General features: G+C 67.7%; 85 protein-coding genes and 4 pseudogenes. 47 read left to right on the forward strand and 42 right to left on the reverse strand.

The window, feature by feature from the left end; genetic code table 11:
• From A5760_RS27045 to A5760_RS25185, 7 genes and pseudogenes are all read right to left on the reverse strand, one after another.
• Nucleotides 1-155: pseudogene (locus A5760_RS27045) on the reverse strand (hypothetical protein); the annotation flags it as partial.
• A gap of 58 nt (nt 156-213) precedes the next feature.
• Nucleotides 214-801, reverse strand: a complete 588-nt coding sequence (sigM, locus tag A5760_RS25155; protein ID WP_064885933.1) for an RNA polymerase sigma factor SigM — start codon at nt 799-801, stop codon at nt 214-216.
• A gap of 78 nt (nt 802-879) precedes the next feature.
• Nucleotides 880-4458 (reverse strand): murein biosynthesis integral membrane protein MurJ, encoded by a 3579-nt coding sequence (locus tag A5760_RS25160; protein WP_064886069.1) that lies wholly within the window; start codon nt 4456-4458, stop codon nt 880-882.
• 62 nt (nt 4459-4520) lie between these two features.
• Complete coding sequence (locus tag A5760_RS25165) at nt 4521-6932, reverse strand: hypothetical protein (RefSeq protein WP_064885935.1); 2412 nt, start codon at nt 6930-6932, stop codon at nt 4521-4523.
• Nucleotides 6929-7663, reverse strand: a complete 735-nt coding sequence (locus A5760_RS25170; RefSeq protein WP_064885937.1) for an NUDIX hydrolase — start codon at nt 7661-7663, stop codon at nt 6929-6931. The genes A5760_RS25165 and A5760_RS25170 overlap by 4 nt, the downstream gene beginning before the upstream one ends.
• An 85-nt stretch (nt 7664-7748) precedes the next feature.
• On the reverse strand, nt 7749-8048 hold the full coding sequence (locus tag A5760_RS25175) for a hypothetical protein (RefSeq protein WP_231122745.1): 300 nt from the start codon (nt 8046-8048) through the stop codon (nt 7749-7751).
• 370 nt (nt 8049-8418) lie between these two features.
• Nucleotides 8419-9936, reverse strand: coding sequence for a hypothetical protein (locus A5760_RS25185; RefSeq protein ID WP_064886073.1), 1518 nt, complete (start codon nt 9934-9936; stop codon nt 8419-8421).
• Nucleotides 9937-10070: 134 nt separating this feature from the next.
• Here A5760_RS25185 and A5760_RS25190 point away from each other — a divergent pair, with 134 nt between their 5' ends.
• From A5760_RS25190 to eccCa, 11 genes are all read left to right on the forward strand, one after another.
• Entirely contained in the window at nt 10071-11513 is a 1443-nt protein-coding gene (locus A5760_RS25190) for a CCA tRNA nucleotidyltransferase (protein ID WP_064885939.1), read from the forward strand.
• Nucleotides 11514-11537: 24 nt separating this feature from the next.
• Nucleotides 11538-12047, forward strand: coding sequence for a hypothetical protein (locus A5760_RS25195; protein ID WP_064885941.1), 510 nt, complete (start codon nt 11538-11540; stop codon nt 12045-12047).
• Nucleotides 12048-12088: 41 nt separating this feature from the next.
• Complete coding sequence (locus tag A5760_RS25200) at nt 12089-14056, forward strand: alpha/beta hydrolase (RefSeq protein ID WP_064885943.1); 1968 nt, start codon at nt 12089-12091, stop codon at nt 14054-14056.
• Between the two features lie 119 nt (nt 14057-14175).
• Nucleotides 14176-14505: a DUF2563 family protein gene (locus tag A5760_RS25205; RefSeq protein ID WP_064886075.1), complete on the forward strand. Its 330-nt coding sequence runs from the start codon at nt 14176-14178 to the stop codon at nt 14503-14505.
• A 141-nt stretch (nt 14506-14646) separates the two neighbouring features.
• Nucleotides 14647-15087 (forward strand): hypothetical protein, encoded by a 441-nt coding sequence (locus A5760_RS26455; protein ID WP_155764476.1) that lies wholly within the window; start codon nt 14647-14649, stop codon nt 15085-15087.
• Nucleotides 15088-15200: 113 nt separating this feature from the next.
• Nucleotides 15201-15752, forward strand: a complete 552-nt coding sequence (locus A5760_RS27480) for a hypothetical protein (RefSeq protein WP_064885945.1) — start codon at nt 15201-15203, stop codon at nt 15750-15752.
• A gap of 2050 nt (nt 15753-17802) precedes the next feature.
• Nucleotides 17803-18504 (forward strand): DUF5631 domain-containing protein, encoded by a 702-nt coding sequence (locus A5760_RS27485; RefSeq protein ID WP_064885947.1) that lies wholly within the window; start codon nt 17803-17805, stop codon nt 18502-18504.
• Nucleotides 18505-18679: 175 nt separating this feature from the next.
• Entirely contained in the window at nt 18680-19534 is an 855-nt protein-coding gene (locus tag A5760_RS25220) for a hypothetical protein (RefSeq protein WP_231122746.1), read from the forward strand.
• A gap of 250 nt (nt 19535-19784) precedes the next feature.
• A complete protein-coding gene (locus A5760_RS25225) occupies nt 19785-20651 on the forward strand; it encodes a transglycosylase (RefSeq protein ID WP_419538278.1) in 867 nt (288 codons plus the stop codon).
• Nucleotides 20652-20653: 2 nt separating this feature from the next.
• Nucleotides 20654-22141, forward strand: a complete 1488-nt coding sequence (eccB, locus tag A5760_RS25230; protein ID WP_064885951.1) for a type VII secretion protein EccB — start codon at nt 20654-20656, stop codon at nt 22139-22141.
• Between the two features lie 3 nt (nt 22142-22144).
• Nucleotides 22145-26359: a type VII secretion protein EccCa gene (gene eccCa / locus A5760_RS25235; protein WP_064885953.1), complete on the forward strand. Its 4215-nt coding sequence runs from the start codon at nt 22145-22147 to the stop codon at nt 26357-26359.
• Here eccCa and A5760_RS25240 read toward each other — a convergent pair.
• The gene (locus tag A5760_RS25240; RefSeq protein WP_064885956.1) at nt 26340-29195 is read right to left on the reverse strand and encodes an RND family transporter; all 2856 of its coding nucleotides are present in this window, start codon (nt 29193-29195) and stop codon (nt 26340-26342) included. The two genes, eccCa and A5760_RS25240, sit on opposite strands and share 20 nt — an antisense overlap.
• Complete coding sequence (locus A5760_RS25245) at nt 29188-29568, reverse strand: hypothetical protein (protein ID WP_064885958.1); 381 nt, start codon at nt 29566-29568, stop codon at nt 29188-29190. Before A5760_RS25245 ends, A5760_RS25240 begins: the two co-directional genes overlap by 8 nt.
• Before the next feature lie 133 nt (nt 29569-29701).
• Here A5760_RS25245 and A5760_RS25250 point away from each other — a divergent pair, with 133 nt between their 5' ends.
• Together A5760_RS25250 and A5760_RS25255 are read left to right on the forward strand one after the other, a co-directional pair.
• Complete coding sequence (locus A5760_RS25250; RefSeq protein ID WP_064885960.1) at nt 29702-30919, forward strand: sensor histidine kinase; 1218 nt, start codon at nt 29702-29704, stop codon at nt 30917-30919.
• Nucleotides 30916-31581 carry a response regulator transcription factor gene (locus tag A5760_RS25255; protein ID WP_064886079.1) on the forward strand — a complete coding sequence of 222 codons (666 nt, stop codon included), beginning with the start codon at nt 30916-30918 and terminating at the stop codon, nt 31579-31581. The genes A5760_RS25250 and A5760_RS25255 overlap by 4 nt, the downstream gene beginning before the upstream one ends.
• 4 nt (nt 31582-31585) lie before the next feature.
• On the opposite strand, the gene A5760_RS25260 is transcribed toward A5760_RS25255, so the two are convergent.
• The 5 genes from A5760_RS25260 to A5760_RS25280 form a co-directional block, all read right to left on the reverse strand.
• On the reverse strand, nt 31586-31846 hold the full coding sequence (locus tag A5760_RS25260; RefSeq protein ID WP_064885962.1) for a hypothetical protein: 261 nt from the start codon (nt 31844-31846) through the stop codon (nt 31586-31588).
• 184 nt (nt 31847-32030) lie between these two features.
• Nucleotides 32031-33383 (reverse strand): aromatic ring-hydroxylating oxygenase subunit alpha, encoded by a 1353-nt coding sequence (locus A5760_RS25265; protein ID WP_064885964.1) that lies wholly within the window; start codon nt 33381-33383, stop codon nt 32031-32033.
• An 11-nt stretch (nt 33384-33394) separates the two neighbouring features.
• A complete protein-coding gene (locus A5760_RS25270) occupies nt 33395-35155 on the reverse strand; it encodes an N-acyl-D-amino-acid deacylase family protein (protein WP_064885966.1) in 1761 nt (586 codons plus the stop codon).
• Nucleotides 35156-35284: 129 nt separating this feature from the next.
• Complete coding sequence (locus A5760_RS25275) at nt 35285-36430, reverse strand: phosphotransferase (protein WP_196772207.1); 1146 nt, start codon at nt 36428-36430, stop codon at nt 35285-35287.
• Nucleotides 36431-36531: 101 nt separating this feature from the next.
• Entirely contained in the window at nt 36532-37152 is a 621-nt protein-coding gene (locus A5760_RS25280) for a TetR/AcrR family transcriptional regulator (RefSeq protein ID WP_064885971.1), read from the reverse strand.
• A 125-nt stretch (nt 37153-37277) separates the two neighbouring features.
• Between A5760_RS25280 and A5760_RS25285 the strand changes: the two are divergent.
• Together A5760_RS25285 and A5760_RS25290 are read left to right on the forward strand one after the other, a co-directional pair.
• Nucleotides 37278-37508: pseudogene (locus A5760_RS25285) on the forward strand (hypothetical protein); the annotation flags it as partial.
• A gap of 124 nt (nt 37509-37632) precedes the next feature.
• Nucleotides 37633-37923, forward strand: a pseudogene (locus A5760_RS25290) (phosphotransferase family protein); the annotation flags it as partial.
• On the opposite strand, the gene A5760_RS25295 reads toward A5760_RS25290, so the two are convergent.
• Together A5760_RS25295 and A5760_RS25300 are read right to left on the reverse strand one after the other, a co-directional pair.
• Entirely contained in the window at nt 37924-38367 is a 444-nt protein-coding gene (locus A5760_RS25295; protein ID WP_082279625.1) for an ATP-binding protein, read from the reverse strand.
• A 59-nt stretch (nt 38368-38426) separates the two neighbouring features.
• Nucleotides 38427-38804: an STAS domain-containing protein gene (locus tag A5760_RS25300; protein ID WP_064885977.1), complete on the reverse strand. Its 378-nt coding sequence runs from the start codon at nt 38802-38804 to the stop codon at nt 38427-38429.
• 359 nt (nt 38805-39163) lie between these two features.
• Here A5760_RS25300 and A5760_RS25305 point away from each other — a divergent pair, with 359 nt between their 5' ends.
• The 3 genes from A5760_RS25305 to A5760_RS25315 all read left to right on the forward strand — a co-directional run bounded on the left by A5760_RS25305 (nt 39164) and on the right by A5760_RS25315 (nt 41915).
• A complete protein-coding gene (locus tag A5760_RS25305; RefSeq protein ID WP_419538279.1) occupies nt 39164-40315 on the forward strand; it encodes a catalase family peroxidase in 1152 nt (383 codons plus the stop codon).
• A complete protein-coding gene (locus tag A5760_RS25310; protein WP_064885981.1) occupies nt 40312-40884 on the forward strand; it encodes a cytochrome b in 573 nt (190 codons plus the stop codon). Before A5760_RS25305 ends, A5760_RS25310 begins: the two co-directional genes overlap by 4 nt.
• Nucleotides 40885-41021: 137 nt before the next feature.
• Entirely contained in the window at nt 41022-41915 is an 894-nt protein-coding gene (locus A5760_RS25315; protein ID WP_064885983.1) for a fructose bisphosphate aldolase, read from the forward strand.
• A gap of 1 nt (nt 41916) precedes the next feature.
• On the opposite strand, the gene A5760_RS25320 is transcribed toward A5760_RS25315, so the two are convergent.
• Together A5760_RS25320 and A5760_RS25325 are read right to left on the reverse strand one after the other, a co-directional pair.
• Entirely contained in the window at nt 41917-42993 is a 1077-nt protein-coding gene (locus A5760_RS25320) for a DUF190 domain-containing protein (RefSeq protein WP_064885985.1), read from the reverse strand.
• 115 nt (nt 42994-43108) lie between these two features.
• Nucleotides 43109-43705: a TetR/AcrR family transcriptional regulator gene (locus tag A5760_RS25325; protein WP_064885987.1), complete on the reverse strand. Its 597-nt coding sequence runs from the start codon at nt 43703-43705 to the stop codon at nt 43109-43111.
• 227 nt (nt 43706-43932) lie between these two features.
• Between A5760_RS25325 and A5760_RS25330 the strand changes: the two genes are divergently transcribed.
• From A5760_RS25330 to A5760_RS25340, 3 genes are read left to right on the forward strand one after another with little or no spacing between them, the layout of a single operon-like run.
• Entirely contained in the window at nt 43933-46155 is a 2223-nt protein-coding gene (locus tag A5760_RS25330; RefSeq protein WP_064885989.1) for an acyl-CoA dehydrogenase, read from the forward strand.
• 9 nt (nt 46156-46164) lie between these two features.
• The gene (locus A5760_RS25335; RefSeq protein WP_064885991.1) at nt 46165-47373 is read left to right on the forward strand and encodes a thiolase family protein; all 1209 of its coding nucleotides are present in this window, start codon (nt 46165-46167) and stop codon (nt 47371-47373) included.
• Complete coding sequence (locus A5760_RS25340) at nt 47374-47784, forward strand: Zn-ribbon domain-containing OB-fold protein (protein ID WP_064885993.1); 411 nt, start codon at nt 47374-47376, stop codon at nt 47782-47784.
• On the opposite strand, the gene A5760_RS25345 is transcribed toward A5760_RS25340, so the two are convergent.
• Entirely contained in the window at nt 47781-48758 is a 978-nt protein-coding gene (locus A5760_RS25345) for a LacI family DNA-binding transcriptional regulator (protein WP_064885995.1), read from the reverse strand. The genes A5760_RS25340 and A5760_RS25345 overlap by 4 nt on opposite strands.
• A gap of 287 nt (nt 48759-49045) precedes the next feature.
• Here A5760_RS25345 and A5760_RS25350 point away from each other — a divergent pair, with 287 nt between their 5' ends.
• Genes A5760_RS25350 through A5760_RS25375 form a run of 6 tightly spaced genes read left to right on the forward strand, consistent with a single transcriptional unit; the run spans nt 49046 to nt 55350 of the window.
• Entirely contained in the window at nt 49046-50407 is a 1362-nt protein-coding gene (locus tag A5760_RS25350) for an amidohydrolase family protein (protein ID WP_064885997.1), read from the forward strand.
• A gap of 2 nt (nt 50408-50409) precedes the next feature.
• Nucleotides 50410-52743 carry a CaiB/BaiF CoA-transferase family protein gene (locus tag A5760_RS25355; RefSeq protein WP_064885999.1) on the forward strand — a complete coding sequence of 778 codons (2334 nt, stop codon included), beginning with the start codon at nt 50410-50412 and terminating at the stop codon, nt 52741-52743.
• Between the two features lies 1 nt (nt 52744).
• Nucleotides 52745-53086 (forward strand): hypothetical protein, encoded by a 342-nt coding sequence (locus A5760_RS25360; RefSeq protein WP_064886001.1) that lies wholly within the window; start codon nt 52745-52747, stop codon nt 53084-53086.
• Nucleotides 53087-53114: 28 nt separating this feature from the next.
• Nucleotides 53115-54272 carry a thiolase family protein gene (locus tag A5760_RS25365; RefSeq protein WP_064886002.1) on the forward strand — a complete coding sequence of 386 codons (1158 nt, stop codon included), beginning with the start codon at nt 53115-53117 and terminating at the stop codon, nt 54270-54272.
• Complete coding sequence (locus tag A5760_RS25370; RefSeq protein WP_064886004.1) at nt 54269-54703, forward strand: Zn-ribbon domain-containing OB-fold protein; 435 nt, start codon at nt 54269-54271, stop codon at nt 54701-54703. The genes A5760_RS25365 and A5760_RS25370 overlap by 4 nt, the downstream gene beginning before the upstream one ends.
• Entirely contained in the window at nt 54700-55350 is a 651-nt protein-coding gene (locus tag A5760_RS25375; protein WP_064886007.1) for a MarR family transcriptional regulator, read from the forward strand. Before A5760_RS25370 ends, A5760_RS25375 begins: the two co-directional genes overlap by 4 nt.
• On the opposite strand, the gene fadD1 is transcribed toward A5760_RS25375, so the two are convergent.
• The 3 genes from fadD1 to A5760_RS25390 form a co-directional block, all read right to left on the reverse strand.
• On the reverse strand, nt 55289-56977 hold the full coding sequence (gene fadD1 / locus A5760_RS25380; protein ID WP_064886009.1) for a fatty-acid--CoA ligase FadD1: 1689 nt from the start codon (nt 56975-56977) through the stop codon (nt 55289-55291). The two genes, A5760_RS25375 and fadD1, sit on opposite strands and share 62 nt — an antisense overlap.
• A gap of 424 nt (nt 56978-57401) precedes the next feature.
• The gene (locus A5760_RS25385; RefSeq protein ID WP_064886010.1) at nt 57402-58172 is read right to left on the reverse strand and encodes an SDR family NAD(P)-dependent oxidoreductase; all 771 of its coding nucleotides are present in this window, start codon (nt 58170-58172) and stop codon (nt 57402-57404) included.
• A 51-nt stretch (nt 58173-58223) separates the two neighbouring features.
• On the reverse strand, nt 58224-59054 hold the full coding sequence (locus tag A5760_RS25390; RefSeq protein ID WP_064886013.1) for an alpha/beta fold hydrolase: 831 nt from the start codon (nt 59052-59054) through the stop codon (nt 58224-58226).
• Nucleotides 59055-59121: 67 nt separating this feature from the next.
• On the opposite strand from A5760_RS25390, the gene A5760_RS25395 reads away from it, so the two are divergent.
• A complete protein-coding gene (locus A5760_RS25395) occupies nt 59122-59730 on the forward strand; it encodes a TetR/AcrR family transcriptional regulator (RefSeq protein ID WP_064886015.1) in 609 nt (202 codons plus the stop codon).
• A gap of 71 nt (nt 59731-59801) precedes the next feature.
• Nucleotides 59802-63038: an ATP-binding protein gene (locus A5760_RS25400; RefSeq protein ID WP_231122747.1), complete on the forward strand. Its 3237-nt coding sequence runs from the start codon at nt 59802-59804 to the stop codon at nt 63036-63038.
• Nucleotides 63039-63071: 33 nt separating this feature from the next.
• Here the strand turns inward: A5760_RS25400 and A5760_RS25405 are convergent, their stop codons facing one another.
• The 3 genes from A5760_RS25405 to A5760_RS25415 form a co-directional block, all read right to left on the reverse strand.
• Nucleotides 63072-63632, reverse strand: coding sequence for a TetR/AcrR family transcriptional regulator (locus A5760_RS25405; RefSeq protein ID WP_064886018.1), 561 nt, complete (start codon nt 63630-63632; stop codon nt 63072-63074).
• A gap of 75 nt (nt 63633-63707) precedes the next feature.
• Entirely contained in the window at nt 63708-64997 is a 1290-nt protein-coding gene (locus A5760_RS25410) for a lipase family protein (protein ID WP_064886020.1), read from the reverse strand.
• A gap of 69 nt (nt 64998-65066) precedes the next feature.
• Nucleotides 65067-66011 carry an alpha/beta hydrolase family esterase gene (locus A5760_RS25415; RefSeq protein WP_064886021.1) on the reverse strand — a complete coding sequence of 315 codons (945 nt, stop codon included), beginning with the start codon at nt 66009-66011 and terminating at the stop codon, nt 65067-65069.
• Between the two features lie 74 nt (nt 66012-66085).
• On the opposite strand from A5760_RS25415, the gene A5760_RS25420 reads away from it, so the two are divergent.
• Nucleotides 66086-66538, forward strand: a complete 453-nt coding sequence (locus A5760_RS25420) for a MarR family winged helix-turn-helix transcriptional regulator (RefSeq protein WP_064886023.1) — start codon at nt 66086-66088, stop codon at nt 66536-66538.
• An 11-nt stretch (nt 66539-66549) separates the two neighbouring features.
• Here the strand turns inward: A5760_RS25420 and A5760_RS25425 are convergent, their stop codons facing one another.
• The 4 genes from A5760_RS25425 to A5760_RS25440 all read right to left on the reverse strand — a co-directional run bounded on the left by A5760_RS25425 (nt 66550) and on the right by A5760_RS25440 (nt 71692).
• Nucleotides 66550-67359 carry a polysaccharide deacetylase family protein gene (locus tag A5760_RS25425; protein WP_064886025.1) on the reverse strand — a complete coding sequence of 270 codons (810 nt, stop codon included), beginning with the start codon at nt 67357-67359 and terminating at the stop codon, nt 66550-66552.
• Nucleotides 67360-67620: 261 nt separating this feature from the next.
• Complete coding sequence (locus A5760_RS25430; RefSeq protein ID WP_064886027.1) at nt 67621-69021, reverse strand: alpha/beta hydrolase; 1401 nt, start codon at nt 69019-69021, stop codon at nt 67621-67623.
• 173 nt (nt 69022-69194) lie between these two features.
• Nucleotides 69195-71483 carry a heavy metal translocating P-type ATPase gene (locus tag A5760_RS25435; protein ID WP_064886030.1) on the reverse strand — a complete coding sequence of 763 codons (2289 nt, stop codon included), beginning with the start codon at nt 71481-71483 and terminating at the stop codon, nt 69195-69197.
• Nucleotides 71480-71692 carry a heavy-metal-associated domain-containing protein gene (locus tag A5760_RS25440; protein WP_064886031.1) on the reverse strand — a complete coding sequence of 71 codons (213 nt, stop codon included), beginning with the start codon at nt 71690-71692 and terminating at the stop codon, nt 71480-71482. The genes A5760_RS25435 and A5760_RS25440 overlap by 4 nt, the downstream gene beginning before the upstream one ends.
• 123 nt (nt 71693-71815) lie before the next feature.
• Here A5760_RS25440 and A5760_RS25445 point away from each other — a divergent pair, with 123 nt between their 5' ends.
• Complete coding sequence (locus A5760_RS25445) at nt 71816-72286, forward strand: SRPBCC family protein (RefSeq protein WP_064886033.1); 471 nt, start codon at nt 71816-71818, stop codon at nt 72284-72286.
• Here the strand turns inward: A5760_RS25445 and A5760_RS25450 are convergent, their stop codons facing one another.
• Complete coding sequence (locus tag A5760_RS25450; protein ID WP_064886036.1) at nt 72287-72847, reverse strand: pyridoxamine 5'-phosphate oxidase family protein; 561 nt, start codon at nt 72845-72847, stop codon at nt 72287-72289.
• A gap of 99 nt (nt 72848-72946) precedes the next feature.
• Here A5760_RS25450 and A5760_RS25455 point away from each other — a divergent pair, with 99 nt between their 5' ends.
• The 4 genes from A5760_RS25455 (at nt 72947) to A5760_RS25470 (ending at nt 77710) form a co-directional block, all read left to right on the forward strand.
• Nucleotides 72947-73624, forward strand: a complete 678-nt coding sequence (locus A5760_RS25455; protein WP_064886038.1) for a TetR/AcrR family transcriptional regulator — start codon at nt 72947-72949, stop codon at nt 73622-73624.
• A gap of 67 nt (nt 73625-73691) precedes the next feature.
• Nucleotides 73692-74177: a YkgB family protein gene (locus A5760_RS25460; protein WP_064886040.1), complete on the forward strand. Its 486-nt coding sequence runs from the start codon at nt 73692-73694 to the stop codon at nt 74175-74177.
• 147 nt (nt 74178-74324) lie between these two features.
• Nucleotides 74325-76124, forward strand: coding sequence for a flavin-containing monooxygenase (locus A5760_RS25465; RefSeq protein WP_064886042.1), 1800 nt, complete (start codon nt 74325-74327; stop codon nt 76122-76124).
• A gap of 38 nt (nt 76125-76162) precedes the next feature.
• Nucleotides 76163-77710: a flavin-containing monooxygenase gene (locus A5760_RS25470; RefSeq protein WP_231122750.1), complete on the forward strand. Its 1548-nt coding sequence runs from the start codon at nt 76163-76165 to the stop codon at nt 77708-77710.
• A 57-nt stretch (nt 77711-77767) separates the two neighbouring features.
• On the opposite strand, the gene A5760_RS25475 is transcribed toward A5760_RS25470, so the two are convergent.
• The 6 genes from A5760_RS25475 to A5760_RS25500 all read right to left on the reverse strand — a co-directional run bounded on the left by A5760_RS25475 (nt 77768) and on the right by A5760_RS25500 (nt 83960).
• Nucleotides 77768-79168: a DUF2252 domain-containing protein gene (locus A5760_RS25475; RefSeq protein WP_064886044.1), complete on the reverse strand. Its 1401-nt coding sequence runs from the start codon at nt 79166-79168 to the stop codon at nt 77768-77770.
• 58 nt (nt 79169-79226) lie between these two features.
• Nucleotides 79227-80063, reverse strand: coding sequence for an SDR family oxidoreductase (locus tag A5760_RS25480; protein WP_082279620.1), 837 nt, complete (start codon nt 80061-80063; stop codon nt 79227-79229).
• Nucleotides 80064-80129: 66 nt separating this feature from the next.
• Nucleotides 80130-81434 (reverse strand): sodium:proton exchanger, encoded by a 1305-nt coding sequence (locus A5760_RS25485; protein ID WP_082279621.1) that lies wholly within the window; start codon nt 81432-81434, stop codon nt 80130-80132.
• Between the two features lie 253 nt (nt 81435-81687).
• A complete protein-coding gene (locus A5760_RS25490) occupies nt 81688-82506 on the reverse strand; it encodes an SDR family NAD(P)-dependent oxidoreductase (protein ID WP_064886046.1) in 819 nt (272 codons plus the stop codon).
• A complete protein-coding gene (locus tag A5760_RS25495) occupies nt 82507-82920 on the reverse strand; it encodes a nuclear transport factor 2 family protein (RefSeq protein ID WP_064886048.1) in 414 nt (137 codons plus the stop codon).
• Nucleotides 82917-83960, reverse strand: coding sequence for a zinc-binding dehydrogenase (locus A5760_RS25500; protein WP_064886050.1), 1044 nt, complete (start codon nt 83958-83960; stop codon nt 82917-82919). Before A5760_RS25500 ends, A5760_RS25495 begins: the two co-directional genes overlap by 4 nt.
• 124 nt (nt 83961-84084) lie before the next feature.
• Between A5760_RS25500 and A5760_RS25505 the strand changes: the two genes are divergently transcribed.
• From A5760_RS25505 to A5760_RS25515, 3 genes are all read left to right on the forward strand, one after another.
• A complete protein-coding gene (locus tag A5760_RS25505) occupies nt 84085-84951 on the forward strand; it encodes a helix-turn-helix domain-containing protein (RefSeq protein WP_064886052.1) in 867 nt (288 codons plus the stop codon).
• A 79-nt stretch (nt 84952-85030) separates the two neighbouring features.
• Nucleotides 85031-86419 carry an MmgE/PrpD family protein gene (locus A5760_RS25510; RefSeq protein WP_064886054.1) on the forward strand — a complete coding sequence of 463 codons (1389 nt, stop codon included), beginning with the start codon at nt 85031-85033 and terminating at the stop codon, nt 86417-86419.
• A 56-nt stretch (nt 86420-86475) separates the two neighbouring features.
• Nucleotides 86476-87240: a DUF2127 domain-containing protein gene (locus tag A5760_RS25515; RefSeq protein ID WP_064886086.1), complete on the forward strand. Its 765-nt coding sequence runs from the start codon at nt 86476-86478 to the stop codon at nt 87238-87240.
• A gap of 22 nt (nt 87241-87262) precedes the next feature.
• On the opposite strand, the gene A5760_RS25520 is transcribed toward A5760_RS25515, so the two are convergent.
• Nucleotides 87263-87877 (reverse strand): PaaI family thioesterase, encoded by a 615-nt coding sequence (locus tag A5760_RS25520; RefSeq protein ID WP_064886056.1) that lies wholly within the window; start codon nt 87875-87877, stop codon nt 87263-87265.
• Between the two features lie 91 nt (nt 87878-87968).
• On the opposite strand from A5760_RS25520, the gene A5760_RS25525 reads away from it, so the two are divergent.
• The 3 genes from A5760_RS25525 (at nt 87969) to A5760_RS25530 (ending at nt 89771) form a co-directional block, all read left to right on the forward strand.
• Complete coding sequence (locus A5760_RS25525; RefSeq protein WP_064886057.1) at nt 87969-88814, forward strand: SDR family oxidoreductase; 846 nt, start codon at nt 87969-87971, stop codon at nt 88812-88814.
• 152 nt (nt 88815-88966) lie between these two features.
• On the forward strand, nt 88967-89131 hold the full coding sequence (locus tag A5760_RS27055; protein ID WP_196772208.1) for a hypothetical protein: 165 nt from the start codon (nt 88967-88969) through the stop codon (nt 89129-89131).
• 28 nt (nt 89132-89159) lie between these two features.
• Nucleotides 89160-89771, forward strand: a complete 612-nt coding sequence (locus A5760_RS25530) for a class I SAM-dependent methyltransferase (protein ID WP_064886059.1) — start codon at nt 89160-89162, stop codon at nt 89769-89771.
• Here A5760_RS25530 and A5760_RS25535 read toward each other — a convergent pair.
• Entirely contained in the window at nt 89706-90296 is a 591-nt protein-coding gene (locus A5760_RS25535; protein WP_064886087.1) for a CGNR zinc finger domain-containing protein, read from the reverse strand. The two genes, A5760_RS25530 and A5760_RS25535, sit on opposite strands and share 66 nt — an antisense overlap.
• A 148-nt stretch (nt 90297-90444) precedes the next feature.
• On the opposite strand from A5760_RS25535, the gene A5760_RS25540 reads away from it, so the two are divergent.
• Together A5760_RS25540 and A5760_RS25545 are read left to right on the forward strand one after the other, a co-directional pair.
• The gene (locus A5760_RS25540) at nt 90445-91140 is read left to right on the forward strand and encodes an SDR family oxidoreductase (protein ID WP_064886061.1); all 696 of its coding nucleotides are present in this window, start codon (nt 90445-90447) and stop codon (nt 91138-91140) included.
• A 143-nt stretch (nt 91141-91283) separates the two neighbouring features.
• A complete protein-coding gene (locus tag A5760_RS25545) occupies nt 91284-91742 on the forward strand; it encodes an SRPBCC family protein (RefSeq protein WP_064886062.1) in 459 nt (152 codons plus the stop codon).
• A 22-nt stretch (nt 91743-91764) separates the two neighbouring features.
• Here A5760_RS25545 and A5760_RS25550 read toward each other — a convergent pair whose 3' ends face one another.
• The 3 genes from A5760_RS25550 to A5760_RS25560 all read right to left on the reverse strand — a co-directional run bounded on the left by A5760_RS25550 (nt 91765) and on the right by A5760_RS25560 (nt 94673).
• The gene (locus A5760_RS25550) at nt 91765-92511 is read right to left on the reverse strand and encodes a methyltransferase domain-containing protein (protein ID WP_064886063.1); all 747 of its coding nucleotides are present in this window, start codon (nt 92509-92511) and stop codon (nt 91765-91767) included.
• Between the two features lie 139 nt (nt 92512-92650).
• Entirely contained in the window at nt 92651-94027 is a 1377-nt protein-coding gene (locus tag A5760_RS25555; protein ID WP_064886065.1) for an adenylate/guanylate cyclase domain-containing protein, read from the reverse strand.
• 40 nt (nt 94028-94067) lie between these two features.
• A complete protein-coding gene (locus A5760_RS25560; RefSeq protein ID WP_082279626.1) occupies nt 94068-94673 on the reverse strand; it encodes a TetR/AcrR family transcriptional regulator in 606 nt (201 codons plus the stop codon).
• A 187-nt stretch (nt 94674-94860) separates the two neighbouring features.
• Here A5760_RS25560 and A5760_RS25565 point away from each other — a divergent pair, with 187 nt between their 5' ends.
• The 4 genes from A5760_RS25565 (at nt 94861) to A5760_RS25580 (ending at nt 99398) form a co-directional block, all read left to right on the forward strand.
• The gene (locus tag A5760_RS25565; RefSeq protein ID WP_064886089.1) at nt 94861-95811 is read left to right on the forward strand and encodes an oxygenase MpaB family protein; all 951 of its coding nucleotides are present in this window, start codon (nt 94861-94863) and stop codon (nt 95809-95811) included.
• Nucleotides 95812-95960: 149 nt separating this feature from the next.
• Complete coding sequence (locus A5760_RS25570; RefSeq protein ID WP_064886067.1) at nt 95961-96725, forward strand: SDR family oxidoreductase; 765 nt, start codon at nt 95961-95963, stop codon at nt 96723-96725.
• Between the two features lie 157 nt (nt 96726-96882).
• Nucleotides 96883-97986, forward strand: a complete 1104-nt coding sequence (locus A5760_RS25575) for an AMP-binding protein (protein ID WP_064886068.1) — start codon at nt 96883-96885, stop codon at nt 97984-97986.
• 35 nt (nt 97987-98021) lie between these two features.
• The gene (locus A5760_RS25580; protein WP_064886091.1) at nt 98022-99398 is read left to right on the forward strand and encodes an aldehyde dehydrogenase family protein; all 1377 of its coding nucleotides are present in this window, start codon (nt 98022-98024) and stop codon (nt 99396-99398) included.
• A 21-nt stretch (nt 99399-99419) separates the two neighbouring features.
• On the opposite strand, the pseudogene A5760_RS25585 reads toward A5760_RS25580, so the two are convergent.
• Nucleotides 99420-99553, reverse strand: a pseudogene (locus A5760_RS25585) (cutinase family protein); the annotation flags it as partial.

The following is a 99553-nucleotide window of genomic DNA, read 5'->3' on the forward strand; positions in this document are numbered from 1 at the left end:
GCGGCGTGCGGGTCGGCGCGGACTTGGTTGCGGACGCGGGCGGCGGCGTCGTCGTCGAGGATGCCGGCCTGCAGGTCGGCGAGCAGTTCGACGGTCAGCGGTGGGTCTGATTCCGCGCTGCGGTCATCCGCCGCGTCGTTGTCCGCTGCGTTCATCGGACCCAGTGTCCGTCATGCACGCGCCGATGGCCGGGGCGGCTGGCCGTTGAAGAGGTCAGGCGTGGCCGGCGGTGGCGTCGGGCAGGGCATGCGCGCCGGTGTTGAGGTAGCCCAGCAGTTCGGCGAGCCGCACCCGGCCGCGAGCGCAGCGGCTCTTGATCGTGCCTTCGGCGACACCGAGCAGGCGGGCGGTGTCGGCCACCGAATAACCCTGCATGTCGACCGCCACCACCGCGGCCCGCTGCTCGACCGGGAGCCGCATCAAGGCGCGTTGCACCGCCATCGTGGTCTCGACCTGGGCCGTGCGATCGGCCACCGGATAGATGTCTTCCAGCGGCACGGTCGGGTGCGCTTTGGTGCGGCGGAGCCGGTCCAGGCAGGCGTTGACGACGATGCGGTGCAGCCAGCTGCCGACGGCGGCGTCATGCCGAAATGCGCCGGCGCCCCGATGCGCGGACAACATGGCGTCCTGTAGCGCGTCTTCCGCGTCCTCGGGGGTGCGGGTGGTCAGCCGGGCGAGCCGGTGCAGGTGCCGCTGGTGACGGAGGAAGAGCTCGCTGAAGGCGTACCGGTCGCCGGCCACATGGGCTGCCAGCAGCTCGGCGTCGCTGCGCTCCTGCTTGGCGTTTCTCCCGAAGCCCACGGCCGGACATTAACCAATTGCGTATGGCGCGGCACTTCACTCGCAACGGCTTGTGTGAGTGTGTGGAATGCCCGCGGATCAGGACGCGGCCTGGACCGTGATCTCCGAAAGTCCCGCCTGGCTCTTGCCGTTGGTGGAGCCCAGCGTCGAGATCCACACCAGTAGATTCGACGTCGGAGAGCCGGCCTTGACCGGGATCACGTTGTGGCCGGGCTTGAGCGTGAAGGCAGGCGCCAGCACCGTGGTGTCGTTGAGGCTGGACGGCGACGACGAGGAGGCCGCGCGGATCTCGACCTTGGTTCCGTTGCTGGGAGTGTCGATGCTGACCTGGCCGATCACGGTCGGACTCGGTAGCTGCAAGATCAGCCCCTCGCCCTGCTTGAAACTGGGGAAGGGGACGGCGTCGGTGTAGACCTCGGTCGCCCAGGCCGTCGTGGGATCGCCGTCGATCGCCTGCCCGGCCGTGCCCGCGTTGTCGGCGTCGCCGTCGGGCGAGAAGGCCGTCGCCTTGGTGGGTTTGACGATGCTGCCCGCGGCTGCCGACGGGGCGGGCGCCGGCGCCGGCGCGGAGGACGACGACGAGGGGCCGTTCAGCCCGAGCTCGTCCTTGTTGAGGCCACCGCCGACGTTGCCGAAGATCTTGCTGACGATGGACGCCAGCACCAGCAGGGCGACCACGATGACGGCAAGGCCGGCGCCGACACCGATGAGCACGTTGCGCCGTCGGCGTGCGAAGGTCGCCTGCTCCTGACCGGGTGAGATCAGAGCCATCGACGGTGAGGGCGAATCGTCGATCGGGCCGAGGACCTCGGTGCGGTCGGCGACCGCGGTGGCCTGCTGGAGCAGGTTCAAAAGCGTTGAGGCGCTGCGTATTCCGCCGTCCTCCTGGACCGCGCGGACGGCAACCGCGGAGATCTGGAAGGGGATGTCGCGGTCGAGGGACATGGGTTCGACGGGGTTGCCCGACGAGTCGCGCTCGGCCGCCGCGAGCCCGCTGCGCACCCCGGTCTCCAGGATGGGCCACCGGTTGACCAGCAAGGCGTAGAGCGCGGCGCCGATGCCGCGGATGTCGTCCTGCGGGTTGGCGTCGGGCATGGTCGCCGGGTAGGCCAGCACCACATCGCCCTCGATGCTGACGCGCACCCGGCTGGGGTGGTCGATCGACAGGGAGACGCCGGCGCGGTGGGCCGCGTCCGCGGCGGCCGCCAGCGACTGCATGGCCCGCACCGCGCCCACCGGTGAGGGTGCGGTGTCGGCCACCTCCTGCAGAGAGCCACCCCGAATCCACTCGGACACGACCAGGCCGCCGGAGCCGGTGTGCACCACGTCGAGCACGCGGGCGATACCGGGTTTGTCAATGCGGCTGAGCCGCAGGGTACGCGACAAGATCTCCTGCAGGACCTCGTCGGGCAGGGCGCCGTCCGGGTCGACGAAGGTCAGCGCCACCTGCCGGTCCAGCGCGGTGTCCAGCGCCTGCCAGAACTGCAGAGGCGGGGCACCGCCGTGGAACACCAGCAGGCGGTAGCGGCCCCCGGCGATGCGGGCGCCGGGGACCAGGTGCACGTCTTCTGCCGCGGAATCTGACGGACGTTCGCGCGGCGCTTCGAACGGGGTCGGTGCGCGCCGGGCGTCGCCGCGGATATCGCCATAGGCCTGGTCGGACGGGCGCGGGGCAGGCCGCTTGGGCTCGTCGGCTGGGATGTCGGGCTGGAAGTCGTCGGCGACCGGCCGCGGCAGCGGAGTACCTGAGCCTGCGCCAGGCCCAGCGCTGGGGGTTGCGCTCTCCATCGGGCGGTCGGTCACCTCCGGTCCTTCCACTAGCCGGGCTCGGTTTGCCCGCTCCGGAGGCCTGCGCCGGATCGGCTCCTGGACCGCATTTACCCCAGGCGGGGACGAATTCCTCTGCTCAGGGTACGTGACCGGGCGCCGGTGAGACGATCGATCCTTGGCAGTCGGTTTGCGGGGGCGCGGTCCGCGGCCCGTGATGCGGTACCGGAGGGCGTCCAGCGCCGCCCGCGCCTCCGGGACGTCTGCGCGCAGCATGACGGTGGCCGTGATCGGCAGCATGATCAGCCCCAGCACCAACAGGCGAAGCAGGGAACCGGCGCCGCCGTGCTCGGTGAGCCTGTCCAGTCCGAACAGCCGGTCGATCACGTGGGCGATCAACCCGGCCAGCATCGACGCGGTGAGCGTCACCAGGATGGTGCGGACTTCGCCGACTCCGATCAGGTGGCCGCCGGCCGGCAGCAGGGTGCGTCGCAGCAGGATGTAGCCGATGACGGCGCCGGCCAGGAAGCCGACGCCGTTGGCCAGCCCCAGGAAACCGGCCACCAGCTTGGGGTCGTCGGTGAGGTGCGGCGCCAGCACCGAGCCCAGGATCTTGACGGCGGTGATGACGAGGATGATGACGATCGGCGTCCACGGCTGTTCGCGCGCGTAGAACACCCGCAGCTGCAGCAGCACCAGCCCGTAGGGGATCAGCGTGAAGGCCGACAGGGTGATCGCGGCGCCCAGGTATCCGGCATCGACGTTTCCGAAATGGCCGTAGGCGAACAGCGCGCTGCCCATCGCGGGGCCGCCGACGGTCATGAACGCAACGATCGGTATCAGCGTGATCAACGTCAGCCGGGTGGCCAGCGACAGGTCGCCGAGCACGGCCTTGGTGTCGTCGGCGGCGGCGTTGCGGCTCAGCCGCGGCATCACCACGGTCAGCACCGTCACGCCGATCATGCCGAACGGCAGCATCAGGACCAGCCAGGTGTAGTTGTAGATCGCGGGGCCGGATGCCGCCGCGGTGCTGGCGATCTGGTTGCCGACCACCAGGCCGAGCTGGCTGATCAGCACATAGAGCACCATCGCTGCGGCCATGGTGCCGAAGCGCTTGAGCCGCTGGTCGATTCCCCACAGGGGTCGCAGGTCGACGTGCTGGCGTCGCAGCGCCACCAGCAGCAGCCCGGTTTGGGCGAACACGCCCAGCGTGGTGCCGACGGCGAGCACCAGCAGCTTGGCGTTGCCCATCCGCACGGGATCGACCGAGAGCTCGCCGGGCACCAGCGCGTAGACCCCGAGGGTGACCAGCGCGACAACGTTGTTGAGGACCGGCGCCCACGCCGCGGGCCCAAATATGTTGCGGTTGTTCAGGATTGCCATGAACACCGACGTCAGGCCGTAGGCGAGGACCTGGGGGAGCAAAAGGTAGGCGAACGCGATGGTCAGCGGCTCGTTGACTTGCGGGTCGCGGCCCAGCATCAGTCGCACCAGCAGCGGGGCGGCCACCACTGACAGCACAGTGGCGAAGACCAGCAGCGCCGTCGTCAACGTGACCAGCCGCCGCACGAACGCCGCGCCGCCGTCGGGATCGCTCTGCTCGGCGCGCGCGAGCACCGGCACGAAGATCGCGGTGAACGTCGCCTCCAGCACCAGGGCCGCGACCAGGTTGGGCAGCTGGTTGGCCACCGAGAACGCGCTGGACAGCGCGGCGCCCAGGATCGCGGCGAGCAGCACCACCCGGGCGAAGCCGGTGAGCCGGCTGATCAACGTGGCGAAGGCCATCCCCCACGACCGCGACACCAGCGCCGCGTCGGACAGCTCGGGGCGCCGACGATCGATCTCGGCGGCAACGGGCGGCAGCGGACCGGTCGGCGGTGAGCCCGACATCCGGGAATGGCGCGGCGGCTCGGGCAGGCGGTGGTGTGGTTGGGCCTGCCGATAGGCGGGGGTCATACTCGGTGCTCGTGTTCGACCGGCTGGTCGGCCTCGTCGCCCGCCTGGCCGGCTGCAGCGGCGTGCCGGGCATCGGGTGGGTCGGGGCGGTCCAGGTCGGCGCGGTCGGGCTGGCCGCGGAAGCGGTGCCACAGCCGGCGGCCGGCCAGCAGGACAAGTACCGCCGCCGCCGACAGCGTGATCGCGAACAGGACCTTGCCGTAGGCATTGGAATGCACCGACAGCCGCACCGGTTCGCCCAGCCGCAGACCGTCCGCGGTCCGCAGGGTGACGTCGACGGCGACGCGCTGGGTGAAGTTCACTTCGATCGGAATGCGCAGCGGCAGGTAACCCGGCGGCAGTTCGATCTGACCGACGTCGGTGACGTTCATGCCCGGCGGCGCGTCGACATGCAGCCGCACCCGGATCGGGACCGCCAGCCCGTTGTGCAGTGCCAGCGGTAGCGGGCTGTGCTCGGTGGCCAGGGTGTAGGAGCCGCCCGGGTTGACGATCGTGACCGCGCCGAACAGGTCGTTGACCGTCTTACCGACCAACGCCAGGCGCTGCTCAGCCAACCCGTTGCGGGTGTCTGGGGGTTCGGACTGGCTCAGCGCGCGCAGCATGTCCTCGCGCAGCGGCGCGGTGTACTGGACACCGGTCAGCCCGGTGCGATCGTCGGTCATCAACGACGACGTCAAGCCCCACAGCCGACCGACCTGCCCGGCGATGCCGGCGGTGACGTCGTCGCTGAACTGGCCGCGCGCGGACGTGTGGGTGCCGACCTCCTGCGGGGGTTCGGGGTGGGCTTGCACAGCCTGGTTGGCCTCCGCGATCACCGCCGGCAGCGGGCGCGGTACCGCCAGACCGGACCGGATGGTGGTGGTCAGCGCGGTCAGGATGACCTGGGCGTCGTCGGCCTGCAGGTTCCACGTCGTCGGCGGCACCAGGATCTGGGTGCGCGGGTCGTCGCGGCGCAGCGCGTGCCAGAAGATCGAGCCCAGGGCGTCCTGGCGGCGCGCGGTCACCGAATCGTGTCCGAGCCGAACCGTCAAAGACGAGTCCAGGTATGTCGGCACCTCGGGGGCGGTTCCCGCTCCGGCCAGCGCGGCGCCCACGGCGGGGTCGAACGGCGCGGCCACCACCTGCGGGGACAACCGCCGGGGTGCGGTGTCGACCGCGGTCTCCGAGGAGCCCTCCGCCTCGGCGGCCGACAGGTCGGTGGCGGCGATCGCGACGGTGTTGTCGTTGGCGCTGAGCAGCTTGAGCGCGCGGCTGGTCAGCGGGCCGTCGGGCACCAGCGTGGCGCCGCGGATCGAGGCGACGTCCAGGATCTTGTCGATGATGCTGTTGCCGCTCGTGGTGGCGATGGCGCTCAGGCCGGGATCGTTGACGCGCTGCACGGCATCCAGGTCGGCCTGCGCGTAGGGGAGCGGGGCCACGCAGGTCCGGTGCGCGAGGGCACGCAGGCGGTTCAGCCATTCGGTCGCGGCGGCCTGCCCGCCGCCCGGATGGGTGGGGGTGCCGGGGAGCTGCGCCGGGCCGTCGGGAGAGTTGGACACGACATAGCCGGCGGTCATCGCGTTGACGGTGACCAGCAGATCCGGGTCGATCGCCAGACACAACGCGCGGCCGACGGCGCCGTCGGGGTCGACGTCGTGACTGGTGGCGACTTCGGCAGAGGCCAGCAGGATGTCGAGCCGGCCGCCGCTGGCCAACGAGGTGGCCAGGTCGTCGTCAACCAGCCGCACCGGGATGGTGCCCCCCGGCACGCCCGGAGCCAGCCTGGGCCGATCGGCCAGCGGCCACAGCATGGTCATCAACACCGGTTTAGAGGTGTCGGGCGCGACGGCCGAGCCCACATCGTCGGCGCGGTCGGGTGGTACCCCCACCACGGGCAGCAGGAAGCGCGCGTTGTCCAGCCGGGCGGGCGCGCCGTAGTCGGGCGTGCCGTTCACGTTGACCAGGACGGGATAGATGCCGGGCTTCTCCACGCCCAGCGACGGCTTGGTCAACGCGCGCAGCGGGGCCGACAGGGTGAAACCCACCTCTTGCCCGCGCTGCAGTTCGGGCGCGACCGTGAGGAAATCCGCGGCCGCCTGATACCCATCGGTGTCGCCGTCCAAGGTGGTGCGCAACCCCGCGGAGGCCGTGACCGCGCCGGCGTGCTCGAGCCGGACCATGACGTCGCGGACCGGACGGTCGCCGATGTTGGTCACCATGCCGCTGACGGTCACGACGGGCGGACTGCTCGTGGTGACCACATCCGGGGTGACTTGATCGATGCGGACCCGGACAAACGGCGTCACCCCGGGCTCGCCCGCAGCCGCACCTGGCATTACCGGCCCGGTGAGCACCGCGAGTCCGGCCACGATGGCGAGCACGGCGGCGATACGCATCAAGCCGGCCCAACGCAGACGCGGAGCTGTCACGGCCCCGGTCCGTGGCCGTTCTTCCGGCCCGCGGCCGGTTTGTCCGAACGCCGAGTCCGCGAATGGGTCTGCGGCCGGCGCCGCGGCGAGCTGGGCGGCAGTGGCGGAAGCGAGGCCGGACCGTCGCTCTGCAGCTTGTCGATCAGCTCGTCGGCCACCCGGGCCAGGCGGCGCTCGTCGGCGTAGGCCAGCCGGGACGGCAGTTCGCCCATCGGCACCCAGGCCACCTCGGCGACTTCGAGATCCTCGTCGGACAGCTCTCCGCCAGAGAAGCGCATTAGATAGTGGTGCACGGTCTTGTGCACGCGGCGGCCGTCGGTGACGAACCAGTAGTCGATGCGGCCCAGCGCGGCCAGCACGCTGCCCCGGATACCGGTCTCTTCGGCCACTTCTCTTATAGCGGTCTGCTCGGCGGTCTCACCGAGTTCGATGTGCCCTTTGGGCAGCGACCACAGCATCCGTCCGCGCCGGTCGATGCGTCCGATCAACGCGGCGACCTGAGATTCGCGCGGTCCATCGAGCCCATCGATGACCAGCCCCCCGGCCGAGGTTTCGTGGACGGTGCGCAGCTGATCCGGCCCGCGCCGAGACGCCCGGGATCGGCGCGACTTGGTGGCCGTCGAGTCACCGGTCACTTGACCGGCGGTTTGGTTCTCGGGCGAAGTTGGGGTGCCACGGCCGCGGCGACGCCCCCGGCGCCGACGTGGTTTGCCTTGTTCGCCGTCCGACACCCAAGCGATAGTAGCTGGCACGGCATGTTCTCCCGGAGATGCTCGCCGCGGGTGAGTGCGGGAGGACGCGACGGAAGGCCTCTCGTCAGATCGGGCCGATCGCGTGAGCGATAGCCCACACCGCACCGAAGATGAGCAGTGAGAGTGGTCCGGACAGGCTGCCGATGAGCATTCCGCGCCCAATCTGGCCCGTCGTTCCGGAGGCCTGCATAACCAGGGCTGCGATCGCCATGTAGATCAGGACGACGGGAAGTACAAAGACGATCGAGTACGGCATGAAGAGCCACGTGGTGAACTCGACGATGAAAACATGTAGTACCGCTACCCCGAAAGTGACCGGCCCATAGCGCGATTTCGATACCGGGATTACCGATTCATTGGCCATCACAAGACCTTTCAGCGCAATACCAAGTAAGCGTAAACAATCCCACCGATTAGTACCGTCGCGGAAGATCCCGCAATGCTGAGCGCAAGACCGCGATTGCGCGGCGACGATGACTGCACCAGGACCCCTGCGAGGGCAAGAGATACCAGTGTGGTGATAACGGCCGCGACGAGCATCCAACTGCGTTCGGTATGTCCGCGTTCGGTCGTGAACGGCCCCTTGCCTAACACCCACATCGTGGCGAGCAATAACCCCAGGACGATCTGTACGACAAAGGGTGCGGACAACGTCGCCGTGCGCCACGCGCCTGCGTCCAAGTCGCGAACTCGAAGGAAAGACGGCATCTCTGGTCGCTTTCAGTTCATCGCGGTCATGCTGGGACCGCAGCGCCGGTGGGCAAGGGCGGGACGGAAGGGATGTCGGTAACCGGGCCAACGTCGGTCGCGGGCAAGGGAGCCGGCACATCGTATTTCGTGCTCCACCCACCTGTGTCGAACGGAGCGAACGCCTTGCCGCCGAGGGGGCCGACGTCGTGGTGGCCGGGCAAGTTGAAAGCCGGTCCCCACGACCGGCCGGATTGAGCGGGGTCAATCAATACTGTCCGGGTGCTGCCGTTTGGCAAGTCCTGGTACACCTCCAAGGAGGGGTAGTCAGTGCGCGTTCCGTTAACTTGCACACCTCCTGCTCCGGGCGTGAAAACGAGGTCGCCGTTGACCGTTACTGTATGGCCCGCAAATGGCCCGGAGGGATCTCCCGTGACTTGTGGCGCGAAAGGATTGCCCGCGTCGTATTTGATCCGAACCGATCCATCGGGAAGTTGCGTCACGCTGCCTCTGGGTATACCGACCTTCACCTGGCCTGGCCCGCCGGTGGAATTCTCCTCGACGGAAGGATTCTGCCGTAACACGACGATGCCATTTTCGTAGTCGATGTATGTGGTGACCTTGGTGTCTTCCGGGTCGAAATTGGGATTGGGTCCCCGGTTGTTCCCAAGGTCTCGCTTCCACGGCGGAAAGCTGGTCACATCCCGCTGCTCGATCCACTGCGAGACACGGACCACTCCCTGCCCGGGCACCGGGCGGATCCTCACCACTCGAATCTCCGATTTGGCGCCGTTGAACTTGGGGTCGTAGGTCTGCGGATCTAGGGCGGCGGCAGTCTCCCAGTCGGCGGCCGAGGCCGGTTCGCGGCCGAAGACCTGCTTAAAGGCCTCGATCTGGTTGTGACGACGTTGGTCCTGCGAGGGTGATTCCGGAACATCGCCGTCAAATGCCTGGATTGGCGGGTCGTATCCGTCCTGCTTACGCAGATTGGCCATTGAAGCGTGCAGCTGCCGAGAATATTGATCACGGATTCGCGTGAGGTTGTTCAGCGATGCCTTGGTGTCATCGATCGCATGCTTCTCGAGTCCGTCGATGTAGTGGTCCAGCAGCTGCCTCTCCGAAGCCGTTAACTCTGGGCTTTTCTCCAGCTCGACGGCCTCCCCAATTTGGTCGTCGAGACCCTGGAGCGCGCCTTCGAGCGTCGAAATCTCGCCCCGTCCGGATCGCTGGGCCTCGGCCAATGCGGCCGCGACGTTCTCCAGGTCGGCACCGATTCTGGGCAGTTGAACTGCTTGTACCCCGAGCGAGGTGGTGGCTCGTCGAACCTCGGCCGAGTCGTTGATTGGATTCTCGCCATTCTCGTGTGTCCAAGCCTTTTCGAAGCGACTCCGCGCCAGGTTGAATGCGGCTTCCGCTTCTCCCGTAGATCGTCCGGCATCATGAAACGCTGTCGCGAGGTTCGAGATCTGGGTCGGCCGGCCGCTCTGCAACGTGCGATTGATCCTCCACGGGTCCCCACCCGCGAACATGATCAGTGCGCCCTTGCTTATGTACCGGAGATGCACCGCACCGTCCCGCCGTTCACCCTTCTTGTCGCACGTAACGCTACTGACGCTCCGCACCCGGTCAATTCACCTTTGATGACGTGCGAGCCTCCTCACAGGGGCTTTTCGCCCACGGCCGACTAGGCTGATCGAACGTGCCAGACGCCGCCCAGGATGCCGACATGCTGACCGCCGCCGCGGTCGCCCTGAATCGGCATGCGCCCATGCTGGCCGAGCTCGGCTCCGCGTTCGACGCCGCGGGCCACGAGCTCTACCTTGTCGGGGGCTCGGTGCGGGATGCGTTGTTGGGCAGGTTGAGTCCCGACCTGGATTTCACCACCGACGCACGCCCCGAGCAGGTGCAACAAATCCTGCGGGGGTGGGCCGACAACCTGTGGGACACCGGGATCGAATTCGGCACCGTCGGCGTCGGCAAGGGTGACCATCGCCTAGAGATCACCACCTTTCGTGCCGACACCTACGACCAGGTGTCGCGGAATCCCGAGGTGCGCTTCGGCGATCGCCTCGAAGACGATCTGGTGCGCCGCGACTTCACGGCCAACGCGATGGCCGTGCGCATCACGCCTGAGGGTCCGGGCGAATTCCTCGATCCGCTAGGCGGTTTGGCGGCCCTGCGCGCGCGGATCCTGGACACCCCCGCCGCGCCGGAGGTGTCCTTCGGCGACGACCCGTTGCGGATGCTGCGCGCGGCGCGGTTCGCGGCGCAGCTCGGCTTCGGTGTCGCGCCGCGGGTGCGCGAGGCGATCGACCGGATGGCCCCGCAGCTGTCGCGGATCAGCGCCGAACGGGTGGCCACCGAGCTGGACAAACTGGTGCTCGGCGACGACCCGACGGCCGGCATCGATCTGCTGGTGCAGACCGGCATGGGTGAGGTGGTGCTGCCTGAGGTCGGCGGCATGCAGATGGCCATCGACGAACACCACCAACACAAGGACGTCTACCAACACTCGCTGACCGTGCTGCGCCAGGCGATCGCCTTGGAGGACGACGGCCCGGACCTGGTGCTGCGGTGGGCCGCGCTGCTGCACGATATCGGCAAGCCCGCCACGCGGCGCCACGAAGCCAACGGCGGCGTGAGTTTTCACCACCATGAGGTCGTCGGCGCCAAGATGGTCCGAAAGCGGTTGCGGGCGTTGAAGTATTCCAAGCAGATGGTCGAGGACATCTCGCAGCTGGTGTATCTGCACCTGCGGTTCCACGGCTACGGCGATGGCAAGTGGACCGACTCCGCGGTGCGCCGCTACGTCACCGATGCCGGCCCGCTGCTGCCGCGGCTGCACAAGCTGGTGCGAGCCGACTGCACGACCCGTAACAAGCGCCGGGCCGCACGCCTACAGGCCGCCTATGACCGGCTCGAGGCACGCATCGCCGAGTTGGCCGCCCAGGAAGATCTGGCGCGGGTGCGCCCCGACTTGGACGGCAACCAGATCATGGAGCTGCTCGGCATCCCGGCCGGACCCCAAGTCGGCGAGGCATGGCGGTTCTTGAAAGAGCTTCGGCTGGAGCGCGGTCCGCTGGACAGCGAAGAGGCGACCGCAGAGTTGTTGGCGTGGTGGAAGTCTCGGGGGAACGACTAGCCGTAACCGCGCGTCCGAATACGCATGGACTACTGCTTATCTGGCGATAACGGGGCGGCCGCAATTTGGCATGGACAACCCGACCTCGACTTGGACCACGACGGGCGCTTCGAATCGATCGGGCTGGATTTCGATCACGATGGATTGCGTGACGACGCCCTCGCCGATCTCGACGGCGACGGCCTCGTCGATCACGCCGTGCTGGACCTCGACAACGACGGCACCCCCGAGGCGTACTTCACCGATGACGGATCCGGGACGTGGGCGGTGGCCATGGATCGGGGTGGCCAACTGCGCTGGTTCGGACTCGACGGTGTCGAGCACACCGGCGGCCCGATGGTCGACTTCGATGGCCACGGGAGCGCCGACGCCCGCTTGGTCGACACCGATGGCAACGGGCTGGCCGACCGGGTGCTGCGCTCTGACGAAAACGGCGTGACCGGTTACGTCGACACCGATGGCGACGGTAAGTGGAACGTTCGGCTGACCGACACCGACGGTGACGGTCTCGCCGACGGCGCGAGTACCTTATAGCGACGGCCTAGTGACCCAACGCGCGACTTGCTGCGGTCGCGATGCAACTGCGCTACCTAAGCATCCCGTTCCTCGTCGCCGAGGCCGGTGGGGATCCGTGGTCAATCGATACCAGTCTGCAGGCCGGTCGCCCCGCGCAGATCTCCGTTCTGGCCAAGGCTTTCCGTGACGCCGGGGTGAGCACCGCCGAGGCGGTGATCGCCTTCGACGCGGCCCGTCGCCGCTTCGAGGCTGCGTGGAATCACCGCAACGGCGAGCATCCGATCAACGACGCCGACGAGGTGCAGCGGGTGACCCGGTCGTTGGGGCTGCAGGCCGCGCAATTGCCGGGCATCGCAATCGATTTGGAAAACATCGCCGCCGCACTGGCTGAGGCCCAACGAACCTCCGCGTGGTACCTCGCCGCACTGGAATACGACCTCGAGGATATAGACGACGAGATTTGTGCGGCCCGCGCCGACGACGATGGTTGTGGTGCCGAGGATCTGCGTAAGGATGCCGTTGCCGAAGTGGGGGCAATCGTGCTGGCGCTCGGTCAGGTTCGCGATCGATATTCGGCTGTGCTTGCGGCTACCTTGTCGACACTGCGTGCGGACGGGGCGGACCCGGCGGAGATTCAAGGCGTCGACGAGTTATCGATCCCACTACCGGTCAGTGATCCTGGACGAGTAATGCAATGGTGGGATTCGTTGAGCGCCAATCAAAAGCAGCTGCTGATCGATCAACACCCGTACGAGCTGGGCAATCTCAACGGCATACCGGCCGACGCGCGCGACTCGGTCAACCAGGCGGCGATGAACGACGACTTGCGCAGGGTCGAAGACGTTGCCCGTCAGCGCGGGCTGGTTCCCTCAGCGCTCCGAGATAGCGCGCTCAACAACCGGGACACGGACGTGTTCACCCATCCCGGCGACTACGGCCTGTGCGCCACCGACATCACCCGATACCAGAACGCGGTGAAAACCAACGACTTCCTCGAGCGCGACGAAATGCCTGACGGGCTGCCGATCATGCTGTGGGCATATGACCCGCTGGCGTTCAACGGCAAGGGCCGGGCGGCCATCGCGATCGGCAACCCGGACAGAGCCCGCAATACGGCGGTGATCGTCCCGGGAACCAACAGCAGCGTGCGGGGTGGATGGATGTCTGACGGGACGGACGATGCGATCACCCTCTACCAGCAGGCTGCGAGAGCCGACCCCCAGAATGCCACCGCGGTGTTGGCCTGGATGGGTTATGACGCACCCGAATTCGAGACACAGTGGCAGCAGGCCGTCACCGACCCATCGAACCTGGAACAGGTCGGCACCCCATGGCGGGCCCGGCAGGCGGGAGCGCTGCTGGCCGCCGACGTCAACGGCCTCGCCGCCACCCATGATGCGTCGACCCCCAGGCATGTCACCGTTCTCGGGCACTCCTACGGTTCCACTACCGTGGCCGACGCTTTCGCCCACAGCGGCATGCGTGCCAACGACGCCGTGCTAACCGGTTGCCCGGGAACCGATTTAGCGCGCAGGGCGGCGGACTTCCATCTCGACGACGGCAGGTTGTACGTGGGTGCCGCATCGACAGATGCGATCAGCTGGATCGGGGAGTCGGGCGCCGGCCTGCCCAACGGGCTGAACGCGACGCTGGATCAACCGCTGGGTCCGTTGGCCGGGTTGGGCACGGATCCGGCTCACGCGGGTTTCGGGGCGGTGCGGTTTCGCGCCGAAGTCGCCGGCTCGCACAGCGTCATGCCGTGGTTCACCGACCATTCGCATTACTACGACGTGGGCAGCGAAGCGCTGCACAACATCACCGAAATCGTCACCGGGCACGGCGATCGTCTGGCCGGCGAGGGCATGCTGGCGCCCGACCGAGCCCCGGCGCGACTCGCCATTCCCCTGCAGGTGCAGACCCCCTTGGGGACGGTGTCGTTGCCGCACGTCGGGATCCAGATGCCTGTCGCCGTCGATCCGGAATGGGACCGGCCGGCGCGATCGGTCACCAATGATCACGCGTTTTAGGCGCGGGTCAGCCGCGCCGGAGGTGGTGAATTGACCACGCGCGAACCGGCATTTAGCCTGATCAAAGGGACTATGTGGCGCTAGGGAGCCTCATCGCTTGAGACCCGGAAGGAGTGCAGATGTTCGTCGATACGGAGCTCTTGCATTCCGGGGGCAACCAGTCACACCGCGCTGGTGGACACGCCCAGGACGGGGCGGACCAGTTGGCGGGCGGAACGGTGGCGTCGGGGATGTTCGGCGATTTCGCCGCGGCCGACGCCTTTCACAGTGCCGTCGCCGCCGCACACGGCCAGCACGTGAAAACCCTTCAGGGCCACAGCGAGACGCTCACGGGGGTCGGCACCAAAGCGCACATCGCAGCCAACGGGTTCACCAACATGGACAAGAGCAACGCCACGGAAATGCAGGCGCTGCGACCGAGTTCCGGTCCTTCAGCTCAGAACGTCTAAGAAATGCTCGTGACGGAGGACCCGCCTTCACATCCGGGTGCGGGACCGCATGCTGGTCCGCCGGTAGGGCAGTGGGCGTCAGGCTATCCCGCGCCGCAGGCGCGACCGTCACGGATGTGGCCGGCGATCGCTCTGGGCGCGATGGTTCTGGCTTTGGTCGCGACGGTCGTAGCCGTCGTTGCGCTGGTTGCGGCGACGTCGCGGTCGTCGGGTTCGAGTCCGGCGCCTACCACGGCAACGCCTACCTACTCCGCCGCCCAAGTGTCTGCGGCGCACCAAAAGTTGTGTGACGCTTACAAGCTCGCGGCACATGCGGTCCAGATCGACACAAACGGCGACAATCCCGCTTTTGCGGGCATCGCTACTGTGAACGCGGCACTAATGCTTGAACAGGCAGTGAGTACTTCTCCTGGGCTCTCGTCTGGCGATCGAGCTGCTGCGCTCGCATTAGCTGCGGCCTATAGCCATGCTCAGGCAACGGCCAGCCTGGTGCAGGCACGTGATGATCCTTCTTGGCGTTCAGCGTCCGACGAAGTCAACACAAAGGATGCTGAGGTGAAAAAGGTCTGCGGCATTGGGTGACATTCCAGCCACAGGGCCGCGGTGATTGCTCACCGCTCGGTTAGCTGTTCAACTATTGGAGCGAAGTCTTCGGGAGACGGTCTCGTAAGCGCCTGCAACTATAAGGAGGACGTATGGTGGGGGACTTGCCTCCGGGGGAGGGGCCGACCACCGGCCCGCCGCCAAGCCCAACGCAATGGTCACCCGTGTTTCCCACCCAGCCACAAGCTCGTCCACGGACATGGCCGACGGCGCTCTTGGCTGGAACAGCTACGGTCCTGGCGATCGCGGCACTGATTGTGGCCCTGACTCGACCGACAGCTACGAAGCCAACAACGACATCCACTGCGCCGACCTACAGTGCCGCGGAGATATCCGGAGCTGAACGGCAATTCTGCGATACCTACAAACTAGGCGCGCAAGCAGTGCAAGCTGACACGAATGGCCACGAGGTCGCGCTAGGCCGGATCGCACTGACAAACGCTGCGGCCATGCTTGAGGACGCGGCGACCAATCCAGCCCTTGGGGCAACATATCGCGACCCCGCGCGCGCGTTAGCGGCGTCCTATCGCAAGGGGACGGCTATGGGAAATAGGGACGTTGCGACCGATGCGCAGTTTCAAGCCGCACTCGACGACATCAACGCGAAGGACGCTGCAATGAAGAAGGTATGTGGGGGCGGGTGAGTTCTGCCGGGTAATGCCCAGTGCTTCGCCGAAGCGACCCTGACGATCAATCTGCCAGGCGTGATGAGCAGATATGCAGTGGCGGTAAATTTTTGCGGCGCCTGTCGTCGATTTGTGGGATCCAGTGACTTTCAGATGAGGGAGAAGCGGCGCGCGGTGAATTGCCTGCTGTCCGGTTGGCTGCTCCACTACTGGAGGAGACAAAGGCGCCTTTACAAGCTTGCAAGCTGCCGCAGTAACTTCCGGACCAAAGGAGGACGTATGGTGGGATACTCCCCTTCGGGCCATCGTGAAGCGCCGTCTACCCCGCAGCACGCTGGGGGCTGGTCGTCACCGCATTTCCCGCGCCCAATATCCCGTTCACGCCCAACGGCTGGCTCTGACAAAGCGCTGGCGCGCATCGCCACAACCAACGGCGCCAGCCTGCTCGAGATGGGAGCAGCCAACCCGGCTTTAGCAGCTGAACGCCGCGATGCGGCAGGAGCACTGGCGATGGCGTACCGAACTCTCACGGCGAAGGGCAGCTGTGGGGTAGCCACAGACGCTCAATATCGGGCTGCGCTTGACAATGCGATCGCGAAGGACTCTGCCATGAAAAGGGTGTGCGGTGGGGATTGATCTTCCACCCGGCACTTGGACGGCGGCGCTGATTGGGCCGTGGTGGCCAGCATCATCGGCGGCTCTACGTGCTGGCGCACAACAGTGGAGCCAAGCATGTGGGGAGCAGCAGCTTTATTCACAGACGTTACGCACGCAATGGACGTTATTGGCAGCGCATAACCAGGGGCATACGGCAGACGATCTGATAGACCGGTTCCAGACGGGTGAAAAGCTCCATCTGGACCTCGCGGAGAAGTATCAGACAAAGACGTCAGCCTTCAACTCGGGCGCTGACGCAATCGACTACCTGCGAAGTCGACTGTCTGACATCGCAAATACGGGCAACAAAGAGATCGATGAAATCCTCGCCTCTAAAAAGCCACCCCCAGAGCAATTAGCCGAAATACAGGCAGTCCAGGCACGCTGCAATGCCGATGCCGCGAATGCGAGCCGGGACGCGCTCGACAAGCTGATGACGGCCACGCAAAAAATCCTCGATGCTGAAGGCGTAGGCGGCAACGCCCGGAGTTGGGCGCAAGCGAACGGGTTCGATGTTGGCGATGCCAAGCCGCCGGCGCCGATTAGTGAGCGTGACTTGAATTCGGTAGCTGGCGGTAGCGGGGTGCGTGGTGACGGAGGAGTTCCGCCACCTGCTGGGTCGCCGGGCCAGGCGCCGCCAGCCGCGGCGGGTGGTGGGATACGTGGTGGTGGAGGTGTGCCACCCGGCGGGGGGTCAGGTGGGCCGCCTCCAGCACCAATCGGTGGGGAGGGTGTGCGCGGCGGCAGTATCCCGGGGGCGAGTACCCCATTATCGCCTGCTGGTGTCCAAATGCCCGGCGGTGGCGGAACCGTATCGCCAGGGATGCCTGGCGTACACGGCGGCGGAACGCCGATTTCACCGGTCGGTCTAGGTCAAGGTGGCCAGCCCGGCTTAGGGCAAGCTTTCACGTCCGGTTTGGCGACCGGGCAGGCGACGGGTCCTGGGGGGCAAGCGTTTACGGCGGGGCCGCTACAAGCGATGGAGGCCGGGGGGCCCCAAACTCCGCAGGCGGCACCAGCAGGGACGCCGACCGTACCCAGCGCGGGAGCATTCATCCCGACAGGCGCTCCGGTTGACGCGCCCCCGGCGGGGTCCCCCGCGCCAATGACTACCGGCGGAGGCGCTTCAGTTACGCCGGTAATGACCGGTGGCTCATGGTCGTCGCCCTCACCGACGCTCGGTGGCGGTTCGTCGATTCCCTCGGGGTCGTTGCCCGCCTATGGTTCTGACCTCCGTCCGCCGGTGGTGGCGCCCCCATCCGTCCCTTCTGCGCCGGCCGGTCCCGTGTCGGGTGCGCCGGTAGTTTCTTCGCCAGCATCATCCCCATCCGCGGGTGGGCCGCTTGTTTCACCGGTGGAGCGGACGGCGTCCGGTGCGGCGGCGGGCCAAGCGGGCGCGGGACCATCGACCATGGCCGGTGCATCGGCAGCGTCCGCGGCAGCAGGCGCGACCGCCGGCACGGTGTCCGCCAGGACGGCCGAACAACAGCGGTTACAGCGGCTTGTCGATGCGGTGGCCCGTCAGGAGCCGCGGCTGTCGTGGGCCGCGGGATTGCGCGACGACGGCACTACGACGCTGCTGGTCACCGACCTCGCGGGCGGGTGGATTCCGCCGCACGTCCGGTTGCCCGCCCACGTGAGCCTGCTTGAGCCGACGGCACGCCGCCATGACGCCAACATCGTGGATTTGCTCGGCGCCATCACAGTCGCGGCTGCGCATCACGCCAACACGTATGTCGGTGAGCCAGGTCCCGATGAACCCGCACTGAGCGGCGATCGGCGTGCCCGCTCAGCCACGCCTCAAGTCGAGGAACTCGGGCCCACCCTGGTTGATGCGGTGCGCCGCCGGGACGGGCTACCCCGGATCGCGCAGGCGGTCGCGGCACCTGCTGTGAGAAAGACGGGCATCCTCGAGAGCGAATCCGAGCTGTTGCGCGAGTGCGTCGCGGAAATTCAGCACTCCGTGCTGACTGCCTATCCCAACCACGACCTAGCGGCTGTCGGAGATTGGATGCTTTTAGCGGCTATCGAGGCGCTGATTGACGGACACGAATACCTCGCGAACTATCACCTCGCGTGGTTTGACGTAGGAAGCCACCGGATGACTTCGTAGCGCGGTTCCGCAGTCTTGGGTGACTACCGCATTCAACCTGTTGTGACAAAATGTGCAGTGCAGGCGATCGGCGTTGCCGGTCTACATGCTTGAGTCTATGCAACAGGGGTAGAGGTGAGAGATCGTGGGCGGTGGAGTCGAAGCTAATATTCCGACTTACGTCGGCGCGAATAACATGCCAGAAGCGCCATTTCCGGTGGCGACCCCCCCTCACCCACCCGGCGCGTCGGCTGTGGACGCCGGTGGCGGCGCACTAACCGGAGCCGGCAACGCTGGCGTCCCCAAAGACGCAGCAGACGCCGCTGCGGCAGACGCTGACCGGCGCGCACACGCCGCCGACGCCGCGGCGAAGTTCCCGGCCAACGAGGCCAACGGGCAGCAGGACATGCAGATGATCCAGCAGATGCTGCAGAGCGTTACCGGCGCGCTCGGCGGCGCGATCGGTGGAGTCATGGGGCCGATGACGCAGCTTCCACAGCAGGCGATGCAGGCCGGTCAGAGCGCCCTTCAGCCGCTGATGAGCGCGGTGCAGGGCGGCGCTCATGGCGCCGGGCTCGCCAGCGACGCGCACCTGGTCGACAGCGTCGGCAGCGGCGGCGGCTCCGGACTGGGCGCCGGCTCCGGCGGCGGTGGTGCGGGCCTCGGCGGCGGCACGACCCCGGCCAGCTCGCTGGGGCCGCCGCCCGTGCCCACGTCGTCCCCGCCGACGACGCCCGCGGGCGCCAAGGCGCCGATGATGCCGCCGACGGGTGGGATGCCGGCTATGCCCGGGCAATCCGGCATGACCGGTATGCCGATGATGCCGCCGGGCGCGATGGGCCACGGCGGCGAAGGCGGCAAGAAGGACAGCCCGGTCGAGAAGCGGGTGATGGCCCCGGGTGTGCCCAACGGCCAACCGATCAAGGGCCGCTTGACCATTCCGCCGAGCGCTCCGGGCAACAAATCCGGGGAGGCCAAGCCGACCGTGGTCACCAATAGGCCTAACCGCCGGATCGTGATCATGCCGTCCGAGGACGAGCCGAAAGAATAGCACCATACCCAGCCCGCAGAACCGTGAGTGGCCGTGCGGTTCGCCCGCCAGTATTGTCGCTACGTAATCGCGGCCGGGCCGATCCCAAATGCGCGGGTCAAATTGGGTTGTCCGTTATTGACAGCAGAACTGTCGATGCGTGCATGCTATTGGCACGTCTGCAACGGAGGGTGTGGGAGTACTAGCGCGAAGTGTCCGGCAAGGATGCGGCGCCGCCAGGGCGCACAAATGGATCAGGGCGGGGAAGCCGGTGACCGATCCCCTGAAAATGCAAGCGGTCGCGGCGCTGACTCGTGCCCACAATATGTTCAGGGAAGCCACCGCCGGCGACGGCGTGGGTGACGCGCCGGCCCGGACGCAGGCGCACGCTGAGGCGATAACGCACCGCGCGGACGGGCTGCCCGGCACAGCTGCAGGAATGTCGGGCGCCTCGATAAACCAGCTAAGCCGGCTGGCCCATTCGGACCGGGCGCTGGGACAGATCATCACCGCGGCGCGGGCCGAGCACACATCTGGCCGCACGGCGACGGGGACCGTGCTGGACGCCGCCTTGACCGACACGACACCGGCCGTCGATACGCCGCTGGGCCGACGGGAGGCGGCCGCCCGCATGGCGGCCCGGCTGCGGGCCCAACACCGGCATGTCGCCGGATCGCGCCGCCGGGCAAGGCTTCTCGCGCGCAGGCTCCGACGCTTGCACTACCTACGAGGGCGGTCGATGCACGGCAACCAGCCCAGCGGGCGCCCGGCAGTACTGGCTGCCATCCGTAAAGCCCTGGACATCAAGGGCATTCACGACCCGGCGGCGCGCGCCCGCTGGGAACGCGGCATGGACCTGGTGGCCCGCCGCGAGTCCAACTACAACGCAAGCGCGGTCAACGATTGGGATTCCAACGCGGCGCGGGGCACACCGAGCAAGGGCGCCTGGCAATTCATCGCGCCGACGTTCGCGGCGTACCACCAGCCGGGGACCTCGCGCGACATTCACAATCTGGTGGCCCAGGCGTGCGCGTTCATCAACTATGCGATGGGCCGCTACGGGGTGGCCATCGACGCGTCGAACCTAGCCGATCGGATTCAGCAGGCCGATCCTCACCGAGCACCCAAGGGGTACTGAGCATGCCGCTGAGTTTGTCTAACCGCGACCAGAACTCTGGGCACCTGTTCTACAACCGTCGTCTGCGCGCGGCGACCACCCGCTTCTCGGTGCGCATGAAGCACGACGACCGCAAGCAGACCGCAGCGCTGGTGTTGTCGATACTCCTGGTCGCCATCGCCTCGGGTTGGATGCTGCTGCTGAACGTACTGAAACCGACTGGCATCGTGGGTGATTCGGCAATCATCGGCGACCGCGATTCCGGGGCACTCTACGCCAGGATCGACGGCCGGCTCTACCCGGTGCTGAATTTGACGTCGGCGCGGCTGGCGACCGGCACGGCGAATCAGCCGACATGGGTGAAACCCGCTGAGATAGCGAAGTATCCGACCGGGCCGCTGGTCGGCATCCCGGGCGCGCCGGCGGCGATGCCGGTCCACCGGGGTGCGACGTCGGCGTGGGCGGTCTGCGACACGGCGGGACGGCCGCGCAGCCCCGAACGGCCGGTGGTGACCTCGATCGCCGGCGTGCTCGACGGCTTCGACCGCGCCACACCGCTGAGCGACGACGCCGGGGTGCTGGTCACGTTCGAGGGCAACACCTTCGTGATCTGGGGCGGCAAACGCTCACAGATCGATCCGACGAACAGGGCGATCACGCTGAGCCTGGGCCTGGACCCGGGAGTCACACTGCCGGTGGAGATTTCGCGGGCCCTCTACGATGCGCTGCCCGCGACCGAACCGCTCGGCATCCCGGTGGTGCCCCTGGCGGGCACGCCGTCGACCTGGGTGTCGGGCTCACAGGTCGGCGCGGTGTTGCAGGCCCAGACCGCCAGCGGCGGCAAGCAGTTCTACGTGCTGTTACCCGACGGCGTCCAAAAGGTCACCAGCTTCGTCGCGGACCTGTTGCGCAGCGCCAACTCCTACGGCTCGACGGCGCCCCGGGTGGTGACACCCGACGTGCTGGTCAACATCCCCGAGGTGTCCTCGCTCGCGGTGGACTACTACCCAACCAAGCGGCTCAATTTCATTGACACCGCGGCCGATCCGACCACCTGCGTCGGGTGGGAGAAGGGGGCGACGGATCCGCAGGCGCGCGTCGTGGTCTACAACGGGCGCGGACTTCCCACGCCGTCGTACATGGACAACCGCATCGTGCACCTGGTGCGCGACGACCGCGACCCGGCGTCGGTGGTCGCCAACCAGGTGCTCGTCTTGCCGGGCGCGGCGAACTTCGTGACGTCGACCAGCGGCGTGGTGACCTCCGACTCGCGGGAATCGTTGTTCTGGGTTTCCGACAATGGGGTGCGGTTCGGTATCACCAACGACGACACGACGTTGCGCGCGCTCGGGCTCGACCCGGGATCGGCGGTGCAGGCGCCCTGGCCGCTGCTGCGGACTTTCGCCGCGGGCCCAGCACTGTCAAGGGAGGCAGCGCTTTTGGCGCGGGACACCGTCCCGGCGCTCGGCAAGGTGGCTGTGGTGACGACATCGGCGAAGCCGGGAGGCTAGAGAATGTCCAAGAAAGCGTTCCCCATCAACCGCATCAAGATCGAGCCGCCGAAACCGGTTCGGGTAGCACCGAGCGCGCCGATCGCGCTGCCGGAACGCGAGCCGCGCAACATCTGGGTGATGATCGGTGTGCCGGCGCTGATCGTCGCGCTCATCGGCACCATCGTCATGCTCTACGTCTCCGGCGTGCGCAGCCTGACCACCGGCTTCTTCCCCCTCATGGGCATCGGCGCCTTCAGCATGCTGGCCTTCTCCGGCCGATTCGGCCGAGCCCGCAAGATCACTTGGGGCGAAATGGAAAAGGGCCGTCGCCGCTACCTGCGTGATCTCGACGGCAACCGCGACGAGATCCAGACCGCCGTGTGCGCGCAGCGCGAATGGCAGAACTCCGTGCACGCCGACCCCCGCGGGCTCGGGGCCATCATCGGTGGCCCGCGGATGTGGGAACGCGGGCGCGGCGACGCGGACTTCCTGGAGGTGCGGCTCGGCACCGGCGTGCAGCACGCACCCGACTCGGTGCTGTCGGTGACCTGGCCCGACATCGCCTCCGACGAGGAGCTCGAACCCGTCACCGGGCAGGCGCTGCGCGATTTCATCTTGGAGCAGCGCAAGATTCGCGACATCGCCAAGGTGGTCAACCTGCGCTCTGCGCCCGGCTTCAGCTTTGTCGGCGAGGACCTGGACCGGCTGCGGTCGCTGATGCGCTCGGTGCTGTGCTCCCTGGCGGTCTTCCACAACCCGCGCGACGTCAAGCTGATGGTGGTGACCCGCAACCCCGAGGTGTGGTCGTGGATCGTGTGGCTGCCGCACAACCTGCACGACGAACTGTTCGACGCCTGCGGTTTTCGGCGCCTGGTCTTCGCCACGCCCGAGGAACTCGAAGAGACCCTCGGCGCCGAGTTGCACATGAAGGGCAAGCGCGGCGCCTGGACACCGCTGGCCGCGGCCAGCCCCACCGCGATGGGCTCGACCCTGGAAACCGGCGCGGACACGGTCGATCTGGGCCCGCACCTGGTGATCATCGATGACAACACGGGCAGCCCCGACGCCTGGGAGAGCGTCGTCGGCCAGGTCGGCAAGGCGGGAATCACCTTGCTGCGCATCGCCTCCCGGATCGGCACCGGCGTGGGCTTTGCCGCCGACCAGGTGTTCGACCTCAGCGAACGCCACAGCTCACCCAACGGCTCGGTCAACGGCGACGTCGTCCTGCACCGCAACGGCTCCGATGCCGACGGCGAAGACGACCGCCCGGCACCACTGCTGCGGGTCCGCAACAAGTTCTTCGCGCACGCCGACCAGCTCTCCGTGCACCGCGCGTATCGCTACGCGCGGGCGATGGCCCGCTGGTCACCGACCAGCCGCAGCGAGATCGCCGACTCGGTCAGCGGCGCAACCGAATTGCTGCGCGCCCTGGGCATCAACGATCCCCGCGACCTGGATGTCGACCGGCTGTGGGCCGAACGTCGCGGCCGCGGTGACGAGCGCTGGTGCGAGGTCCCGGTCGGCGCCAAACCCAACGGCGAGCTGCAGAACATCACCATCCGCGCCAAGGACTTCGGCGGCTTCGGGTTCCACTCCGTCGTCATCGGTACCAGTGGCTCGGGCAAGTCGGAGTTCTTCCTGTCGTTGGTCTATGGCATCGCGCTGACGCACTCCCCGGAGACGTTCAACGTCATCTTCGTCGACATGAAGTTCGAGTCGGCGGCACAGGACATCCTGGGCATCCCGCACGTAGTTGCCGCGCTGTCGAACCTCGGCAAAGACGAACGACACCTGGCCGAGCGGATGCGCAGGGTCATCGACGGTGAGATCAAGCAGCGCTACGAGCTGTTCACCTCGGTGGGCGCCCGTGACGCCAACGACTACGAGGAGATCCGGCTCGCCGGGCGCGATCTGCCACCGGTGCCGGTGCTGCTCGTCATCGTCGACGAGTACCTGGAACTGTTCGCCAACCACGAGAAGTGGATCAACCTCATCATCCACATCGGCCAGGAAGGCCGCGGCGCCAACGTCTTCTTCATGCTGGGCGGGCAGCGGCTGGACCTGTCCTCGCTGCAAAAGGTCAAGTCCAACATCGCCTTTCGCATCGCGCTGCGCGCCGAGTCCGGTGACGACAGCCGCGAAGTGATCGGTTCGGACGCCGCCTACCACCTGCCGTCGAAGGAAAACGGTTTCGGTCTGCTCAAGGTGGGGCCGCGTGACCTCGAGCCGTTCCGCTGCTTCTACCTCTCCGCCCCGTTCGTGGTGCCGAAGACCAAAGAGGTCGCCACCACCGTCGACATGACGTTGACCAAGCCGCGGTTGTACAACTGGCAGTACCAGCCGCTGGACGCGTCGGATGCCACGGCATTGGAGGTCGCCGCCGCCGTCGATGCCGAACCCGACGAATTCCTGTACTACGACGACGGTTACAAGCGGAAGAAGGTCGTCGACGTGCTGCGGGAGTCGTTGCACGAGGTGCCGCACCGGTCACCGCGCCGTCCCTGGCTGGAGCCGCTGGAGGAGCCCGAGTCCATCGACGCTCTGGTCGCGGGATACCGGGGCAAGCCATGGCATGTCGACTACGGGCGGAACCCGGGTCTGATGTTCCCGGTGGGCGTGATGGACATCCCCGAGGAATCGAAGCAGATCGTGCATGCGGTGGATGCGTTGCGCAGCAACGTGATCGTGGTGGGCGCCAAGCAAAAGGGCAAGACGACCACGCTGATGACGCTGATGTGTTCGGCGGCAGCGATGTACACCCCGTCGCGGGTGACGTTCTTCTGCATCGGCGGGGCGACCCTCGCCCAGGCCGCCTCGCTGCCCCACGTCACCGACATCGTGTCGCCGAAGGACGCCGAGGGCATCGAGCGAATCCTGAGCAGCATGGACGCCTTGATCGATGCCCGCGAGGATTCGTTCCGGCGCCTCAAGATCGACCTCGACGGCTTCCGCGAACGCCGGTTCGCGCCGGGCAGCGACGGCCTCGGCGGCACCGACGCCAACGACCCGTTCGGCGACGTCTTCGTGGTGGTCGATGACTACGACGACCTGTACTCGAAAGACACCGTGCTCGGTGACCGCATCATCTCGTTGAGCAGCCGCGGCCCTGAATACGGGGTGCACGTGATGTGCAGCGCCGGCGGCTGGATTCACGGGCAGCGGCAGAGCCTGTTGCAAAACGCCACGGCGCGAATCCAATTGCGGTTGGCCGATCCCAGCGAGAGTCAGATGGGCCACTCGTCGCTCGAATCGCGCGACGCGGCCCGGCGGACGCTGAACCGGCCCGGCTTCGGTCTGACCGACAGCCTGCACGAGCTGCGGGTGGGTGCGCCGGCGCTGACCGACCCCATCACCGGCGCGATTGTCAGCATCGTCGACGTCGGCGCCCGCATCGCGGACGTCGCCGGTGTGACCAAGCACGCCACCCTGCAGCGACTGCCGCAGCGGGTGGCGCTGAAGGCGATCCTGGACTACGAGGCCGCGCACCCCAGCGGCGACGACCTCTCGATCAGCTTCGCCATCGGCGAGCGGCACGAACTGGGGCCCGTCCCCATCAAGCTGCGCGAGAGTCCCGGGTTGATGATCTTGGGGCGGCAGGGCTGTGGAAAAACCATGTCGCTGGTCGCCATTGGCGAGGCGATCATGAACCGGTTCAGCCCCGAAGAGGCGCAGCTGACGCTGATCGACCCCAAGACCGCGCCGCACGGTCTACGGGATCTGCACGGGCCCGGCTACGTAAGCGCCTACGCCTACGACCAGGACGAGATCGACGAGGTGATCACCGCACTCGCGCAACAGGTTTTGCTGCCGCGGCTGCCACCGAAAGGCCTGAGCCAGGAGGAGTTACGCGCGCTCAAGCCGTGGCAGGGCCCGCGACACTTCGTGCTCATCGACGACGTCCAGGACCTGCGCCCCGACCAGAGCTATCCGCCCAAGCCGCCGGTGGGCGCGGCGCTGTGGAAGCTGATGGAGCGTGCGCGGCAGATCGGCTTGCACGTCTTCACCACCCGCAACAGCGCGAACTGGGCGACGCTGCAGATGGATCCGTGGATGCGGTTCCAGAACTCCGCGAAAGTGGCTCAGCTGTATATGGATAACGATCCACAGAACCGGATCAACCGAAACGTCCGGGCCCAGACGCTGCCGCCGGGGCGTGGCCTGCTGGTCAGCGTCGACGGCGACGTCGAAGGCGTGCTGGTGGGGCTGCCGTCGTCGGTCATACCGCCCCAGCAGTAACCAGGTGCGGCTCGGGTGTCTTCACCGTCGGCGTGACGACACGGCGGGGGAGTGGGCTCGGCCACCAGAACCATCGGCCCAACAGCGCCACGATGGACGGCACGATGAAGGCCCGTACCACCAGGGTGTCCAGCAGCAACCCGACCGCGATCGTGGTGCCGATCTGGGCGATGCTGAGCACGCTGCTACTGAGCAGCGCCAGCATGGTCAGACCGAAGATGACGCCGGCAACGGTGACCACCCCGCCGGTTGCGCCGAATGCCCGGATGATGCCGGTCTTCAGACCCGCCGCCGCTTCTTGTTTGATGCGCAACGCCAGCAGCAGGTTGTAGTCGGCGCCGACGGCGATCAGCGCGATGAAGGCGATCGGCGCCACGGCCCAGTGCAGGTCGTGATGAAGCAGGTGCTGCCAAATCAGCACGCTGGCACCGATGGCCGACGCGTAGGAGGTGACGACGGTCCCGACGACGACCAATCCCGCGACCGGGCTACGCAACATGGCGGTGACGATCAGGAAGATGAGAACCAGCGCGGCACCCACCAACAGCTCGGTGTCGTTCGCGACAAAGCGCTGCAGATCGGCGGTCACCGGGCCCACCCCTGCAAGGTCGACCTCGGTCGGGGTCAGGGTGCCCTCCTTGGTGGCCTCCTTGATGGCGGCGCGCACCTGGTCCGCCCGCTTTGCGCCGTCGGCACCCCACTCCGAACCATCGCCGTAGACCAATAGGTAAACGGCGCGACCGTTCTCGGAGATCAGGTGGCTAAGCGCGGTGGTGTACCGCGGGTCGGTCAACGCGCGCTGCGGCATGTAGAAGTCCGCCGCGGCGCTGCCCTGAAACTGCGTCGCGATCTCATTCATGTAATCGGTCAACTGACGCATTTGCGGCCCGAGCGTGTCGGAGAGGCTCAGCAGGTCATGTGTGGCCGAACGCGCTTGCCCCAGCGCATCTTTCATCGACGTGACACTCTGCGGCAGGGTTGCCATCGCGGTGGCGGCCGTGCTCGACCCGCTGGTGAGCTTCGCAGCGCCCGAACCCAGGCGGGTGGACGTCTGCACCAGGCTGTCGACGGGCTGCAGCACGCGGTCCACGGTCGAGCAGATCGGGTTGGTGGCGCAGTCGGGGGTTCGCCCGACGAAGTCGCGCAACGGGTCGAGGTAACCCGACACCGTCGTGACGTTGCGCTGCAGCCCGTCCATCCCGGCCCGCATGTCTTCCGCGGCGCCGGACATGTCCGCTAATCCTGCACTGCCACCACGCAATCCGTTGCCCAACCCGTCGACAGCAAGCTGGGTTTGTGCCAGCGCGCTGTCCAGCTCGGAGACCCGCTTGAGGCGCTGGGTCAGCGAATCCATGGTGTCGCCGAATTGGCGGCCGAGCACACCGGCCTGGTAGCTCAACGTCGCCTGTTCGGGCACCTTGCCGTCGGGCCGGCTGGCGGACTGCACCGCCCGCACACCCGGCACGGCCATGATGTGGCGGGTGATGCGCTCGATGGCGATCAGGCCGGCCGGGTTGCGCAGGTCGTGGTCGGCCTGGACGGCGACGACATCGGGCAGCAGAGCGTTGACCGCGAAATGGCGGTCGGCGCTGGCATAGCCACGGTTGGAGTCGGTGGACGACGGCGTGGCGGCGGGTTCGTTGAAGCCGACCCGCATGCTGACCAACGGCAGCGCGACCAGCAGGGTCAACGCCAGCGCGGCGACCAGGACCGGCCCGGGCCAGCGTGCGACGGCCGTGCCGACACGGCGCCAGCGACGCGCGGTCGTGGACGGCCGTGGTTCCAGATATCCGCGGCGTATTGCCAAGCTCATGAGCGCGGGCGTCAGGGTCAGCGCGGCCACCATGGTCGCCAGAATGCCGATGGCGCACGGCAACCCGGCGCTGCGGAATGAGCCGACCTTCGCGAACACCAGACACGCCAGCGCCACCGATACCGTCAACGCCGATCCGATGACCACGGGCGCGATCGACCGATAGGCCTGGGTCAGCGCCTGGGCCGGCTCGACGCCGCGGCGCCGGCCCTCGTGGTAGCGGCCGACCAGGAAGATCGCGTAGTCGGTGCCGGCCCCGAGTGTCATGGCCGCCATCAGCGCCACCGAAAACAGCGACACCTCAACCACGTTGGCTTGACCGAGGGCGGCGACGACGGCGCGCGCCAGGGCCAGGGCGAGCCCGACCGAGATCAGCGGGATCGCAGCCGCAATCGGCGATCGGTAGACAGCCAGCAACAGCAGCAGGATGAGACCGATGGTGGCGGCGGTGATGCCGAGCATCTGGCGGTCTATCGCCGAGAATTCGTCGACGATGGTGGCGCCGGGACCGGTGACATGGACCTGCAGGCCCGACGGCGGTGAGAGTTTCTGGACGGTTCCGCGCACGGCATTCACCGAGTCGCGCGCCTGGGCGGTGCCGAGCATGCCGGCCAGCCGCACCATCACGCTGACCGCCTTGCCGTCCGAACTCTGCGCACCGGCGGCCGTGGCCGGCTGCGACCACAGGTCGGTCACCGCGTAGACGTGACGCCGATCCGAACCGAACGCTGTCGTCAGCCCATCGTAGAACCGGCGATCCTGCGGTGTCAGCCGCTGATCACGTTCCAGCACAACGTAAACGAAGTTGTTGCTGGGCGTCTGGTTGAACAACTGGGCGGCCTGTGTCGCGGCTACCGCGCTGGGCGCGCCGGGAGGCATGAAGGACCGGGCGTGGGAGTCCACGACCCGCTCCAGCTGCGGGACAGCCACATTCGCGATGCCCGCCACCACCACCCACAGGCCGACGATGAGGAGCGCGTACCGGCCGGTCAGGCGCGCAAGGCTGCCCAGCCTGTCATGCAACGGTCTGCCGAGCGCTGGTGGGCCCGCCGAACAGGCCCACGGCCACGTGCTCACCGCGCGTGAGCGAGCGCACGCGCAACGACCGGCGGGTGCCGATCTTCACCAGCGCGTGCAACCCGGGCTCGGCGGCCGCGAGATCGGCGCGCACCTGTTCGGCCGACGCGCCCTCATGAGCCGCCTGATCCAGCTTGGCCACCAGCATCGTGATCCATCGCTGGCCGAGCGAAAGCATCAGGCCCTCCTCGTCGCCGAAGAGTTCGGACACCTCGGATGACTTGCCGATCAACGCAAGTGCCGCCTCGGGGTCCGTCTCGGCGGCTTTGATCACCTGGGCCATGAAGGCCATGCGGTCGTGCAGCAGTGTCCATGTCATGACTCGACGTTAGGAGAGCAGCCACCCACCGCGCGTCGTGCCGAAGTGCAGTCTTTGCCTCCTACCACGGGCGGAGACGGGCACCGACCGCGGAAGGATGTGACGAAGCGCCGCGCTCTTCTAGGATTGGACGATGTTGCGCGCCGCAGTGAATTACCTGCGGGAACAGCTTCGCCGACGCAGCGAGCTGATTCCCGTCGGTATCACCTGGGCGGCGCTGATCTCTGTCGATGTCGCCCTCGTGCTCGGTGGCGTGATCGGGACGCTGCAGCGGCCCGTCGCCGACCTCCCCGTGGCGCTGACGGCATTCGCCATAGCCCTGTCGCCCTCGTTGGCGTTCTTCGTCTTCAACATGAAGATGGCTCCGGGGCCGTTATGGGCGACCTGGCTGGTGTCCTCCGCGCTGACTCTGTTTGGTACGTCGACGCCCATTCACGCCGATTTCGCGCCGGCGTTGTTGGTCCTGATGGTCTTGGTCGTCGCGACATTGGCCTCGGTGTTGGGCGGCCTCCTTGCAACGGTGTCGGCGGCGGCGCTGTTGCTCGGCGCGTCCGCGCTGCACCGCCTCGACATGGTGGTGCTGTATCTGGGTTTCATAGCGGTGGGCTGGCTGCTTGGTTACCTGATGCGCACCCAGCGGCTGTTGCTGGCCGAACAGATTGAGGCGCAGGACATGTTGGCCGAACACGCCGCCGCCGACGAGCGGCGGCGCATCGCCCGTGAAGTGCACGACGTCATCGCCCATTCGCTGAGCATCACCCTGCTGCACGTGACCGGCGCGCGCCGGGCGCTGCAGCAGGATCGCGACGTCGACGATGCGGTCGAGGCGCTGGAGCAGGCCGAGCGGCTGGGCCGGCAGGCGATGGCCGACATCCGACGCACCGTCGGGCTGCTCGACAACTGGCCCACCAAGACCGCGCAGACCACGCCCGAACCCGGCATCGACGACATCGCAGCACTGGTCGAGGGTTTCCAGCGGGCCGGTCTGGCCGTCGGCCTGTGCGTCGAGGGCCCCACCGATCACGTATCGGCCGCGGTCGGCCTCGCGCTGTACCGCATCACCCAGGAGTCACTGGCCAACATCGCCAAGCATGCGCCGGAGTCGAAAGCCGGTGTGGTGTTGGATATTTCGCCGGTATCGGCGCGGCTGGCCATCACCAACCTACTTCCCGCGGCAGTGATGGCCGCGCAATCGGCCGAAGGACGTGGCCTGCGCGGCATGCGCCAGCGCGTCGAGCTGCTCGGCGGGGCCATCGACGTCGGCCCGACCCGCGACGGCTGGTCGGTGTGCGCCGAAATCCCACTGCAGGAGGGCGATACGGCCTGGCGCCCATGGTGGTGCAAGGCATGATCCCAAATATCCCAGCGACGCACGAGATCACCGTGCTCCTCGTCGACGATCAGGACCTGGTGCGGTCGGGCCTGCGCCGGATCCTGCGCCGCAAGGACGGGTTCGTCGTCGTCGCGGAATGCGCCGACGGTGACGAGGTGTCCGCGGCGGTGGCCGAGCACCGGCCCGACGTCGTCGTGATGGATCTGCGGATGCGCCGCGTCGACGGCATCGAGGCGACGCGCAGGCTGGGCGGCCGGCCGCCGGTGCTCGCGCTGACTACCTTCAACGAGGAGGAGCTGTTGTCGGGAGCACTGCGCGCCGGTGCGGCCGGCTTCGTGCTCAAGGACTCTTCGGCCGAGGAGCTGATCCGCGCGGTCCGGGCGGTCGCCAGGGGCGACAGCTATCTCGATCCCGCGGTGACCTCGCGCGTGCTCACCACGTACCGCAAGGCCGCTCCCGGGCCGCGCGGCACCGCGATCGGCGAGCTGACCACCCGCGAGCTCGATGTGCTGACGCTGATCGGCCAGGGCATGTCGAATACGGAGATCGCCGATCAACTGTGCATCTCGGGCGTCACGGTCAAGAGCCACATCGGGCGGATCTTCGGGAAGCTCGATCTGCGCGACCGCGCCGCCGCGATCGTCTACGCGTACGACAACGGCATCGTCGCGCCGCGCTGACGACCTACAGGGGCGCCGACTGCTCCGTCAGGTTCAGCAGCAGGTAGGCCATGCACACCAGGAAGTTCAGCACCACCATGATCAGGCCGGCCAACATCAGCGAGCGGGTGCCGCGCTGCCTGAGCCGCTTGTAGCGCGCGGCACGCAATTCGCGGTCGAGCCGGATCGCGATCAACGCGAAGTTCACGTTCATCAATTCGTGGGCGGCCAGCGGCGCGCCCTCCAGCATTTGCCGCAACCGTTCCGGTGCCGTTCGAACACCCACCCGTTCGAAACTGTGGCACAGACGTAGCGCCCGCCGTCGGCGGAGCGTTTCATATGGCAGCCGAAGCCGCCGCGCAAGTTGCCCTCGATCGTCCCCCCAGGGGTAAGACGGGGTCATCACAAGCGGGATTGTAAATCGCTCGGCGCCACTTTTGCGCGGTGAACACGAACTATGTTGCGACATATCATTTCGGCACACCACCGCTCATTTGCTGGGACGTTGGCAACTCGAGGTAGCGCTCCAGGTTGCGATGCATGTTGATCACGCGTCGTTCCTCGCTGGACAGCACCATGTGTGTGAAGCCGGGTTGATGCATCCCGCGCTGCAACCCGGGAAGCACCGCGATGTCCTGGGTGAGCACAATGCCTGGTCCCGAGCCGGGCTCGGCCGCATCGGCGGCCATGCGGACGTCCGTCGGCTTGGTACGCGGCGCACCCGGCGGCATTCGCGTCATCAAGAACATGATCAGCTCGCCCTTGTCGGGGGAGGGATCGGGGGCGGGTCGCGAGCACATGACGGTCAGGTGGTCGGCGTTGGTCAAAAGCGTCATGTTGGGAAACACGTTGTACTGGTGCAATCGGGTCATCCGATCGGTATCAGCCCAATTGAGATCCACATTGCGGCTCGCGGCGAAGGCCCGGGTTCGGTCGGCGATCAGGTCGGCAACCGTCTGGCCGGGCCGGCGTTCGTCGGCGGGGAAGGGCGTGCCCTCGGCCGCGCCCATCAGCGCTCCCTGTGTGTAGACGTAGGCGTTCCAGACCTCTTCGTCGCTGAGTGTGCCGTCGAAGCGTGGGCTTTGCACGCCGTAGGGCTGATCCGATTTCCCGGTGTGGCCCCAAATCCGCTGCGGCGCATGGATGTCGTCGACGCAGCGCAGCAGTTCGGGATGCAGGGTCTGGATGTGGTAGGTCTCGCTGTATCCGTCCGCGATTGTCTTCCAGTTGGCGTCGACCTCGACGGTGAGCGTGGCGTAGCAGCGGAAATCCTCCAGGTGACACCAGGCGATGTCGTCGGGCACCGCCTCCAGGTATTCGGTCAACGACACCGCGCCCGGGTCGAGGTTGACGAAGACGAGCCCGGCCCAGGTGTCGACGCGAGCCGATATCAGCGGAAAGTCGGACATTCGCAGCGAGCCGAAGCCCTTGCGGTTGGGCACCCGTTTGAGCGCCCCGGCCAGGTCCCAGGTCCACCCGTGATAGCCGCACTTGAGTTCGCGCAGGCCCGTGCCGGATCCGGTGCACAGTGAATTGCCGCGGTGCCGGCAGACGTTCTGGAATGCGCGGAGTGCCCCGTCGTCGTCCCGGACGATCAGCACACCGAAAGGGCCGCAGCGGTATTCGAAGTAGTCGCCGGGTGCGGCGACGTGGTCGACCACGCAGGCCAGTTGCCACACCCGCGGCCACATCCGCTGCGTTTCGAGTGCGGCGAAGGCGGGGCAGTAATAGCGCTCGGCGGGCACCAGCGTCGGGTTGTCCGGCGGGATGCCGATGGCATCCTCGTCGCGGGTCCGCGCCGGATTGCCGGCCGCCGTTGCCATCGGGGGAGTTCTCAGCGCGCTCCGCGGACCAGGCGTCCGGGGCGGGCGCCGGTGTCGACGTCTTTGCGGCGGGTCACCGTTCCGCTGACGATGGTCGCGGCATAACCGCTGGCGCCCTGCAGGATTCGGTTCCCACCTGCGGGCAGGTCGAACGCCATCGCCGCCGGGTGCAGGGTCAGGGCGTCCATGTCTATGACGTTGATGTCGGCCTTCTTGCCGGGCTCGATGGTGCCGCGGTCGGTGAGCCCGAACAGGTGAGCGGTGTCGCGGGATTGCTTGCGGATCACGTACTCCAGCGACAGCTTCTCGCCCCGGTGCCGGTCCCGCGCCCAGTGGGTGAGCAGGAACGTCGGGTAGGACGCGTCACAGATCATTCCGCAGTGGGCGCCGCCGTCGGAGAGTCCGAGCACGCCCGCCGGGTGCAGCATCATCTCGCGGATCGCGTCGTGGTTGCCGTCGGCGTAGTTGAACAACGGCAGCATCAACATGTTGGTCGCGTTGGACTCCAGCATGAGGTCGTACAGCGTGGACAGCGGGTCCTCGCCGCGGGCCTTCGCGATGGCCGCGACGGTGCGGTCGGGGGTCGGCTCGTAGTCGGGCGGATTGCCGAGCGCATACAGCCTGTGGAGCGAATGCTGCACCAGGGCGAACATCCCGTCGAACAACAAGGCGGGGTCGGGCGGCAGGTCGTCCTCGGACAGGATTGCGGCTTTCACCGCGGGGTCGGCCAGCCGCTGCGCGAGCTCGCCGCGGCCACACTCGGCCTTCAGCCGGCGGTAGGTGGGACGGTGGCTGAATCCGTGATGGCCTTGGAACCCGATCATCATGCCGAACGGCCGCGCCGCGATCTGCGGGTACAGGCGGGCGCCCGCGGCGTGCGCGTCCGCCGACAGGTCCAGCATCTCGCGCCACAGTTTCGGATCGGCGTCCACCTGGATCAGCGCGAAGGACACCGGCCGGTCGATCTCGGCGCTCAGCCGCCGCATCCAGTCCAGTTCCTTTTTGGGCCCGATGATGTCCTCGCCGGCGGCCCCTTGCGGCGCCAGCTCGAACACCGCCTGACCGCCGGCCGCCATGGCGCGGCCGAGGCCGAACAGTTCTTCTTCGGCCGCGAAGGTACCGGGGACCGGTTCGCCGTCCATCGCGCGGTGGCCCATCGTGCGCGACGTGGAGAAGCCGAGCGCCCCGGCCTCGATCGCCTCACGAACCAGCCGGCCCATCGCCTCGATGTCCTCGGGGGTGGCCGGCTGGTTCCGCGCTCCCCGCTCGCCCATCGCGTAGGCGCGGACGGCGCCGTGCGCGACCTGACTGCCCACGTCGACGGAGAACTTCTGTTTGCCGACCGCGTCGAGGTACTCGGGGTAGGTCTCCCAGCCCCAGGTGATGCCTTCGGTCAGCGCGGTGCCGGGAATGTCTTCGACGCCCTCCATCAGTTCGATCAGCCACTGCTCGCTGCCCGGCCGCACGGGCGCGAATCCGACGCCGCAGTTGCCGGTCACGATCGTGGTCACGCCATGGCCGCTGGACGGCTCCAGCAGGCTGTCCCAGCTGACCTGGCCGTCGTAGTGGGTGTGGATGTCGACGAAGCCGGGGGCCACCACATGCCCTGTGGCATCGATGGTTTCGGCCGCCGCGCCGCTCATCGCGGGGCCGTCGACACTGCGCCGCACGACGTCGACAATTTTGCCGTCCTTGATGCCGATGTCGGCGGGGTAGCGTTCCGCGCCCGTGCCGTCGACGACGGTTCCACCGATGATCTTTAGGTCGAACATGAGGCTCCTCTTCGCCGCCGTGGGCTGTCTCTGGAGGGCTGAGCCGGAAGGCGCGCAGCATTTCGCTACGGTAGGTAGCGTAACTCTTGGCGCGACGAAGGCAATAGCCTCAGCCGAATTGGGTCGGGCTTACAGGGAGCTTTCCAGGGCGGCGACGGTTTCCAGATCGTCGAGCGCCGCGACGCCGCGGCGCAGGCCTTCCATCGCGATGTCTTCGACCTGCATCCCGCCCATCCCGGTGGTGATCAGCGGGGCGACATAGGCGTATAGCGCGCCCTGGCGGAATCGCAGCCACAGGTCGTCGCGGTCCAGGTCGGGTCCGCCGGAAGCGACCAGCGCCCGCCGGTAGTCGTCGAGGAGTTCGCGCTGGTTGGCCCGCCGGTCCTCCGGGGTCAGGCTGGTGATCAGCGTGTAGGCCAGTTCGCGGGAGGGGTGTCCCCGGCGCACCGCCTGCCAGTCCAGCAGCCCGGCCTTGCCGCCGTGGAAGTACATGTTCCCCGGGTGGGCGTCACCGTGCATGACGGTGTGCGGGGGAGTGTCGATGAGTGCGGCGACGGCGCGGTAGTTGTCCGCGATGAAGCGGCCAGCGTCGACGGGGACGTCGACAGAAGAAGCGCGCTCGGCGAGCCGCTTGATCGAGGCGTGCATCAGCGAACCGGTCAACAGCGACGTGACGTCGCCGGACGGGGTGTACAGCCAGCCCATCGGGCCGCGTCCGTGGCGCGGCAGCCGGTCCCAGAAGGTGGCGTGCAGCTCGGCCAGCAGCTCGATGATCAGGCTGGCCTGGTCGGCCGACAGCGGGTGCAGGGTGTCCGGGAATTCGCACGACTCGGCCGGCAGGTCCTCCAGGACCAGCAGGTAGCGGCCGGTAGAGGCGTCGAACGCCGTGCCGTAGCAATAGGGGACGCCGATGACCTGCGGCGCGAGCTCACGATAGAACCGCACCTCGGTTTGTCCGAGGCGTCCGAGCTCGCCCATCAGCCGGGTGGCGGCGGTCTGCGCCGCGACCTTGACGAACACCGATTCGGGGACGTTCTTGCCGGTCAGGACCAGCCGGCCGCGCGAGGACGTGCCCGCGTCCCTGCTCAGGACGCGGATTGACCGAACGGTGGTTCCCATGACCCGGGACAGGACCGCCGGGTCGATGTCTTCGACGGTCCGCGGTAGGCCGAACCGGCCGCCCACCACCGCATCGGTGGCCACCCGGCCCGCGCCGCGGCCCAGGTGAGCGGCCAGCTCGACGATAGAGAACGCTTGTGCCACAGGGTTTTTCATGTCCATCCATCCCGATTTGCCGGCCGGCCGCGGTGCTCTGCTTTAACACCGGTGGCGCCGGGCAAAATCAATTGAACGTCTGGACATCAGACAATATACGATTATTGTCTGATCTGTGGCACCAGGGCCCTCACCACGAACTGCTCGACGAATTCTCGTTTGTCCGCGGCGGGGCGATATCGCCACGACGGCGCCAGTAAAAACAGGGTCGTGGTGTGCAACCACTGGACGATCGACCGGAAATCGACGTCGGGGTAGAGCAACCCCGTCGCCTTCCACCGGTCCAGTAGCGGTTCGTAATGCCGCATCAGCAGCTCCACGATGGGTTCCGAACCCTTCTCGAGCGCCGAGGCCACCGCGGTGCTCTCGGCGGCGAACAACGCTTCGTTCAGCGCGTTGCCGTCCACCGACTCCACCCGGGCCAGCACCATCTCGGGCAGCGATCGAACCGGGTCGTCGGGGGTGGGCAGCGAGCGCACCAACTCGGAGATCGCGCTGTCCACACGCGTCAGCATCAGGCCCAGCAGGACATCGTCGCGGGCGGGGAAGTACCGGTACACCGTCGACCGTGACACCCCCGCCTCGTCGGCCACCTCGCCCATCCGGAACTGGGTGTTGCCGCGCCGGACGATGCAGCGGCCCGCGGCGTCCAGGATTCGGCTGCGGGCCTCCGCGTCGTCGAGGATCGCGCGGTCGTCGCCCCACCGCCGGCTCGGTTCCATGGCGGCGATATTACGGGATGCGTTGCGCTGCTTTGTTATCTGACGCGAGCAGAATCCGGCGCGGTCTGCCTCGCTATTGAATCATATTGCAGCACACAGACTTTAATAGTAAGAAAGGCCGATCGATGGGGTACTCCGCCGCGGACGAATCCTTCACCCACCAGCTTCCGACGACGTTCGACCAGGTGCACAATTCCGACCCGACGTGGTCGGATCGGTGCTACTTCTTCGCGGCGTCGCCGGACGGCACCATGCTGCTGGCGAGCGGCTACGGCAATAACCCGAACACCGCCAGCGGGCTGGGCTACGTGAAGGTCAGCCTCGCCGACGGCCGGCATTGGGATCTGTTGTCCGGGCCGGTTCGAGCGTGACGGCGAGATCGGTTGGGGCATCTTCGAATTGCTGCTCGGCGGGCAGGGCTACCGCCGCTACCCCAACTGGACGGCGATGGATATGTCCGCCTTCACCCAGGACAAGACCCCGGTCGATCGGCTGCCCGCGCATTACGAGTCGGCCAGCGGCATCACGGTCACGAACCGGCCCTGGTACCGGGCGTTCAACGCCTTCAAGATGGCTGTCGTCTGTCTCATCGGGGCGATGCTGGTCGAGGACGGCCACAGCGACGATCAAAAACTCGTGCTGGCCGCCTACGGCACCTCGCTGCTGACCGGTGCCGGGCTCACCGAACTGGGAATCGACGAATCCCTCGACGACGGTCCGGTGCTGCCGCGCGAACAACGCATCCAGCAGGTGCTGGCGCAGTCGGGTTGATCAGGCGATATAGCCGGGGCCCGTCAGGCCGCTCCAGGTCAGCGTGACGCGGGTGCCCTGCGCCGTGCGGTCGATGGCGACGTCGTCGGCCAGCGCCTCCATCAGCGGGATGCCGCGGCCGCGCACCTGCTGCCGGTACTGGACCGGCTTCTTCGGCCGCCACCGGCCGCGGTCGTCGACGATCACCGCCAGGGTGTCCGAATCGCCGTCGTAGGCCGCTCGCACGTCGACCGTCCCGCGCCCCGCGGCGTCGTCGTAGGCGAATTCCGCGGCATTGGCGATCGCCTCGTTCACCGCCAGCAGCAGGTCGTTGAAGCGGTCGTCGTCCAGCGAGAAATGCCGTCCGAGCCACACCCCGAACTCGGCTCGGGTCCGCGCAGCGCTGCGCGCGTCGGCGGCCACTCGCGTCCGCACGAAGCGGGACCGATCATCGATGTTCGACACGTTCTGCGGCTGATCAGAGCGTCCCATCGTCCCCAGTTGCGTCCTCACCCAGTCGACGCTCACTCACCAGCAATACCGCTCAGCGCACCGTCGAGGCTGCTGTAGAGCGAGAGCACGCTGTCGATTCCCATGAGTTTGATCGGCCGGCTGGTGGCCGAGCCGTTGGCTACCACAGCGAACTGCGTCGGCGGCTCAACCTCCGACTGAGCGGTCACCAGGACGGTCATCCCGGCCGAGGCCAGGAAACCGACCTTGGACAGATCAACGATCAGCGCCGCGGGCTTGGTGGCCAGCGCGGTCTGAATGGCATCGGCCAACAGCGGCGAGCTGAGCATGTCGACTTCGCCGGAGACGGTCAGCACGACGGCCTGATCTACCTGGTGTTTGCCCACTTCAAAAGCGGTTGGATCGACGATGTCGCCGGATTGTTCGCCCATGGTCTTTCACTCACATTCGGTCCCGTGTGGGACACCGCTAGCTTACGAAAATAGCAACTGTCATACCGGGGGCTGTTGATTCAACCCCTCGGGAAACACGCTTGCCTACGGAGGAGACGCACCCCGTCGATCGGCACTACTGAGTGCAGATACAGCTACAAGTGTTTAGCCAATGGTAGGACACGCCGCGTACCACGCTCAAAACGCTGAACGATTTCGGGCGCCGCGACGTACTCCGGATGTGCGTGACGGCCGGCGTAGAAGTTGCACGGGGCATCGGCCCGTGGGTGAATTGCTTCCACCGGTTTCGTTTTCAGCCCGCACGGCGTGGCCTGCACAAACGGGAAGGGCGGTGGGCCGTGGAACCCGGTGATCGCGGCGTCGGACATCACGGTGACGAGCGACCTGACGACCCCGCGGAGCCCGCGCCCCCGCCGCCGCAATTCGGGGCGCTGAATCGGCGACGCGCGCTCCTGGGCATGGGAGCGGTAGCCGGAGTGGCCGCGGTTGACGTGGGCGGCTTCGCCTACGCCGGCGGCTGGCTGCGCCCCGGCGCGCTGACCCCGCCCCGGTTCACGGATCGCTTCGAGCACGTCTACGGCCGCCATGACGGCTTCCGGCGAAACCATGCCAAGGGCCTGAGCGCCACCGGAACGTTCGTCAGCAGTGGGGCGGCCGCGGCGATCTGCCGGGCCGCGGTCTTCCGGCGCGGCAGCGTTGCGCTGATCGGCCGGTTCTCGCTGTCCGGTGGGCTGCCCGACCAGCCCGACAAGCTCGACACCGTGCGCGGGCTGGGGCTGCTGTTCGACGGGCCCGACGGCCGGCAGTGGCGCACCGCGATGATCAACATCCCGGTCTTTCCGGACAGCACACCCCAGGGGTTCTACGACAGATTGCTCGCATCCAAGCCGATGCCGGGCACGGGCAAGCCCGACCCGCAGCAGATGGCGGCGTTCCTGCAGCGCCATCCCGAGACCGCCGCGGCCATGCGCATCATCAAGCAGGCACCGCCGAGCGCGGGATTCGCCGACAGCGCGTTCCACGGGCTGAACGCCTTCCAGTTCACCAATGGTGCCGGTGCGACGGTGCCGGTGCGCTGGTCTGCGATTCCACAGCAAGGGCCCGACCTCGCGGCCTCACGACCGACGCCGGCGGCCAAGGACTACCTCTTCGACGCAGTGATCCGCACGCTGGCGCACACGCCAGTGAGCTGGCGGCTGGTGCTCACCGTCGGCGAGCCGGGCGATCCGACCCACGACGCCACCAAACCCTGGCCGGCGGGGCGGCGGACGATCGACGCCGGCACCATCACCATCTCCGCGGTCCAGACGGAGGGGGCCGGCAACGCGCGCGACATCAACTTCGATCCCCTGGTGCTGCCCGACGGCATCGCGGCCTCCGACGACCCGTTGCTCGCGGCGCGGTCGGCGGTGTACGCCCGTTCATTCACCCGTCGCGCCGAGGAACCCAAAGCGCCCAGCGCGGTCGACGTCGAAGCGGTCCTGCAATGACGCCGGGACCCGTCGCGGCGCGGTTCACCCTGCCGTCACGCGTCCTGCACTGGCTGATGGCGCCGATGGTCATCGCTCAGCTGCTGATCGGCGTGACCATGGTCGCCGCGCTGAGCTACTACCCGCTGTTGCTGGCCATCCATCGGCCCCTGGGCCTGCTGATCCTCGCCTTCGCCGTGGTCCGGCTGGCGAACCGGCTCACGCACCGGCCGCCGGCGTTCCTGGCCACCATGAGCAGAGCCGAGCGCCGCATCGCGACGTGGTCGGAGTACCTGCTCTACGGACTGCTGCTGGCGCAGCCCCTGACCGGGTGGGCCATGCTGTCGGCTGCGCGGTTCCCGATCACCCTTGTCGGGCCGCTCGCGCTGCCCGGCATCGCGCCGCACAACATCGACATCTTCGCGGTGCTCCGGGAGTGCCACAACGCCTTCGCGCTCCTGCTCTTCCTCGCGTTTACCGCCCATATGACGGCGGTACTCTTCCACACGCTCGTCTTGCGTGACCGGCTGCTGGATCGCATGGCGCTGTGGCGCAGCAAGGCCGGCGCCGGGCGGCCAGACCGGGGCTGAGACCAAGATCGCAGTCGACGACCTGCCTGCTGGGCCTCGTAGTGGCCGAATATGATCGGCACGATTCAGACTTGAGCGCGCGGGCACGGGCCGGGCGTGCGGTGCCCGTGAGGGCCACGAGGAACTGGGAGAGTTCAATGTCGAACCAGCAGCAAGCGGAACGGATGACGTCGGGCAAGGGATTCATCGCGGCCCTCGACCAGAGCGGCGGTTCGACGCCCAAGGCGCTGCGCCTCTACGGCATCGAGGACAACGCGTACTCCTCCGAGAAGGAGATGTTCGACCTCATTCATCAGATGCGCTCGCGGATCATCACGTCCCCGGCGTTCACCGGCGACCGCGTGCTGGCGGCGATCCTGTTCGAGCAGACCATGGACCGCGAGATCGCGGGCAAGCCGTCGACCACCTATCTGTGGGAGACCAAGGGCGTCGTGCCGATCCTCAAGATCGACAAGGGCCTGGCCGACGCGTCCGACGACGTTCAGCTGATGAAGCCCATCCCCGGCCTCGACGAGCTGCTGGACCGGGCCGCCGGCCTGGGCGTCTTCGGCACCAAGGAGCGGTCGGTGATCGGCGGCGCCAACCCCAAGGGCATCGCGGCCGTCGTCGCCCAGCAGTTCGAGCTGGGCCACCAGGTGCTCTCGCACGGCCTGGTGCCCATCATCGAGCCCGAGGTCACCATCTCGATTTCGGACAAGGCCGAGGCCGAGGGCATCCTGCGCGACGAGATCACCAAGCAGCTCGACGCCGTCCCCGAGGGCCAGCGCGTCATGCTCAAGCTGAGCCTGCCCACCGAGGTCAACTTCTACCGTCCCCTGATCGAGCACCCGAAGGTGATGCGGGTGGTCGCCCTTTCCGGCGGCTACTCCCGCGAGGAGGCCAACGACCTGCTGGCGAAGAACACCGGGTTGATCGCCAGCTTCAGCCGGGCGCTGACCGAGGGCCTGACCGCCGACCAGTCCGACGAGCAGTTCAACGCCACCTTGGACAAGGCGATCCAGTCGATCTACGACGCCTCCGTCGCCGGATGACCTAGTAACGGTGCTGGGCCATGCGCGGCGGCCCGGCGTCGTCGTCGCCTTCGTCGGACACCAGAGCGGGCACCATTTCGCTAGTTACCAGGCCCTCGTCTTGGGTCAATTCGTCGATGATGGCGAAGGATTCGGCGATGTTGGCCGGGGTGTCGATCACGATGGTGACCACGGGGACCCGGCGGGTCAGCGAGAACAAGCCGTCACCGTGGGGCGGGTGGTCGCCGTGAAAACCCCAGACGCCGCGCAACACGGTCGCGCCGTCGGCGGTCTTGGCCTGGCGCAGCCGCTGAGCGATCGCGCGGTGGATCGGCACACCGCCGTGGTGGGCCGACTCGGAGGTGTAGATGGTCAGCTGCTGGAACAGCGGCAAGCCGCGCTCGTCGACGCCGGGCAGGGCGTCCGGCCGCTCCAGGAACTGGCCGTCGCGCTTGCACACCCGAACCCGCTCGACGGTGAACAGGGGCCTGCGTAGCAGTTCGCCGAGCTCCGGGAGCACGCGACCGATCCGCTCACCGGATCCGACGACGACGATCATCATCGGGACGTCGGCGTTGCGCCCAAAGAAGTTGGCGCGCCGGCGTTCTCCATGCGCGACGCCGTCCACCCCGAGCAGCACCGTGGCGCCGGAGAGGCCGCGCCGGTGCATCAGATCGCACAGCGCGATGTAGGCGGGTGAGCCGTTGACGCGTTGCTTGCGGCCGACGTAGATCGTCAGCTTGACCGCATCGCGCAGATCCTCGGGCAGCTGTGGCGTTCCGATGTGCTCGTGGAGCAGCCGAGCGCGCTCCAGGGTGACCAGACCGCGCTGCTTGACCGACAGCACCGGGTCGAGCAGGGCCTCGATCTTCGCTCGCGTGTCGACCGCGATGATCGCCACCGGCGGGTCCTCCGACAACGTCAGGGACTCGTCGGTGCGCAGGTAGTGACCGGTGCCGAACCCGCCGATGCCGCGCAGCAGGACGCCGCACGCGGTGCGGTGCTGTGCGTACAAGCCGAGCAGGACATCCGAGACAAAGCTGTCCCCGGTCCGCCTACGCTCGGCCAAATAGGTGGTGAGCTTCAGGCAATCGTCCATCGCCGCTCCCGTCGCCTCTCGGCGAGCCTACCGCTCGCAGACCCCAAGCGCCGCAGCGGTGTTCGACGCGACCGGCGTCAGCGCAGCTGTTCAGTCGGTGGGCCAGAGCTAGAGATCACTCACTCGCAAGGGTTGCCACGATCAGCCGGGTGGTCCGTTCGGCCCGCCGGCGCGAATAGGGCTGTGCGCCAGACAGGATGGGGTACACCACCCCGCCGACGATCGCGTCCGCCGCCGATTCGGCGGTGGCCTCGTTGATGCCGTCGGCCAGCAGCCGGGCCCGCACAGTGTCGTGCAGCGGTGCACTGAATCCGGCGCGCAGTTTGACGGCGGTGTCCTCATGTTCCATGCAGGCGACGGTCAGCGTGCGCAGCATGGCCGAACCCCGCGGCGTCGTCAGGCTGGCGAACAGCTTGCCCACCCAGCCGACCAGGTCGGCGCTGAGGTTGCCGGTGTGGTTGACCGACGCCAGCAGTTTGTCGGCGTCTTCGAGCATCACATCGGCGACCAGCGCGGGGCGGGTGGGCCACCACCGGTAGATGGTCTGCTTGCCCACCCCGGCACGCGCGGCGACCGCCTCGATGGTCAGCCCGTCGAACCCGCGCTCGAGCAGCAGTTCGCGCGTCGCGGTGACGATCGCGGTGCGGGACTTCTCGCTGCGCCTCCTGGGCGAGCCCGCCGGCGCGTTCACCCCGCTCAGATCGGTTGGCATCTGGTGGTCCTCGCTTCTGCGAACTCAGATCGAAAAGCCGCTCGCCGGGGATCGGGCGCGCTTTACATATCCTGACTCGCGCCGGTAGTCTTCCACAAGACGAGACGGTCCGTCTTGTACGCGGCGATCGCAAGTGCGGCAACGGCCGGGAGCAGCGGGTCGCCGCCATCAGAGGCGAAAGGATAGCAGTCCGTGCGGCCCACGCCAGTTATCTCTCGGCCGTCCCCGTGACCCTGGGATTGAGTCCGGAGCAGCAGGAGCTCAGCGACGCCGTGGCGCAGTTCGCCGCCCGCAACGCTCCCATTGCCGCGACGCGGGAGGGCTTCGACGACCTCGCGGCCGGTCGCATACCCGGCTGGTGGGATGCACTGGTCGCCAACGGTTTTCACGCGGTGCATCTGCCCGAAGACCTCGGTGGCCAGGGCGGAGGGCCGATCGACGCCGCCTGCGTCCTGGAAGCTGCGGGCAAATCGCTGCTTCCCGGACCGCTGCTGCCGACGGTGACCGCCGGAGCCGTCGCGCTGCTCGCCGAACCGACGCCACCCGCAGAGGCATTCCTGCGTGACCTGGCGTCCGGCGCCACCGCGGCGACCGTGCTTCCCGACGACAACCTTTCCGCGCGCTTCGACGGCGGGCGGTGGCTGGTCACCGGCGCCTCGCAGGTCACCCAGGGAGTGCGTGCGGCGCGCACGATCCTGCTCGGCGCCCATAGCGGTGACGGCGACGTCGTCTGGCTACTGGTGGACCCCGAAAACCCCGCGGCCACAGTCGAACCCGTAACCGGCACCGACCTCGTCGCCGACGCCGGGGTCCTACGGCTCGACGACTACCGCGCGACGGAATCGGAGGTCCTCAGCGGCATCGACCCCGACCGCGCGCGGTGCGTCGCCGTGGGTCTGGTGGCCAGCACGATGGCCGGCATCGCGCAGTGGTGCGTCCAGGCGGTCACCGCGCACTTACGCATCCGAGAACAGTTCGGCAGGGTGATCGGAACTTTCCAGGCGTTGCAGCACAACGCCGCCATGCTGTTGGTCAACAGCGAACTGGCCACCGCGGCGGCCTGGGACGCGGTCCGCGCCGTCGACGAATCGCTCGACCAGCACCGCCTCGCGGCGGCCGGGGCGGCGACCATCGCGGTCTCGCCGATCCCCGACCTGGTGCTCGACGCCCTGACGATGCTCGGCGCGATCGGCTTCACCTGGGAACACGACGTGCACCTGTACTGGCGGCGGGCCATCAGCCTCGCGGGATCGATAGGTCCGGCGAATCGCTGGGCGCGGCGGCTGGGCGAACTCGCGTGCACGCAGACACGCGACATGGCGGTGAATCTCGGCGACGCGGAATCGGAATTTCGTTCCTGGGTCGCCGAGACGCTGGATGCGGCCCTGCAGTTGCGCAACGACAAACCCGCACCGCACGGCGACTACGCGGACCAGGCTTCCGGGCCGCAACGCACGTTGATCGCCGACGCCGGTCTCATGGCGCCGCACTGGCCGGAACCCTGGGGCGTCGGGGCGGACCCGTTGAAACAGCTCATCATCGACGAGGAGTTCGCCAAGCGGCCCGGGCTGGTTCGGCCATCGCTGAACATCGCCGAGTGGATCCTGCCCTCGGTAATGGCCGCCGCACCCAAAGACTTGCAGGAGAAGCTGATTCCGCCGACCCAACGCGGCGAGATTCATTGGTGTCAGCTGTTCAGCGAGCCGGGCGCCGGCTCCGACCTCGCGTCGCTGACCACCCGCGCGACCAAGGTCGACGGCGGCTGGCGGATCAACGGCCACAAGATCTGGACGTCGTTGGCGCAGTACGCCGACCTGGGTGCGCTGCTGGCCCGCACCGACCCCGAGGCCAGCAAGCACCGCGGCATCGGGTACTTCATCCTCGACATGCGGTCGCCCGGGATCGAAATCCAGCCGATCAAGACGGCGACCGGGCAGGCCCACTTCAACGAGGTGTTCCTCAACGACGTCTTCATTCCCGACGAGATGCTGCTGGGCGGCGCAGGCGACGGTTGGAGCCTGGCGATCGCGACGATGGCCGAAGAGCGTTCCGCGATCAGCGGATACGTCAAGTTCGACCGGGCCATCGCGTTGCGCCGGCTCGCCGCTCAACCCGGACCCGACCGTGACGACGCCCTGCGTGAGCTCGGCGAGCTCGACGCCTACACCAACGCCATCAGGGCGCTCGGCGTGCGCGAAACCATCCGGCTGCTCGACGGGCAGGCGTCGGGTCCGGCGTCGAGCATCGCCAAGGTCGCGATGAATGTGCTGCTGCGCAGGACCTTCCAGGCCACGCTGCAGTTGACCGGGCAGGTCGCAATGGTCGACGACCCCGACGCCGCGGTCGTGGAACCCTATCTGCATCTGCCGGCCGAGCTGATCGGCGGCGGGACGAGGGAGATCCAGCTGAACATCATCGCGCAGATGATTCTCGGCCTACCCCGGAAATAAGGACACAGCATGGGATTACGCGGAGAAGCCGCGATCGTCGGATACGTCGAACTGCCGCCGGAACGCATGACCAAGGCGTCACCCGCGCCGTTCGCCATCGAACAGTGGGCCGAACTCGGCGCCGCCGCACTGGACGATGCGGGCCTGCCCTTCGACGTCGTCAACGGGATCGTCGCGTCGCACCTGGCCGAGTCGGAGATCTTCGTGCCCTCCACGATCGCCGAATACCTGGGCGTGGGAGCGCGATTCGCCGAGCACGTCGACCTCGGCGGCGCCAGCGCCGCCGCCATGGTGTGGCGGGCCGCCGCTGCCGTCGAACTCGGCATCTGCGACGCGGTGCTGTGTGCGCTGCCCGCCCGCTACATCACCCCGATGTCGCCGAAGAAGCCCAGATCGCTGGGCGACGCGTTGTACTTCGGTTCGTCGAGCAACCAATACGGCTCTCCGCAAGCTGAATTCGAAATTCCCTACGGCAACCTGGGCCAGAACGGCCCCTATGGCCAGGTGGCCCAGCGTTACGCGGCGGTGTACGGCTACGACGAGCGGGCCATGGCCAAGCTTGTCGTCGACACCCGGGTCAACGCCAACCACACCGACGGCGCGATCTGGAAGGACAAGCCGCTCACGGTCGATGACGTGCTGGCCAGCCCGGTGATCGCCGACCCGCTGCACATGCTGGAGATCGTCATGCCCTGCGTCGGGGGAGCGGCGGTCGTCGTCGCCAGCGCGGACGTTGCCAAGCGGTCGCGCAATCGTCCGGTGTGGGTAAAGGGATTCGGCGAGCATGTGCCGTTCAAGACTCCGACGTACGCCGAGGATCTGCTCAACACCCCGATCGCCGCCGCGGCCGACACCGCGTTCGCCATGACCGATCTGAGTCGTGACCAGATGGACATGGTCTCGATCTATGACTGCTACACCATCACCGTGCTGCTCTCGCTGGAGGACGCCGGCTTCTGCGAGAAGGGCAAGGGCATGGAATTCGTCGCCAACCATGACCTGACCTTCCGCGGCGACTTCCCCCTGAACACGGCCGGCGGGCAATTGGGTTTCGGCCAAGCGGGTTTGGCCGGCGGAATGCACCACGTCTGCGACGCCGCCCGCCAGATCATGGGCCGCGCGGGCGCCGCGCAGATCGCCGACTGCAACCGGGCCTTCGTGTCCGGCAACGGCGGCATCCTGTCCGAGCAGACCACCCTGATTCTGCAAGGGGACTGACTGATGAACTTCGAACGACCGATGCCCGTCAAAACGCCTACCAGCGCGCCGTTTTGGGATGCGCTGGCGCAGCATCGCATCGTCATCCAGTACTCGCCGTCACTGCAGGCCTACGTGTTCTACCCGCGGGTACGCGCGCCGCGCACCCTGGCCGACGACCTGGAATGGCGCGAAATCTCGGGGATGGGCACCCTGTACTCGTACACGGTGGCCCACCGGCCGGTCAGTCCGCATTTCGCCGACGCCGTGCCCCAGCTGCTCGCTATCGTCGAATGGGACGAGGGCCCAAGGTTTTCCACCGAGATGGTCAATGTCGACCCGGCCCGCCTGAAAGTCGGAATGCGGGTGAAGCCGGTGTTCTGCGACTACCCCGAACACGAGGTCACGCTGCTGCGTTACGAGCCCGCCTAGGTCGACGACCGCACCACCAGGTGGGCGATGTCGGTCAGCTCGGGAGACGGTGGGGCGGGGTGCCCCAGCCGCTCGAAGACCGCGGCGAGCGCAGCGTCAGCGACCGCGCAGGGGTCGAATTGCACGGTGGTCAACGGCGGCGTGCTCACCATGCCCATCGGGCTGGCGTCGACGCCCATCACGGCCAGGTCGCCCGGACAGCGCAGCCGCGCTTGATGAATGCCGTAGAGGACGAGGCAGGCGATCTCGTCGCTTTGCGCGCACACCGCGGTCACCCCGGCGCCCACCCAGCCGGTGACCACGTCGGCGGCGTTGTCCAGGGTGACCTCGTCGACTCGCACGTCGGGAAGGCCGCGCAACTGTGCCGCCCGCGAAACACCCTCGAACCAGTAGTCGCCCAGCGGGCGCCATCGGGCAATCCCGGTGTAGGCGAACGCGATCCGGCGATGGCCGCGCTCGACCAGGTGATCGACCCGCATCTCGCCGACGGACAGATGCGGGTCTTTGAGCGCGGGCAGTGTGCCGATCTCGATATGGGGGATGCCCGCGTTCGTCACCGCTTGCCGGGCGGCCGCGTTCAGCGGGAACAGGCTGGTGACCGCGACGGGATCCAGATTCTCGATCGCGTCGACCACGTGCTGGTCGTCGTCGGTCTCGAAGATCTGCACCTGAAGAAAACCCTCGCGGGCCAGCGCGGTGGTCATCCGGCTGCCGGCCTGCATCGGCATTTCGCCGACGGCCACGTGCGGCACCACGTAGAGCACCACTCCGCTTTTGCCGCGCGCGAGGTTGCGGGCGGCAAGGTTGGGCCGGTAGCCGAGCAGTTTGGCCGCGCGGTAGACCGCGTCGCGGGTTTCCGGGGAGATGCGGCGGCCCCGCGCGTTGTTGAGCACATAACTGACCGTGGCGGTGGACACGCCGGCCAGTCGGGCCACGTCGGCGGTAGTCGGACGCGCAGCTCTATTGGTGCTCAACTTCCGTTACCTTCTGGGCCCGGTCATGCCCCATGGTGGCACGGGCCGCCGATTGGCATCGCGCCATCCCATTCAGGGCGGTTGCAGGCAGCGCCAGGCGCCGGACTAATAGTCCCTGATACCGCACTCGGTGGAAACGATCCGTCCCTGACGGGGAAGGCGGCAGCGCCGTTGCCACATCGCGCATTAAAGCCGGATTCGTCGTCATCCACGCGCGGCGGTGCCGGTTGACACTGTGACTCACGCCATTATCTACTAGTCACTATCTATCGACCGAGGAGCGCGGCATGAATAAGGACGATCTGATCCTGATCAGCGTGGACGACCACATCGCCGAGCCGGCCGACATGTTCGACGCGCACGTTCCCGCCACCTACAAGGATCGCGCCCCGCGGGTGGTCATCGAACCCGACGGCATCCAGCAGTGGTACTACGGCGACATCCGTGGACGCAACATGGGACTGAACGCCGTCGCGGGAAAGCCCCGCGAGATGTACAACATCGACGCCTCACGCTACGACGAGATGCGGCCGGGCTGCTTCAACGTCGACGAGCGGGTGCGGGACATGAACGCCGGCGGACAGCTGGCAGGGTTGAACTTCCCGAACTTCACCGGGTTCTCCGGCCAGGTCCTCAACCAGGGTCCCGACCGCGACACGAACCTGGTGATGATCAAGGCCTACAACGACTGGCACGTCGACGAATGGTGCGGGGCCTATCCGGGCCGATTCATCCCGTGCGGCATCCTGCCGCTGTTCGACGTGGCCGAGGCCGCCAAGGAGGTCAAACGGCTCGCCGACAAGGGCTGTCACGCCGTCACATTCTCGGAGAACCCAGAGGCGTTGCAAATGCCCAGCATTCACACCAAGTACTGGTACCCGCTGTTCGAGGCCGTCTGCGAAAGCAACACGGTGCTGTGCACCCACGTGGGCTCCGCCTCGCGCTCGCCGCAGGTGTCCACGGACGCGCCGCCCAGTGTGCAGATGACCGCCTCGTCGATGATGAGCATGTTCACCTTCACCGAGCTGATCTGGGCGCAGTTCTGGGCGGACTTCCCGCAGCTGAAGTTCTCGCTGACCGAAGGCGACGTCGGCTGGATCCCGTACTTCCTCTGGCGGGCCGAGCACGTGTACAACCGGCACTCGGGTTGGACGCTGGCGTCGTTCCCGCCCGGATACGACGGGCCGACCGACGTGTTCAAGCGGCACTTCTACACCTGCTTCATCAGCGACAAAGTCGGTGTGCAGAACATGAATTGGTTCAACGAGGACATGCTGTGCTGGGAGTCCGACTTCCCGCACTCCGACAGCAACTGGCCCTTCGCGCCCGAGGACATCGTCGCCACCATGGGCCACCTCGACGACGCGGTCATCAACAAGATCACCCACCAAAATGCCATGGCCGCATACTCATTCGACCCTTTCCAGTACATCCCGAAGGAGCATGCGCGGGCCGGCTACCTGCGCGCGCAGGCCACCGACGTCGACGTGGTCACCCATGTCGGCCGCCAGGCCAGCCAGCGTGACCGGGACGCGTGGACGAGGATGACGCAGTTCGCGCTGCAGGCGCAGGCGCAGGCCTCGGCGCAGGCGCCCGTGACGGTTGAGGTGTCCGGCATCGCCGGGCGCGCCACCACCCTGGGCAACTGAGCGTGGCAGCCGAGCCGCCGCTCGCGGACTGGCGTGTGCTGGAGCTGTGCAACGGCCTGGCGGCGTCCTACTGCGGCAAGATGTTCGTCGACGCCGGCGCCGACGTAGTGAAAGTCGAATCACCACAGGGTGATTCGCTGCGCGGCTGGTCGGCCGGCGGACCGCCCGGGGCGCTGTTCGGCTACCTGGCCGCGGGTAAGAAGTCGGTGGTCAATCACGGCCAGGCCGAGGTCACCTCGCTGCTGGCCGGCGCCGACCTCGTGCTCACCGACCTCACCGACGGCTGGACACTGGACGCCATCAACGCGCACACCGCCGCGTCGGCCGTGGTCGTGGCCATCACACCCTTCGGCACCACCGGGCCCTACGTCGAAAACCAGGTCGCCGCCAACGAATTCATCCTGCAGGCGTTGTGCGGATCGATCGCCGGCCGCGGCTGGCCGGACGACGAGCCGGTGCAGGCCGGCGGGCGGCTCGGCGAGTGGCTGGCGGGCACCTTCGCCGCGGCGGTCGCCGCGGCTTCGACCAGGCACGCCGGCCGCAGCGGCCGCGGCGAGGTCATCGACGTCTCGACGTACGAGGCGATGGCGATCGCCATGGGCGGCCTGTCCGCGATGTCGGCTAGCGTGTTGGGCGCCGATTCGCTGCTGCACGAACGCAGCCTGGAGCTGCCCTCGATTGTTCCGACGGCCGACGGTTTGGTCGGCTTCTGCACCATCACCGCACAGCAGTTCCAGGACTTCCTGGTGATGATCGAGCGCGCCGACCTGGTCGACGACGCCGAACTGGCTTCGTTCGCCGGCCGCGTCGAGCGCCGCGACGAGTTCCTGGGCATGGTCACCGAATGGACCGGGAGCCGAACCACCCAGGAGATCGTCGATCTCGCGGTGGCATTCCGGATTCCGGTCGCCCCCATCGCGACTCCCGAGATGCTGCCCAAGATCGACCACTTCGTGGAACGCGGCGTCTTCGTCGACTCGCCGGCCGGGGTGCTGTCCCCGCGGGTGCCATATCGCAGCGAGGCGATAACGACCGCGGCGCCCGCAGAACCGCCGCAACTCGGCGCCGATGCCGGGCATGTGCGGTGGCCCGCGCGCCCCGAGTCGCCGCGCGGCGGCGACGGCACCGCGCTGCCGTTGTCCGACGTCCGCGTCACCGACTTCACCGCTTTCTGGGCCGGGCCGGTCGCCACCCAACTGCTGGGCGCCCTGGGCGCCGACGTGATCAAGGTCGAGGGCGTGCGTCGCCCCGACGGCATGCGGTTCTCCGCCGGCCGCCCACCCGACTGGGACCAATGGTGGGAATGGGGCCCGGTGTTCTTGTGCAGCAACAACAACAAGCGCTGCGTCAGCATCGAACTCGGCACCGACGCCGGACGAAAGCTCGCCCTTGAACTCGTCGCCGCAAGCGATCTCGTCGTCGAGAACTTCTCACCCCGGGTGATGGCGAACTTCGGCCTGGAGTTCGACGCGGTGCGCGCGGCCAACCCGCGGGCGATCATGGTCCGGATGCCCGCGTTCGGCCTCGACGGCCCGTGGCGCGATCGGGTCGGCTTCGCGCAGACCATGGAACAGGCGACCGGCATGGCGTGGATGACCGGACACGCCGACGGCCCACCGGTGATCCCGCGCGGTGTGTGCGACCCGATCGCCGGCCTGCACGCCGCCTTCGCCGCGGTCGCGGCGCTGGTGATCCGCGACCGCCGGGGCACCGGAATGCAGGTGGAGTGCACCATGGTCGAGGCCGCGCTGAACGTGGCGGCCGAAATGCTGGTCGAGTATTCGCGCAATGGAATCGTGATGCGCCGCAATGGAAATCGCGGGCAGGGTGCCTGTCCCCAGGGGGTCTACCGCTGCCGCGGTGACGACGAGTGGGTCGCGCTGGCCGCGACGGACGCCGCCGCCCGCTCGTCGCTGGCCGGCCTCCTCGGCCAGCCGGGCCTGGACGAATCCGGCTGGGCCGAGGGGGCCGACGACATCGACAAACTCGTCGCCGCCTGGGCCGCGGGGCAATCGGTGACCGAGGCCGTCGAGGCATTGCGCACCGCCGGTGTGGCCGCGGCGCGCGTCACCCCGGCCGCGGCGCTGCTGACCGATCCGCAGCTGCGGGCCCGCGGCTTCTGGGAGACGGTCGACCACCCCGTCGCAGGCACATTCCTATGCACCGGAATGCCTTTCGCGTTCCTCGGCAAGCCGCGGCGCTGGATCCGGCGGGTGCCGCCGCTGTACGGCCAGCACACCGATGAGGTGCTGACCGACGTGCTGGGGCACAGCCGGGACGACCTGGCCGCGCTGCGGCAATCGGGAACCATCAGCGCTCGGCCGGCGGGCCTGTGACGTGGCGGTCAGCCTCTGCGTGCCGCCCCGCGCCGGCGAGCTGTGTGCACCGGTGCGTTTCCTGGTGCGCCAGGACTCGGTGGTGATGGAGCTGACCGCGCGGCACCGCATCACCAGCGTCGAATGGGACGACGACGAGCACGCCGTCGCGATGGTTGTCGAGATCACCGACCCGCAGACGGCACGGCCGGTGGATGTGCGCATCGAGGTCGTGGAATCGGGTTCGGCAGCTTACTCCGAGAACGCCGACACACACGCCACGACCATCGGCACCATCACCCGCGACGGGCGGCGATGCGAAGTGCGCGGCACCTACCTGGGTGTCGTCGCAGACGAAAACTGAAGGGCTGCAACGGAATGGACTGTCAGTGATGGCGGCAATGCGCACCACGGCGATCGTCGGGGTGCACAACACCCGGCAGGGGCGCCGCCTGGACGGTGAAACCTCGCGCGGCCTGGCGATCAAAGCGATCCTGGGCGCGCTCGACGACGCCGGCCTGACCCTCGACGACGTCGACGGCATCAGCGCGAGCCCGGACTCGACCTCGTTGATCTACGACCTGCGTATCGGGCCGGCCTGGCAGGGCCTGGCGTTCGGGGTCGGCATGATCACCGAGGCGGTCACCGCCATCGAGCACGGTATGGCCGACGTGGTGGTGCTGGTCGCGGCCCAGGCCGGCGAGTATCGCGACCACGAGGCCACCGCGCCGTGGACCCGGCCCGAGAACGAATTCGTGGCCCCCTGGGGCATGTTCACCACCGCCGAGTTCGCGCTCATCGCGCGGCGTCACATGCATGTCTATGGCACGACGCGCGAACAACTTTCGTTGGTGGCGGCGACCATCCGGAACAACGGCTCGCGCAATCCCGAAGCCGTCTACTACGACCGTGGGCCGTTCGCCCCGGAGGACATCACCGCGTCCCGGCCCATTGCCGACCCATTCCATCTGCTGGACTGCGCCACCACCTCCGAGGGAGGGTGTGCGCTGGTCGTGGCAAACATCGATGCCGTCGACGTTGCGGGCCAACCCATCTACGTGCTGGGCAGCGGCGCGGACTTCCACGGCCCGTCCTACCAGCATCCGCCCGCGTACGACCTTGCCGGGCGGCGCGGGGATCACGTCAACGGTGTGGTGGGCCGGCGCGCCGCCGACTGCGCGTTCAACCACGCCGGTCTGCGCCGCGAGGACGTCGACGTGCTGGAACTCTACGACCCCTTCTCGTTCGAAATCATCCGTCAGCTCGAGGCTTTCGGCTTCTGCGGTGACGGCGAGGGCGGCCCGTTCGTGGCCGACGGCCACATCGCCATCGACGGCAGCCATCCGATCACCACCGACGGGGGAACCATGTCGTTCAGCCATGCGGGTGCCAATCCGCAGATGATGCAGCGGGCCGTCCGCGCGGTGCAACAGCTACGCGGACGGGCCGGCGATCTTCAGGTCCCCGACGCGCATGTCGCGTTGTGCAGCAACGGGGGAGCTGGGGCCCTGTTCACGACGGTGCTGATCCTGGGAGACGAACCACGATGACCTCCGATCCACTGCGGCCCCAGACCGGGCCCGTCCCACACGCGAGCAGCCACCTCAGCGGGCCGTTCTGGGAGGGCTGCCGGTCCCACGAGCTGCGCTACCAGCGTTGCGCGGCTTGCGGATCGGCGAACTTTCCCCCGACAGAACATTGCCGCCAATGCCTTTCGGACAACCTCAGCTGGCAGCGAGGCGGCGGCCGCGGCGAGATCTACAGCTGGACCGTCGTATATCGGCCGGTCACAGCGGAATTCGAGCCGCCCTACGCGCCGGCCATCATCACCCTGGACGAGGGTTACCAGATGCTGACCAACGTCGTCGGCGTACCGCCGGACGACCTGGACGTCGGCTTGCGGGTGCGCGTGCAGTTCCACGCCACCGGGCACGACGTGACGCTGCCGTACTTCACCGGCGCGGAGACGGACAGCTCGTGAGTCCCAGGACCGCCAATGGCCTGCCGGTCACCGCCTACCTGGTGCTGGGGGTGCTGGCGGCCAACGACGAGCAACTCACCGCCGGTGAGATCAAGATGCGCGCGGAACTGTCGGTCGGGCACTTCTATTGGTCCCCGTCGGTCAGTCACGTGCGGCGCGAACTGGCCCGCCTGCTGCAGCGGGGCATGGTCAGCGAGACCGGCGCGCAATCCGGCAAGCGCGCCATCACCTTGTACGAGACCACCGATGCCGGCCTCGACGCTCTGCGCCGCTGGGTCCAGCACTTCCCGGGCCAGGATCAGGTGGTCATCAAGCACCCCGTCATCCTCAAAACCTGGCTGGCCCGGGGGCAGGACCCCGAACCCGTCCTCGACACGTTGGACCGGCATCTGGAGGCGACCCGGGCCCGGCTGGACGAGGCGCTGTGGTCGCGGCAGCGGTCGGTCGAGCTCGGCATCACCGAGGACCCCGAGCAGCGCTACTCGTTTGCGGTGTTGGACTACGCGATCCGCGGGCTGTACGCGGAGATCTCCAACATCTCCCAACTGCGCGACGAAATCGCCGCCGGCACAACCCGAGACCCGGTCAGACGGGTGCGACGGTCGAAGGGGCAGATCCGGCGCCGGGCACCGAGGAGCCCGGGCTAGCCGATGGTGGCGACCCGCTGCGCCCGGCTTCGCCGCCCATGCGATCGCCACTGACCGTGTAGGCGGTGCCCCGTGGTTCGCGCTCCCAGAGCACCTCTCCCGGCCCGACGGCCGTTCCCTGAGCGATCAACTGGCGCTTGAGCACCTTGTGCGTGGCGGTGCTGGGCAGATCTGCCGCGATGCGGACGTAGCGCGGACGGGCTTTGGGGGACAGGTCGGGCTGCGCGTCCAGGAACGCTTCGAATTCGGCGGGCGCAAGGGTGCGGCCGTCGTTGAGGACGATCGCGGCCATTACCTGATCACCGACGTGACCGTCCGCGACGGCATAGACGGCGATCCGGCTGATCGCGCTGTGGCGCAACAGAATCCGCTCGACCGGCGCCGCGGCCAGGTTCTCGCCGTCCACCCGCATCCAGTCCGCGGTACGCCCGGCCAGGTAGATCCAGCCGTCGGCGTCGCGGTACGCCAGGTCCCCGGACCAGTACATGCCGTGGCGCATGCGTTCGGCGTTCGCGTCCGGGTCGTTGTAGTAGCCGGTGAAGAAACCCGAACCGGCCGTGTTGACCAACTCGCCGATCGCTTCGTCGGCGTTGGCGAGCGCCCCGTCGGCGTCGAACCGGGCGACGGCACACTCGGTGACGGTGTCGCTGTTGTAGATCGCGATCCCGTCCATGCCTTTGCCGATCGAGCCCTTGGGAGTGCCTTCTTCGCGGATCACGATGATGGCGTTCTCGGTGGAGCCGAAGCCGTCCTCGACCTGCACACCGAAGCGGCGGGCGAATTCGTCGATGTCCTTGTCGTTGGCCTCGTTACCGAAGGCCACCCGCAGGGGATTGTCGGCGTCGTCGTCGCGTTCGGCGGTGGCGAGGATGTAGGCGAGCGGCTTGCCGACGTAGTTCATGTAGGTGGCGTCGTGGCGGCGGATGTCGTCGAGGAAGCTGCTCGCCGAGAACTTCGCCGGCACGATGGCGGCACCGGAGCACACCGCGGGCGCCCATCCGGCGACGACCGCGTTCGAGTGAAACAGCGGCATCGAGACGTAGCAGGTGTCCTGCTCGGTGAGGGCGAAGCGCTGGACCAGATTGAGCCCGGCGAACGTCGCCATGAGGTGTGATACCTGCACCGCCTTGGGATTTCCGCTCGTCCCCGAGGTGAAGATCATCATGAAGGCGTCCATCGCGGTGACCTCGCGGTGTGGCTTCAGTTCACCGGCGGCGTCGACGAACTCGCCCCATTGCGGTGTGGAGGAGTCGAGGATCTGCGTGTCGCCGAGGTCCAGGCCGTCCAGCAGCGGCCGGTGTTCGGCGTCGGTGACCACGAACTGGCAGTCCGCGCGCCGGACGTCGGCGGCCAGCGCCTCACCGCGCCGGGTGGTGTTCAGTCCGCACAGGACGTAGCCGCCGAGGCCGGCCGCCGCCATCTGGCTGACCATCTCGGGGGTGTTTCCCAGCAGGGCACCGATGTGCATCGGGCGCTGTGGATCGGCGGCGGCCAGCAGCGCGGCGGCCCGCGCCGTGGCGCCCGTCAGATACTGACGCCAAGTCCATTGCACGTCACGATATTTCACCGCAACCCCGGGATCGGACAGACGCTTGCGCAGCAGCGCCTGAATCGTGTCGTCAGCCATCGGTCGAATCTACCTTCACTCTGCCCGTACTACGAGACGAGACGGTCCGTCTTATCGTAGCGGGTGACTCGGCGCCGCCAACCCGCAGCGGCCGGCGGGGCCGGCGGACGCATGCCCTGCACCACCTCGCGTTGTAAAAATTTTCATGCCCATTTCGCCCAGGATTCCCGATCGCGGACCGCGTGTATAGCCGTTCCGTTCGCATTCAACGGCCATCATTGCCTCATGCTCTTTGAGTTGCACAGATCGCTGATCCTGCTCAGGAATCGAGCGCGCGAATATCGCCGCGAAGTCGCACAATCGCGGTCGATGGGCGTCTCCGGCCGGCGGCGCCGCCGCGGTCAGCCTGCTGCGCCGAAAGCCCATGACCAAAGCTGATGCCGCTCAATACCGTTGGCAATCGAAGCCGTCGCTCATCGGCCGCCTAACCGCCCACCATCATCAGGCCGCCGTCCACGGCCAGCAGTTGGCCGGTGATGAAGCCGGAGCCGGGGCCGGCCAGGAATACCAGCATCGGGCCGACGTCGCGGGCGGGCTCACCCAGCGTGCCGCCGAGTGGGATCATCATCTGCATCTGCTGGTCGATCAGGGCCGTGGCGTCGGGACCGAGGAAATCGCGGAGCCGGTCGGCGCCCGCCGTCTGCACCGCGGGCGCAAGGGCGTTGACGGTGATGTTGTCGGAGGCCCAGGCCTTGGCGGCCGACCGCGTCCATGCCTGCACCGCGCCCTTGGTCGCGGCGTAGACGGCCGAGATCGGGCTGCCCATCACGGCTTCGGATGACCCGAAGTTGATGATGCGACCGCCCTTGGGGTCTTGGTCCTTCATCACCGCGTAGGCGGCCTGGTTGGTGAGGATGGTCGCCTTGACGTTGGTGTCCAACAGGAATGAGATGTCGTCGGCGCCGATGTAGCCGGGGATTCCCGCCTGCCACAGCCCGGCGGCGTTCACCAGCACGTCGAGTCCACCGAGGCGCTGCGCCGCCTCGCCGACCATCGCCGAGACGGCGTCGGCCTGGCGCACGTCGCACTGCAACCACTCGGCCGTCAGGCCGTCCGGCGGTGGCGTCTGGTGATAGGTCGCGGCGACCCTGGCCCCCGCCTCCGTCAGGACGGCAACGGCGGCCGCGCCGATACCGGTGGCGCCGCCGGTGACCAGGATTCGCGTGCCGAGCAGGGGAGACGTCGCGTCTGACATGGCCAAGACGCTACCGCGAGCGGAGGCTTCCGCCGCGGCGGCATCAGCGGGTCAGGCGCGCACCGCGATCGTCGAGAGCAGATCGGCGAGCCGGTCGGGCTGATCGACCATGGAAAAGGTCCTGGCCCCCGCGATGACTTCGAGTCGGGCGTTGGGAATGGTCGCGGCCAGCCGCGCCCCGTCTTCCTGCTCGAAGAACACGTCGTCGGCCGACCACGCGATGAGCGTCGGCTTGTCGAAGTCGTACAGCCGGGCCGCCACCGTCGTCGTCACCTCGGTGCGCATCGAAAGGGTGAACTGCCGCAGGTCTTCGGCGACCGCCGGCAGCGACAGCGCTGGGCGCACCCAGGCCTCGGTGAGCTCGTCGATGTTGCGATGCGCCAGGCCGTCGAACGCGCGCTTGCGCACGGCCGCCACCCGCATGGCCTGCGCCACGATCCGGAACGTCGTCTTGGACTTCGCCGCCAGAATGACGGGCTTGAGGATCGGCGGCGGAAAGTGTTCGAACGCATCGCAACTCGTGAGCACCAGCGCGCCCAGCCGCTCGCGATGATGCACGGCCACCAGCTGAGTCACGACACCGCCGGTGTCGTTGCCGACCAGAACCACGTCCCGTAGGTCGAGCGCGGCGAGCACCTCGGCGACCATGCCGGCAACACCGGTGATGGTCTGGTCGGCGCCGCGCCGCAGCGGCTCCGGATGCGCGCCCAACGGCCAGGTCGGCGCGATGCAGCGCAGACCGCGGGCGGCCAGGCGCGCACTGACCTGGCGCCACAATTGCCCTCCCATCATGTATCCGTGCACGAAGACCACCGGCCTGCCGTCCTCGGGTCCGGTTGCTTCGTAATGGATGGTTCCGGCACTAATGTCGATCGTCGACATAGCAAACTCCTACTTCAGAGATACACTTACAAACAGGCTGCCTGTTCGTAAGTTACCAACAGATTGTATGGAAAGCAAGAGACGGACCCAGGAAGAGCGCTCCGCGGCGACCCGCGACGCGCTGATCGCGGCTGCCCGCAAGTTGTGGGGTCTGCGGGGCTACGCCGACGTGGGGACGCCGGAGATCGCCACCGCCGCCGGGGTCACCCGCGGCGCGATGTATCACCAATTCGCCGACAAGGCAGCGTTATTCCGTGAGGTAATCGAGGTCGTCGAGCAGGATGTGATGGCGCGAATGGCCGTCGTGGTGGCCGAATCCGGAGCCACCACACCCACGGAGGCGGTCCGCGCCGCGGTCGACGCGTGGCTCGACGTCTCCGGCGACCCCGAAGTGCGCCAGCTGATCCTGTTGGATGCGCCGAGCGTGCTGGGCTGGGCCGAATTCCGTGATGTCGCACAGCGATACAGCCTCGGCATGACCGAACAGATGCTCACCGAGGCCATCCGGGCCGGCGAACTGGCCGAGCAGCCGGTGCGGCCGTTGGCGCACGTGCTGATCGGCGCGCTCGACGAGGCGGCCATGGTGATCGCCACCGCCGAGGACCCGCAACGGACCCGTCGAGAAGTCGGTCAGGTGCTGCACCGGCTCATCGGCGCGATGTTCGCCGCTCGGTGACGGCCGCAGGCGGTTTGCTGACCTTCTGAATATCAGGCTGCGTAGGCGTGGATGGTGGGACGATATTCCACGTGACGGACGGCCGGGCCGTGCCGGCGGAGAGCGAAAGTACCCATAGCGAGCTTGGCGCATCAATCGACGAGCTGGTCGATCGCGCCGTGTCTGCAATCAATCGTGGTGACAACACGACGGCGACGGCCTTGGCCGGTCAGGTACTTGCCATCGACCATGCGAATGCCGACGCCGAGGACTTGCTGTCGGCCGCGCCCGGTGTGGGAGGGGAGATCCGGCGGCTCACGATTCTGTTCGCCGATGTTGTCGATTCAACCGTGTTGTCGACCCGCGTGGAGCCGGAGACTTATCGTCTGGTGGTCGGAGGCTACCGGGATATCGTTTCGCGCACGGTTGAGGAGTATGAGGGCCACATCGGCTCCACCAAAGGCGACGGATTGCTGGCGGTGTTCGGTTACCCGACGGCGCATGAGAACGACGTCAAACGGGCGGTGCACGCAGGACTGGACATCGCCCGAGCGGTAGCCCGGCTCAGCGAGCAGACCGACCGCCGGTTCGGGATCGACATCGCGGTGCGCGTCGGGGTGCACCGCGGGCTGGTGTACCTGGACACCGCACAGGACGATGTGTACGGGTTGGCGGCGAACTTGGCCGCCCGCCTGTCGGGACTTGCAGCACCGAACTCTGTGGTGGTTTCCAATCCGGTTGCGGCATTGGTGCGCAACGACTTCGAGCTCGAAGAGCAACCCGCCGCCCCGGTCAAGGGTGTGCCGGGGTTGATCGCTCACCACCGCGTCGACAGCGAACGTGTTGAGCGACCGGCGCGCGTCCATGGACCTTTGGTGGGCCGTGATCGCGAGCTGGCGAAGCTGAACACACACTGGCGGCGCGCACGAGCCGGCGCGCTCAAAACTCCCGTGCTGTTCTTCTGCGGCGAACCGGGCGTCGGCAAGAGCCGGCTAGTGGCCGAAGCCGCCGGCCTGGTCAAGCCGTCGGGCGCGGTAATTCTGGAGCTGGCCGGATCGCCCTTCCACACCCAGGTGGGCTTGCACCCGATCCGCGTCCTGCTGGAGCGACTGTGTGGCATAACTCGCGTAACCGATCCGGTGGAGCGGCTGCGTCTGCTGCGAGCCGAAATAGTTGCGCGCGGTCTAGATCCGGATACCGCGGTGCCGGCACTTGCACCGGTTCTGGGAGTCGGAGCCGAACACGGCTACGAGCCGCTCGAGGCTGAGGGCCGCAGGCTGGAACAGTTGATCGGCTCGGCGGTGCGCTCGTACCTGACGGGTTGCCTGAGTGATGCGCCGGCGCTACTCGTCGCCGAGGACGTGCAGTGGTTTGATCTACCGACCCTGGAAGTGATCGAGGCCATGCTGGACACCGGCGAGGGCCGGCTGCTTGTTGTGATAACCAGTCGCGACGAAAAGTCGCTGCCGAACCATTGGCAGGTAGAACAATTCAACCTACCGCCGTTGACGGACGAAGAGGCCGATGAGCTCATCGTCGCGCTAGACCCGACTGCAAGCGCCGAAGAACGCGCGGAGGTGCGACGCCGTTGTGACGGGGTGCCCTTCTACATCGAGCAGGTAGTGGCAGGGCTGCATCTGGCGCCATCGGACGGCACTCATGTGCCCGACGCGTTGTACGAACCGCTTTTCGCACAGCTGCGCGCCGGCAACAACGTGGTGCCGGTGGTCGAGGCCGCCGCGGTCATCGGTCGCCATATCGACCGATCGCTGTTGATCACCGTGGTGGACCTCGACGAGCAACAGGTCGACGAAGTCATCGACCGCCTCGTGGATACGGGCGTGTTCGAGCGCACCGGAAACGCCGGCTGCCGATTCCGCCATGAGCTGCTTCGCGAGGTCGCGGACGAACTCGCTCCCCCGAGCGTGCGGCGCAAACTGCATGCGAAGGTCGCCGACGCCTTGGTCAACACGATGACTGGTGACCCCGACTGGCCACTGGTTGCCTCTCATTACGAGCAGGGCGGCCGGCACGCGGATGCCGCGTCGGCCTACCAACGGGCTACGGCCGCAGCACGTCGCCGCGGCGCCCTGGCCGAAGCCCGCACCTACCTGACCCTCGCCCTCACTCAAGTTGAGCAATGCCCGCCCGGCCCGGACCGCGATCACCGCGAGATCGCCCCGCGGCTGGAACGCGGCTACCTCACTGCCACCGCAGAAGGGGCCCAAAGCCCGGTTGCCGCTTCAGACTTCGAGCGATGCCTGCAGCTTGCGGGTACCGATCTGCGCGACGACGAGCTGTTTGCGACGCTGCCCGCCGTGGGCGCCTACTACCTTTGGCGTTCGGACCTGCGCCGGGTTGATTCGCTGTTACAGGTCGCAGTGGCGGCCACCGAGCACGGGCGAGAATGGTTCCGGCCCGCACTTGCCGGCTCGGCGGGCGTCGTGGCCTGGCTGCGCGGCGAATTCGACACCGCGAGCGCATATTTCGAGCAGGCAACGGGTTTAGCTGAGGAATACGAGGAGCGGATCCAGGCCATCTGGTTCGTCCCGCACGACCCGGTGGCCCTGGCGCACGAACACCTGGCCTGGCACCGCCTGGTGCAAGGGGATCTCGCCGGCGCCGAGGTGCAACTCAAGCGCGCCGTCGACCGCGCGAGCCAGCTCGGTTATCCACAAAGGCCCTACAACCATCTCTACGCCATCGACATGGATATCTGGATCTGCGCGGAGACCGCCCAGTACGATCGCGCTCGCGAACTGGTCCGCGAAATAGCAGACACCGCAGACAGGTACGGGCTCGACCATCTGTATTGGCAGCTGCTCGGCGCCACCGAAAAAGCGATGGTCGACGGGCAGGCCGCTATCGCTACGCGCAATCCCGACCCCACCTCGCTGGGTCCACACATCGAGGCGATGACGCAGGTGATCGAGGTCTGGCAGGCGCTGGGAGCCAGCACGTATAGGCCGTTTTATTGGTGCATTCTGGGACGGCTTTTGATCGCCGGCGAGCAGGTGAACCAGGCCCGTGCCCGTCTCGATACTGCGCTCCAATTCGCAGCTGACACCGGCGTGCGTTTCTACGACGCCGAACTGCTGCGGGCCCGGGCGCAGACCCACACGGAGTCGAACGCGCGCGCCGACGACCTCGCCGCCGCCCGGGAGGTCGCTCGCCGCCAAGGTGCGCGGCTCTTTGAAATCCGCGCGAGCCTCGACGATTTCGACCTGCGTGGGGAGCCGGCGCGAAGGCACCTTGTTGATGCCGTCGGGAAGATCCCGAAAGACAGTCGGCTTCCCGAGCTTGCACGAGCGCGAGCGGTCCTTCGATAGCTCGAGGCGAAACCGAGCCAAACAAACGGTCCGTCACCCACCGCGAACATGAGCGACGCCCGCGATGACACCTTGGATCAGCCGGTCCAGATGCTCGGGATCGTCGACGGCCGGCTGGCCCGCGACGAAGGTCAGCATGATGCCGTTGATGAACGCGAGCGTGGCGATCGCCTGGTCGTCGACCAATGCCGGATCCGGCGCGCTGTCGGCGGGATGCCACTGGGTGACGACGTTGCGCGCCAGGGCGTAGAGCCGGTCTGCGGAGTCGCTGAGGGCCGCGGCCAGCTCCGCGTCCCGGCCGGCGAGCAGCGCGAGTTCGTAGCGCGCCTTGGCGCGGGTCAACCAGGGTTCGCTGTTGACGTACATGACGATGCGGGCCAGGCCCGCGGTGCCGGTGAACTGCGTGGCGTGATCCTCGGCGAGTTCGGCCATCATCGAGAAGTCGGCGAGGTCGAGTTCGGCCAGCCGCGTCGCCATGGCATGCATCAGCGCCTTGCGGGTCCGAAAGTAGAACGACGTGGTGCCGGCCGGCACGCCGGCGTGGTCGTCGACTTTCGGGTGACTGACGCCGTGCACCCCGTTGCCGCCCAGCAATCCGATCGCGGCGTCGGCGAGCTGGCGGCGCCGCTCCGCCGCGTTGTGCTTTCTACGTGCAGCGATGCACCCAGTTTAGAACTGGCCGCAGTTCGGTGCGGTGGGCTCGCCGTTGAAGCGGGCGGCGATCCATTGCATGGCGGGTTCGCCGTCGACCAGCATCGGCAGCGCGTGGTTGATGATCAGCTTGTTGAGGAAGGGCGGCTCTTCGTTGGTGCGGAATTCCACGTCGGCGCCCTGGCCGCACCAGTCGCGGCCCAGCTGATTGGCCGCGGTCCACGGCACCAGCGGGTCGTACCGGTTGCTGTCGATCATCACCGGCGCATTGGGTTTGAAGCGCCCGATCCGCTGCGCGTCGAACAGGGTGTTGAACGGCTCCTCGTTGACCAATTTGTAGATGTCTTCGGTGAAGTAAGGCTGTAGGTGACGAAACATGAAGTCCAGCAGGGTCTGTCCCACACACTGGCGCGACACCGACTCCAGCATCGCCAGGCCGCGCGGTGTCATCTTGGCGCGGATGGTGTCGGCGAACTCCGGGTAGGCGGCCATCACGCTGTTGAGCGCGTACCCGACGACACCGACCAGGACGCTGCCGTCGGCGTAAGGGAACAGCTCCTTGAGGTCGGCGGGCGGCGCCCCGGCGTAAGTGCCCACGATATGAAGGTCGGGGGCATATTGCGAGGCGAGTTCGGCGGCCGACGCCGAGGCGCCACCACCCTGTGAGTAGCCCCAAAAGGCCACCGGCCCATGCGGATCCAACGACGTTCCGGGCAGCCGCATGGCGGCGCGGGCCGCATCGAGCACGGCCTGGCCCTCGGCCACCCGGCCCACATAGGTGTGCATCGACGGGGTGCCCAGGCCCTGGTAATCGGTCATCACGATGGCGAAGCCACGGGCAACCATGGTGGCGACGAACAGCTCCTCGTAGTTGAACATGATGTCCCAGCCACCCGAATAGTGGATGCCTTGGTTGAACATTCGCGACGGGGCGCACTGGTTGCCCTGGCCCTGGGTGCCGGGTGCGTAACTGATCAACGGCCGAGGCCCGCCGCCGGGCCAGTCGTTATAGGGCTCGAAGTAGGTGCCGGTGACCGCGATCGGGTTGCCCCGGGTATCGGTGCTGCGGTACATGATCCGGGTCCCGGTGGCCATGATCGCCCCCAGCTGGCCGGAGGGCTCCAGCACCAGCCGCGACGGCTCGGTGCGGATCAGGTCGCCGGGCTGGCCGGGCGGAAGGGGATCCGGGGGAAGATAGAAGTCCGCGTACTGCGGCTCGTCCCCGCCGTCGGCCCGCGCATTTCCGACTCCTAAGAATGCGGAAACAATTATCAGCAGTGCTGCGAAAACTCCCCCGGCCCGACGCATTACGGAACGGTAACAATCAACGGGTCACAGCGGAAGGGCAATCTCTAATCTTTTAGAGATTGGTTTTCGCTACCGATGTTTCTGGCTGAAGAATTGCCAGATGGTGTCCGTGGCGTCCAGCGCCGTCGACGGCGCCGGAATCCCGGCGACCTTGTCCGCCAGGGGGCTCGGCTCACCGCCGGGCCATTGATGGCCGGCGCCCGCCACCGAGATCAGCTGCACGGTGCGCCCGTCGGCGCAGCCCGCCGTCTGCGTGGTCACGTCGCCGGCGGTGGCCGAGCTCGGCGCCCCGCATCCGTCGATGGCGCGCCAGGTGGCGTTGACGGATTCCACCGACGGGCCGTCGACGCGCGGGGATCCGTTGAACGCGAACGCCTTTCCGGCGCCGCCGTTGTACGGCACGCGGTCGTCGGCGGTGCCGTGGATCTGCAACACCGATGCCGGCCGTGCCGCAGAGCAGTCGGTCAGCAGGGTGCCGCCCACCGGCGCGATCGCCGCGAACGTATCGGACTGGCAGCCCAGGCGAAGCGCCATCATGGCGCCGTTCGACATGCCGGTGACATAGACCCGCGCGCGATCGATGGGGATCTCCTGCTCGATGGCACCGACCATGGCGGTGATGAATCCGACGTCGTCGGTGTTGAGGTGTCCGGGCTCGCCGCAGCAGGTGCCGGCGTTCCAGGCCCGGTTGAGGCCGTCCGGGTAGGCGACCAGGAAGTGTCCGTTGTCCGCCTCGGCGTCCCAGTGGTAGGAACGCTCGGCCTGCGTGCCGTTGCCGAAGCCGCCGTGCAGCATCACCACCACCGGCACGGCCTCGGTGAGCCCCTGGGGCCGATAGAGGTGGAAGGTCCTGTTCGCTCCGCCCGAGGAGATGCTCTGCGTGGATTGCCCCACCGGGATCGATTGCGGGCCGGGGGTTCCCAGCGCATGACCGCCACCGAGGCATCCGGCGAGCACGACAACCAGAACGGGTGGCAGGCAGACGCTCGCCACCCGGATCCATCCCCATCGCATGAGCACAGCGTGGCACCGATGCCCGGTTTTGACAAGTAACTTGTCAATCGGTCCCCGAGTGGCAGACTGGCGACATGGCACAGGAACCGGGTTCCGGGTGGGAGCCCACCGTGCCGGCGCTGGTGAACCTGGTCGCCGCCGCCGGGGCGCCGCACTTGCGCGCGGCGTTCGCCGCGGCCGGCCTGGACGGGATCCGCCCCGCGCAATCGGTCGCCCTGGTGCCGCTGGCGGCGGGCGGATTGCACGCATCCGATCTGGCCGATCGCCTCAGGGTGAGTCGGCAGGCGGTGGCCCAGGCGATAGCGGCCCTGGAGCGACATGGCTACGTCACCCGAGGACCCGACCCGGTGGACGCGCGTGCCCGCGTCATCGAGCTGACCGCGCGGGGCCGCCGGGCGCTGCAGGTAATGCGTTCCAACGCACAGGCTTTGGAGCGGCGATGGACCGAGGTGCTGGGCGAGCGACGGTTGGGGGAGTTGCGCGAGACCTTGACGGCGTTGCTCGCCAGTGAGGCCGAAACCGGTTGACTAGCCGCCCGTTACGGCGTCTTGAGGAACACGTCGTTGAGCGTGACGGTGCGAAGGTTCCGGTCGCGGATGATGTCGACGAGTTGCGGATAGACATGCGTCACGGGCAGATGATTGAGGTGCCCGATCACGATGGACTGCGGTGTGAAGTACTGATCGGCCATCTGCACGATGTACTCCTCGGTGATCAACGTCGAGTCCGACAGCGATCCCGACCACAAAGTCGGGACCTTGTAACCGAAATCGCCCGCCACGGCGTCGACGGCGGCGTTACGCTTTCCGTACGGCGGCCGCCAGTATGGTTTCGCGCCGATCCCGTAGGTGTTCCTCAGAAACGCATCATTGCGTGAGAGCTGTTCGGCGACTTGCTCTTTCGTCAGCTTGGTCAGGTCCGGGTGTGACCAGGTGTGGTTGCCGAGCTGAATCTGCCCGCTGTCCACCAGTGGCCGCAGCATGTCCAGGTTCTCGGTCCACGAGTCGTAGATCCCGTTGACGAAATAGGTCAACCGGATGTCGGTGTCCTTGGCGAACTGCGTGTAGGCCCGCACCACCTCGCTGTTGACGCCGTCGTCGACGGTCAGCGCGAGCAGATCGCCCTCGCCGGGGATCTTCATCAGCGCACCGCCGCCGGGCAGTGGGATGCGGGCGCTCGGTGGCGGGGGCGGCAGCAGGGCCTGCGGGGCGGTCGGGCCGGAGGTCGGTATGTCGGCCGCCGGGGTTTGGGCGAACGTGCGTGGCTGCGGATCGACGATGAGCCGCGCAGCGCCTACGCCGGCGACGACCGACGCGGCGAGCGATCCGAGGAACTGACGACGATTCATGGCTGACAAGTGAGGGCGTCGAACAAATGATCACGTGATAACGGAAATGGCGAATTCAGCCCGATGATTCGCGCATTTATCGTGGCGAGCTGCGCAACAGGCGGGTCCGCGTGGGAACCGCCGCTGGTGCAAAACATCGAGGCCACAGCAGCGAACCGTACCATTCGCTGCGGCCATATGTCGGCTGCGTTACGGGAGGGTCAGCTGTGAATTCTCTCCGACCCCCGTTATCGCCGGTGAACGCGAGCCGACCAGCGGGAATTAACGCGGTTCGCCGATGGCCCGTTGCGGCAGTTGCACCGGTTCGGTAGCGGGGGTGCCGAGCGTCGAGGCCAGCCAGGGTAGCGCCGTGGCAAACGCCTCGGCGGCGAACGGCCAGTCGTGTTTGCCGGGCTGGGTGACCACCGCGCAGGCGATGCCGTTGGCGGCGCCGACGGCGCACAGCGAGTTCGCCGCGACGTCCTGACCCTCGGGGTTGGCGGCGGGATCGCTGCTGGACGCGATCAGGGCCGGATTGCCTTCCTGCGCGACGTTGTGCGCGCCGTCTGAGCCTGGCACGTCGAACCAACCCGACAGGCCGTCGTAGTGACCGTGCTTCGTCATGACGGTGACCGGGTCGAAGGCCGCCCAGGCGTCGTGATTGCCGCCGAACAACCGGGCGACCGTTTGATCCTTGGAGCCGCCGTTGGGTCCGCGGTCACCCGCGATGTCCACGAACGCGCTGAACAGCTCGGGGTGCATGACGGCCAGGGTCACGGCGCAGGTCCCGCCCATCGACCACCCCGCGACGCCCCAGTTCGCCCGGTCGGCGCTGACGCCGAAGTTCGACACCATGAAGGGCTCGATGTCCTTGGTCAGATGGTCGGCGGCGTTGCCGCGGGTGCCGTTGACGCACTCGGTGTCGTTGTCGAAGGAACCGGTCGGATCGACGAACACCAGCACCGGGGAGAAGCCGTGGTGTGCGGCCGCGAAGTTGTCGATGGCGGTGAACGCGCCGCCGGGGCCCAGCCAGTCGGCCGGGGTGTTGAAGGCGGAGCTGATCATCATGACCGCCGGCAGCCGAGGTGGCGGATTGGTGTTGAACCATGCGGGAGGCAGGTAGACCAATTCTCGGCGGTGGGCGAAGTGCGAGCCAGAGGGGGCATTGTCGTCGATGTCCACCGGCACCACCACGCCCTTGGTCGGCTTGGTGCCGGCGACCTGCATCTCGGTCACCCGCAGCCGGTCGATCTGGTCGGGCAGCGGCACGGACGTCAGCTGATTCCACGCGGCGAGTGCGGTGGGAAAGTAGCCCACCCAGCCGTTCAGCGCCATGCCCGCGCAAAGAACACACAGCGGTATCGCCAGCACCGCCACCCCGCGCCGCCACCAGCGGATCCCTCGCCACCCCACCAGGAAGACCGCGGCGGCCAGGCCGCTCATCGCGATCCAGAGCCACAGCGTCGTCGGTGCCGGGTCCCCGGCCACCCCGAGCGAGGTGATGTACCACCGGGCCAGCAGCGTCACCGCGACGGCCGCGATCAGCGCCACCGGCAGCACCCGCTTGAGCCAGCTCCCCGTGCGCCATTGAATCGCGACGAGCACCACGAGCAGCGCGAGGCCCTGCACGGCGGGGGGAAACCAGCCGTGCAGCAGGGACAGTTGTCCGAAGAACTGCTCCAACGGTCGTGACCTTTGCTAGATCGATCGCTGCGCGCGGGTGAGGTGGGTATCGAAGGGCCGGTCGGGGTCACCGAAGGCGGCGGCCGGACCAACTATCCCATACCAACGTGGCCCGTCAGCCGACCGTTTCTGCGTGTGGGCCGACCAGATGCGCGCGGACCGGGACCCACCGCTCATGCCTCGTCGATGACGCTGGTGAACGAGCGCAGCCGCAGGCTGTTGCCGACGACCAGCAGGCTGGAGGCCGCCATCGCGGCGCCGGCGAACATCGGGTTGAGCATGCCGAGCGCGGCCAGGGGGATCGCGGCCAGGTTGTATCCGAAGGCCCACAGCAGGTTGGTCTTGATGGTGGCCAGGGTTCGCCGGGACAGCTGGATCGCGTCGACGGCGGCACGCAGGTCGCCGCGGATCACCGTGAGGTCGGCGGCCTGGATCGCGACGTCGGTGCCGGTGCCCATGGCCAGGCCCAGGTCGGCGGCGGCCAACGCCGCGGCGTCGTTGATGCCGTCACCGACCATGGCGACCACCTTGCCCTCGGATTGCAGGCGTTTGACGGCGGCGACCTTGTCGGCGGGCGTCGCGTCGGCGATGACCTGCGCGATGCCGAGTTCGCCCGCGATGTGGGCGGCGACGGTGGGGTTGTCGCCGGTCAACAACACCGGGGTCAGGCCCAGCCCGGTGAACTGCCGCACCGCCTCGGCGCTGGACGGTTTGACGGTGTCGGCGACCACCAGGATGCCTTGGGCCAGGCCGTCCCAGCCGACGGCGACGGCGGTCTTGCCCTCGCTCTCGGCGCGGGCTTTGGCCGCCGACAGGGTCGCGTCGAGGCGGATTCCGCATTCGGTCAGCAGGCTCTCGCGCCCGATGACGACGGCGCGACCCTCGACGGTGCCCCGCACACCCTTGCCGCTGACCCCGGTGAAGTCGGCGGGTGCCGGGAGCGCCCCGACTTGCGCCGTGGCGCCCCGGGCGATGGCCCGCGCGACCGGATGCTCGGACGCGTCTTCCAGGGCGCCGGCGTAGCGCAACAGCGTGGCGCGGTCGGTCCCGGTCGCGGCGATCGCGTCGACCAGGGTCATCTTGCCGGTGGTGACGGTGCCGGTCTTGTCGAGCACGATCGTGTCGACGTTGCGGGTCGACTCCAGCACCTCGGGCCCGTTGATGAGCACGCCGAGCTGAGCGGCGCGCCCGGTGCCGACCAGCAGGGCGGTCGGGGTCGCCAGCCCCAGGGCGCAGGGGCAGGCGATGATGAGCACCGCGACGGCGGCCGTCAGGGCGGTGGTGAGCGAGAAGCCCGCCGCGAGCCAGCCGGCCAGGGTCGCCACCGCCAGCGCCATGACCACGGGCACGAACACCCCCGACACGCGGTCGGCGAGGCGCTGTACCCGGGCCTTGCCGGATTGGGCCCGCTCGACGAGCCTGGCCATCTGCGCGAGCTGGGTGTCGTCTCCGACCCCGGTGGCCCGGACGACGAGCCGACCGCCCGCGTTGACGGTGGCCCCGGCGACGGCGTCACCCTCGCCGACCTCGACCGGGACGGACTCGCCGGTCAGCATGGAGGCGTCCACGGCCGAGGAACCCGCCACGACGATCCCGTCGGCGGCGATCCGTTCGCCGGGGCGCACGACGAACTGGTCGCCGAGCGCGAGCCGTTCGATCGGGACGCGGGTCTCGCCGCCTTCGCGCAGCACCGCGACGTCCTTGGCGCCCAGCGTCAGCAGCGTGCGCAGCGCGGCGCCGGCCGTCCGCTTGGACCGCCTTTCGAAATAGCGACCGGCGAGGACGAACAGGGTCACGCCTGCGGCGACCTCGAAATAGACGTGGCACGGGGCGCCGTCGCGCCCGACGGTCAGCTCGAAGTCGTGCTGCATGCCCGGCTGCCCCGCCGTCCCGAGCAACAGGGCGTAGACGGACCACAGAAACGCCGCCAGGGTGCCGAGCGAGACCAGGGTGTCCATGGTGGCCACGCCGTGTCTGAGATTGGTCCAGGCCGCCGCGTGGAACGGCCGGCCGCACCACACGACGACCGGTGTGGTCAGGGCCAGCGAGAGCCAGTGCCAGCGGGGGAATTGCAGGGCGGGAAGCATGGCCATGGCGATGACCGGGCCGGCCAGCACGATCGCGGTGACCAGCCGCCGGCGCAGCGAGGTCAGTTCGGGGTCATCCGGCGTCGTCTCGTCCCAGGCGGGCTCCGGCGCGCGCTGCGGTAGGGCGGCGCTGTAACCGGCCTTTTCGATCTCGCCGATGAGAATCCGCGCGTCGTAACCGGCGGGAGCCGTCACGGCGGCCTTTTCGGTGGCGTAGTTGACGGTGGCGGCGACGCCGTCGAGCTTGTTCAGTTTCTTCTCGATCCGGGCCGCGCAGGAGGCGCAGGTCATCCCGGTGACGTGGAGCTCGATCAGAGTTGATGCGGGGTGATCGGGGAGGACGCCCTCGTCGAGCTGCCGTGGGGGCGTGCTCATGCGACCAAGACGGCCTCATAGCCGGCCTCGTCGACCGCGCCGAGAACGGCGTCCGCGTCGATGGGCTGTGCACTGGTGACGACGAGCTTGCCCGTGGCTGCGCTGACCGTCACGTCGTCGATGCCCGGGATCTGGGCCACCTCGCTACGGACCGCGGCCTCGCAGTGGCCGCAGCTCATTCCGCTCACCTGATATTCGCTGGTGGGCATGCCGCTCCTTCTCGATCCCCGGGCAGTCTTGACCACACCATTCTGCCTGCTGGGCGGAGCGGCCTATTGCCGCAGGTGCGATCCGCCGCCCGGATTAGGCTGCCTGTAGCGGAAGGAGACATCATGACCGTCACTGTCGTCGACCGGGGGCCTCGCCAGGTGAGCCGCAGGGTCGAGGTGGCCGCCCCGGCCGCGGAGCTGTTTGCCTTGGTCGCCGATCCACGCCGTCACCACGAGCTGGACGGATCGGGCACGGTGCGCGACAACATCACCGTGCCGGCACAACTGGTCGAGGGCTCGAAGTTTTCGACGCACATGAAGATGTTCGGGCTTCCCTACCGGATCACCAGCACGATCACCGCGCTGACACAAAACGAACTCATCGAATGGCGCCACCCGTTGGGTCACCGCTGGCGGTGGGAATTCGAGAAGCTGTCGCCGACGCAGACCCAGGTCACCGAGACGTTTGACTACCGCGATGCCGGTGCGCTCAAGAACAAGCTGAACTACTACGAGCGGATGGGCTTCGCGAAGGCGAACGCGACGGGCATCGAAGCGACGCTGAGCAACCTGCGCGATCGCTACGCGGGGTGATCAGCCCGCCGTCGGATCCGCTGCGTCCCAAGGCATCACGCCGGAAACCCAGTGGCTGAGTTCGTCGACCTGGTCGTTGCGGTGCAGATGGCGTGGCGGCGTTGCAAAGGTGGAGTAGGGCCGGCAGCGGATGACGACGCGGTTCTCGCGTTCGCACATGTCGCGGATGTGCGGGCGGGCCTCGTCGCCGAGTGGTTGGCCGGACATCCGGCCGCCCACCGCCATCATCACCTCGACCGCCAGATCCCGGTCTTGGTCGATGGTGGCGTCGGCGTAGACCTGCAGATAGGCGAACGGCCAGCGCTCGTCGAGGACGCACAGGCTCACCTTGGGATCGCGTTCGACGATGCGGGCCTTGCCGCGGCCGGCCATGGTGGAGACCAGCAATTCGCCGGTGTCGGTGGGGATGTAGTACACGATCGACATCGCCGGGCCGTCGTTGCGGCGGCGGTAGCCGAACACGCAGGTGCGATGTGTGCGCACGAACTCGCGTCGTTCGGAGGGCAGCATGTCGCGGTCGGTGGGAGCGGTGAAGGGCTCTGCCGCCAGGGGGAGGAGCATGGCGAATGTTCCTTGCTGTCAAGGTGGTTGATCGATCCGATATTTATGGATACAGTGTCTCCGTAATGTAGGCGTGTGTCAAGCGGCAGGAGCGCCACGGTGAGGGATGTGAGCGACACCAACCGGCCGCAGCGCCGTTCCCGCGGCCGCCCGGCCCTGCCGGTGGACCGCATCCTGGCCGCGGCCGTCGGCCTCGTCGACGAACAGGGGCCCGAGGCACTGTCGATGCGCTCGCTGGCGCAGCGCCTCGAGTCGGGGACGGCCACGCTGTACCGTCACTTCTCCAATCGGTCTCAACTGGTGTCCCTGGTGATCGACCACATCCTCGGAGAGATCGACCTCGACGCGAAAGAACTCGCCGCATTGCCGTGGCAAGATGCCTGTATCTCGTTCGCGCAGCACATGTTTGATGCGCTGAGCCGGCACGGCAATGTCGCGCCCCTGTTGATCGAATACACCCCGATGGGGCCGAACGCGTTGGCCAACCGCGAGCGCTGCCTGGCCGTCCTGCTCGACAACGGCTTTCCACCGTCGGTGGCGGCCCACGCGTACGCGACGCTGGCCCGCTACATCCTGGGCTTTGCGATACAGCTGTCCGGCACGGCGGCGGGCGACGGGGAACGAGACGCCGAACTCTCCGCCGCGTTTCACCGACTCGATCCGTCCCGCTTTCCCGCGACGGTCACCGTCGCCGACGACCTGCCCGTCCCGTTGGCCGACGAATTCGCTTTCGGGTTGCGGCTCATCGTCGCGGGCCTCGAGCGGTTGCGGAAGTGAACGCGAACGCGGCCTGAATCGTGGGTTGGGTGGACGCACTCGCATTGAGCTGAAGGGACTTCGCCCGATGATCGATCAAACCCTGGCGCCGGCCGCGGCGCCGACGCTGACCCGGTGGGGCCAACTCGTCAGCCGTTACGGCCTGGTGCTTGTTCTGGTGTGGATCGGATTCGGCAAGTACGTGAAAATGGAGGCCCGGGTGCTGATTCAGCACAGCCCGCTGATGAGCTGGGTCTACGATGTATTCAGCGTCACCTTCGTCGCGTATGCACTCGGAACGATGGAAATCGTTGCCGCCCTTCTCATTGCGGTACGCCCGCTTTGGCCGCGGGTCTCGGCTGCGGGCAGCGCGCTGGCGGTGGTGCTGTTTTTGGGCACGCTGAGTTTTCTCTTCACCACCCCGGGCGTGGTCATGACGTACGCCCACGGCGTTCCGGTTCTCTCGGCGCTGCCGGGCCAGTTTCTGCTCAAGGATCTCGTCTTGCTCGGGGTGGCGTTGTGGACGTTGGGCGAGTCACTGGCGGCCGTGGCTCAAGAGCGCGCCCCTCAGTAGCCGCCGTGTCGGCATCCGGAGGATCTGAGTCATGGTGTCGCGCAACGCTTTCGGGCCGGCACTCTTCAGTCGTTTTGCGCGGGCTGCGCCCTTGATACAATCAAGCCATTGATTATAGGGTCGAGGCCACGGAGAGGAACCCCAGCCGTGACCGAGACCGTTGGCCAGGCGCTTGACGTCGACGCGCTGCGCCGCAAGTACGCCGAAGAACGCGCGCGCCGCATCCGCGCGGACGGCATCGCCCAGTACGTCGAGATGGCCGGCCCGTTCGCCCGGTTCGCCGACGACCCGTGGGCCAACGGGGACCACGCCCGCGAGCCACTCACCGATGAGGTGGACGTGGCCATCGTCGGCGCCGGGTTCGGCGGGCTGTTGACCGGGGCGCGGCTACGTCAGCTCGGCGTCGAAAGCGTGCGGCTGATCGACCGGGCGGCCGACGTGGGCGGCACCTGGTACTGGAATCGCTATCCCGGAATCGCTTGTGACGTCGAGTCGTATGTGTACATGCCGCTGCTCGAGGAGCTGGACTACACCCCAACCGAGAAGTATGCGAAGGGCCCGGAGATCTTCGCGCATTGCAGGCGGATCGCCGAGCACTACGACCTCTACCGCGACGCCTGCCTGCAGACCGATGTGCGGGAGATCCGTTGGGACTCGGCTACATCGCGCTGGATCATCCGCACCGACCGAGGCGACGAGATGCGGGCCCGGTTCGTGTCCATGGCCAACGGGTATCAGGCCAAACCGAAGCTGCCCGGCATCGACGGACTCGGCGCTTTCCGCGGGCATGCCTTCCACACCAGCCGGTGGGACTACGCCTACACCGGCGCGCAGCTGCAGCATCTGGCCGACAAGCGCGTCGGCATCATCGGCACCGGTGCCACGGCGATCCAGTGTGTACCGCACCTCGCCGCTGCCGCCCAGCGGCTCTACGTCTTTCAGCGCACCCCGTCGTCGGTTGACGTGCGGGCCAACCGCGCCACGGATCCGGAGTGGGCCAACGCTTTACAGCCCGGCTGGCAGCGCGAGCGGATACAGAATTTTCAGATCCTCACCGCCGGAGGCCAAGCCGACCATGACCTGGTCGCCGATGCCTGGACGAGCATCACCCGCAAGCTCCCGGTCATGCGTCAGGACGCAGACGGCCTCGCCGATCCCGAACACCGCGGCCGCGACATCGAACTCGCCGACTTCGCCAAGATGGACGAGATCCGGGCGCGCGTCGCCTCGATCGTCACCGATTCCGCCACCGCCGAGGCACTCAAACCGTGGTACGGGTACTTCTGCAAACGTCCCTGCTTCCACGACGAGTATCTGCAGACGTTCAACCGGGACAACGTCACCCTGGTGGACACCCGGGGCCGCGGGGTGCAGCGGATCACCGAAGCCGGCGTGGTGGTCGACGGCGTGACCTACGAACTCGACTGCCTCATTTTCGCAACGGGTTTCGAGGTGGGCACCGATTACTGTCGCCGCACCGGATTCGAGTTGATCGGTCGTGATGGCGTGACGCTGACCGAACACTGGGACGACGGTGTGCGCACCTTCCAAGGCCTGTGCACGACCAAATTCCCGAACTGCTTCATCGAAAGCATCGCCCAGGCCGGCCTGACGGTGAACTTTCCGTACCTGCTCGACGTGCAGGCCGGTCACGTCGCCTGGATCATCGCGACCGCACTCGTCGGCGGCGTCACCGAAATCGAGGCCGCACCCGACGCCGAAGCCGGCTGGGTCGACACGGTGGTGGCCCGCTCGGTCGCGAGCGCTGAGCGCGCCAAGACGTGTACGCCCGGCTATTACAACCGGGAAGGCAAGGCCGACGCCAAGACTCGACAGGGCAGCTTCTTCTTCGGCGCGCCCACCGAGTACGCCGACATCCTGCAGCAGTGGCGAGCCGACGGCGATCTGAAAGGCCTACTGGTCCGCCGCGCCGGGGACGGGCCGTGACGAGTCGAAAGGCCCAGGCGCTCTACGCCATTGGGCGGATGCGGGCGGCGACCCGGCGCCGGCGCGGGCCGAAGGTGGCCATCATCGGCGCCGGCTTCGGCGGGCTGGGCGCGGGCGTCGCATTGCGCCGCGCCGGCATCGACGACCTGGTGATCATCGAGGGCGCCGACGGCGTCGGCGGCACCTGGCGCCGCAACACCTATCCCGGCGCCGCCTGCGATATCCAGAGCCATTTGTACTCGTTTTCCTTTGCCCCCAACACATCCTGGAGCCGCACCTACGCGCGGCAGCCCGAAATACTGGCCTACCTGGAATCGGTGGCCGACGACTTCGACCTGCACCGCCATCTGCTGCTCGACACCATGGTGCGGCGCGTGCGCTGGGACCCGCATGCGGGCGCGTGGCATTGCGAGCTGGAGCGCGACGGGCAGCCGGCCACATTGTCCGCCGACGTCGTCGTGTGTGCGGTCGGCCTGTTCGGTTCCGCCAAGCTCCCCGATATCGACGGGCTGAGCGACTTCGCCGGCCCGGTGCTGCACACCGCACAATGGGATCACGACCTCGATCTGGCCGGCCGGTCCGTCGCGGTGATCGGCACCGGCGCCAGCGGGGTGCAGCTGGTGCCCGAGTTGGCGAAGAGCGCCGGGCACGTTACGGTCTTCCAGCGCACCCCGCCGTGGATGGTGCCCAAGGACGACCGGCCATACAGCGCAACGGAATTGGCCCGCTTCAAACGCAGCGCCCTGGCGGTGCGCCGCGCGCGCTGGCAGATCTGGAAGTTTCAGCACGACAACACCGCGACCTTCGCCGATGACCCCGTGGTGACGGCGCGCACGCAGATCGCGGCGTCGTTCCTGGGCCGTACCGTGGCTGACGAATCGTTGCGGCGGGCGCTGACGCCGGACTATCCGTTCCGCTGTAAGCGGGTGCTGCTGGGCGACGACTATTACCGGGCCTTGCAGCGCGACAACGTCGAGCTGATCACCGACCCCATCGCGCGCATCGGCCCGACATCGGTGATCACCGCATCGGGCGCGGACGTCGACGTCGACGCGATCGTGCTGGCCACCGGTTTCGAGACGTCTCGCTACCTGTCCGGCATCGACGTGGTCGGCGTCGGTGGACGCAAGCTGCACGAGCACTGGGGCGACGACCCGTGCGCCTACCTGGGGGTGGCGGTGAGCGGATTCCCGAACTTCTTCATGCTCTACGGCCCCAACACCAATCAGGGCGGCAACTCCATCGTCTACATCCTCGAGGCCGGGGCGCGGCTGGTCGCGAGCGCGGTAAGCCGGCTGGCGCGCCGCGGCGGATACCTCGACGTGCGTCCCGAGGCCGAAAAGCGCTACAACGACGCACTTTCCGCGGACCTGGAGCGCACCATCTGGACGCAGTGCGACAGCTACTTCCGATCGCCGTCCGGCCGGATCGTCACCCAATGGCCGTATACCGAGCTGGAGTACGCGCGCCGGACCTGGCGGGTGCGCCGACGAGATTGGCTGCACGACGTCGGGACGCCGAACGGACGGACGACGCTAACCGGCACTGAAACCAGTAACACCGCGGACCAATTGGCCGGCAGCTAGGTCGGACCCATTCATCAACCGCTCATTCATCTGGCGGAGCCACAATCGAGCGGCCCTTCAGCGCGCGGGATCGTCGGCGACCTCGATATCGCCGGCCGCTGCCGCGGCGCGCAACTGGTGAAAGTCGTCAAGTGATTTGTCGGCGTAGGCATACGACCAATCGGCCACCGCGTCGTGCACCGCGCTACTGGTGCCGACATATCCCCGCAGGATTGACGCGTTCGCACTCTGCGCGTGAGCTCGAGCCAGCAGCACCGCACAGGCAAGGACGTATTCGGAGAAGATCGAGGCCGACATGCCTTCGGTGTCGATGCTGCCTTTCATGTCGTGGAACTGGCGGACGTAGTAGTCGCGACCGTCTTTGCGGGTCGTCCCCAGGAACACATCCGACATCGCCTGCAAGATCAGCTGACCGTCAATTACGCGCACGCCTTGTCCCTTGGCGTCGACCGCTGCGGTGAGGGTGTCCGGCTGCGGCCAACCGCCGTATTCGTCGAGCACCGATCGAGTGGCCTCTTTGATCTGCATGATCAGCGGTGTTCCGTTGGGGCCGACCAGGATGACCAGGTAGCACCTGGTGCCGACGCTGCCGACGCCGACAACCCGCAGCGCGATGTCGGTGACGCGAAAGTGCGATAGTAACAACGCCACGTCGGCCGGGACCGCGGCCAGATATTCCTGAACCGACTCGATCAGGGGGGCTTCGATGTCCTCTTCGACGTGTTGCAGGATGGGAGGTGCCTCGCGCAGACGAGGGGTCCCGTCCACGCCAATTTCCATGATCTGCTTGAAGACTCGCTCTGACGTTCGCGTGCGCGCCCGGGAGATCGTCCGCTGGATCGCCGCCTGCAGGCCCTTGGACACCTTTCCGGTGTACTGCTCGGGTTCCACCCGTAGGTAGTAGCGGTCCAGAACATTCATCTCCTCGAGCATCGCCTCGAGGCTGGTTTGATAGCCCGCCAACGCCTGTTCGACACAGCGGCGGATGGCCTTGCCCGGATATCCAGCGTGACGGCCACCGATGATCGCGCTGGTGATCAGACGTTTCACGTCCCATTCCGCGGGTGCGACGGCGGCCTCATCGAAGTCGTTCAGGTCGAAGACGATCGAGCGATGAGGGGCGGCGTACAGGCCGAAATTCGAAACGTGCGCATCGCCGCAGCACATGACTTCGATCCCGCTGGACGGGCTTGCGGCGAGGTCGGCGGCCATGACCGCGGCCGAACCTCGGTAGAAGGAAAACGGGTCGGCGAGCATGCGGGCAAACCGGAGCGGGACGAGTTCGTTTAGCCGCTCGGCGTTTTGGGTGACGAGAATTTCGGTCGCTGTTCGGGTGGATGGTGTCAACTGCGCGAGGGACCGCCGGGGGACGGTCTTGCGCAGCGTCCGGCCGCGGGCCAGATCCTCGCTGGGAACCTCGACGTCGATCAGGCGATCACGCAACGCCCGTTGCGGCATTTAACAAGCATAGTCAGCGCGGCAGGTATTTACGTCAGCGTGATATGTACTACCTCGTCTAGCCGCCGGCGGCCACCCTGGCCCGTTCGGTCATCGAGGCGATCACCCCGCCGTCGTTGAGGATATCGGTGCCGGTGAGGTATCCGGCCTTGTCGCTGGCGCAGAAGGCGAGCAGCTCGGCCATCTCCTCCGGCTTGCCCCACCGCGGGACGGCGGCGTTGGCAACCATCGCGCCGGCCCCGGCCTGCTCCTCGAGCCTGCCCATCTCGGTGTCGATGGACCCCGGTGACACCGAGACGATGCGCAATCCGCGGGCGTTGAAGCGTTCCGCCTGCGACTGGCTGTACCACTTCACAAAGCTCTTGCTCACGGCGTAGGCGAGACCGGATCGGGCATCCTCGGGAGCAATATCGCACGCCGCCAGCATGGCGTCCATGAAGGTGTCCTCGTCGTCCAACGCCTGCGGAAAGTGTTCTGTCGGAATGATTTCCGCGGGCAGCATGTGCGCTGCCATCGATGCCACGTTGACGATCACGGCGCCCTCGTCGGCGACTGTGAAGAGCTCCTCGTTGACGTTGACGGTGCCGACGGCATTGGTCCGCATGACATAGTCGGCGGCACCCATGCTCGGGCTGACCCCGGCGGTGTGGATGACGGACACGACCGTGCCGAGGCTGTTGGCGGTGCCGAGCAGGTCTGCCACGGCGCGCCGGTCGGTGACGTCGTAGTCGACGGCCGTCGCGGCGATCCCGAGGTCTTGCAGGGTGGTGGCCGCGGCCGCCAGCCGGTCCTGCCTGACGTCGCACAGCACCAGTGTGTGGTCGCGGCCGACGATTTTCGCCGTGGCCAGGCCCATGCCGCCCGCGCCGCCTGTGATCACCGCCACTCGATTCATACCTGGACCGTATACGCAGGGTGCTGTCGAACCCGGGCGCGGGGCGGTCCTCGGCGCGACGGAGGCCTACTGCGGGTGGGCGGAACCTTGCGGTTCGTGGTGCGGGTGACCGCTGTGCCGGATGGCCGTGCCGAAGAACGGCGCCCTGACGGTGGCGACTATCTGGCGGCGGTTGATGATCAGCGCGACGACGGCCACCGCGATGTAGACGCCACAGAGCAGCAGCCGCCCCTGTGTGGAGAAGATCGGGAACTGGACCACGAACAGCCCGAGCAGTGTGCACGCGGCGGCCCGATGGAACCGCAGCGCCAGGATCAGCGCCACCCCCATCATCGTCTGGGTCGCGGTCAGCAGCACCTCCTCCACCTGCCGGGAGTCGAGGTGCAGGGACAACCCGCCGCCGCCCAGCAGGTGGGCGATGGGCAAAGACCCGATCAGCAGGGTCCACTGGTTGACCTTCGAGGAGATCAGCGTGGCGATGGCCGCCGTGCCCTTGCCGCGAGTGGCGAAGATGGTCGCGATGATGAATTCGGGTGCTTCGGAGGCCAGCGGGGCAAGCCACTGCACCAGCAGGAAGCGGTTGATGCCGAGTTCGGTGCCCGCGGCGACCAGATTGTCGGCAAAGGGCTTGGCGCACAGCAGGATCACCCCGCCGGACAGCAGGAACAGGCCGACCACGGCGACACGCCGGCGGCGGTCGGGCAGGTCGCCCAGCGCGGCCGCGGTGCCGATCAGGTCGGGCTCTTCGACGTCGCCGTGGCTGATCTTGTAGAGGTAGAACCCGAACCAGGCCAGCAACGCCAGCCCCAGCCCGAAGTGGATCTGCCCGCTCGCCGGGATCACAAACGCGAGGACGCCGGCGATCAACAGGAATCCGAGTTCGACGCGGTTTGCTGGCTCCAGCGTCAAACCGGTGGTCTTTTCCGAGCCCGACTTGCGCGCGACCAGGATGCTCACCAGCACCACCACGGGCCAGCCCAGACCCATCAACAATCGGTTGGACCCGGTCATGTTGGCGGCGGCGTACTGCGTGTAGTCAGCGTTGTGGCCGGACACGTAGGCGTAATAGAGGTCGACGGCGTATTCGGGCAGCACCGCGATCAGGGCGAGCAGCGCCGTGGCCAGCCCGCCGGAGACGTCGACCTGCGCGGCCTCGGCCGCCCATGCCAGCAGGAAGCTGGCTGCCACCACCGCCGCCCCGAAGATCAGCAGGGCCAGCACCGCGCCGGTGTGCAGGCCCGCGACGCGGACGACCACGGCCGGGACGACGAAGGCGCCGGTGATCAATCCGGAGCGGGCCAGGGTGCGGCGCCGCCAGCGCGCCGTCGTCGAGACGGTGGCTGCGGGCCTGTCTATGGCGAGCATCGTCATCCTTTGCGGCGGGTGGCGATCGGGCGGCTACGTGGGCTCGGGTGCCGTGGTGAACCGGTTACCCAAGGTACCCGCGGCGGTGGGGGTCAGCAACGCAACGGGGCGGCGAAAGGGGCGATGTATCCGCGCCCATATTTGCTGCCCAGGGCACTGCGGATGCAAAAGTTAGGCTGACCTGATTTGGAACTTTGGCAAACCTCTCCGGCATCCAATACGACGCGCAGCGAACGCCCGAAGTTCCCGCCGGTTCCCGCTACGCATCCGGGCCCATGGCCGCGGCGGCAGCCTGGGCGAACAGCTCAACGGCCTGATTACGGCTCAGCGATGCCAGCAGCTGCGCCGCGGCGCGCATGGTGTCGCCCACCATCAGGGTGGGTCCGTTGCCGAGGTTCTCGAACGCCTCGGCGATGACGTCGGACACGGCGGCCGCGTCCGGGGGCACCTCGTCGGGGGATCCGATCAGGCCGCGGGTGTATTCGAGTTCGCGCAATGCCGGTGTGTTGGTCTTGCCCAGGATGAGGCCCAAAACGTCGACGCCCTTGTCGTGCAATTCGGCCCACAGCGCCTCGGCGAAGACCATGTCGAACGCCTTCGATGCGCCGTAGGCGACCATGTTCGGCCCGCCGGCCAGCCCGGCCCCCGAACCGAAGATGACGATGCCGCCGCTGCCGCGCTGCACCATCGCGGGTGCGTAGTGGTGACACAACTGCATGGGCACCATGCAGTTGCGCTGCACCATCGCCTCGGCCGCTTCGATCGGATTGGCAAGGAAGGGCTCGAAATTCGGGTCGGCACCGGCGCAGTACACGAGCGTGCCGATCTCCAGGTCGCCGGTTGCCGCGGCCACCGCCGCGGCGGCGCCCGGCTGAGCGAGATCGATTGCGAGCGTGCGGGTTTGCGCCGACGTCTTGGCCTCGATGTCGGCCGCGACGCGGTCGAGTACCGCTTGCCGGCGGGCCAGAAGTACCACGTTGACGCCGCGCTCGGCGAGCCCTTCGGCGAACGCCGCACCCACACCGTCGGAGGCGCCGGCCACCAACGCCCAGGGCCCGTATTTCGTCGCGAATGTCATCTACCCGCCTCCGACCGTCGTGATGCGAACCTGCGTGTAGCGCCGGCGGGCGATGCGCCACCCTGCCGGCGTGCGCACGATGTCGTCGTCGTAGAACCCGATCGCGTTGACACCAGAGTTGTTGTCGCCAGCCATGATCAGGCCGTCGATGTAGGTGCGTGCCGTGGCTTTGTCGCCGTCGAGGGTGACGGCCTGGTTGGTCAGGCGGTGCAGCGTGTGTCCCGCCAGGGCGTGCACCTGCTCCATGAAGTCGGCGGCTGCGTCGACGCCATTCCAGGTGCCGATCTCGCCGTAGTCCAGCTGGCAGTCGTCGGTGAAGACGGTGCGAAACAGCGGCCAGTCGCGCCGGTCGATCCCCGTGGCATAGCGCACCAGCAGTTCGGAGATGTCTTGGCGGTCATCGCGTTCGCTCACGAGAGGTCTCCATTCGGACGGACGACGATCCGGGGCGGGCCGTCGGACCTGCGGGCCTGATCGAGGGCCTCGGGCACCTCGTCGAGGCCGATGATCTTGCCGACGCTCGGCAACGGGTCCAGCCGACCCGCCGCGATGGCGTCCAGTGTGCCGTACCAGTCCTGCGGGTGTGGACCGCCACCGAACTGAATCGTCACGCCTTGGCGGGTGGCGGTGGTGATGTCGAGGGTGTCGCCGGTGTACCAGCCGCCCGCGCAGTAGATGCGGGTGCCCATTTCGGCGGATTCGACCAACTTCTGGATCAGCCCGGACGCCCCCACGCATTCGAATACGACTGCCGGCCCGGGCAATCCGCGTTGCGCGCGCACCTCGTTGAACGCTTCGAACGGGGACTTCTCGCCCGGGTCGACCAGCACGTGCGCGCCGAAGCGGTCACCGGCCAGCTGCCGCCGGTCCGCCTTGTAGTCGGAGACGACGATCGGTTCGATGCCGCGGCCGGCCAGGGCCGCGACGGCCGAGAGCCCGATCGCTCCCGCACCGATGACGATGGGGATCTCGCCGTGCTGCAGCTGCGCCGAGCGCACGTAGAACTCGCCGACGGCGAACGCGTCGGTCAATGCCACGGCGTCGCTGGACACCTCGCCGGGGGCGGGCTTGGCCGCCACCTCCGAAACCACCAGTAGCTCAGCAAAACTGCCCTGCGCCTCGGGATGCTGACCGATGATGCGCATTCCGCCGGCACCGCCGTCGACCAGGCGCACCGGCATGGCCGTCACGCGCGTACCGACGGCGAACTGGTCGGTGCAGCCCGGCCCATGTCCGACGACCTCGCCCACGAATTCATGGCCGAGCACGATGTCGCGGTCGGTGTCGTACAGCGAGCGGCCGGTCGGGTCGTCGATGGCGAGCTCGGGATGGTCCATGAAATGCACGTCGGACGCGCAGATCGCGGTGCTCAACGTGCGCAGCAACAACTCACCGGGCCCGGGTTCGGGGTCCGGCGTCTCGCGGACCTGTAACCGACCGTCTCGTAACACCACAGCGCGCAATGCGTTAACTTTCTCGAATAATCGATATAGGATCTCGAATGTTCGCATAACTGTAAAAACGCCGCCGTAAAGGAGTCAAGCGATTCGCGGTTCGACGTCAGCGCCGACCGCCCGCGTGCTCGATGTCGTCGAGCTGCTGGCGCGGTCCGGAAACGCGCGGCTGCGCTTCTCCGACGTGGTGCGCGAGCTGGGTCTCACCCAGGCGACCGCGCACGCGATCCTGAAGACGCTGTGCGACCGCGGGTGGGCCAGTCGCGATCCGGTCGCGAAGACGTTCGCGCTCGGTCCCGCGCTCGCCGTGGTGGCCGCCCGTACGGACACCGCCCGACCGCTCGCGCATGCGGCGCGGTCCGCGGCCCTGCGGCTCTCCCGGGAAGTCGGCTACGCCTGTTCGGTGGTCGAGAAGTTCGGTGATTCCTTGGTGGTCACCGCCTTTGAGGGCGAACCGGCCACGCAGCCGTCGGGCATACCGGGTGATCGCATCCCGTACGCGCCGCCGTTCGGCGTGGCGATGGCGGCCTGGGACACCGAGGAGGAACAACGCGAGTGGGTCCGGCGGGGTGCCGGTGACAATGCCGACCGCGCCCAACGCCTGCAACAGGTGCTGGCGCACACGCGCGAACGGGGATTCGACGTCGACTGGACGACGCCGGCGCTCGCGCAGGCGGTGCAGGTGGTCGGCACTTTGGACAGCAGGGAGATGCCGACTCCGGTGCGCCACATCATGGACCAGCTGCTGGTCGAGTTCACCACCATCGGCTTTCTTTCCGACGACAACCCGGGCCGGCGCAAGCAGCCCGTGGTGACCATCGCCGCTCCGGTTTTCGACGAACGGGGACGCGTTGCCCTGATGGTGGCCGTGCATCCGCTGTGCGCGCTGAGCGCGCGACAGATCCGCGACATCGGAAAACACCTGACCGACGAGACGTCCGCACTCGGCGGATCGACGCCGCAGCCGGGCTCGATCGATACCACCGTGTAGCGCATCGCACACACGACTGGGCCCGCCCCTCGGGGTAGCCTCGCCTGGGAGGCGAAAAGTGGTGGCACATAACTACGTTGTGGACGAACTGGCCGAATTCGTCGTCGGCGCCAGGCAGGCGGATCTGACCGGGCAGCCGCGCGCACTGTTGAAACGCAACGTGCTCGACAGCCTCGCGTGCGCCGTCGGTTCGCTGGACGGGGAACTCATCCCGACGATCCGTGACCACACCGCCCAGTTCGGCGGCGCCCCCACGACCACCCTGGTCGGCGGCGGGCGGGCGTCGGTGGACCAGGGCGCGTTCTTCAACGCGGTGCTGGTGCGCTATCCCGATCTGCTCGACACCTATCTGACCGTGGGCGGACTCTGCCATCCCGCCGACAACCTCGGCGCCGTGCTGGCCGTGGCCGAGCACACCGGCGCCGGCGGGGCCGACTTCCTGCTGGCGCTGGCGGTCGCCTACGAGATCCAATGCCGTTTCAGCGCACAGGTTCCCGTGATGGCGCGCGGGCTCAACCACGCGCTGCAGCTGTCGATGTCGGTTGCGGCGGGCAGCGCGAAGCTGTTGGGACTGAGCGTCGAACAGACCGCCAACGCCATCGCGGCCGCGGCGGCCGACAACGTGTCGTTGGCGACGGTCCATGCCGAACCGGTGTCGAACTGGAAGGGCATCTCACCGGCGATCACCGGCATGCGCGCCGTGTACACGACGATGCTGGCCGCGCGCGGCGTCACCGGGCCCAAGTCGCTGTTCGAGGGCCCACACGGATTGGTGCAGCTGTTCGATCAGCCCATCGATCTGCACACCGGCGACAAGAGCCTGCACTGCGTCGAGCGGACCTACCTGAAGCAGTACTGCTCACTCATCCACGGCCAGGTCGTGATCGACGCGGTTCTGGCTCTTCGGACCGAGAACGGTTTGCGCGGTGCGGATGTCGCGCGTGTGGTCCTCGAGGTCTTCCAGGGGGCGTACGACTTCGCCGGTGGGGGCGCGTATGGCGACAAAGAACATCCGATCACCAAGGAGCAGGCCGACTACAACCTCAAGTACCTGACCGCGGTCGCCCTGCTCGACGGCGGCGTCGGCCCCGAACAGCTTGAGAACGAACGTGTTCTGCGCACCGACGTTCAGGATCTGTTGACGTGCGTGGAGGTCAAGCCGGCCGACGATCTGACCGCCGGCTATCCGCAACGCACGGCGGCGCGCGTGCACGTGATCGCTAACGACGGGCGAGCGTTCAGCCGCGAGCAGTCGGATTACGAGGGATCACCCACCCGTCCGATGTCCTGGGAACGTGTCGTGGACAAGTTCGACTGGCTTGCCGAACCCTTCTGTGACGAGCCGCTGCGTGACGACATCGTCGCCGCGGTGGCGCGGATCGACGACATCGGAGTCGTCGAGCTCACCGGACTCCTCGGGTCGGTGCTTCCCACCGCCCGATGCGCGCGCAGCCGGCCGCGCTTCTGACGCACAACGTGCGCGCCCCCTTGCGTGGCCGACCGCCCGCCGTGAATGATCCGGCCATGGGGAAAGGACGCCGCCACAACCGGTGGGAGCTGGTCACCTGCGCCGTTGCCGGCCACGTCACCTACGCGCCCGACGACAAGTCCCTCGCCGACCGGCTGAGCGGCAACACCGGGCTGGGCGAGGTGTGGCGCTGCTTGCGGTGCGGCGAATTCACCGTCGGCGAGCCGCACGGACGCGGCAGCGCCGAGGACGCGCCGATGATCATGCGCGGCAAGGCGTTACGTCAGGCCATCATCATCCGCATCCTGGCGGTGGAACGCCTGTTCCGGGCGGTGGTGATTGCGCTTGCGGCCTACGCGGTGTGGAAGTTCCGCGGGGCGCGCGGCGCGATCCAGGCCACCCTCGATCGCGACCTGCCGATCTTTCGCACCGCCGGCTTCAAGGTCGATCAGATGACCATCGTGCACGAACTGGAGAAGGCGCTGGCGACCAAGCCGTCCACCCTGGCCCTGCTGACCCTGATGCTGGCCGGCTACGCCCTGATCGAGGTCGTCGAAGGGGTGGGTCTGTGGCTGCTGAAGCGCTGGGGCGAATACTTCGCGGTGATCGCCACCTCGGTCTTCCTGCCGCTCGAGATCCACGACCTGGCCAAGGGCATCACGATGACCCGGGCGGTGACATTCACCATCAACGTCGCCGCGGTGATCTACCTCCTGGTCTCGAAGCGACTGTTCGGGCTGCGGGGCGGACGCAACGCCTACGACGAGGAACGACGCGGCGAGCAGCTGCTCGACGTCGAGAAGGCCGCGGCGGCGAACTGACGCGCCCGCCGGGCGCCGACGGTCATGCCCGCGTGTCCTTGGGCTGGATGAAAACGCCCTCGGCCTCCACGGTGACGCCGTCCTCGTCGGCCAGGTGGCCGACCGCGAAGATCTTGACCCCGTCGACGCGCTCGACGCGAGCCTCCGCCCGCAGTCGCCGGCCCAGCGGCGTGCGACGCCGGTACCGCAGGGTCAGGGTGCCGGTGTACGCGGGCTTGTCGGGCTGGTGGGCCGTCGCGCCGAGCACATGATCGAGCACCAGGGCGCACACCCCGCCGTGAACGGTGTCCGGCGGGCCTTCGTAGGCGGCGCCCAGTACGAACTCCGACCACACCAGGCCGTCGGGATCGTGATGGATGACCAGCGGCGGCGCCACCGGGTTCCGCAGACCCACCACGGCGTTGCCCCACGCAATGGTCTGGCCGTCGGGGGTGCGGTGCACGCCGAACGGCCCTGGTAGCAGCTCATCGCTCAATTCGTCTGCCGCACTGTCGATTCTGGCTATCGCGGCCGCGACGGCCGTCGGCCCGGCTTCGGTGCGGATGCTGATGTCGAGGAGCCGGCGGACCGATTCGGCCAGCGGCGCGTAAACCGACTCGAGCTGGCTGACATCGATGCAGGGCGTCTGGGCATGCATCCTGGCAACTTAACAGTGCGACCACTGGGTGGGCCGCGCCCGTCGGAGCGGCCGGTTGCCCGGGCATACTGCCCTGAGAACGGAGGAGTCAATGGGGACCTATGCCATTACCGGGTCGGCTTCCGGGATGGGCCGCGAGACGACCCGGCGTCTTCGGGACAACGGGCACAGCGTCATCGGTGTCGACATCAAGGACGCCGATGTGGTCGCCGACTTGTCGACGCCCGATGGGCGCAGCGCGGCGGCCGACCGCGTCCTGGAGCTTTCGGGCAACAGACTCGACGGTGCCGTCCTGGCGGCGGGGCTAGGTCCGAGTCCCGGCCGCGACCGCGTCCGCCAGATCGCTGCGGTCAATTACTTCGGGGTCGTCGAATTGCTGGCCGCGTGGCGTGCCGCGCTGGCCGCCGCCGAACGCGCGAAAGTCGTTGTCGTCGGCAGTAATTCGACGACCACCATACCGGCGGTGCCGCGCCGTGCGGTTAAAGCGCTGCTTGCCCACGATGCCGGCAAGGCGGTGCGAGCGGTGCGGCTATTGGGTCCTGCCGCGCCGACCATGATGTACGGGGCGTCCAAGATCGCGGTCAGTCGTTGGGTGCGACGACACGCGGTGCGTCCGGAGTGGGCCGGCTCGGGCGTGCGCCTGAACGCGCTGTCACCTGGCGCGATCATGACACCGCTTCTGCAGGAGCAGTTGTCGGACCCGAGGCAGGCGAAGGCCGTCCGGTCGTTCCCCGTCCCGGTGGGCGGCTTCGGTGACGCAGGGCACATGGCCGACTGGATGTGCTTCATGCTGTCGGACGCCGCCGATTTTCTCTGCGGCAGTGTAGTATTCGTTGACGGCGGTACCGACGCGTATTTCCGCCCCGATGACTGGCCGAAGGCCTTACCCGCACACCGATTGCCCGGTTATCTGCGCAGGTTCAAGGGTTTTCACTAGGCGCACCGTTGCGCGCCTTTCGTTGCGTCACGGATGTGCCCTACACCACAGATGGCTTTTCGTGGCGTTTACCGCGGCGCGGCGCCCTCGTAAAACGGCTGCGGTGCAATTGAATGAGTCGGCGCACATGCCGAAAGAACAAAGGACACATTGTGGCAACACTCCCGACCTGGGTCAGCCAGGCTCCCGCCACTTTCGACGTGGTCGCGCCACTGAAGGCACGCGCCTTCGATGTAGTGCACGCGGTGCTCCGAACCGGGCGGCGACCGGTGGACCCGGGCCCGCGCCTGATGCCCAAAGGCGTCGAACGCTGCTGAGCGCCCGGTCGGGCAGACTGGGTCGACGGTGGATGACTACGCGAAGCACGACGACTACTGGAACCACAACACCGCCTATCACCCGTGGCTGGTCGACCTCGCCTCCCGGCAGCGCGGCGACGTGCTGGACGTCGGCTGCGGGGACGGACTGCTGGCGGCGCGGCTAGCCGCGGTGTCACGCATCGTCGTGGGGATCGACGCCGACCCCACATCGGTGCGGCGCGCCTCGCAGCGACTGCAGGCGCTCGATAACGCCTCGGCGGAACTGCGGCCCTTCGAGGATCTCGAGCAGGCCGAGCGTTCATTCGATCTGATCACCTTCGTCGCCAGCCTGCATCATCTGCCGCTGCGCGACGCACTGGGTAAAGCACGCCAAATGCTGCGCCCGGCAGGGGAATTGGCGGTGGTTGGACTGTCCGCCAACAAGAGCGTCGCCGACTGGGTGTGGGCCGGTCTGTGTTTACCGGCGGTGCGCGCCGGGTCGAGGCTGCACCGGGAAACCCGCAACATCGGCGTGGCCGTCGCCGATCCCCGCGAAAGCCTGGGCGAGATCCGGCAGGCGGCCGAAGACGTTTTACCGGGGGCCCGCATCCGACGGGGACTTTACTACCGGTACCGCCTGCTCTGGCGGAACGCCTGACGCCGCCGCCCGGTCGCGTTCGCGCCGCCGGGCCCGGGAGGCCCGCAGATTGACGGCGTTGCCGCACGTTTTGACGTCGTGCCAGACCCCGCTGTTGTTTTTCGAGCGATCGTAGAACGTCGACCCGCACCGGTGGTTGTGGCAGCGCTTGATCCGCCGCCAGGTGCCGGCGTGCTGGCTCAACAGGATCTCGCCCCACAGCGCCGACGCCAGCCAGCGCCAGCCGCTGCCGGCGGGGTCCAGCCGCACCTCACCGGACTCGGCCAGCGCGAAGGATGCCGCAACGCCGCCAGGACCGCGCCCGCTCGGGGGTTCGCCGTCCACCAGCCGCTCGACGGTGGCACGCACGGCGCGAAGCCTGACCAGGTCCGCGTCACCCAGCTCCGGTGGCTGCAGGTCCGCGCCGCGTGCGGCCGACCACGCTCGCACCACGGTGGCCGCCCAGTCACGGGCGAGCTTCGGGTCGGCCAACAGGTCCGGCCCGTACCCTTCGACGGCCCTCGTGTTCAGGAAGTCCTGGACCAGGCCCAGGCCGCCGGGTGCCGCGGCGCACCCGTATCGCTGTGACGCAACCCACGAGGATGACATATACAAACAATAGTTGACTATGTCGGACCGGTCAATTAGCGTGACGTAGGCATAGTAGTTTTGCCTACGTCAAAGGAGCGAGATCATGGTCAACGTCAAGGGGTCGACGGTGGTGGTCACCGGTGGACAACGCGGGCTCGGCAAGGCCATCGTGGCGGAGTTGTTGGAACGCGGCGCCGCCAAGGTCTACGCCACTGCCCGGGCGCCGCAGCCCAGTCCGGACCCGCGCGTGGTGAGCGTCGAATTGGAGGTCACCGAACCGGATTCGGTTGCCGCGCTGGCGGCCAGGGCATCGGACGCCGACATCGTCATCAACAACGCCGGTGTGCTCGGCGCCGGCAGCTTGCTCACCAGCGACATCGATGAGGTCCGGGCGGTCTTCGAGACGAACTACTTCGGCGCGCTGCGCGTGGCCAAGGCGTTCGCCCCGATCCTGGCCGACAACGGCGGTGGGGCACTGGTCGACATCGCCTCGATCCTGTCGTGGATGCCGGGATCCGGCGGCTACGGCGACTCCAAGGCCGCGCTGTGGTCGACGACGAATTCGCTGCGTATCGAGCTCGAGAAGCAGGGCACCCTGGTGGTCGCCGCGCACCTCAGCTTCACCGACACCGAGATGACCTCCGGCTTCGACGCACCGAAGAACGACCCGCGCCAGGTGGCGCGCGCGATCGTCGACGGCATCGAGGCGGATGACACCGAGGTGCTGGCCGACGACGACACCCGCTACGTCAAGGCGGCGTTGTCCGGACCGATCGAGGCGCTACCCCGGATGGGATGAACGGCTGGAGGCTCGAAGGTCTGTCCGAAGGCAGAATTGCGTGGTGTGACGGTGGGTCAAGCAGGCCGTTGCGGTGGCTCACTTGGTCGGCCCGGCCCAAAGTCACCGGCGCATCGACCGGCCCGGCGTGTTTGGATAGCACCATGTCCGATACCGAACTCGATCGCGTCGTGAGCGCCACCCGCGTGATGTCGGCCAACGCCGCCCGGATTTTCGAACTGATCGCCGACCCGTCGCGCCAGCCGAGCTGGGACGGCAACAACAACCTGGCGTCGGCCGCCGCCGGCCAGCGCGTTCATCGGGTCGGCGACGTCTTCAAGACCACGCTGACCAACGGTGCGGTGCGGGAGAACCACGTCACCGAGTTCGTCGAGGGCAGCAAGATCGCTTGGCGCCCAGCCGAACCCAACAAGCAGCCGCCGGGCCACCTGTGGCGCTGGGAGCTCAGCCCGGTCAACGCCGAGCTCACCACGGTGACCCACACCTACGACTGGACGGAGCTGGCCGACGCCACCCGCCTCGAGCGGGCGCGGGCGACGACGGCCGACATGTTGCGCGAGTCGATGGACCGGCTCGCCCTGCTCGCGCAGGCGCCGGAGTAAGGCCCGGGCGCCAGGGCGACGGTCAGCCCTTCTTGGCGCGCACCCACTGGAACGTGCCGAGGTTCTTCACTCGCACGCTGGCAAAACCGTTGTCCTCCAAGACATCGCCGATTTCATCGTCGCCGAACGCGTGCGCCCCGACATTCGGCAGCAGCTGCCAATACCGGGCCAGCCGCCCGGCGGTCGGGACCATGACGGCCAGCCTGCCGCCCGGCCGCAGCACGCGGGCGATCTCGGCGAGGGCGGCCGCCGGATCCGGCACCAATTGCAGCACCGCGGTCGACACCGCGACGTCAATAGTGCCGTCGCGCAGCGGAAGTCGTTGTGCGTCGGCCTTGATGAAGCCGACCTGCGGCCCGGCCTCGTTGCGCACGGCGCGGGCAAGCATCGGCTCGGAGATATCGACGCCGAGGCCCAGCCCCTCTGGGCCGGCGGCACGAGCCAGCGACGCGGTGACGTTGCCCGGGCCGGAGCCGACGTCCAGCGCGATGCCGCCCTGCGGAACGTCCAACCACTCCAGCGGCAGTTGCCACGCGCCGATCCAGCGCCGGGAAATCGCTTGGGCGTTGTCGTAGAGCATCGAGCCGATCGGTGACGCCCACGCCGCCTGGATCGGGCCGGTGTTCTTCTCGACGGCGCCGTCCTGGGCCGCGCCGGTGCCGAGCAGGTCGAGGTAACCCCGGCTCACGTCGGGATCGGCCGGCGGGTCGATGAGCAGGTCCAGCGCTCGCCGAAGCGCGGGAGGCAGCGAGATGTGCACGTCGGTCATGCGTACTCCTTCGATCAAATGCCAAGCCAGACGCCAGAAATCGAATGGAAAGCCCGTCAAGCCTCGGCTCCGGTGAGTCCCGTCCGCAGCCTACGCCGAGGGCCCACGACGCTTCGACCGCTGCGAATTGTCTGCCGGGTTACCGGCGGACGACGGCGTGCTCGCGGACCAGGGCGTACAGCCGCCAGTAACCGGGCACGCCCTTGAGCGCGGTCTCGCCGCGGTCGCCGAACCTGTGCCGCGACCCGGTGACGATGTCGCGCAGCGTGGACGACACCAGCACCTCGCTGGGCCCGGCGAGCGCCGCCACCCGCGCGCCGATGTGTACGGCCATCCCCGCGACGTCCGCGCCGCGCACCTCGACTTCGCCGGCGTGAATGCCGACCCGCACCTCGATGCCCAGCACGTGAACGTCGTCCACGATGGCGTCGGCGCAGGCGATCGCCGCGCTTGGGCTGCTGAACGTTGCGACGAATCCGTCTCCGGCCGTGTTGACTTCGCGGCCGCCGAAGCGCTGCAGTTCGTGCCGCACGATCCTGTCGTGGTTGTCCAGCAGGTCGCGCCAGCGGTGGTCACCCAGCGCCGCGGCGCGCTCGGTGGAGCCGACGATGTCGGTGAACACGATCGTGGTGAGCAACCGCTCGGCGTCAGAGCCGCCACGCACCCCGGTGATGAACTCTTCGATCTCGTCGAGCATGGGTGCGGTGTCGCCGACCCAGTACAGGGCGTCCTCGCCGGGCAGTTGCACGAGATGCGATCCCGCGATGTGCTCGGCGAGGTAGTGCGCGTGCTCGACCGGGCTGAAGCCGGGGTTGTCGCGATGCAGGATCAGCGTCGGCACGGTGACGCGGGGCAGCCGGTCGCGGACATCGCCCTCCCTGACCTTGTTGATGAACGCACGGGCCATGCTGGGTGACGCGGCCCGGTTACCGGCCATGTCCCACCACGAGCGGAACGCGGCGTCATCCGTCACGGAGGGCGCGATGATGCCGAGCATGTCGAAACCCTGCTCGACGGCGTCCGGCTCCATCCCGATCGACGTGAATCGATCGGCGGCGTCGAGCTCAGCGCCGATGGGGTAGTCGGGGCCCCGCAGCGTGCGCGCGGCGCCGTTGGCGATGACAAGGCTGTTCACTCGATCGGAGTGGTCGGCGGCGAGAACCACACCGGCCAGCGTGGTGAAACCCGGGGCGAAGACGGTGGCTCGCTCGCAACCGACCGCGTTCATGACAGCGATCGCATCCTGTGCCCACGATTCCGGGCCGAGCATGTCGAGCGAGGGAACCCGGGACGACAGGCCGATGCCGCGCTGATCGAAGCGGATCACCCGGCAGAACGAGGCGAGCCGACGATGGAAGCGGTACATCGAGGGCTCGAGGTCGACGCAGTCGATCGGGATCAGCGGGCCCGGCAGCATGAGCAGGTCCATCGGCCCATCGCCGAAGACCTGATAGGCGATGTCGATTTCGCCGCAACTGGCGTACCGGGTCCGCGGAGCCGCAGAACTCCCAGCCACGGCTCAAGGCTAGTGCAGGGTGCCGACAATTCGAGGCCCGTTAACGGCGCTGCCCGCGGCTGATGATCGGAACCAGATAGCGTGCGGCGTACTCGCGCACCGCGGCCGGGTCAGAGGTGTCGAGCCGGTCGGTGGGAAAGACGATGATGCCGAGGGCGACGCGCAGCAGGATGTCGGCGATGTTGTCCAGGTCGGGCTCGGCCAGGTCGGCGCCGCACCGCCGCAGGGTGTGGGCGATGCCGTCGGCGAACTGGCGAATCGGGAAGGCCTGCGACCGGGAGAACATGCCGAACAGCTCGGGTTCGCTCTCGGCGATCCGCGAATACAACGGCGAGTCCTGCACCAGGCGCACCCCGAGCGCGAACGCCTCGATCACCGCCTGTTGCGGGTCGCAGTCCGTTGTCGCACGGTCCAGGGTGCCGAAGAAGAGCCCGGCCTCGCGCCGCACCACGTGGGCGAACAGGTTCTCTTTGGTCGGGAACCGACGGTAGATCGTGCTGCGGCTGACCCCGGCCCGGGCGGCGACGTCGTCGATGTTGGCGCGGCGCACGCCGTAGGTCTCGAACACGCTGCGGGCGGTGTCCAAGATCGTGCGATCGAGATCGGTGAGTGCATCGGCGCTGGCAGAGCCCGGTTCGGACTGCATGATTGGCGGCATCGTATCAATTCCTCGGCGGGTCACTGCCGACTTTCTCGGAGCGCTCGGGATCCGCCCCGCGATGTGCAACGGCAGCGAGCGATTGCTAGGCTCTGAACAAAGATACGGCTTTGTTTCATTAGTTCACAACGTCTGGCGGGACGCACGCCGCGCCCGGCGCGACGAGGAGGTGGGCATGACCGCCCAGAATGACGAGTTGACCGCGGGGTCGCGGTTCGACACCGGCGTTCGCGAGGCGATGCCCATGCCCGTCGACGACCAGGTCGCCGACGCCGCGCCGCGGCTGGGTCCGGATTCGTTGATCTGGAAGTTTTACGGGGACAACCGGACTCAGCTCTTCGGATTCCAGCGCACAGCCGGGGTGGAGAACTGCATCGAGCAGCTTGCCCAGGGCGTGCTGGACCACTCCGTCATCTTCAGCGACACGCTGGGCCGGGCCAAGCGGACCGCCCCGCCCCTGATGAACACCGTCTACTCCGACGAGCCTCACGAGTGGGGCCGCAAGGTGCGCGATTTCCACAGGATGATCAAGGGCACCATCAGCGACGGCTCGAGATACCACGCCCTGAATCCGGAGCTGTTCTACTGGGCGCACGCCAGCTTCGTCGACCAGGTCATCTACAACACCGACACGTTCATCCGCCGGCTGTCGCGCGCGGAGAAGGAACAGATCTTCAACGAGGGCAAGCTCTGGTACAGCCTGTACGGCGTCAGCGACCGCGGACAACCGCAGACCTACGACGACTTCCTGGCCTACTGGGACGAGATGCTCGACCGGTTCGTCCCGCACAAGACCGTGCTGTACGGCACCGGCTACATCCGCAAGGGCATCCCCGGACCGCGCCGGATTCCCGAGCCGGTGTGGAAGATCCTGTCGGCGCCGCTGAACGCCTACACCCGGCTGGTCGTGGTCGGGACCCTGCCACCGCAGATGCGCGAGGTGTGCCAGCTGCAGTGGGATGCCAAGAAGGAGAAGCGTTTTCAGCGCGTCGCGGCGGCCATCCGGGCGCTCAACCCGCTGCTCAACCGGCTGCCGGTACGGGTGCTCTACACGAGCTGGGCGGCCGCGGCGTGGCAGCGCGCCGGCGTCGACCCGCGGCCGCTGCACAACCGCCCGGCCGCCTGACGGGTTCTTCGGCAGCCGCGTTGGTCGTGACACCGCGCGGGCGCATAGGGCATCGTGGTTAGCCGGCTCCGCATTGGGGCATTCCGCTCTGTCGGCCGAAAGGGCCGGTCGAGCGAGCTGACGGCAGGGCGACCCGAAGGAGAACCGCGATGCAGATGACCGGCAATACCGTTCTGGTCACCGGTGGCGGCAGCGGCATCGGCCGCGGCCTGGCCGAATCTTTCCACCGCTTGGGCAACCAGGTGATCATCGCCGCCCGGCGCACCGACCATCTGCGGGCCGTGGCCGAGGCCAACCCGGGCATGCAGACCCTGTCGCTCGATCAGGGCGACCCCGCCGACATCCGGCGATTCGCCACCCAGCTGACCGACCACTACCCGGACCTCAACGTGGTGGTGAACAACGCCGGGATTCAGCGGGTCGAGGACCTGACCGGCAGCAACGTCGGGCTGGCCGAACAGAGCATCGCGATCAATCTGCTGGGCCCGCTCCGGCTGACCTCGGCCCTGCTGCCGGCGCTGCTGCGCAAGCCGCACGCCACGATCCTCAACGTCACGTCCGGTTTGGCCTTCATGCCCAGCGCGCTCACCCCGACCTACTGCGCCGCCAAGGCGGCGCTGCACTCCTACACCGAATCGCTGCGGTTCCAGCTGCGCGACACCTCGGTGCAGGTGATCGAGATCATTCCGCCGCACGTGCAGACAGCGCTGCAGGGCGAGCGGGGATTCGACCCCCGGGCGATGCCGCTGGAGGACTACATCACCGAGACGATGACGCTGCTGCAGACGCAGCCGGACGCCAAGGAGATCGTGGTGGAGCGCGTCAAGATGTTCCGGTACGCCGAGCGTGACGGCACCTATGACGACATCTATCCCCGATTCAACGAGGCGATCACCGCCCTACTCGGCAGTTAGGCCACCGACGGCTACCTCCGTGAACCGCCATGACGCTGAACACCACGTGCACGCCGATGAAACTCCTTGTGAAATAAGGCGTTAATGCGATACGACGACGTGAGTGGAGGCCCGGCGTCGTTGGCGTAGCGGTCCGCGATGGGACAGGATCGAGGACATGGCCGAAGTCGATTTCTCGTTGTTGGACGTCCCACGCGCGGCACCCGTCGAGGATGCCGAGGCCTATTTGCGCGCGGCGATCGCCTGGCACTTCGGCGACGACACCGGTTCGCCGTTCTGGCTGCGGACCGCCCACGCGCTGGACTTCAACCCGTTGACCGACGTCAACACCCATGCCGATCTGCGGCTCTTTCCCAACCTGGTCAATGAATTGCGCAGTGTCCCAGTGGAAGATCTCATTCCCCGCGGTTACGCGGCCCAGGGATCGACGCCACCGGTGCCCCAGGTATTCGAATCCGGCGGAACCACCGGCGCCCCGAAACGCACTGTGCAGCTGCCCGATTGGGTCGCGCAGGTCGTCGAGTGGCAAACCGAGGACTTCGCCACCGGCGGCTTCCGGCGGAGCCAGGGCTTTCTCTGCCTGATGCCGAGCGGACCGCATGGCGTCGGCTACTTCTCCCGGCTGGTGTCGCACCGGCTCGGCGCGGTTTTCCACGCGATCGACATCGATCCCCGCTGGGTGAAAAGGGTCGCCGCCCGCGGCGCCGCTGCCGAAGTGGCGGCCTACGTCGACCATGTCGTCGAGCAGGCGGTCTTCGTGTTGCAGACGCAGGATGTCGCGAACCTGCACACCACGCCGCCGCTGCTGGAGGCGATCGCCCGCGACGACCGGGTGGTCGACCTGGTCAACGCCAAGGTCCGCTACCTGCTGCTCAGCGGGGCGCACGTGGACGCCGACACGCTTGATCTGCTGCGCGGCATCTTCCCGGCGACGACGATCACGATGGCGTTCGGCAGCACCATGGTGCTGTCACAGGCGGTCACCCGGACCGTCGACGGCGATACATTCGTCTTCGACCCGCGCACCCCGTACGTGGTGTTCTGGGTGATCGATCCCGATACTGGGCAACGGGTTCCCTACGGGCAGCAAGGCCAGGTGGTGATGAACCACATCAGCAAGGGCATGTTCATACCGAACAACCTGGAGCGCGACCTGGCGATCAGGATGCCCGGGCCGGCGGGTGAACTCAGCGATTCAGTCAGCGAGGTGCGGCCGGTCTCCACTTTCGAGGGTGAGGCCGTCATCGAGGGTGTGTACTGAGCGTGGTGGGTGAAAACGTGGTCACCGCAACCGGTTTGGTAGCGCTCGACGCGCTCGGCCCGGACGGCGAATACCGGACCCGTAAACGCGAGGTGATCACCACCACCGCCGGCACCGCGGTCGCCGAGCTGAGCCTGGTTCCGCCGCTCTACGTTTCGCGCACGCTGCGCGCGCAGCGCAACGCCGCACCACTTCCGGTCGCCCGGCGCGCGGCCGCGCTGTCCCGGGCCGCCGACATCTTTGGAAACGGCGTGATCGCCGGACTGGATTTCGAGACGTATGTGGTGTTGGCCGGCGCGATCTCGGGCATGCCGATCGCGATCACCCGCGCCGGGGCGCGCGGTGTGGCCGACGCGGTCGCCGGCGCGTTCGATGCGGTGCGGCCGGCCCAGCCGGCGGGGGCGACGCTGGACTGGCGCGAGGAGCGCACCCGCGCGGGTGGCGCGCTGTGGGTGCGGCGCGGGGAGGTGTTCGCCGTGCACGCGGCCGGGAACGGCCCCGGTGTCCACGGGCTCTGGCCCCAGGCGCTGGCGCTGGGCTACCGGGTCGCGGTGCGCCCGTCGCGGCGCGAGCCGCTGACGGCGCATCGACTGGTGTGCGCGTTGCGGCAGGCCGGGTTTCGCGCCGAGGACGCCGCCTATCTGCCCACCGACCATGCCGGTGCGGACGAAATAATCCGGTCCGCCGATCTCGCGATGGTGTACGGGGGCCAGGAGGTGGTCGACAAGTATGCCGGCGATCCGACGGTGATCGTGAACGGACCGGGCCGCACCAAGATCGTGATCACCGCCGACCGGGACTGGCATGACTATCTGGACGTCATCGTCGACTCGATCGCCGACCACGGGGGCATGGCGTGCGTCAACACCACCGCGGTGCTCTACGAGGGCGATGCCACTGCTTTGGCCCGGGCGATCGCCGAGCGATTGGCGGCCATCGAGCCACTGCCCACCGACGACGAGCGGGCGATCCTGCCCACCCAGCCCGTCGAGAAGGCGCGCGCCCTGGCGAACTTGCTGGCGGCCAAGGCCGCCGGATCAACCCCGCTGCTCGGCGCCGATCAGGTGGTCGCCGATCTCGGCGACGGCTACGCCGCGCTGCGCCCGGCCGTACATCTGCTGGCCGAGCCCGACGCGGACAAACTCAACCTCGAGCTGCCCTTCCCGTGTGTGTGGGTGTCGGCCTGGTCGCGCGGGGCCGGGTTCGAGGCCGGCATTGCACCGTTGCGGCATTCGCTCGTCGTCACCGCGATCACCGGCGACGAGACGCTGATCGACGATCTGGTCGCCGAACCGACCGTCGGCAATGTCTACTGCGGGCACCATCCGACGTGGTTCCATGCACCGCACATTCCGCACGACGGATTTCTGGCCGACGCCCTGATGCGCAACAAAGGGTTCATCGGGGAGTAGCCGGGAGTGCCCGTCGGACCGTTACTCCCCGAAGGCGCCGTGCGGCGACGCGACCGACTGTGCGCCGGGCCCGCCCGAACCGAGGTGGCTGGAGGCGAAGGCGACGCCCTTGTCGATCATGGCGCCGTCGTCGGCGTAGGTGTCGTGTGCGGCGA

It is taken from the genome of Mycobacterium colombiense (genome assembly GCF_001665835.1).
Taxonomy (GTDB): domain Bacteria; phylum Actinomycetota; class Actinomycetes; order Mycobacteriales; family Mycobacteriaceae; genus Mycobacterium; species Mycobacterium colombiense_A.

Excerpts from the sequence above, each read along its gene's own strand:
- A5760_RS25160 (WP_064886069.1), bottom strand. The coding sequence starts at position 4,458 with ATGTCGGGCTCACCGCCGACCGGTCCGCTGCCGCCCGTTGCCGCCGAG.
- A5760_RS25175 (WP_231122745.1), bottom strand. The coding sequence starts at position 8,048 with ATGGCCAATGAATCGGTAATCCCGGTATCGAAATCGCGCTATGGGCCG.
- A5760_RS25195 (WP_064885941.1), top strand. The coding sequence starts at position 11,538 with ATGGACTACTGCTTATCTGGCGATAACGGGGCGGCCGCAATTTGGCAT.
- A5760_RS25200 (WP_064885943.1), top strand. The coding sequence starts at position 12,089 with ATGCAACTGCGCTACCTAAGCATCCCGTTCCTCGTCGCCGAGGCCGGT.
- A5760_RS25205 (WP_064886075.1), top strand. The coding sequence starts at position 14,176 with ATGTTCGTCGATACGGAGCTCTTGCATTCCGGGGGCAACCAGTCACAC.
- A5760_RS26455 (WP_155764476.1), top strand. The coding sequence starts at position 14,647 with ATGGTTCTGGCTTTGGTCGCGACGGTCGTAGCCGTCGTTGCGCTGGTT.
- A5760_RS27480 (WP_064885945.1), top strand. The coding sequence starts at position 15,201 with ATGGTGGGGGACTTGCCTCCGGGGGAGGGGCCGACCACCGGCCCGCCG.
- A5760_RS27485 (WP_064885947.1), top strand. The coding sequence starts at position 17,803 with ATGGCCGGTGCATCGGCAGCGTCCGCGGCAGCAGGCGCGACCGCCGGC.
- A5760_RS25220 (WP_231122746.1), top strand. The coding sequence starts at position 18,680 with ATGCCAGAAGCGCCATTTCCGGTGGCGACCCCCCCTCACCCACCCGGC.
- eccB (WP_064885951.1), top strand. The coding sequence starts at position 20,654 with ATGCCGCTGAGTTTGTCTAACCGCGACCAGAACTCTGGGCACCTGTTC.
- eccCa (WP_064885953.1), top strand. The coding sequence starts at position 22,145 with ATGTCCAAGAAAGCGTTCCCCATCAACCGCATCAAGATCGAGCCGCCG.
- A5760_RS25245 (WP_064885958.1), bottom strand. The coding sequence starts at position 29,568 with ATGACATGGACACTGCTGCACGACCGCATGGCCTTCATGGCCCAGGTG.
- A5760_RS25250 (WP_064885960.1), top strand. The coding sequence starts at position 29,702 with ATGTTGCGCGCCGCAGTGAATTACCTGCGGGAACAGCTTCGCCGACGC.
- A5760_RS25255 (WP_064886079.1), top strand. The coding sequence starts at position 30,916 with ATGATCCCAAATATCCCAGCGACGCACGAGATCACCGTGCTCCTCGTC.
- A5760_RS25265 (WP_064885964.1), bottom strand. The coding sequence starts at position 33,383 with ATGGCAACGGCGGCCGGCAATCCGGCGCGGACCCGCGACGAGGATGCC.
- A5760_RS25270 (WP_064885966.1), bottom strand. The coding sequence starts at position 35,155 with ATGTTCGACCTAAAGATCATCGGTGGAACCGTCGTCGACGGCACGGGC.
- A5760_RS25275 (WP_196772207.1), bottom strand. The coding sequence starts at position 36,430 with ATGAAAAACCCTGTGGCACAAGCGTTCTCTATCGTCGAGCTGGCCGCT.
- A5760_RS25280 (WP_064885971.1), bottom strand. The coding sequence starts at position 37,152 with ATGGAACCGAGCCGGCGGTGGGGCGACGACCGCGCGATCCTCGACGAC.
- A5760_RS25300 (WP_064885977.1), bottom strand. The coding sequence starts at position 38,804 with ATGGGCGAACAATCCGGCGACATCGTCGATCCAACCGCTTTTGAAGTG.
- A5760_RS25310 (WP_064885981.1), top strand. The coding sequence starts at position 40,312 with ATGACGCCGGGACCCGTCGCGGCGCGGTTCACCCTGCCGTCACGCGTC.
- A5760_RS25315 (WP_064885983.1), top strand. The coding sequence starts at position 41,022 with ATGTCGAACCAGCAGCAAGCGGAACGGATGACGTCGGGCAAGGGATTC.
- A5760_RS25320 (WP_064885985.1), bottom strand. The coding sequence starts at position 42,993 with ATGGACGATTGCCTGAAGCTCACCACCTATTTGGCCGAGCGTAGGCGG.
- A5760_RS25325 (WP_064885987.1), bottom strand. The coding sequence starts at position 43,705 with ATGCCAACCGATCTGAGCGGGGTGAACGCGCCGGCGGGCTCGCCCAGG.
- A5760_RS25335 (WP_064885991.1), top strand. The coding sequence starts at position 46,165 with ATGGGATTACGCGGAGAAGCCGCGATCGTCGGATACGTCGAACTGCCG.
- A5760_RS25350 (WP_064885997.1), top strand. The coding sequence starts at position 49,046 with ATGAATAAGGACGATCTGATCCTGATCAGCGTGGACGACCACATCGCC.
- A5760_RS25365 (WP_064886002.1), top strand. The coding sequence starts at position 53,115 with ATGGCGGCAATGCGCACCACGGCGATCGTCGGGGTGCACAACACCCGG.
- A5760_RS25370 (WP_064886004.1), top strand. The coding sequence starts at position 54,269 with ATGACCTCCGATCCACTGCGGCCCCAGACCGGGCCCGTCCCACACGCG.
- fadD1 (WP_064886009.1), bottom strand. The coding sequence starts at position 56,977 with ATGGCTGACGACACGATTCAGGCGCTGCTGCGCAAGCGTCTGTCCGAT.
- A5760_RS25385 (WP_064886010.1), bottom strand. The coding sequence starts at position 58,172 with ATGTCAGACGCGACGTCTCCCCTGCTCGGCACGCGAATCCTGGTCACC.
- A5760_RS25390 (WP_064886013.1), bottom strand. The coding sequence starts at position 59,054 with ATGTCGACGATCGACATTAGTGCCGGAACCATCCATTACGAAGCAACC.
- A5760_RS25395 (WP_064886015.1), top strand. The coding sequence starts at position 59,122 with ATGGAAAGCAAGAGACGGACCCAGGAAGAGCGCTCCGCGGCGACCCGC.
- A5760_RS25410 (WP_064886020.1), bottom strand. The coding sequence starts at position 64,997 with ATGCGTCGGGCCGGGGGAGTTTTCGCAGCACTGCTGATAATTGTTTCC.
- A5760_RS25415 (WP_064886021.1), bottom strand. The coding sequence starts at position 66,011 with ATGCGATGGGGATGGATCCGGGTGGCGAGCGTCTGCCTGCCACCCGTT.
- A5760_RS25420 (WP_064886023.1), top strand. The coding sequence starts at position 66,086 with ATGGCACAGGAACCGGGTTCCGGGTGGGAGCCCACCGTGCCGGCGCTG.
- A5760_RS25425 (WP_064886025.1), bottom strand. The coding sequence starts at position 67,359 with ATGAATCGTCGTCAGTTCCTCGGATCGCTCGCCGCGTCGGTCGTCGCC.
- A5760_RS25435 (WP_064886030.1), bottom strand. The coding sequence starts at position 71,483 with ATGAGCACGCCCCCACGGCAGCTCGACGAGGGCGTCCTCCCCGATCAC.
- A5760_RS25440 (WP_064886031.1), bottom strand. The coding sequence starts at position 71,692 with ATGCCCACCAGCGAATATCAGGTGAGCGGAATGAGCTGCGGCCACTGC.
- A5760_RS25445 (WP_064886033.1), top strand. The coding sequence starts at position 71,816 with ATGACCGTCACTGTCGTCGACCGGGGGCCTCGCCAGGTGAGCCGCAGG.
- A5760_RS25450 (WP_064886036.1), bottom strand. The coding sequence starts at position 72,847 with ATGCTCCTCCCCCTGGCGGCAGAGCCCTTCACCGCTCCCACCGACCGC.
- A5760_RS25460 (WP_064886040.1), top strand. The coding sequence starts at position 73,692 with ATGATCGATCAAACCCTGGCGCCGGCCGCGGCGCCGACGCTGACCCGG.
- A5760_RS25470 (WP_231122750.1), top strand. The coding sequence starts at position 76,163 with ATGCGGGCGGCGACCCGGCGCCGGCGCGGGCCGAAGGTGGCCATCATC.
- A5760_RS25475 (WP_064886044.1), bottom strand. The coding sequence starts at position 79,168 with ATGCCGCAACGGGCGTTGCGTGATCGCCTGATCGACGTCGAGGTTCCC.
- A5760_RS25480 (WP_082279620.1), bottom strand. The coding sequence starts at position 80,063 with ATGAATCGAGTGGCGGTGATCACAGGCGGCGCGGGCGGCATGGGCCTG.
- A5760_RS25485 (WP_082279621.1), bottom strand. The coding sequence starts at position 81,434 with ATGACGATGCTCGCCATAGACAGGCCCGCAGCCACCGTCTCGACGACG.
- A5760_RS25490 (WP_064886046.1), bottom strand. The coding sequence starts at position 82,506 with ATGACATTCGCGACGAAATACGGGCCCTGGGCGTTGGTGGCCGGCGCC.
- A5760_RS25515 (WP_064886086.1), top strand. The coding sequence starts at position 86,476 with ATGGGGAAAGGACGCCGCCACAACCGGTGGGAGCTGGTCACCTGCGCC.
- A5760_RS25520 (WP_064886056.1), bottom strand. The coding sequence starts at position 87,877 with ATGCATGCCCAGACGCCCTGCATCGATGTCAGCCAGCTCGAGTCGGTT.
- A5760_RS25525 (WP_064886057.1), top strand. The coding sequence starts at position 87,969 with ATGGGGACCTATGCCATTACCGGGTCGGCTTCCGGGATGGGCCGCGAG.
- A5760_RS25540 (WP_064886061.1), top strand. The coding sequence starts at position 90,445 with ATGGTCAACGTCAAGGGGTCGACGGTGGTGGTCACCGGTGGACAACGC.
- A5760_RS25545 (WP_064886062.1), top strand. The coding sequence starts at position 91,284 with ATGTCCGATACCGAACTCGATCGCGTCGTGAGCGCCACCCGCGTGATG.
- A5760_RS25550 (WP_064886063.1), bottom strand. The coding sequence starts at position 92,511 with ATGACCGACGTGCACATCTCGCTGCCTCCCGCGCTTCGGCGAGCGCTG.
- A5760_RS25560 (WP_082279626.1), bottom strand. The coding sequence starts at position 94,673 with ATGCAGTCCGAACCGGGCTCTGCCAGCGCCGATGCACTCACCGATCTC.
- A5760_RS25565 (WP_064886089.1), top strand. The coding sequence starts at position 94,861 with ATGACCGCCCAGAATGACGAGTTGACCGCGGGGTCGCGGTTCGACACC.
- A5760_RS25570 (WP_064886067.1), top strand. The coding sequence starts at position 95,961 with ATGCAGATGACCGGCAATACCGTTCTGGTCACCGGTGGCGGCAGCGGC.
- A5760_RS25575 (WP_064886068.1), top strand. The coding sequence starts at position 96,883 with ATGGCCGAAGTCGATTTCTCGTTGTTGGACGTCCCACGCGCGGCACCC.